The organism is Streptomyces termitum, assembly GCF_014650175.1.
GTDB lineage: Bacteria > Actinomycetota > Actinomycetes > Streptomycetales > Streptomycetaceae > Streptomyces > Streptomyces termitum.
The window spans coordinates 111,424-223,998 of record NZ_BMUL01000001.1 but is presented as its reverse complement, the minus strand read 5'-3'; the positions used below and the strand labels follow the sequence as shown (position 1 = coordinate 223,998).

At 73.7% G+C, this 112,575-nt stretch carries 105 protein-coding genes, 2 pseudogenes and 1 riboswitch (1 of these 108 only partly in view); of the genes and pseudogenes, 52 read left to right on the top strand and 55 right to left on the bottom strand.

Going from position 1 to position 112,575, the window contains the following annotated elements:
- Positions 1-98: 98 nt before the first annotated feature.
- The 4 genes from IE219_RS01110 (at position 99) to IE219_RS01095 (ending at position 3,668) form a co-directional block, all read left to right on the top strand.
- Positions 99-1,481: an MFS transporter gene (locus tag IE219_RS01110; RefSeq protein WP_189974467.1), complete on the top strand. Its 1,383-nt coding sequence runs from the start codon at positions 99-101 to the stop codon at positions 1,479-1,481.
- Positions 1,482-1,594: 113 nt separating this feature from the next.
- Entirely contained in the window at positions 1,595-2,074 is a 480-nt protein-coding gene (locus IE219_RS01105) for a DUF2771 domain-containing protein (protein WP_189974466.1), read from the top strand.
- Complete coding sequence (locus IE219_RS01100; protein WP_189974954.1) at positions 2,044-2,826, top strand: futalosine hydrolase; 783 nt, start codon at positions 2,044-2,046, stop codon at positions 2,824-2,826. The genes IE219_RS01105 and IE219_RS01100 overlap by 31 nt, the downstream gene beginning before the upstream one ends.
- The gene (locus IE219_RS01095; protein WP_189974465.1) at positions 2,817-3,668 is read left to right on the top strand and encodes a 1,4-dihydroxy-6-naphtoate synthase; all 852 of its coding nucleotides are present in this window, start codon (positions 2,817-2,819) and stop codon (positions 3,666-3,668) included. Before IE219_RS01100 ends, IE219_RS01095 begins: the two co-directional genes overlap by 10 nt.
- An 11-nt stretch (positions 3,669-3,679) precedes the next feature.
- Here the strand turns inward: IE219_RS01095 and IE219_RS32395 are convergent, their stop codons facing one another.
- A complete protein-coding gene (locus IE219_RS32395) occupies positions 3,680-4,063 on the bottom strand; it encodes a cold-shock protein (RefSeq protein WP_093829197.1) in 384 nt (127 codons plus the stop codon).
- A 173-nt stretch (positions 4,064-4,236) separates the two neighbouring features.
- Between IE219_RS32395 and IE219_RS01085 the strand changes: the two genes are divergently transcribed.
- Complete coding sequence (locus tag IE219_RS01085) at positions 4,237-4,515, top strand: hypothetical protein (protein WP_189974463.1); 279 nt, start codon at positions 4,237-4,239, stop codon at positions 4,513-4,515.
- On the opposite strand, the gene IE219_RS01080 is transcribed toward IE219_RS01085, so the two are convergent.
- The gene (locus tag IE219_RS01080) at positions 4,512-5,159 is read right to left on the bottom strand and encodes an HAD family hydrolase (RefSeq protein ID WP_189974461.1); all 648 of its coding nucleotides are present in this window, start codon (positions 5,157-5,159) and stop codon (positions 4,512-4,514) included. The genes IE219_RS01085 and IE219_RS01080 overlap by 4 nt on opposite strands.
- 106 nt (positions 5,160-5,265) lie before the next feature.
- Here IE219_RS01080 and IE219_RS01075 point away from each other — a divergent pair, with 106 nt between their 5' ends.
- Genes IE219_RS01075 through IE219_RS01065 form a run of 3 tightly spaced genes read left to right on the top strand, consistent with a single transcriptional unit; the run spans position 5,266 to position 8,182 of the window.
- Positions 5,266-6,270 (top strand): FecCD family ABC transporter permease, encoded by a 1,005-nt coding sequence (locus IE219_RS01075; protein ID WP_189974459.1) that lies wholly within the window; start codon positions 5,266-5,268, stop codon positions 6,268-6,270.
- Positions 6,267-7,340, top strand: coding sequence for a FecCD family ABC transporter permease (locus tag IE219_RS01070; RefSeq protein WP_189974457.1), 1,074 nt, complete (start codon positions 6,267-6,269; stop codon positions 7,338-7,340). The genes IE219_RS01075 and IE219_RS01070 overlap by 4 nt, the downstream gene beginning before the upstream one ends.
- Complete coding sequence (locus tag IE219_RS01065) at positions 7,337-8,182, top strand: ABC transporter ATP-binding protein (protein WP_229849524.1); 846 nt, start codon at positions 7,337-7,339, stop codon at positions 8,180-8,182. The genes IE219_RS01070 and IE219_RS01065 overlap by 4 nt, the downstream gene beginning before the upstream one ends.
- A 46-nt stretch (positions 8,183-8,228) precedes the next feature.
- Here IE219_RS01065 and IE219_RS01060 read toward each other — a convergent pair whose 3' ends face one another.
- Entirely contained in the window at positions 8,229-9,173 is a 945-nt protein-coding gene (locus IE219_RS01060) for a hypothetical protein (protein WP_189974455.1), read from the bottom strand.
- A gap of 77 nt (positions 9,174-9,250) precedes the next feature.
- On the opposite strand from IE219_RS01060, the gene IE219_RS01055 reads away from it, so the two are divergent.
- Together IE219_RS01055 and IE219_RS01050 are read left to right on the top strand one after the other, a co-directional pair.
- Positions 9,251-11,860 carry a helicase C-terminal domain-containing protein gene (locus tag IE219_RS01055; RefSeq protein WP_189974453.1) on the top strand — a complete coding sequence of 870 codons (2,610 nt, stop codon included), beginning with the start codon at positions 9,251-9,253 and terminating at the stop codon, positions 11,858-11,860.
- A gap of 73 nt (positions 11,861-11,933) precedes the next feature.
- Positions 11,934-13,574: a DNA repair helicase XPB gene (locus tag IE219_RS01050; protein ID WP_189974451.1), complete on the top strand. Its 1,641-nt coding sequence runs from the start codon at positions 11,934-11,936 to the stop codon at positions 13,572-13,574.
- A gap of 15 nt (positions 13,575-13,589) precedes the next feature.
- On the opposite strand, the gene IE219_RS01045 is transcribed toward IE219_RS01050, so the two are convergent.
- Together IE219_RS01045 and IE219_RS01040 are read right to left on the bottom strand one after the other, a co-directional pair.
- Entirely contained in the window at positions 13,590-14,159 is a 570-nt protein-coding gene (locus IE219_RS01045; RefSeq protein ID WP_189974449.1) for a hypothetical protein, read from the bottom strand.
- 48 nt (positions 14,160-14,207) lie between these two features.
- Positions 14,208-14,387 carry a hypothetical protein gene (locus tag IE219_RS01040; protein WP_189974447.1) on the bottom strand — a complete coding sequence of 60 codons (180 nt, stop codon included), beginning with the start codon at positions 14,385-14,387 and terminating at the stop codon, positions 14,208-14,210.
- A 237-nt stretch (positions 14,388-14,624) separates the two neighbouring features.
- Between IE219_RS01040 and IE219_RS01035 the strand changes: the two genes are divergently transcribed.
- Together IE219_RS01035 and IE219_RS01030 are read left to right on the top strand one after the other, a co-directional pair.
- The gene (locus tag IE219_RS01035; protein ID WP_229849523.1) at positions 14,625-16,667 is read left to right on the top strand and encodes a HelD family protein; all 2,043 of its coding nucleotides are present in this window, start codon (positions 14,625-14,627) and stop codon (positions 16,665-16,667) included.
- Between the two features lie 17 nt (positions 16,668-16,684).
- On the top strand, positions 16,685-17,071 hold the full coding sequence (locus IE219_RS01030) for a VOC family protein (protein WP_189974951.1): 387 nt from the start codon (positions 16,685-16,687) through the stop codon (positions 17,069-17,071).
- Positions 17,072-17,074: 3 nt separating this feature from the next.
- On the opposite strand, the gene IE219_RS01025 is transcribed toward IE219_RS01030, so the two are convergent.
- From IE219_RS01025 to IE219_RS01015, 3 genes are all read right to left on the bottom strand, one after another.
- Positions 17,075-17,509, bottom strand: coding sequence for a DUF6892 domain-containing protein (locus IE219_RS01025; RefSeq protein ID WP_189974445.1), 435 nt, complete (start codon positions 17,507-17,509; stop codon positions 17,075-17,077).
- A 119-nt stretch (positions 17,510-17,628) separates the two neighbouring features.
- Entirely contained in the window at positions 17,629-19,047 is a 1,419-nt protein-coding gene (locus IE219_RS01020) for a hypothetical protein (RefSeq protein WP_189974443.1), read from the bottom strand.
- Positions 19,048-19,200: 153 nt separating this feature from the next.
- Positions 19,201-20,103 carry an aminoglycoside phosphotransferase family protein gene (locus tag IE219_RS01015; RefSeq protein ID WP_189974441.1) on the bottom strand — a complete coding sequence of 301 codons (903 nt, stop codon included), beginning with the start codon at positions 20,101-20,103 and terminating at the stop codon, positions 19,201-19,203.
- Here IE219_RS01015 and IE219_RS01010 point away from each other — a divergent pair.
- Both IE219_RS01010 and IE219_RS01005 read left to right on the top strand, forming a co-directional pair.
- The gene (locus IE219_RS01010) at positions 20,079-20,600 is read left to right on the top strand and encodes an HD domain-containing protein (RefSeq protein ID WP_189974439.1); all 522 of its coding nucleotides are present in this window, start codon (positions 20,079-20,081) and stop codon (positions 20,598-20,600) included. The genes IE219_RS01015 and IE219_RS01010 overlap by 25 nt on opposite strands.
- A 339-nt stretch (positions 20,601-20,939) precedes the next feature.
- Positions 20,940-21,737: a helix-turn-helix domain-containing protein gene (locus tag IE219_RS01005; protein WP_229849522.1), complete on the top strand. Its 798-nt coding sequence runs from the start codon at positions 20,940-20,942 to the stop codon at positions 21,735-21,737.
- 85 nt (positions 21,738-21,822) lie between these two features.
- Here the strand turns inward: IE219_RS01005 and IE219_RS01000 are convergent, their stop codons facing one another.
- Together IE219_RS01000 and IE219_RS00995 are read right to left on the bottom strand one after the other, a co-directional pair.
- Positions 21,823-22,512 (bottom strand): copper homeostasis protein CutC, encoded by a 690-nt coding sequence (locus tag IE219_RS01000; RefSeq protein ID WP_189974435.1) that lies wholly within the window; start codon positions 22,510-22,512, stop codon positions 21,823-21,825.
- Between the two features lie 51 nt (positions 22,513-22,563).
- On the bottom strand, positions 22,564-23,547 hold the full coding sequence (locus IE219_RS00995) for a DUF8832 domain-containing protein (protein ID WP_189974433.1): 984 nt from the start codon (positions 23,545-23,547) through the stop codon (positions 22,564-22,566).
- 187 nt (positions 23,548-23,734) lie between these two features.
- Between IE219_RS00995 and IE219_RS00990 the strand changes: the two genes are divergently transcribed.
- From IE219_RS00990 to IE219_RS00945, 10 genes and pseudogenes are all read left to right on the top strand, one after another.
- Complete coding sequence (locus IE219_RS00990) at positions 23,735-24,013, top strand: heavy-metal-associated domain-containing protein (RefSeq protein WP_189974432.1); 279 nt, start codon at positions 23,735-23,737, stop codon at positions 24,011-24,013.
- A gap of 76 nt (positions 24,014-24,089) precedes the next feature.
- Entirely contained in the window at positions 24,090-26,354 is a 2,265-nt protein-coding gene (locus tag IE219_RS00985; protein ID WP_189974430.1) for a heavy metal translocating P-type ATPase, read from the top strand.
- Between the two features lie 33 nt (positions 26,355-26,387).
- Complete coding sequence (locus tag IE219_RS00980; RefSeq protein WP_189974428.1) at positions 26,388-26,669, top strand: metal-sensitive transcriptional regulator; 282 nt, start codon at positions 26,388-26,390, stop codon at positions 26,667-26,669.
- A 158-nt stretch (positions 26,670-26,827) separates the two neighbouring features.
- Positions 26,828-27,172: pseudogene (locus tag IE219_RS00975) on the top strand (BlaI/MecI/CopY family transcriptional regulator); the annotation flags it as partial.
- 323 nt (positions 27,173-27,495) lie between these two features.
- Positions 27,496-28,407 (top strand): M56 family metallopeptidase, encoded by a 912-nt coding sequence (locus IE219_RS00970; RefSeq protein ID WP_189974426.1) that lies wholly within the window; start codon positions 27,496-27,498, stop codon positions 28,405-28,407.
- Between the two features lie 152 nt (positions 28,408-28,559).
- On the top strand, positions 28,560-29,039 hold the full coding sequence (locus tag IE219_RS00965; RefSeq protein WP_189974424.1) for a GNAT family N-acetyltransferase: 480 nt from the start codon (positions 28,560-28,562) through the stop codon (positions 29,037-29,039).
- Between the two features lie 265 nt (positions 29,040-29,304).
- Entirely contained in the window at positions 29,305-30,192 is an 888-nt protein-coding gene (locus IE219_RS00960; protein ID WP_189974421.1) for an SAM-dependent methyltransferase, read from the top strand.
- Positions 30,193-30,259: 67 nt separating this feature from the next.
- Positions 30,260-30,703, top strand: a complete 444-nt coding sequence (locus IE219_RS00955) for a Fur family transcriptional regulator (protein WP_229849521.1) — start codon at positions 30,260-30,262, stop codon at positions 30,701-30,703.
- Between the two features lie 146 nt (positions 30,704-30,849).
- Entirely contained in the window at positions 30,850-31,875 is a 1,026-nt protein-coding gene (locus IE219_RS00950; RefSeq protein WP_189974420.1) for a helix-turn-helix domain-containing protein, read from the top strand.
- Between the two features lie 98 nt (positions 31,876-31,973).
- Positions 31,974-33,056, top strand: coding sequence for a helix-turn-helix transcriptional regulator (locus tag IE219_RS00945; RefSeq protein WP_189974417.1), 1,083 nt, complete (start codon positions 31,974-31,976; stop codon positions 33,054-33,056).
- 299 nt (positions 33,057-33,355) lie between these two features.
- Here IE219_RS00945 and IE219_RS00940 read toward each other — a convergent pair whose 3' ends face one another.
- From IE219_RS00940 to asnB, 6 genes are all read right to left on the bottom strand, one after another.
- Positions 33,356-33,604 (bottom strand): hypothetical protein, encoded by a 249-nt coding sequence (locus tag IE219_RS00940; protein ID WP_189974415.1) that lies wholly within the window; start codon positions 33,602-33,604, stop codon positions 33,356-33,358.
- 220 nt (positions 33,605-33,824) lie between these two features.
- On the bottom strand, positions 33,825-35,150 hold the full coding sequence (gene mshA, locus IE219_RS00935) for a D-inositol-3-phosphate glycosyltransferase (RefSeq protein WP_189974949.1): 1,326 nt from the start codon (positions 35,148-35,150) through the stop codon (positions 33,825-33,827).
- 218 nt (positions 35,151-35,368) lie between these two features.
- On the bottom strand, positions 35,369-36,934 hold the full coding sequence (locus tag IE219_RS00930; RefSeq protein WP_189974413.1) for a class I tRNA ligase family protein: 1,566 nt from the start codon (positions 36,932-36,934) through the stop codon (positions 35,369-35,371).
- A gap of 35 nt (positions 36,935-36,969) precedes the next feature.
- A complete protein-coding gene (locus tag IE219_RS00925) occupies positions 36,970-37,716 on the bottom strand; it encodes an SDR family oxidoreductase (protein WP_189974411.1) in 747 nt (248 codons plus the stop codon).
- Between the two features lie 108 nt (positions 37,717-37,824).
- Positions 37,825-38,727 (bottom strand): 2-methylaconitate cis-trans isomerase PrpF family protein, encoded by a 903-nt coding sequence (locus tag IE219_RS00920; RefSeq protein WP_189974409.1) that lies wholly within the window; start codon positions 38,725-38,727, stop codon positions 37,825-37,827.
- Positions 38,714-40,522: an asparagine synthase (glutamine-hydrolyzing) gene (gene asnB, locus IE219_RS00915; RefSeq protein ID WP_189974407.1), complete on the bottom strand. Its 1,809-nt coding sequence runs from the start codon at positions 40,520-40,522 to the stop codon at positions 38,714-38,716. Before asnB ends, IE219_RS00920 begins: the two co-directional genes overlap by 14 nt.
- A 191-nt stretch (positions 40,523-40,713) precedes the next feature.
- Here asnB and IE219_RS00910 point away from each other — a divergent pair, with 191 nt between their 5' ends.
- Positions 40,714-41,457, top strand: a complete 744-nt coding sequence (locus tag IE219_RS00910; protein WP_189974405.1) for a PIG-L deacetylase family protein — start codon at positions 40,714-40,716, stop codon at positions 41,455-41,457.
- 94 nt (positions 41,458-41,551) lie between these two features.
- A complete protein-coding gene (locus tag IE219_RS00905; RefSeq protein WP_189974403.1) occupies positions 41,552-42,592 on the top strand; it encodes a hypothetical protein in 1,041 nt (346 codons plus the stop codon).
- A 30-nt stretch (positions 42,593-42,622) separates the two neighbouring features.
- On the opposite strand, the gene IE219_RS00900 is transcribed toward IE219_RS00905, so the two are convergent.
- Entirely contained in the window at positions 42,623-43,282 is a 660-nt protein-coding gene (locus IE219_RS00900) for a hypothetical protein (RefSeq protein WP_189974401.1), read from the bottom strand.
- A 363-nt stretch (positions 43,283-43,645) separates the two neighbouring features.
- Between IE219_RS00900 and IE219_RS00895 the strand changes: the two genes are divergently transcribed.
- From IE219_RS00895 to IE219_RS00875, 5 genes are all read left to right on the top strand, one after another.
- Complete coding sequence (locus IE219_RS00895) at positions 43,646-46,615, top strand: sensor histidine kinase (RefSeq protein ID WP_229849520.1); 2,970 nt, start codon at positions 43,646-43,648, stop codon at positions 46,613-46,615.
- Positions 46,612-47,049, top strand: coding sequence for a roadblock/LC7 domain-containing protein (locus IE219_RS00890; RefSeq protein WP_189974399.1), 438 nt, complete (start codon positions 46,612-46,614; stop codon positions 47,047-47,049). The genes IE219_RS00895 and IE219_RS00890 overlap by 4 nt, the downstream gene beginning before the upstream one ends.
- Positions 47,046-47,465: a DUF742 domain-containing protein gene (locus tag IE219_RS00885; RefSeq protein WP_189974397.1), complete on the top strand. Its 420-nt coding sequence runs from the start codon at positions 47,046-47,048 to the stop codon at positions 47,463-47,465. The genes IE219_RS00890 and IE219_RS00885 overlap by 4 nt, the downstream gene beginning before the upstream one ends.
- A 5-nt stretch (positions 47,466-47,470) precedes the next feature.
- Complete coding sequence (locus IE219_RS00880) at positions 47,471-48,037, top strand: GTP-binding protein (RefSeq protein WP_189974395.1); 567 nt, start codon at positions 47,471-47,473, stop codon at positions 48,035-48,037.
- 70 nt (positions 48,038-48,107) lie between these two features.
- Entirely contained in the window at positions 48,108-49,241 is a 1,134-nt protein-coding gene (locus IE219_RS00875; RefSeq protein WP_189974393.1) for an FAD-dependent monooxygenase, read from the top strand.
- Between the two features lie 84 nt (positions 49,242-49,325).
- Here IE219_RS00875 and IE219_RS00870 read toward each other — a convergent pair whose 3' ends face one another.
- The 18 genes from IE219_RS00870 to IE219_RS00785 form a co-directional block, all read right to left on the bottom strand.
- On the bottom strand, positions 49,326-49,919 hold the full coding sequence (locus IE219_RS00870) for a LysE family transporter (RefSeq protein ID WP_189974391.1): 594 nt from the start codon (positions 49,917-49,919) through the stop codon (positions 49,326-49,328).
- Entirely contained in the window at positions 49,916-50,236 is a 321-nt protein-coding gene (locus IE219_RS00865) for a DUF2087 domain-containing protein (protein WP_189974389.1), read from the bottom strand. Before IE219_RS00865 ends, IE219_RS00870 begins: the two co-directional genes overlap by 4 nt.
- 79 nt (positions 50,237-50,315) lie before the next feature.
- Positions 50,316-54,086, bottom strand: a complete 3,771-nt coding sequence (locus IE219_RS00860) for a non-ribosomal peptide synthetase family protein (RefSeq protein WP_189974387.1) — start codon at positions 54,084-54,086, stop codon at positions 50,316-50,318.
- Between the two features lie 66 nt (positions 54,087-54,152).
- Positions 54,153-54,827: a maleylpyruvate isomerase family mycothiol-dependent enzyme gene (locus IE219_RS00855; RefSeq protein ID WP_189974384.1), complete on the bottom strand. Its 675-nt coding sequence runs from the start codon at positions 54,825-54,827 to the stop codon at positions 54,153-54,155.
- Positions 54,827-56,221: an adenosylhomocysteinase gene (gene ahcY / locus IE219_RS00850; protein WP_189974382.1), complete on the bottom strand. Its 1,395-nt coding sequence runs from the start codon at positions 56,219-56,221 to the stop codon at positions 54,827-54,829. Before ahcY ends, IE219_RS00855 begins: the two co-directional genes overlap by 1 nt.
- A complete protein-coding gene (metF, locus tag IE219_RS00845; protein WP_189974380.1) occupies positions 56,214-57,077 on the bottom strand; it encodes a methylenetetrahydrofolate reductase [NAD(P)H] in 864 nt (287 codons plus the stop codon). The genes ahcY and metF overlap by 8 nt, the downstream gene beginning before the upstream one ends.
- Positions 57,074-60,469, bottom strand: coding sequence for a methionine synthase (gene metH, locus IE219_RS00840; RefSeq protein WP_189974378.1), 3,396 nt, complete (start codon positions 60,467-60,469; stop codon positions 57,074-57,076). Before metH ends, metF begins: the two co-directional genes overlap by 4 nt.
- A 26-nt stretch (positions 60,470-60,495) precedes the next feature.
- Positions 60,496-61,479 carry a carbohydrate kinase family protein gene (locus IE219_RS00835; RefSeq protein WP_189974375.1) on the bottom strand — a complete coding sequence of 328 codons (984 nt, stop codon included), beginning with the start codon at positions 61,477-61,479 and terminating at the stop codon, positions 60,496-60,498.
- 2 nt (positions 61,480-61,481) lie between these two features.
- Positions 61,482-62,702 (bottom strand): methionine adenosyltransferase, encoded by a 1,221-nt coding sequence (metK, locus tag IE219_RS00830; protein WP_189974373.1) that lies wholly within the window; start codon positions 62,700-62,702, stop codon positions 61,482-61,484.
- Positions 62,699-62,956, bottom strand: coding sequence for an acyl carrier protein (locus tag IE219_RS00825; protein WP_189974371.1), 258 nt, complete (start codon positions 62,954-62,956; stop codon positions 62,699-62,701). The genes metK and IE219_RS00825 overlap by 4 nt, the downstream gene beginning before the upstream one ends.
- 11 nt (positions 62,957-62,967) lie before the next feature.
- Positions 62,968-63,411 carry a holo-ACP synthase gene (gene acpS / locus IE219_RS00820; protein WP_189974369.1) on the bottom strand — a complete coding sequence of 148 codons (444 nt, stop codon included), beginning with the start codon at positions 63,409-63,411 and terminating at the stop codon, positions 62,968-62,970.
- 1 nt (position 63,412) lies between these two features.
- Positions 63,413-64,264 (bottom strand): class-II aminoacyl-tRNA synthetase family protein, encoded by an 852-nt coding sequence (locus tag IE219_RS00815; RefSeq protein ID WP_189974367.1) that lies wholly within the window; start codon positions 64,262-64,264, stop codon positions 63,413-63,415.
- Between the two features lie 51 nt (positions 64,265-64,315).
- The gene (locus IE219_RS00810; RefSeq protein WP_189974365.1) at positions 64,316-65,209 is read right to left on the bottom strand and encodes a diiron oxygenase; all 894 of its coding nucleotides are present in this window, start codon (positions 65,207-65,209) and stop codon (positions 64,316-64,318) included.
- A 22-nt stretch (positions 65,210-65,231) separates the two neighbouring features.
- Positions 65,232-66,275 (bottom strand): class I SAM-dependent methyltransferase, encoded by a 1,044-nt coding sequence (locus IE219_RS00805; protein WP_189974363.1) that lies wholly within the window; start codon positions 66,273-66,275, stop codon positions 65,232-65,234.
- The gene (locus IE219_RS00800; protein ID WP_189974362.1) at positions 66,272-67,114 is read right to left on the bottom strand and encodes a class I SAM-dependent methyltransferase; all 843 of its coding nucleotides are present in this window, start codon (positions 67,112-67,114) and stop codon (positions 66,272-66,274) included. The genes IE219_RS00805 and IE219_RS00800 overlap by 4 nt, the downstream gene beginning before the upstream one ends.
- Positions 67,115-67,207: 93 nt before the next feature.
- On the bottom strand, positions 67,208-67,753 hold the full coding sequence (locus tag IE219_RS00795) for a MaoC family dehydratase (protein ID WP_189974360.1): 546 nt from the start codon (positions 67,751-67,753) through the stop codon (positions 67,208-67,210).
- 100 nt (positions 67,754-67,853) lie between these two features.
- A complete protein-coding gene (locus IE219_RS00790; protein ID WP_189974358.1) occupies positions 67,854-69,038 on the bottom strand; it encodes a trans-sulfuration enzyme family protein in 1,185 nt (394 codons plus the stop codon).
- A gap of 206 nt (positions 69,039-69,244) precedes the next feature.
- Positions 69,245-70,681, bottom strand: coding sequence for an MFS transporter (locus IE219_RS00785; RefSeq protein WP_189974356.1), 1,437 nt, complete (start codon positions 70,679-70,681; stop codon positions 69,245-69,247).
- A 165-nt stretch (positions 70,682-70,846) separates the two neighbouring features.
- Here IE219_RS00785 and IE219_RS00780 point away from each other — a divergent pair, with 165 nt between their 5' ends.
- From IE219_RS00780 to IE219_RS00770, 3 genes are all read left to right on the top strand, one after another.
- Positions 70,847-71,530, top strand: coding sequence for an HD domain-containing protein (locus IE219_RS00780; protein WP_189974354.1), 684 nt, complete (start codon positions 70,847-70,849; stop codon positions 71,528-71,530).
- Positions 71,531-71,727: 197 nt separating this feature from the next.
- Entirely contained in the window at positions 71,728-72,600 is an 873-nt protein-coding gene (locus tag IE219_RS00775) for a glycosyltransferase family 2 protein (RefSeq protein ID WP_189974352.1), read from the top strand.
- A gap of 379 nt (positions 72,601-72,979) precedes the next feature.
- Positions 72,980-74,185 carry a Cmx/CmrA family chloramphenicol efflux MFS transporter gene (locus IE219_RS00770; RefSeq protein WP_189974947.1) on the top strand — a complete coding sequence of 402 codons (1,206 nt, stop codon included), beginning with the start codon at positions 72,980-72,982 and terminating at the stop codon, positions 74,183-74,185.
- A gap of 16 nt (positions 74,186-74,201) precedes the next feature.
- Here the strand turns inward: IE219_RS00770 and IE219_RS00765 are convergent, their stop codons facing one another.
- The 3 genes from IE219_RS00765 to IE219_RS00755 form a co-directional block, all read right to left on the bottom strand.
- Complete coding sequence (locus IE219_RS00765; RefSeq protein ID WP_189974350.1) at positions 74,202-77,816, bottom strand: NACHT domain-containing protein; 3,615 nt, start codon at positions 77,814-77,816, stop codon at positions 74,202-74,204.
- A gap of 82 nt (positions 77,817-77,898) precedes the next feature.
- Entirely contained in the window at positions 77,899-78,171 is a 273-nt protein-coding gene (locus IE219_RS00760) for a DUF4031 domain-containing protein (RefSeq protein WP_189974348.1), read from the bottom strand.
- A gap of 13 nt (positions 78,172-78,184) precedes the next feature.
- Positions 78,185-78,541: a DUF8819 family protein gene (locus tag IE219_RS00755; RefSeq protein WP_189974346.1), complete on the bottom strand. Its 357-nt coding sequence runs from the start codon at positions 78,539-78,541 to the stop codon at positions 78,185-78,187.
- 134 nt (positions 78,542-78,675) lie between these two features.
- Between IE219_RS00755 and IE219_RS00750 the strand changes: the two genes are divergently transcribed.
- From IE219_RS00750 to IE219_RS00735, 4 genes are all read left to right on the top strand, one after another.
- Positions 78,676-79,596, top strand: coding sequence for a MurR/RpiR family transcriptional regulator (locus IE219_RS00750; protein ID WP_189974344.1), 921 nt, complete (start codon positions 78,676-78,678; stop codon positions 79,594-79,596).
- Between the two features lie 146 nt (positions 79,597-79,742).
- Positions 79,743-80,672: an N-acetylmuramic acid 6-phosphate etherase gene (gene murQ / locus IE219_RS00745; RefSeq protein WP_189974342.1), complete on the top strand. Its 930-nt coding sequence runs from the start codon at positions 79,743-79,745 to the stop codon at positions 80,670-80,672.
- Positions 80,673-80,779: 107 nt separating this feature from the next.
- Positions 80,780-82,291 carry a PTS transporter subunit EIIC gene (locus tag IE219_RS00740; RefSeq protein WP_189974340.1) on the top strand — a complete coding sequence of 504 codons (1,512 nt, stop codon included), beginning with the start codon at positions 80,780-80,782 and terminating at the stop codon, positions 82,289-82,291.
- 119 nt (positions 82,292-82,410) lie between these two features.
- Positions 82,411-82,824 carry a hypothetical protein gene (locus IE219_RS00735; RefSeq protein ID WP_229849570.1) on the top strand — a complete coding sequence of 138 codons (414 nt, stop codon included), beginning with the start codon at positions 82,411-82,413 and terminating at the stop codon, positions 82,822-82,824.
- A 51-nt stretch (positions 82,825-82,875) separates the two neighbouring features.
- On the opposite strand, the gene IE219_RS00730 is transcribed toward IE219_RS00735, so the two are convergent.
- The 3 genes from IE219_RS00730 to IE219_RS00720 form a co-directional block, all read right to left on the bottom strand.
- Entirely contained in the window at positions 82,876-83,865 is a 990-nt protein-coding gene (locus tag IE219_RS00730) for a Rossmann-fold NAD(P)-binding domain-containing protein (protein ID WP_189974338.1), read from the bottom strand.
- A 62-nt stretch (positions 83,866-83,927) separates the two neighbouring features.
- Positions 83,928-84,812 (bottom strand): hypothetical protein, encoded by an 885-nt coding sequence (locus IE219_RS00725; RefSeq protein ID WP_189974337.1) that lies wholly within the window; start codon positions 84,810-84,812, stop codon positions 83,928-83,930.
- A gap of 110 nt (positions 84,813-84,922) precedes the next feature.
- Positions 84,923-86,101 (bottom strand): hypothetical protein, encoded by a 1,179-nt coding sequence (locus IE219_RS00720; protein ID WP_189974335.1) that lies wholly within the window; start codon positions 86,099-86,101, stop codon positions 84,923-84,925.
- Positions 86,102-86,803: 702 nt separating this feature from the next.
- Between IE219_RS00720 and IE219_RS00715 the strand changes: the two genes are divergently transcribed.
- From IE219_RS00715 to IE219_RS00700, 4 genes are all read left to right on the top strand, one after another.
- Entirely contained in the window at positions 86,804-87,679 is an 876-nt protein-coding gene (locus IE219_RS00715) for a helix-turn-helix domain-containing protein (RefSeq protein ID WP_189974333.1), read from the top strand.
- Positions 87,676-87,882 carry a DUF397 domain-containing protein gene (locus IE219_RS00710; RefSeq protein ID WP_189974331.1) on the top strand — a complete coding sequence of 69 codons (207 nt, stop codon included), beginning with the start codon at positions 87,676-87,678 and terminating at the stop codon, positions 87,880-87,882. The genes IE219_RS00715 and IE219_RS00710 overlap by 4 nt, the downstream gene beginning before the upstream one ends.
- 69 nt (positions 87,883-87,951) lie before the next feature.
- Positions 87,952-88,221, top strand: a complete 270-nt coding sequence (locus tag IE219_RS00705; RefSeq protein WP_189974329.1) for a DUF397 domain-containing protein — start codon at positions 87,952-87,954, stop codon at positions 88,219-88,221.
- 37 nt (positions 88,222-88,258) lie between these two features.
- Positions 88,259-88,534 carry a DUF397 domain-containing protein gene (locus IE219_RS00700; protein WP_189974328.1) on the top strand — a complete coding sequence of 92 codons (276 nt, stop codon included), beginning with the start codon at positions 88,259-88,261 and terminating at the stop codon, positions 88,532-88,534.
- 74 nt (positions 88,535-88,608) lie between these two features.
- Here the strand turns inward: IE219_RS00700 and IE219_RS00695 are convergent, their stop codons facing one another.
- A complete protein-coding gene (locus IE219_RS00695; protein WP_189974326.1) occupies positions 88,609-89,775 on the bottom strand; it encodes an RNA-guided endonuclease InsQ/TnpB family protein in 1,167 nt (388 codons plus the stop codon).
- Positions 89,776-89,822: 47 nt separating this feature from the next.
- Here IE219_RS00695 and IE219_RS31510 point away from each other — a divergent pair.
- Positions 89,823-89,927, top strand: a pseudogene (locus tag IE219_RS31510) (IS200/IS605 family transposase); the annotation flags it as partial.
- A 139-nt stretch (positions 89,928-90,066) separates the two neighbouring features.
- Here IE219_RS31510 and IE219_RS00690 read toward each other — a convergent pair.
- From IE219_RS00690 to IE219_RS00675, 4 genes are all read right to left on the bottom strand, one after another.
- Positions 90,067-90,615 carry an NUDIX domain-containing protein gene (locus tag IE219_RS00690; RefSeq protein WP_189974324.1) on the bottom strand — a complete coding sequence of 183 codons (549 nt, stop codon included), beginning with the start codon at positions 90,613-90,615 and terminating at the stop codon, positions 90,067-90,069.
- A 78-nt stretch (positions 90,616-90,693) separates the two neighbouring features.
- Positions 90,694-92,379, bottom strand: coding sequence for a hypothetical protein (locus tag IE219_RS00685; RefSeq protein ID WP_189974322.1), 1,686 nt, complete (start codon positions 92,377-92,379; stop codon positions 90,694-90,696).
- Positions 92,376-93,872, bottom strand: a complete 1,497-nt coding sequence (locus IE219_RS00680; protein ID WP_189974320.1) for an ATP-grasp domain-containing protein — start codon at positions 93,870-93,872, stop codon at positions 92,376-92,378. Before IE219_RS00680 ends, IE219_RS00685 begins: the two co-directional genes overlap by 4 nt.
- Positions 93,869-94,537 carry a hypothetical protein gene (locus IE219_RS00675; protein ID WP_189974318.1) on the bottom strand — a complete coding sequence of 223 codons (669 nt, stop codon included), beginning with the start codon at positions 94,535-94,537 and terminating at the stop codon, positions 93,869-93,871. Before IE219_RS00675 ends, IE219_RS00680 begins: the two co-directional genes overlap by 4 nt.
- Before the next feature lie 213 nt (positions 94,538-94,750).
- Here IE219_RS00675 and IE219_RS00670 point away from each other — a divergent pair, with 213 nt between their 5' ends.
- The gene (locus IE219_RS00670; protein ID WP_229849519.1) at positions 94,751-96,112 is read left to right on the top strand and encodes an NsdA family TPR-like regulatory protein; all 1,362 of its coding nucleotides are present in this window, start codon (positions 94,751-94,753) and stop codon (positions 96,110-96,112) included.
- On the opposite strand, the gene IE219_RS00665 is transcribed toward IE219_RS00670, so the two are convergent.
- Positions 96,100-96,705: a DUF4158 domain-containing protein gene (locus IE219_RS00665; protein WP_189974316.1), complete on the bottom strand. Its 606-nt coding sequence runs from the start codon at positions 96,703-96,705 to the stop codon at positions 96,100-96,102. The genes IE219_RS00670 and IE219_RS00665 overlap by 13 nt on opposite strands.
- A gap of 232 nt (positions 96,706-96,937) precedes the next feature.
- Entirely contained in the window at positions 96,938-98,494 is a 1,557-nt protein-coding gene (locus IE219_RS00660) for a phosphatidylinositol-specific phospholipase C domain-containing protein (RefSeq protein WP_189974314.1), read from the bottom strand.
- 762 nt (positions 98,495-99,256) lie between these two features.
- Here IE219_RS00660 and IE219_RS00655 point away from each other — a divergent pair.
- Genes IE219_RS00655 through IE219_RS00645 form a run of 3 tightly spaced genes read left to right on the top strand, consistent with a single transcriptional unit; the run spans position 99,257 to position 100,789 of the window.
- The gene (locus IE219_RS00655; protein ID WP_189974944.1) at positions 99,257-99,958 is read left to right on the top strand and encodes a class I SAM-dependent methyltransferase; all 702 of its coding nucleotides are present in this window, start codon (positions 99,257-99,259) and stop codon (positions 99,956-99,958) included.
- Positions 99,959-100,013: 55 nt separating this feature from the next.
- Positions 100,014-100,403, top strand: a complete 390-nt coding sequence (locus IE219_RS00650) for a hypothetical protein (protein WP_189974312.1) — start codon at positions 100,014-100,016, stop codon at positions 100,401-100,403.
- Between the two features lie 53 nt (positions 100,404-100,456).
- Positions 100,457-100,789, top strand: coding sequence for a deoxyxylulose-5-phosphate synthase (locus IE219_RS00645; protein ID WP_189974310.1), 333 nt, complete (start codon positions 100,457-100,459; stop codon positions 100,787-100,789).
- A 108-nt stretch (positions 100,790-100,897) separates the two neighbouring features.
- Here IE219_RS00645 and groL read toward each other — a convergent pair whose 3' ends face one another.
- The 4 genes from groL to thrC form a co-directional block, all read right to left on the bottom strand.
- On the bottom strand, positions 100,898-102,520 hold the full coding sequence (gene groL, locus IE219_RS00640; protein WP_189974308.1) for a chaperonin GroEL: 1,623 nt from the start codon (positions 102,518-102,520) through the stop codon (positions 100,898-100,900).
- A 332-nt stretch (positions 102,521-102,852) separates the two neighbouring features.
- Positions 102,853-103,056 carry a cold-shock protein gene (locus IE219_RS00635; RefSeq protein WP_189974306.1) on the bottom strand — a complete coding sequence of 68 codons (204 nt, stop codon included), beginning with the start codon at positions 103,054-103,056 and terminating at the stop codon, positions 102,853-102,855.
- 424 nt (positions 103,057-103,480) lie between these two features.
- Entirely contained in the window at positions 103,481-103,759 is a 279-nt protein-coding gene (locus IE219_RS00630; protein ID WP_189974304.1) for a MoaD/ThiS family protein, read from the bottom strand.
- Positions 103,760-103,782: 23 nt separating this feature from the next.
- The gene (thrC, locus tag IE219_RS00625; RefSeq protein WP_373298736.1) at positions 103,783-105,093 is read right to left on the bottom strand and encodes a threonine synthase; all 1,311 of its coding nucleotides are present in this window, start codon (positions 105,091-105,093) and stop codon (positions 103,783-103,785) included.
- Positions 105,094-105,110: 17 nt separating this feature from the next.
- Positions 105,111-105,274: riboswitch (SAM riboswitch) on the bottom strand.
- A 120-nt stretch (positions 105,275-105,394) separates the two neighbouring features.
- Between thrC and IE219_RS00620 the strand changes: the two genes are divergently transcribed.
- From IE219_RS00620 to IE219_RS00605, 4 genes are all read left to right on the top strand, one after another.
- Entirely contained in the window at positions 105,395-106,336 is a 942-nt protein-coding gene (locus IE219_RS00620; protein WP_189974300.1) for a glucosyl-3-phosphoglycerate synthase, read from the top strand.
- A gap of 281 nt (positions 106,337-106,617) precedes the next feature.
- The gene (locus IE219_RS00615) at positions 106,618-108,009 is read left to right on the top strand and encodes an alpha,alpha-trehalose-phosphate synthase (UDP-forming) (RefSeq protein ID WP_189974298.1); all 1,392 of its coding nucleotides are present in this window, start codon (positions 106,618-106,620) and stop codon (positions 108,007-108,009) included.
- Between the two features lie 70 nt (positions 108,010-108,079).
- Positions 108,080-108,643: a VOC family protein gene (locus IE219_RS00610; RefSeq protein WP_189974296.1), complete on the top strand. Its 564-nt coding sequence runs from the start codon at positions 108,080-108,082 to the stop codon at positions 108,641-108,643.
- Entirely contained in the window at positions 108,636-109,445 is an 810-nt protein-coding gene (locus tag IE219_RS00605; RefSeq protein ID WP_189974294.1) for a MerR family transcriptional regulator, read from the top strand. The genes IE219_RS00610 and IE219_RS00605 overlap by 8 nt, the downstream gene beginning before the upstream one ends.
- An 88-nt stretch (positions 109,446-109,533) precedes the next feature.
- Here the strand turns inward: IE219_RS00605 and otsB are convergent, their stop codons facing one another.
- The 3 genes from otsB to IE219_RS00590 form a co-directional block, all read right to left on the bottom strand.
- Positions 109,534-110,373 carry a trehalose-phosphatase gene (gene otsB, locus IE219_RS00600; protein WP_189974292.1) on the bottom strand — a complete coding sequence of 280 codons (840 nt, stop codon included), beginning with the start codon at positions 110,371-110,373 and terminating at the stop codon, positions 109,534-109,536.
- A gap of 75 nt (positions 110,374-110,448) precedes the next feature.
- Positions 110,449-110,718: a DUF3263 domain-containing protein gene (locus IE219_RS00595; RefSeq protein WP_189974290.1), complete on the bottom strand. Its 270-nt coding sequence runs from the start codon at positions 110,716-110,718 to the stop codon at positions 110,449-110,451.
- 21 nt (positions 110,719-110,739) lie between these two features.
- The gene (locus tag IE219_RS00590; protein ID WP_189974288.1) at positions 110,740-112,023 is read right to left on the bottom strand and encodes an extracellular solute-binding protein; all 1,284 of its coding nucleotides are present in this window, start codon (positions 112,021-112,023) and stop codon (positions 110,740-110,742) included.
- A gap of 230 nt (positions 112,024-112,253) precedes the next feature.
- Between IE219_RS00590 and IE219_RS00585 the strand changes: the two genes are divergently transcribed.
- A protein-coding gene (locus IE219_RS00585; RefSeq protein WP_189974286.1) for an ROK family protein crosses the window boundary here: on the top strand, positions 112,254-112,575 show its start. It continues 629 nt past the right edge of the window; only the first 322 of its 951 coding nucleotides appear in the window; its start codon is at positions 112,254-112,256; the stop codon falls past the right edge of the window.

Below are 112,575 nucleotides of genomic sequence, written 5' to 3'. Positions count from 1 at the left end.
CGCGGAGCCGGTGCCCCCGTCCGCGCCGGGGCGTTCCGGGGGCCGTACGGATGCTTCCTCCCGGTTCGCCCGGGGCGTGAGTGGGGCACTATGACGGAGTGGCAGCCGCACGGTCCCCCGTCCGATCCCACGGGCACGCCGGGCCGGTCCGCCGCGCGGGCCGGGCGGTGGGGCGTGCCCTGCACCTGCCGTTCACCGGCACCGCGCGGGGCATCCGGCGGGCGACGCACGCGCACGGCGCGGGCGAGTCGGGGCTCGGCAAGCTGATCGAGCTGCACGCGGTGAACGGCGCGGGCGACGTGATGATCACGGTGGCCCTGGCGTCGACGGTGTTCTTCTCGGTGCCGACGGACGAGGCGCGCGGCCGGGTGGCGCTCTACCTGGCGATCACGATGGCGCCGTTCGCACTGCTCGCGCCGGTGATCGGCCCGCTCCTGGACCGGCTGCCGCACGGCCGCCGGGCGGCGATGGCGGGCGCGATGCTGGTCCGGGCGGTGCTGGCGGTGCTGATGTCGGGCGCGGTGGCGACCGGTGGTCTGGAGCTGTATCCGGCGGCGCTCGGGGTGCTGGTGGCGTCGAAGGCGTACGGGGTGGTGCGCAGCGCGGTGGTGCCCCGGCTGCTGCCGCCGGGCTTCTCGCTGGTGAAGGCGAACTCGCGGGTGACGCTGGCGGGGCTGCTGGCGACCGGGATCGCCGCGCCGGTGGGGGCCGGGCTCCAGCTGCTGGGGCCGCGCTGGCCGCTGTTCGGGGCGTGCGCGCTGTTCCTGCTGGGCGCGTTCTGGGCGGTGCGGATGCCGCCGAAGGTGGACTCGGCGAAGGGCGAGCGGCGGGCGCACCTGCTGACGCACGGCGAGAAGCGGCCGAGCCTGCGGACGGTGGGCCCGGCGGTGCTGCACGGCCTGGAGGCGAACGCGGCGCAGCGGATGCTGTCCGGGTTCCTGATCTTCTTCCTGGCGTTCCTGATGCGGGAGCACCCGGTGTCGGGGCAGAGCGCGGCGGTGTCGCTGGGGATCGTGGGCGTGTCGGCGGGGGTGGGCAACGCGTGCGGCACGGCGGCGGGGTCGCTGCTGCGGGACCGGGGCCACCGGCCGGAGGTGATCATCGCGACGATGATCTCGACGGTGCTGGCGACGGCGGTCTGCGCGGCGGTCTTCTTCGGCGGGGTGATGGTGGCGGTGCTCGGCGCGGTCGCGGGGCTGACGCAGGCCCTGTCGAAGCTGTCGCTGGACGCGCTGATCCAGCGGGACGTGCCGGAGGTGGTGCGGACCTCGGCGTTCGCCCGCTCGGAGACGGCGTTGCAGATGGCGTGGGTGGTGGGCGGCGCGCTGGGGATCGCGATGCCGCTGAACGGGACGGTGGGGATGGCGGTGGCGGCGGGCTTCCTGTCGGTCGGCGCGCTGCTCGCCGTGCGGGGGCTGCTGTCCTCGTCCGGTCCCGGCGGCGGCGCCCCGGAGCGGCCCCGGCGCGCCCGGGTGGCCTGAGCGGGCGGGGAGCCGGGGCCGAACCGGGCGGAAGGGGGCGGTACGGCTCCGGCGGGCGCGCCGCGCCGTACCCCGGCGTGTCGGTGGCGCGGCGGCCCGATAGCCTTCGGCTCATGACCGTTGCGTTCTTCTCCGGCTCGCGCCGCCGGGCCGCCCTCGCCCTCGGGGCCGTCTCCGCCGGGCTCCTCGTTCTGACCGCCTGCGACAAGCCGACTCCGATCGCGACCATCACGGTCGGGAGCGAATCGGTCAACTCCGAGGCCGCTTGCTACAACGACGGCAAGCCGATCAAGGAGTCCGAGATCCAGAAGTGCCTCAACAAGAAGGCCGAGAAGTCGATCACCGTGTCCATGGAGGACAAGGTCCGCTTCGGCGTCGACCCGGAGATCGCCGACAACGGCTGGACGATCTTCCTGGGCGGCCAGCAGGCCGAGCAGGAGCCGAACAAGAAGACGTACCGGTCGATCCCGGCCAGCGCCTTCTTCGCCAGCCAGACCGGTGAGGCGACGGACAGCACCCAGGTGACGATCGTCGAGAACACCGGCAAGACGCTGACCGGCATCTGGCACTTCGAGCTGAAGAAGGAATCCTGATCCCCGGGACTTCCGACGACCCGGCCGTCCGCCGGGTCCTGGTCGTGACGGCCGTGGCGGTGGAGGCCGACTCCTTCGCCGCCGGCCTCACGGCACCCGGACGCCCGCCGTCCGGTCCCCCCGCGCCCGCCCCCGGCCGCGGCCGTGTCGACGTACTCGTCGGCGGTGTGGGCCCCGCCGCCGTCGCCGCCGCCACCGGTGCCGCGCTGACCCGGGCCGCGCTCGGCGGGGTGCCGTACGGGCTCGTCGTCTCCGCCGGGATCGCCGGCGGTTTCGCGCCGCGCGCCCCGCTCGGCTCGCTCGTCGTCGCGGACGCGATCGTCGCCGCCGACCTGGGCGCCGAGACCCCCGACGGCTTCCTGCCCGTGGAGGAGCTGGGCTTCGGCCGCTCGGTCCACCGGGCGGACCCGGCCGTCACCGGCCCCGTCGCCGCCGCCCTGGCCGCCGCCGGGCTGCCGCACACCACCGGCACCGTGCTCACCGTCTCCACCGTGACCGGCACCGCCGCCCGCGCCGCCGCGCTCGCCGCCCGCCACCCGGGGGCCGCCGCCGAGGCGATGGAGGGCTTCGGGGTCGCCGAGGCCGCCGCCGCGCACGGCGTCCCCGCCCTGGAGCTGCGGGCCGTGTCGAACGCCGTCGGCCCCCGGGACCGCGCCGCCTGGCGGATCGGGGACGCCCTGACCGCCCTCCGGCGCGCCGCGGCGGCCCTTGAACCCACCCTCTGCGCCCTGGAGGCCCGGCCGTGCGGCTGAAGATCGCCTACTCGCCCTGCCCGAACGACACCTTCGTCTTCGACGCCTGGGCCCACGGCCGCGTCCCCGGCGCCCCGCGCCTGGACGTGACCTTCGCCGACATCGACGTCACCAACGGCTGGGCCGAGTCCGGCACCGACGCGCACGACGTCCTGAAGGTGTCGTACGCGGTGCTGCCGTGGATCCTCGACGAGTACGCCCTGCTGCCCTGCGGCGGGGCCCTGGGGCGCGGCTGCGGCCCGCTGGTCCTCACCCGCGGCGCCGGGAGCCCGGCGGACCTGGCGGGCCGGACGGTGGCCGTGCCGAGCGAGCGCTCGACCGCCTACCTGCTGTTCCGGCTGTGGGCCGCGGACCGGGTGCCGGGCGGGGTCGGCGAGGTCGTCGTGATGCCCTTCCACGAGATCATGCCGGCGGTCCGGGACGGGAAGGTGGACGCCGGGCTCGTCATCCACGAGGCCCGCTTCACCTACGGCTCGTACGGGCTGCACAAGCTCGCCGACATGGGCGAGCACTGGGAGGAGACGACCGGGCTGCCGATCCCGCTGGGCGCGATCGTGGCCCGCCGCTCGCTGGGCGCGGAGGCGCTGCGGCTGCTGGCGGACTCCGCGCGCGCCTCGGTGCGGGCCGCCTGGGACGACCCGGAGGCGTCGCGGCCGTACGTGATGGAGCACGCGCAGGAGATGGATCCGAAGGTCGCCGACCAGCACATCGGGCTGTACGTGAACGAGTTCACCGCCGACCTCGGCGAGGACGGCTACGCGGCGGTCCGCGGGCTGCTCACGCGGGCCGCGGCCGAGGGACTCGTACCGCCCCTCGGCCCGGACGCGCTGGCCTTCCCCTGAGGGAGGGCGGGTCAGACGTCGAGCTGGTCCGCGACCGCGCGCAGCAGGCCCGCGATCTTCTTGCCGGCCGCCTTGTCGGGGTACCGGCCGCGCTCCAGCATCGGCGTGATGTTCTCCAGGAGCGTGGTCAGGTCCTGGACGATCGACGCCAGCTCGTCGGGCTTGCGGCGCTGGGCCGCGGCCACCGACGGGGTCGGGTCGAGGATCACCACCGACAGCGCCTGGTCCCCGCGCTGCCCCGCGACGACGCCGAACTCCACCCGCTGGCCCGGCTTCAGCGCGTCGACCCCGTCCGGGAGCACCGACGAGTGCACGAAGACGTCGCCGCCGTCGTCGCGGGAGAGGAAGCCGAAGCCCTTCTCGCTGTTGAACCATTTGACCTTGCCGGTAGGCACGTCTGTCCTCGTCCTCATCGACTCGTAGGGCAGTGGAACTCGGTGGGCCCGGTGGAACGGGCAGCAGGAAGGGCGGGTCGTGAGCGGCCCGCCGCGACCAAGGCTAATGGGCGGGGCGGCCGTGGCAAGACGCCGCCGAGGTGTTCCTCCGGCCAGGGAACTACCCTGTCGGGATGAGCGGTGAAACCCCCACAGGACCGGTGAGCGATTCCGTCGACGACTCCGCGCCGGGCGACGGGCTCGTCAGGGCGGGCGTGGTCCTCTTCGCGGTCGGCGCGCTGGCGACGCTGGTCACGGTCGCCCCGCTGCTCCTGGGCACGGACCCCTTCCCGACCGTCGCCTATCTGGTGTCGATGCTGATGGGGGTCGGTTTCGCGGTCGCCGCCGCCGGGGTGCTCCGCTCCGCCGCGGCCCAGCGCCGGCAGGCGCGCGGCGGGCGGCGCACGGCCTAGGAGGCCGCCGGGGAGCGGTAGGTCTCCCACCAGGCGCGGAAGTCCGTCAGGTCGTCCAGGACGACGTCGGCGCCTGCCTCGCGCAGTTCTCCGGGGGCGCACGGGCCGGTCGCGACGGCGACCGACAGGGCGTCCGCGGCCTTCGCGCCGCGCACGTCGCCGACGTGGTCGCCGACGTAGACCGTGGCGCCGTGGGCGCGCAGCGCCTCCGCCTTGGCCTCGGCGAAGAGGCGGCCGACGACCGCGTCCGGGGCGATGCCCAGGTGGGCGAAGTGGCGCTCGGCGTCGGCGCCGTTCTTGGCGGTGACGACGACGGTGCGGCCGCCGGCCTCGCGGACGGCGTCGAGGGCGTCGCGCGCGCCCGGCATGGGGACGGTCGGGGCGATGGCGTGCAGGGGGTAGAGGGCCCGGTAGCGGGCGGTCATCTCGGCGACGTGCTCGGCCGGGACCCAGTGGGCCATCTCCTGCTCCAGCGGGGGCCCGAGGCGGGTGACGACGAGGTCGGCGTCGACCTCGACCCCGTACCGCTCGGAGAAGGCCACGAAGGCGGCCCGGATGCCGGGGCGGGTGTCGAGGAGGGTGAGGTCGAGGTCGAATCCGACCGTGAGGGGGCCTGTCGGCGCGTTCGTCGTCATGGGTGACATTGTGCCCGGGTGTTCGATTCGGGCGGCTGCTTAGACTGGCCCCCGGGCCCGGCCACCAAGCCAAGCCTCACCTAACCGAACCACCGATGCCCGATGGGTGCCGCACATGCCAGCCGCTTTCCGTTCCAGACGGGTCCTCGCGACCTCGGCGGCCGTCGTCGCCCTGCTCCTCGCCGTCCTCCTCAGCCTCGCCGTCGGCGCCCGCGCCGTCTCCCCCGGCACCGTCCTGGACGCCCTCCTGCACGGGGCCACCGGCGACGACGCCGAGGTCGTACGGGGCCTGCGCGTCCCGCGCACCCTCGTCGGGCTGATGGTCGGCGCCGCCCTCGCGCTCGCCGGCACCGCACTCCAGGGCATCACCCGCAACCCCATCGCCGACCCCGGCATCCTCGGCATCAGCCAGGGCTCCGCCGTCGCCGTCGTCCTCGCCATCGCCTTCCTCGGCGTGCACACCCTCTCCGGCTACGTGTGGTTCGCCTTCCTCGGCGCCGCCCTCGCCTCGGTCGCGGTGTACGCCATCGCCGCCCGCGGCCGGGGCGGCGCCACCCCCGTCAAGCTCGCCCTCGGCGGCGCGGCCGTCAACGCCCTGCTGCTCTCGGTGACCACCGGCGTCCTCACCACCAAGGCCGCCGCCCTGGACGAGTTCCGGTTCTGGCAGATCGGCTCCCTGGACGGCCGCGACACCGCCGTCCTCGGCCAGATCTGGCCCTTCCTGCTGATCGGCGCCGTCCTCGTGCTCTCCGTCGCCCGCGGCCTCGACGCGCTCGCCCTCGGCGAGGACGTCGCCAAGGGCCTGGGCCAGAAGGTCGCCACCGTACGGATCGTCGGCGGGCTCGGCGCCACCGTCCTCACCGGCGCGGCCGTCGCCGCCGCCGGCCCGCTCGCCTTCGTCGGCCTCGCCGTCCCGCACATCGCCCGCGCGATCGTCGGCTCCGACCACCGCTGGGTGCTGCCCATGGCCGCGCTCATCGGCCCCGTCATGGTCCTCGTCGCGGACGTCGCCGGCCGGATCGTCTTCCCGCCCGGCGAGGTCCCGGCGGGCGTCATGACGGCCCTCATCGGCGTGCCGTTCCTGGTCACCCTGGTGCGGCGGAAGGCGGTCCCGGCGTGAGCACCACCGTCCTCGACAAGCCCCGTCCCCGGGTCCGGCCCGCCGGGCACGGCCTGGTCCGGCTCGGCCCGGCCTCCTTCCTCGTCCACCGCCGCTCGGTCGTCTCCGCCGCCGCCCTCCTGCTGCTGCTGGCCGCGACCGCCGTGGCGTACCTCTGCGTCGGCGAGAAGACCTTCGCCCCCGGCGAGGTCCTCACCGTCCTCACCGGCGGCGACTCCCCCGCCGCCTTCGTCGTCGAGGAGCTGCGGGTCCCCCGGCTCGTCACCGGCCTCGCCGTCGGCGCCGCCTTCGGCATCGCGGGCGCGCTCATCCAGACCGTCGCCCGCAACCCCCTGGCCTCGCCCGACATCATCGGCATCAGCCAGGGCGCGGGCGCCCTCACCGTCGGCGCGATGACCTTCGGCCTCGCCCCGTACACGGTCCTGCCCTACCTGTCGATCGCGGGCGGCGTCCTGGCCGCCGCGCTCGTCTACGCCTTCGCCTGGCGCGGCGGCCTGCACGCCACCCGCTTCGTCCTCATCGGCATCGGCATCGCCATCGCCCTGCGCTCCCTCATCACCCTCTTCATGACCAAGGGCGACTACCTCGTCGCCCAGCAGGCGCAGATCTGGATGACCGGCTCCCTCAACGGGCGCGGCTGGGACGAGTCGGCGCCGGTCCGCTGGACGCTCCTGGCCCTGCTGCCCGCCGTGCTGTGGGCGGCCCGCGCCCAGCGGACCGTCTCCCTCGACGACTCCACCGCGACCGCGCTCGGCGTGCGGCTCGGCCGGGTCCGGCTCGGGCTGGTCGGCACCGGCGTCGTCCTCGCCTCGGTGGCGACCGGCGTCGCCGGACCGGTCGACTTCGTGGCCCTCCTGGCGCCGCAGATCGCCCGCCGGATGACCCGCACCGCCCAGATCCCGCTGTTCTGCTCGGCGCTCCTGGGCGCGCTGATCGTCGTCGCCGCCGACCTCGTCGGCAGGCGGCTGTTCTCACCGGTGGAACTGCCGGTGGGCGTCCTGACGGCGGCGATCGGCGCCCCGTACCTGATCTGGCTCATCGTCCGGAGCCGCACGGGAGAGAAGGCATGAGCACGGATACGGATACGGGCACGGGTTCCGGCGCGGTCCCGCAGGCGCGTACGGAGGGCCGGCTGGCCGCCCGCGACCTGACCCTCGCCTACGAGAACCGGACCGTCGTCGACGGCCTCGACCTGGTGGTCCCCGACGGCCGGGTCACCGTCATCGTCGGCCCCAACGCCTGCGGCAAGTCCACCACCCTGCGCGCCCTCGGCCGGCTGCTGCGGCCCGCCCGGGGCGCGGTCCTCCTCGACGGGGAGGACCTGGCGAAGCTGCCCACCAAGCGGATCGCCCGCTCCCTCGGCCTGCTGCCGCAGACGCCCGTCGCCCCCGAGGCCATCACCGTCGCCGACCTCGTCTCCCGGGGCCGCCAGCCGCACCAGGCGTGGTGGAAGCAGTGGTCCGAGGAGGACGAGCGGGCCGTCACCGAGGCCATGGAGCGCACCGACGTCACCGCCCTCGCCGACCGCTCCGTCGACGAGCTGTCCGGCGGCCAGCGGCAGCGCGTCTGGATCGCGATGGCCCTCGCGCAGGAGACCGACCTGCTGCTCCTCGACGAGCCCACCACCTACCTGGACATCGCGCACCAGGTGGAGGTCCTCGACCTGGTGCGCCGCCTCAACCGGACCCGGGGGCGGACCGTCGTCCTCGTCCTGCACGACCTCAACCAGGCCGCCCGGTACGCCGACCACCTCATCGCGATGAAGGCGGGCCGGGTGGTCGCGGAGGGGCCGCCGGAGGAGGTCGTCACCGAGACCCTCGTCCGCGAGGTCTTCGGCCTGCCCGCCGTCGTCGTCCCCGACCCCGTCACCGGCTCCCCGCTGGTGGTGCCGGGGGCGCCCTGGACGCCGTAGGGACTCCTGGACGGCGGAACCCTCCGCCCACGGCCGGGGCCCGCCGTCAGGCGCGGCGGGCGCGCCACAGGAGGTAGAGGGCGGAGGAGACGGCGGCGGCCCGCAGGGTCCACGGCCAGGTGCCGGCGAGGGCCGCGCCCGTCGCGTCGCCGCCCGCCGCGACCGCCTCGCCCCAGCGGCCCTGGAGCCGGCCCCACAGCCAGACCAGGCCGCCCGCGGCGGCGAGGCCGGGCAGCACGAAGACGGCCGTCCTCGTCTCGCCGGCGCTCAGGCGCCGCGAGCCGTACGCGAGGAGCCAGCCCGCGGCCAGCGCGAGGAGCCAGCCGAAGGTCGCGCCCGCGAGGAGCAGCACCGCCGCCAGGACCAGGAACGGGCTGCCGAACCGGCGGCCGGCGGGCGCCTCCGGTGCCGGTTCGGGCTCGGGCGCCGGGCCGGGGCGGCGCCTGCGGAGCAGGGCCCCGGCGAGGCGGCGGGCCCGGCCCGCGGGCTCCGGCGGGGCCTCGGCCGGCGCCTCCGGCTCCTCGGGCGGCGGCGGGGCGAACACCTCCGGCGCCTCGACGCCCCCGACGAAGCCGAGCGCGCGCAGCTCGGCGCCCACGTCCCCGTCCCCGTCCCCGAACCCGTCCTCCCCGCCGCGCTCGTCGTGCCACCACACGTCGGCGGCGGCAGCGGCGCGCCGGGGGCGCGGCAGCGGATCCGCCGGGCGTACGGGCTCCGCCTCCGCCGCCGGAGCGTCGTCCCCGGCGCCCCACCAGTCGCCCCGGGCGTCCTGCGCCGGGCCGACCACCTCGTCGGGGGTGCCGAGCGCGCCCAGGATGCCCCGGACCGCCGCGGGCGACTCCTCGCCCCGGGTGGCCCGGCGGCGGTCGATCTCGTCGCGCAGGCCCGCGACGAGGGCCCGCCGCTCGTCCGCCGGGAGCTGCCGCCGCTGCGCCAGGTCGCCGACCCGGCTGAGGTAGTCGAAGACCAACCGGTCGCTCTCGTTGCCCACGCCGCCCCTCCACCGTCCGGCCGATCCGCCGTCCCGGTCCTGACGGTAGCGCCTGCGCAGCGGATAACGTGGGGCGGATGGGGATCGGCGAGCTGGACCGGGAGGCGCACGTGCCCGAGGGACGACCGGATGGGACGGCGGGAAGCCCCCGCACGCTCGCGGAGGCGCTGCGGGCGCGCGGCGACGACGGCCTCGCCGCGCTGCTGCGGGCCCGCCCCGACCTCCTCGGCCCGGTGCCGAACGACGTGACCCAGCTCGCCACCCGCGCCGGCACCCGGGCCTCGGTGGTGCGGGCCCTGGAGCGGCTCGACCGCTTCGCGCTCCAGACCGCCCAGGCCCTCGCGGTGGCGCCGGACCCCGCCCCGTACCCCGTCCTCCTCGGGCTGCTCACCGGTGACGGCGAGTCCGATCCCCGGATCGCCGAGGCGCTGCCCCGGGCCGTCGCGCTGCTGCGCGAGCAGGCCCTCGTGTGGGGCGGCGACGACCGGCTGCGGCTGGTGCGCACCGCCCGCGAACTGCTGGCGCCGTCCCCGCAGCACCCCTCCCCCACCGGGCTCGGCCCGGCGGTCGCCGAGGCCACCGCCGGCATGTCCCCGGGCCGGCTCCAGGAGATCGTGGCGACGGCCGGGCTGCCGTCCACGCACGACCCGGTGTCCGCGGTCGCCGCGCTGACCTCGCTGTTCACCGACCGGACCCGGATGGGCGCGCTGCTCGACACGGCGCCGCCGGAGGCGCTGGCGATCCTCGACCGGCTGGTGTGGGGACCGCCGTACGGGGAGGTGACGGCGAAGCCCGCGCCGCCGGTGGCCTGGCTGCGGGACCGGGGGCTGCTGCTGCCGGTGTCGCCGCGCACCATGGTGCTGCCCCGCGAGGTGGCGCTGCACCTGCGCGGCGGGCGGGCGCACCGGGCACCGGAGCCGTGCCCGCCGGAGGTGGGGACGGCGCGCGAGCACCGCCCCGCCGTGGCGGACGGCGCCGCCGCCGGGCAGGCGTACGCGGCGCTCGCCACCGTCGAGGAGCTGCTGAAGTCCTGGGACCACGGCGGCCCGCAGGTGCTGCGGGCGGGCGGGCTCGCGGTGCGGGACCTGAAGCGGACGGCGGCGGCGCTGGACGTGCCGGAGCCGGTCGCCGCGTTCTGGCTGGAGCTGGCGTACGGGGCGGGGCTGATCGCCTCGGACGGCGAGGCCGACGAGCGGTACGCGCCGACGCCCGCCGCCGACGACTGGCTCGACCTGCCGCCCGCCGAGCGCTGGGCCCGGCTGGCGACCGCCTGGCTGGCCGCGACCCGCACCCCGGGGCCGGTCGGCGGGCAGGACGCGAAGGGGCGGACGCTGTCGGCGCTCGGCCCCGACCTGGACCGGGCGGCGGCCCCGGAGATCCGGCACCGGGTCCTGCTGCTCCTGGCGACGCTGCCGCCGGGCGCGGCGGCCGTCCCGGAGGACCTGTTCGCCCGGCTGCGCTGGGAGCGGCCCCCGCGCGGCACCCGCCCGGACCCGGCGCCCGCTCCCACCACCACCGGTGGAGGCGCCGAGGCGGGGCCCTCCGGCCCGTGGGCCTCCGCGTCCCGCGCCGCCGCCCCGCCCCCCGCCGACCCCCGGGAGCGGCTCGCCCGCTGGGCCCTCGACGAGGCCGAACTCCTCGGGATCACCGGCCGCGCCGCGCTCTCCACGGCGGGCCGCGCCCTGCTCAACCTGCCGCTCGACACGGCCGCCCGGCCGGACGCCGAGGGCGGCGGGGTGGAGCCGGAGACGGCGGCCGAGCGGGCGGCGGAACTCCTCGCCCCGCTGCTGCCGGAGGCCGTCGACCACGTCCTCCTCCAGGCCGACCTGACGGCCGTCGCCCCCGGCCCGCTGCTGCGGCCGCTGGCCGGCGCGCTGGCGGTCCTCGCGGACGTGGAGTCCAAGGGCGGCGCGACCGTCTACCGCTTCACGCCCGGCTCGGTGCGGCGCGCCCTCGACACCGGGCGGAGCGCCTCCGACCTGCACGCCTTCCTCGCCGCCCACTCCCGCACCCCGGTGCCGCAGCCGCTGGCGTACCTGATCGACGACGTGGCCAGGAAACACGGCCACCTGCGGGTCGGCGCGGCGTCCGCGTACGTCCGCTGCGACGACGACGCGCTGCTCGGCGAGATCCTCGCCGACCGCCGGGCCGCCGCCCTGCGCCTGCGCCGCCTCGCCCCGACGGTCCTCGCCGCCCAGACCGACCCGTCCTCCCTCCTCGACGGCCTGCGGGCGATGGGCTACGCCCCGGCCGCCGAGTCGGCCGAGGGCGACGTCCTCGTCTCCCGCGCCGACGCCCGCCGCACCCCGCCCCGCACCGCACCGGTCCCCGTCCCGGACGGCCCGCCGCGCCCCGACGCGACCCTCCTCGCGGCGGCCGTGAAGGCGATCCGGGCCGGCGACCGGGCGGCCACCGCCGTCCACCGGGAGCCCGCTCCCGAGGCGGGGTCCGGCGGCCTGCCCCGCACCTCGGCCGCCGAGACCCTGGCCACCGTCCAGGCCGCCGCCCTGACCGGCTCGGCGGTGTGGATCGGCTACGTCAACGCCGAGGGCACCGCCAGCCAGCGCGTCATCGCCCCGGTCCGCGTCGAGGGCGGCTTCGTGACCGGCTACGACCACACGGCCGACGAGGTCCGCACGTACCCCCTGCACCGGATCACGGGCGTCGCGGAACTCGCGGACGACTGAGCCCGATCCGGCGCCCATGCGGCAGACTGGAGGATTGGCCGTCGCGGGAACGGCCCGGGAAGGACCGAACCACGTGAATGGGCCACTCATCGTCCAGAGCGACAAGACGCTGCTCCTGGAGGTCGACCACGAGCGCGCGGACGCCTGCCGGCGGGCCATCGCGCCCTTCGCGGAGCTGGAGCGGGCGCCCGAGCACATCCACACCTACCGGGTGACGCCGCTCGGGCTGTGGAACGCGCGGGCCGCCGGGCACGACGCCGAGCAGGTCGTGGACGCGCTGGTGGAGTACTCCCGCTACCCGGTGCCGCACGCGCTGCTGGTGGACATCGCCGAGACGATGGGCCGGTACGGGCGGCTCACGCTCTCCAAGCACCCGGCGCACGGGCTGGTGCTGACCACCACCGACCGGCCGGTCCTGGAGGAGATCCTGCGGTCGAAGCGGGTCCAGCCGCTGGTCGGGGCGCGGATCGACCCCGACACGGTGGTGGTGCACCCCTCCGAGCGCGGGCAGATCAAGCAGACGCTGCTGAAGCTGGGCTGGCCCGCCGAGGACCTCGCCGGATACGTGGACGGCGAGGCGCACCCGATCGACCTGGCCGAGGACGGCTGGAGCCTGCGGCCGTACCAGCGGCAGGCCGTGGAGGGGTTCTGGCACGGCGGCAGCGGCGTCGTCGTGCTGCCCTGCGGCGCGGGCAAGACCCTCGTCGGCGCCGGGGCGATGGCCCAGGCGAAGGCGACGACGCTGATCCTCGTCACCAACACCGTCTCCGCCCGGCAGTGGAAGAACGAGCTGGTCAAGCGGACCTCCCTGACGGAGGACGAGATCGGCGAGTACAGCGGGACGAAGAAGGAGATCCGGCCCGTCACCATCGCCACCTACCAGGTGCTGACCACCCGCCGGAAGGGCGTCTACCCGCACCTGGAGCTGTTCGACTCCCGCGACTGGGGCCTGATCGTCTACGACGAGGTCCACCTGCTCCCCGCGCCCGTCTTCAAGTTCACCGCCGACCTCCAGGCCCGCCGCCGGCTCGGCCTGACCGCGACGCTGGTGCGCGAGGACGGCAAGGAGGCGGACGTCTTCTCCCTCATCGGGCCCAAGCGCTTCGACGCGCCCTGGAAGGAGATCGAGGCGCAGGGCTACATCGCGCCCGCCGACTGCGTCGAGGTCCGGGTCAACCTCACCGACTCGGAGCGGCTCGCCTACGCCACCGCCGAGGCCGAGGAGAAGTACCGCTTCTGCGCGACGACGGCGACGAAGCGGCGGGTGACCGAGGCGCTGGTGAAGAAGTTCGCCGGGCAGCAGATCCTCGTCATCGGCCAGTACATCGACCAGCTCGACGAACTCGGCGCGCACCTCGACGCGCCCGTCATCAAGGGCGAGACCTCCAACAAGGAGCGGGAGCGCCTCTTCGACGCCTTCCGCAACGGCGAGCTGAACGTGCTGGTCGTGTCGAAGGTCGCGAACTTCTCCATCGACCTGCCCGAGGCGACCGTCGCCATCCAGGTCTCCGGCACCTTCGGCTCCCGCCAGGAGGAGGCGCAGCGCCTCGGCCGCGTCCTGCGCCCGAAGGCGGACGGGCACCAGGCGCACTTCTACTCGGTCGTCGCCCGCGACACCATCGACCAGGACTTCGCCGCCCACCGGCAGCGGTTCCTGGCGGAGCAGGGGTACGCGTACCGGATCGTCGACGCGGACGAGCTGCTGGCGCCCTGAGCGGCGGGGCCCGGCTCAGACCATGTCGGCGATCTGGAGGAGAACCGCCAGGACCCCCGCGCCGTACTGGGCGACGACGAGGACCGTGCGGCGCACCGGCGGCAGCAGTCCGCGCGGCGCGGCCAGCGGCACCAGGCCGATCGCCGCGCCGGCCGGGACGGCCCAGAAGGCGGCGTCGGTGAAGGGCCCGCCCCGGCCGTCGCCGTCCAGCGCGTCCCCCAGGACGAGGACGACGACGAGGGCCAGGCAGCCGAGGAGGAAGAAGTATCCGCCGAGCGCCAGCCACCGCAGCCGCCGCGTGACCCGCGCGTCCGCCTCGGCGTCGGCCTCCCGCACGGAGGCGGCCGGGTCGGGGGCTTCACGGCCGGGGGCTTCGCCGACGGGGGCGGCCGGGGTGGCGGCGGCCGGGCCGGTGATGGTCCCGGCAGGGGCCGGGGCGGCGGGGACCGGCTCGGGGGCGGCCCCGGCGGCCGGACCGGTGACGGTCGCGGCAGGGGCCGGGCCGGTGACGGTCGCGGCAGGGGCGGCGGTGGAGGGGGCGGCAGGGGCCGTCTCGGTGGGGGCGTCGGCGGGGCGCGTCGTCATGTGACGATCACACCGCGTGTCCGCCGGGTCCGGCAGGCGTCCGCGTACTCAGTCGGGGGCGGCGGCGTACTCAGGCCGGGGGCTGCGGACAGCCGCCCCGGCCGGGCCGTGGTCGCCCAGCAGGACGACGCCGACGGCGGCCGAGCCGAAGGCCCGGAGCGCCGCCGCGATCCGCCGGGGGCGGGGGCGGGGGACGGTGGTCACGAGGGTGAAGGTCGTCGCGCTCATACCTCCATCATGGAATCCGGACATTCCGAACACATCGGCCTGCGGGTGGAACCGCCCTCACCCTTGCGGCGGATCCCGACCCCTACGGGAAACCGATTCGCCCGGCCCGCCGGGACGGCGTTAGAATCACCGGCTTCCCCGCCTCCCGTCCCCGTACGCGGAGCGCCGCCGCCCGGTCGGAAACCGGCGGCCACGTCGACGTGCCCGTGAGTCCCGTCCCCGACCGGAGGCCCCCTCGTGTCCGCAGCCGTGCCCACCGACGATCCGCTCGTACGCGAACGGGCGCACCTGACCTCCTCCCGCGCCGCCCTGCGCGCCATGCGCGAGGAGGTCGAGGCGCTCGACATCAAGGACGTCACCGCGAACTGGGTGAACTCGATCGTCCTGGAGCGGCAGATCGAGGACCGCGTCAAGGCCCTCGCCGACCTCGCCCACACCCCGCTGTTCTTCGGCCGGCTGGACTACCTGCCGCCCACCCAGCACGGACAGCGCTTCTACATCGGCCGCCGCCACGTGCACGACGCGCACGGCGACCCGATGGTCGTCGACTGGCGCGCGCCGGTCTCCCAGCCGTACTACCAGGCGTCGAAGAAGGACCCCCGGGACGTGGGGCTGCGCCGCCGCTTCGGCTACACCGGCGGCGAGCTCACCGCCTACGAGGACGAGCGCCTGTCCGACCCGACCGAGGAGGAGCGCACCAGCCGGCTGCTCCAGACCGAGATCGAGCGCCCGCGCGTCGGCCCCATGCGGGACATCGTCGCGACGATCCAGCCCGAGCAGGACGAGATCGTCCGCGCCGGCCTGTCCGGCACGGTCTGCGTGCAGGGCGGGCCCGGCACCGGAAAGACGGCCGTCGGCCTGCACCGCGTCGCCTTCCTGCTGTACGCCCACCGGGAGCGGCTGGCCCGCACCGGGACCCTCGTCATCGGGCCGAACCGGTCCTTCCTCCAGTACATCGAGCAGGTGCTGCCCGCCCTCGGCGAGCTGGAGGTCAAGCAGGCGACGGTGGACGACCTGGTGGCGCACGTGGAGGTGCGGGGCGCCGACGAGGCGGCGACGGCGGTCGTGAAGGGCGACGCCCGGATGGCGGAGGTGCTGCGCCGGGCCGTCTGGTCGCACGTCACCGCCCCGGCGGAGCCGCTGATGGTGGTGCGCGGCTCGCGGCGCTGGCGGGTGCCCGCGCACGAGCTGGAGGAGATCGTCCGGGAGCTGCGGGAGCGCGACATCCGGTACGGGGCGGCCCGCGAGGCGCTGCCGCAGCGGATCGCGCACGCGGTCCTGGTGCGGATGGAGCAGGCGGGCGAGGCGCCCGACGACCGGGTGCAGAACGCGGTCGCGCGCACCGCGGCGGTCAAGGCCGTCGTGAAGGAGTGCTGGCCGGCGGTGGACCCGGCCAAGCTGGTGCTGCGGCTGCTGGGCGACGCCGACTTCCTCGCGGAGCACGCGGAGGGCGTCCTCGACGCGGACGAGCAGAAGCTGCTGCTGTGGGCGAAGCCCGCGCGGAGCGTGAAGAGCGCGAAGTGGTCGGCGGCCGACGCCGTCCTCGTCGACGAGGCGGCGGACCTGATCGAGCGCACCCACTCGCTGGGGCACGTGGTCCTCGACGAGGCGCAGGACCTGTCGCCGATGCAGTACCGGGCGGTGGGGCGGCGCTGCACGACCGGTTCGGCGACCGTCCTCGGCGACCTCGCGCAGGGCACCACCCCCTGGGCCACCGGCAGTTGGGAGGCGGCCCTGACCCACCTGGGCAAGCCGGAGGCGCGGGTGGAGGAGCTGACGGCCGGTTTCCGCGTGCCGAGCGAGGTCATCGCGTACGCCTCCCGGCTGCTGCCGCACATGGCGCCGGGGCTGGCGCCGGTGGAGTCCGTACGGGAGAACCCGGGCGACTTCGAGGTCCGGACGGTCGCGCCGGAGACGGCGGACGCGGCGGTCGTCGCGGCGTGCGCGGACGCGCTCCGCCACGAGGGCTCCATCGGCCTGATCGCCGCCGACGCGCGGATCGCCCCGCTGGCGGCGGCGCTGGAGGCGGCGGGCCTGGCCTGCCTGTCGCCCGGCGAGGAGACGACGGCCGAGTCCCGGCTGACGCTGGTCCCGGCCTCGCTGGCGAAGGGCCTGGAGTACGACCACGTGGTCCTCGACGAACCGGCGGCCGTCGTGGACGGCGAGCCCGACGAGCGGACCGGGCTGCGGCGGCTGTACGTGGCGCTGACCCGTGCGGTGTCCGGCCTGACGGTGGTGCACGCGGCGCCGCTGCCGGAGCAGCTGGCGGTGTCCGCGTGACGGCCCCGGTGCCGGGGATGCCGCACCACGTCGAGCTGTGGGTGGGCGATCTGGCACACGCCGAGGAGAGCCTCGGGTGGCTCCTGGGCGCCCTCGGCTACGCGCCGTTCCAGCGCTGGGACGGCGGCCGGAGCTGGGCGCTGGGCTCCTTCTACCTGGTGGCGGAGGAGTCCCCGGCGCGCCGCGGCGACGTCCACGACCGGCACCGGCCGGGCCTGAACCACCTGGCCTTCCACGTCGCCGGGCGGGCGGAGGTGGACGCCCTGGTGGCGGCGGCCCCGGAGCACGGCTGGCGGCTGCTCTTCCCGGACCGGCACCCGCACGCGGGCGGCCCCGGCCACTACGCGGCCTACCTGGAGAACGCGGACGGCTTCGAGGTGGAGCTGGTGGCGGCCGGGGCCTGAGGCTCAGTCGGTCTCGATGCCGCGCGCGGCGAAGATCTCCGCCGCGTCCGGCACGGCCAGGACGCCGTCCTCGACGAAGGTGACCTCCCGCAGGTTGGGCAGCAGGTCGAGGTCGGCGAGCGAGCGGACGTCGAAGAGGTCGTCCTCGCCGTCCCAGGCGGGGGCGCAGTGGTGGAAGACGTCCGTGCCCGCGTCGAAGCACAGCTCCTCGACGCGGGCGAGCAGCTCGGCCGGGATCTCCAGCGCCTCGAAGTGGGCCCGGGACTCCGGCAGCACCTCCGAGACGAGGTCGTTCTGCAGCGCGTACGAGGCGGCGTCGGTGATCCCGCGCTCGGCCAGCCGGGCGTGCACGTCGTACACCGGGAGCAGCGGCTCGTCGCCGTACATGAGCTCCTCGATGACGAGCAGCTTGAGGTTGAAGTCGTGGAACTGGCTCATGGGGACAGAAGTACCACGGCGGTCCGACACTCCTCTCGGGTACGCCGGTCCTCGCGGGGGGGCCGTCCTCGCGAGGGGTGTCGGTCTCCGGCGGGGAGTGCCGGTTCCCGGCGGGGGTGTCAGTCGTCGGCGGGGCGGAGGAAGTCGCCGCCGACCGAGCGGGCCGTGGTCTCGACCGCTTCGCGGTCGTCGTCGGCGGCCGTGAACAGGACCAGGCCGAGGCTGCCCTTGTCGGCCCACACGCACATGCCCCTGGGCGTGCCGGAGGCCGTCTCGGTGTAGCGGGCGCACTGCATCCAGCCGCCGTACGGGCCCTCCCCGGCCTCCCAGGAGTCGTGGACGGTGCCGGCCGCCTCCGTCATCGTCTCGAAGACCGTCCCGCCGCGCAGGTCCGGCTCCCGCGCCTTGTGGAAGTCGCCGACGGCGACGGCCACCAGGTACGCGGCGCCGGCGTCCGGGGCGGCGCCCTTCTCGGCGTACACCCGGGCCACCGACTGCGCCGGCGCGAAGCCGGGCATGGTGCGGAAGGGGTTGTACGCGTCCTGGAGGTCGTAGCCGGCCATGCCCCGGTACTCGTCGTGGGCGACCACCTCGTAGTGCGGGTACGCGAGGGAGGAGGCGTACGCCGCTCCGCCGGCGACCAGCGCGAGGGCGATCCCGGCGCCCGCGAAGGCGTACTCGCGGCGGGTGAAGCGCGGGACGGGCGGCAGCTCGGGCGGGCCGGAGCCGTCGGAGGCCGAGGCGTCGTCCGTCCCCGACGGCACGGCGTCCGAGGCACGGGCGGCGCCCCGCTCCCGGGCCCCGCGCAGGAGGCGGCGCAGGGCGAGGTCCGGGAGGCTCAGGAGGACGAGCACGGCCACCGTGACGCCGTACGGCACCGGGAGGACCGTGACGCGCAGGACGACGAACAGCACGACGAGCGCGGTCCCGGCGAGCCGGTACTCGGAGGCCCGGCACAGCAGGAGGCGGAGCCAGGCGCGGCCGGGGGCGGCGAGGGCGGCGGTCGTCTCGGCGAGGACGGCGAGCCGGCGGTCGTACGGGGCGCGGGCGGCCCACTGCGCGGCCTGGTCGGCCGCGTGGGAGGGCGCGGGGGCGGCCGCGAAGGCGCGGGCCGCGTCGAACGCCTGCACCCGGCGCTCCGAGACGGCGTTCCCCGAGACGGCGGGGACCGACTTCCCGGCCTCCTCCGCCCGCCGCAACTCCGCCGAGTACGGGGCGAGTTCCCGCAGCCGGGCGCTGATCTCCTCGCCGCGGGCGCGCCGTCCCGGCCGCTCGAACACGTCGGTGCGGGCGCAGAGTTCGGCGTACCCGCCGAGCAGCCCGATGTCGTCCGGAAAGGCGTCGAGGCCGTCGCGGAAGACGCGTTCGGCCGCGTCGTCGTGGTCGTCGTCGTCCTCGGCCATGTGCGCGCGGGCGAGCACGAGGAAGAGCCCGGCGTCGGGCCCGTCCGTGTCGAGCGCGTCCCGCGCGACGGTCCGCGCCTCCCCCGGGCGTCCGGCGGCGATGAATGCCTCGGCGCGCGTACGGCTGTCGTTCAAGAGTCCCCACCCCTGGTGAAACCGGCCGGACGGACCCGGCCGCGAGCGCCACCCTCACCCGTACCGGAATAGCTGTCAACCGTTAAAAGTCGCTGTCGACCTGCTCTTTCGACACGCTCCAGGGCGCAACCGGATGCTCTCGCCCTGCGCCTGTCAGGTGAACTCGGCCAGGGCCTCGGTCCAGGAGCGGCGGGCGACGGCGGCCAGGACGGGGTTCGGGGTCGGGGCGGTGCCGGGGGCGGCGGTGTCGCCGTAGTAGAAGTCGGTGACGACGCCCCAGCACAGGGCCCAGCCGCGGCCCCGGGCCCAGGTGGCGTCGTCGACGCGGGAGGCGGCGCGGAAGAGGGGGCGGGTGGCGGCGGTGAGGAGGGTCCAGGCGGGCAGCAGGTCGGCGGCGGGGTCGCCGGTGCCGAGGCCGCCGAAGTCGATGACGGCGGCGAGCCGGCCGTCGCGGGTGAGGAGGTTGCCGGGCAGGAGGTCGCCGTGCAGCCAGACCGGGTCCGCGTCCCGGGCGGGCAGGGCGAGGGCCTCCTCCCAGGCGGCGAGCACGGCGTCCGCGTCGAGCAGGCCGGCGGCGGCGAGCGCGGCGACGGAGGGCCGCATGGCGCCCCGCTCCCAGTCGGTGACCGGTCCGCCCCGGAAGGACGGCGGCCCGCCCGTGGCGTCCACGGACCGCAGCGCCACCCCGAACCGCCCCAACTCCCGTGCGGCGTGCGCGAGGTCGGTGACGGGCGCGGCCCAGGCGTCGGCGCCGTCCAGCCAGGCGTAGACCCCCCAGGGCCGCTCGAAGCCCTCGCCGGGGACGCCCGCACCGACGGGCACCGGCACGGGCAGCGGGAGCTCGGGGGCGAGCCGGGGCAGCCAGCGCCGCTCCTTCTCGATCTGGCCGGTCGCCCACGGGGCCTTCGGCAGCCGTACGGCCAGCTCGTCGCCGAGCCGGAACACGGCGTTGTCGGTCCCCGCCGAGACGACCTCCCGCACCTCCAGCCCCGCCCACCGGGGGAACTGGGCGGCGAGGAGCCGCCGTACGAGTGCCGCGTCGATCTCGTCCGCCATGGGAAGGGACGCTAACGAGAACGCGCGACGCTCGCGCTGTATTTTCCGCGTCCAGGGGCTCCCGTGACGACCGCCGTCGCCGTCCCGTACCCGGCCTCGGTCTCGGCCTCGGCCTCGGTGAGTGCTCTCCTCGCCCGCTCGGCGGCGTCCGGATCGGGGACATCCCGCACATCGGCCGTCGCTATCTCGACGCCGCCGCCAACGAGACCGTCACCGCCGACCAGGTGTCCGCCGCGCATCCGGTGGTACGTGACGGGGTGCGGCGCGTCGTGGCCGAGTACGAGGCCAAGGGGACGCCCGAGGCGGTCGTGGCGCGGGACGCGGACAAGTTGGAGTGCCTGGTGCAGGCGGTGGAGTACCGCGCGCAGGGGAACACGCTGGTCCAGGACTGGATCGACACGTCCTTGAACAGTCTGAAGACGGCGTCCGCGCGCGAACTCGCCGCGGCCGCGCTGACGATGTCCCCGCTGGAATGGCGGCGGACCTTCCTGGGCTGAGCCCCGGCCGGGGCGCGGCCGGCCACGCCCCGGTGATGCGCGACTCCCGGTAAAGAACGGCGGGAAAGGAACTACCCAACCCACCCCCTCCGTCCCCCAACTGGCCTGCTCACACGAACGGGTGACGGAGTGTCCGGAAGTCGGACAGGTGCGGTACGGTCGGTCGCGACAACCGCATACGCAACTCGGCCCCCGGCAGGACTGCAATCCTGACGAGGGCCTACCGATCAGGAAGAACCAACCTTCCCAATGGATGCTTCGCAGTCTAACGCGACCGTGCCCGCTTCCCCCGCTCCGTTCGAGATCCCCGCCGACGCGCCACGCTCAGGGGTGATCCACGTGCGGCACCGCCACCGCGACCGGTTCACGGTCGTGGGCAACCACCTGGCCCAGCATCCGGCCCTCTCGGGGCTCGCGATCGGGGTCGGAGTGCGCATCCAGTCGCTGCCGGACGGCGCCGACGTGTCCGTGAAGAGGCTCGCGCTGCTCCTCCCCGAGGGCGAGATCTCCATCCGGCGGGCGCTCAACGAGCTGGTCGCCGCCGGGTACCTGGAGCGGCGGCGGGTGGCGCTCGGTGGTGGGCGGTACGCCACGCGGCTGGTCTGGTACGACAAGCCCGGGGCCGTACCCGTATCCGAGGCCGCGCCCGTACCCGGGGTCGCAGCCGTGTCCGAGGGCGCAGCCGTGTCCAAGGGCGCGCCCGCGCCCGCCGCCGTACGACCCGGAACGCCGCCGTCCTCCCCGGCCGCGCCGCCCTCCGGGCCCGCCGCCGCGCTTCTCGCGCGGCTGCGCGCGGCCGACTCCCGGCTGGTGCTGTCCTGCCGCGACGTGGAGCGGCTGGCGCCCGCCGTGGACGGATGGCTGGCGCTCGGCATCGAGGGCGCGCAGGTCACGCGGACGCTCACGTCGGCGCTGCCACCCGCTCACGTGCCCATTCATCACCCGGCCCGCTTCCTCGCGTACCGGCTCGCCACCCAGCTGCCGCCGCCCCTGCCCGCCGAGGCGCCGTCGCCGCCCCCGCTCGCGCCCCTCGTGAGCTGTGACGGATGCGAGCGGGCCGTCAGGTCCCACGGGCCGGATCCTCTGTGCGCGGACTGCCGTGCGGCGCGCGGCCCGGAGGGCAGGGCCGCGGCCTGAGCGACGGCGCCCCCGTCCGCCACGGGGGCCGGGCCGTCATGGCCGGCCCCCCGGAAGCGACCGCCTCCGGGCCCCGCAGGGCCGCTTACGCGTCGATCGCCTCGCGCCAGGCGCGGACCGCGTCGGCGGAGACCGGGCCGGACCAGCCGTCGGGGCGGGCCGCGCCGCCGATGTGGAAGGCGGTGAGACCGGCGGCGCGCAGGCGCGGGAGGTGGTCGAGGCGGAGGCCGCCGCCGACGAGGATCTGCGGTTCGTAGCCGGGTTCGCCGGTGCGGGCGGCCTCGGCCTCCAGGACCGGCAGGCCGTCGTCGACGCCGCCCGCGGCACCGGCGGTGAGGTAGGTGTCGAGGCCGGGCAGGTCGGCGAGGCGCTTGCGCAGGCCGTCGCGGTCGGCGGCGCGGTCGATGGCCCGGTGGAAGGTCCACTGGGCGCCGTCGAGGACGGCGACGAGCCGCTCGACGGCGACCAGGTCGGGCTCGCCGTCGGCGGTGAGGAATCCGAGGACGAACTCGTCGGCACCGGCCTCGCGGAGCTCGGCGGCCCGCGCCACCAGGGCGTCGATGTCTCCGGCCGCGAAGCCGTCGGCCAGGCGGAGCATCACGCGCAGCGGGATGTCGACGGCACGGCGGATGGCCGTGAAGCCGGCCGTGGACGGGGTGAGGCCGTCCGCCGCCATGTCGGTGACGAGTTCGAGGCGGTCGGCGCCCCCGGTCTGGGCGGCGACCGCGTCCTGCGCGTCGAGGGCGATCACCTCCAGGACAGCACGGTTGCTCATTGCGCCCATTCCTCCATGAATGACGACTACAGGTCTAGTCCAATGACCAGCCTAGCCGTGAGTGTGCCCTCCCGCATCGTTCGCGGGGCTCGTCGCCGGGGCCGGAGGTGTGTTCGGGGCCGTGCCCGGGGTGCCCGCGCGGACCGTGAAGGCGGCGGTGCGGACCTTGCCCTCGTGCTGGAAGTCGAGGAAGAGGCGGTAGGTGCCGGAGCTCGGGGCGGTGGCGGTGAAGGAGACGTCGGGGCCGGGGCCGCCCTCGTTCGGGTGGACGTGGAGGTAGGCGAGGTCGCTCTGGCGGAGGGCGACGAGGTGACCGTACGCGCCGAGGTACGGCTCCAGGTCGGTGACCGGCTTCCCCGCCCTGGTGACGGTGAGCCGCAGCTCGCCGGCCTTGCCGGGGTCGAGGGTGCCGCCGAGGCGGACCTGGTAGCCGTCGACCGAGGCGGTGGGCGCGGCGGCGGGCAGCGGCTTGGGGGCGTAGGCGCCGGGGACGCCGAGGTCGGCGCCGAGGGTGACCGCCGGGGCGCCCTTCGCGGCGGGCTTGAAGTCGGCGAACGCCTTGTAGCCGCCGGCGTCGGGGAGGTCGGCGTCGACCGTCCAGGTGCCGTCGGCCGCCTTCACCGGGTGGAGGTGGCGGAAGACCGTCAGGTCGCGCGAGGCGACGATGAAGTGCAGTTCCTTGTCGTGCTCGGTGGTGAAGGCGGTGACGTTCTTCCCGGCGGCGTCCTTGACGGCGAACTTCAGGGTGCTGCGGCCGCGCGGCGGGGTGGGGGTCTGGAGGTCGAGGGTGTAGCCGGCCTCGGAGACCTGGAGGCCGCCGGGGAGCTCGGCGGCGCCCTGGGCGGGGGCCTCCTCGTGGCCGCCGTGCCCGCCGGAGGTCTCGGCGGGACCGGGGGTGGTCTCGGCGTGCTGTCCCGCGTGCTCCGCCTTCTTCGGCTCCTCGATCGGGCCGACGCCCTTGCCGACCCCGTACGCGGTCCCGAAGGTCGCGGCGAGCGCGGCGGCGAAGGCGGTGATCTTCACTCCGGTGTTCATGGCTGCTCTCCCAAGTACGGGTGGCGGTGTTCCTGACTGCTCTTCGCACTTCACCATACCCCTGGGGGGTATCAAGTCAAGTCGGGGACCCGCTTGCGTCGGATACCGCCGGGGGGTATACATGAACTCACACCGCCGATACCCCCCGAGGGTATCGCGGCCCACTGGACGCACGATGGAGGACGACATGGGTTCCTGCTGCACCCCCGACAACAGCTGCTCGACCGGCGACGCCACGGTCGCCATCGCCGAAGGCACCCGCACGGTCTACGCCGTCACCGGCATGACCTGCGGCCACTGCAAGACCGCCATCACCACGTCCGTCAGCGCCCTGGACGGCGTCCTGAACGTGGACGTCGACGTCGCCGGCGGCCTGGTGACCGTCACCACCGGCGGCGAGCCCGACGACGCCGCGATCGCCGCCGCGATCGACGACGCGGGCTACGAGCTGACCGGCCGCGCCTGACCGACCCGGCCGCCGGGGCCCGTACCGGCCACGCCGGGCCCCGGCCCCCGCACCCGCGACACCGAGGAGCAGTTTCATGACCACCACGACCCCCGGCACGGCCCAGGTCGAGCTCGCCATCGGCGGCATGACCTGCGCTTCGTGCGCGGCCCGGATCGAGAAGAAGCTCAACCGCATGGACGGGGTCGAGGCCACCGTCAACTACGCGACCGAGAAGGCGAAGGTCACCTTCGCCGCCGACATCCCCGTCGCCGACCTGATCGCCACCGTCGAGGCCACCGGCTACACCGCCGAGGAGCCCGCCCCGCCGCGGAGCGAGGCCCCCGGCACCGACGGCCCCACCGACGAGGAGAAGGCCGACGCCGAACTGCGGCCCCTCAAGCAGCGGCTGATCACCGCCGTCGCCCTCGCCGTGCCCGTCATCGCCATGGCGATGGTCCCGGCACTCCAGATCGAGTACTGGCAGTGGCTGAGCCTCACGCTCGCCGCGCCGGTCGTCGTCTACGCCGCCTGGCCCTTCCACCGGGCCGCCTGGACCAACGCCAGGCACGGCGCCGCGACCATGGACACGCTGATCTCGGTCGGCACCATCGCCGCGTTCCTGTGGTCGCTGTGGGCCCTCTTCTTCGGCACCGCCGGCACGCCCGGCATGACGCACCCCTTCGAGTTCACCATCGCCCGCACCGACGGCGCCGGGAACATCTACCTGGAGGCCGCCGCCGGCGTCACCGCCTTCATCCTGGCCGGCCGCTACTTCGAGGCCCGCTCGAAGCGCAAGGCGGGCGCCGCGCTCAAGGCGCTGATGCAGCTCGGCGCGAAGGAGGTGACCGTCCTCAAGAACGGCCGCGAGGTCACCGTACCCACCGCCGAACTCCAGGTCGGGGACCGCTTCCTGGTCCGCCCCGGCGAGAAGATCGCCACCGACGGCACCGTCGTCGAGGGCTCCTCCGCCGTCGACGCCTCCATGCTCACCGGCGAGTCCGTGCCGGTCGAGGTCTCCACCGGCGACTCCGTCACCGGCGCCACCCTGAACGCCGGCGGCCGCCTGGTCGTCGAGGCCACCCGCGTCGGCGCCGACACCCAGCTCGCCCGCATGGCCAAGCTCGTCGAGGACGCGCAGAACGGCAAGGCCGCCGCCCAGCGCCTCGCCGACAAGATCTCCGCCGTCTTCGTGCCGATCGTCATCGCGCTCGCCCTCGGCACCCTCGGCTTCTGGCTCGGCACCGGGCAGGGCCTGACCGCCGCCTTCACCGCCGCCGTCGCCGTCCTGATCATCGCCTGCCCCTGCGCCCTGGGCCTCGCCACCCCGACCGCCCTCATGGTCGGCACCGGCCGCGGCGCCCAGCTCGGCATCCTGATCAAGGGCCCCGAGGTCCTGGAGACCACCCGCAAGGTCGACACCATCGTCCTGGACAAGACCGGCACCGTCACCACCGGCCGGATGACCCTCATCAAGGTGCACACCGCCGCCGGTACGGACGAGACCGACGTGCTGCGCCTGGCCGGCGCCCTGGAGCACTCCTCCGAGCACCCGATCGCCCAGGCCGTCGCCACCGGCGCCGCCGCCCGGGTCGGCACCCTGCCCACCCCCGAGGACTTCGCCAACATCCCCGGACTCGGCGTCCAGGGCGTCGTCGACGGACACGCCGTCCTCGTCGGCCGCGAGAAGCTGCTCGAAGAGTGGGCGATGGAGCTGCCCGCGAGCCTCAAGTCCGCGAAGGACGCGGCCGAGAAGGCCGGCAGGACGGCCATCGCGGTCGCCTGGGACGGGGAGGCCCGCGCGGTCCTGGAGGTCGCCGACGCCGTCAAGGAGACCAGCGCGGAGGCCATCCGCCGGCTCAAGGGCCTCGGCCTCACCCCGATCCTGCTGACCGGTGACAACCAGGCGGTCGCCGAGTCCGTCGCCGCCGAGGTCGGCATCGGCGAGGTCATCGCCGAGGTCATGCCGCAGGACAAGGTCGACGTGGTCAAGCGCCTCCAGGCCGAGGGCCGTTCGGTCGCCATGGTCGGCGACGGCGTCAACGACGCCGCCGCGCTCGCCCAGGCCGACCTGGGCCTGGCGATGGGCACCGGCACCGACGCCGCCATCGAGGCCGGCGACCTGACCCTGGTCCGGGGCGACCTGCGGGCCGCGGCGGACGCCATCCGGCTCTCCCGCAAGACCCTCGGCACCATCCGGTCCAACCTCTTCTGGGCCTTCGCCTACAACGTGGCCGCCCTGCCGCTCGCCGCGGCCGGACTGCTCAACCCGATGATCGCCGGTGCCGCGATGGCCTTCTCCTCGGTCTTCGTGGTCGGCAACAGCCTCCGCCTCCGCGGCTTCCAGGCCGCGGACAAGTGATCACCCACGAGTGATGTTGACGGGAGCCCCGCCGTGGCCGGTTACGGACAGCACAAGGAAGACATCATCAGAAGGCTCCGCCGGATCGAGGGCCAGGTCCGGGGAGTGCAGCGGATGGTCGACGAGGACGTCTACTGCATCGACGTCCTGACCCAGGTATCGGCCATCAACGCGGCCCTCCAGTCCTGCGCCGTGGCCCTCCTGGACGAGCACCTGAGCTGCTGCGTCACCGAGGCCATCGAGGCCGGCGGCGACGAGGCGAAAGCCAAGGTCGGCGAGGCGTCGAAGGCCATCGCCCGACTGATCCGGACCTGACCGGACCACCCGCCGCCCCCGCGCGCGGGGCCCGTGGAAACGGGCCTCCGCACGGGGGCGGCGGCCGTGCGCGTTCGCGCCACCCTACCCCTGGGGGGTATACCTCGGGCGGGTGTGCGAGCCGTACGATGAGCCGCCCGCAAGGGGAGGGGATGCACGTGCGCCGGCTGGGAGAGCTGGAGGCCGAGATCATGGACCGGCTGTGGGCCTGGCAGCGGCCCGCCACGGTCCGCGAGGTCGTCGACGACATCAACCGCGACCGCCGCGTCGCCTACACCACCGTCATGACCGTGGCCGACATCCTGCACCGCAAGGGCTGGCTCCGCCGCGAGAAGGCGGGCCGCGCCTGGCTGTACGAACCCGTCCGCAGCCGCGAGGAGTACACCGCCGGCCTCATGCGCGACGCGCTGGGCGACAGCCCCGACCGCCCCGCCGCCCTGCTCCGCTTCGTCGAGGCCATCTCCGACGAGGACGCCGAAGCCCTCGACGCCGCCCTCCGCGCCGCCCGCGGCGAACCCGCGCCGCCCCCCTCCGGGCCCCCCGCCGGACCCCTCGCCGGTCCCGGCCGCCCGGCCCCCTCCGACCGCGGTGCCGGGACCGACCGCGGTGCCGGGACCGGCCGGGGTGCCGGGGCCGGCCGGGGTGCCGGGGCCGGCCGGGGCGCCGGGGCAGGACCCGGCACCGCGCCAGGTCCCGGGTCCGCCGCCGGAGCACCGGCCGGGCGCGGGTCCTTCCCCGGCGACGCCCCGCGCGGCTTCGGCCTCGGAGGCGTACCGCCGCGGCCCCGGGCGCGCCGGGACGCGCCGCCCGCACCGGGGGGCCGGTCGTGAACCACCACGTGCTCGTGCCCCTCGGCTTCGTGCTGTTCAGCGGATTCGTCGCGCCCTGGCTGCTCGTCCCCGCGCGCTGGGCGCCGCAGGTGCCCCGGCTCGCGCTCGCCGCCTGGACCGCCTGCGGCGCCGTCTTCGCCGTCTCCGCCGCGCTGCTCCCCGCCCAGATGGTGCTGCCCGCCGAGTCCAGCCACCGCCTCGCCGACCTGCTCTTCACGCTCGACCTGCCCACCCCCGCCCACCTGCTCGCCCTGCGCGGCCGGGACCTGCTCGCCGCCCTGCTCGCCGCCGCCGTGCTCGCCCTGCCGGCCGGCGCCTTCGGCCGGGGGCTGCTGCGGGCCCGCAGGAGCCGCCGCGCCCACGCCGACGTGCTCCGGATGATCGGCCGCTACGACCCCGGGCTGCGGGCCACCGTCCTCGACCACGCCCGGCCCGCCGTCTACTGCCTGCCCGGCCGCAGCCGCCGCGTCGTCGTCTCCTCCGGCGCCGTCGAGACCCTCACCCCCGCCCAGCTCGCCGCCGCCCTCGCCCACGAGCGGGCCCACATCGCGGGCCGCCACCACCTCCTGGTGGCCGCCGCCGAGGCTTTCCGCACCGCCTTCCGGGGCCTGCCGCTCGCCCGGCACGGGGCCGCCTCGGTGCCGCTCCTCCTGGAGATGGCCGCCGACGACCGCGCCCTGCGCCGATGTACCAGGGACGCGCTCGCCACCGCGCTCTACGCCCTCGCGGCGGGCCGGGCGCCGCGCTCCGCCTTCGCCGCGGGCGGCCCCTCGGCCGCGCTCCGGATGCGCCGCATCCTCACTCCGCACAGCGCCGGACACCCCGTGCTCCGGGGGCTGTTCGCGATCTCGGCGGCGGCTCTCGCGATGGCTCCGCTCGTCATCGCCTGCTGTTCCTTCCCGGCCTAAAGACCGGACCAACTCTTCTATTTACTAAGTGAATTCGTAGATTTCGCATCGGTCACACACGGGGAAATCGACCGCTATTGTGGGTACCTTGGGGCTCCGGCTCGGCAACAGGACCCGATACGGCGCTCGACACGGCGAAGGGTACAGATCCAATGCAGCTCGCTGGCGTCCGTACGGCAGCTGCCGGCGACGCGACGACGATATCCCGGCTGCTCGCCGACGCGATCCGCGGCAGCTATGCGGGAATGCTGGGTGAAATCCCGCTGCGCCGGCTGATCTCCACGCAATGCGCGCTGCCCCGCATACGCGCGGAAATTGAAATTCCGGGCGGCGCCCCCGGCTGGCTCGGCTGGCTGGTCGCGGAGAACGACGAGGGCCGTGTCCTCGGCGCCGCCGCCTGCGGCGTACCGGTGCCCGGCGAGGGCGAGGTGTACGCGCTCGCGGTCGCGGCGGACGCGCGCCGGCGCGGCACCGGCACCGCCCTGCTCGCGGCGGCCACCGACCGGTCCCGGGAGTACGGGGCCCGCGGGCAGCGGGTGCAGCTCCCGGTGGAGGCGGACCCGGCCCTCCCCTTCTACCGCCGCCTCGGCTTCGCCCCCCTCGGCCCGCGCCGCTGGGGCCGCGCCGTCTGACCCCGCGTCCCCCTTCCCCGTACGACTCCTCTCCCCCCCCGCGACTCCCCCGGTACGGCTCCGCTCCGGGCGGCCCCGGCTCCCCCGGCACGGCCCCGCGCCCCTCCCCGTACCCGTGGCAGATCCACGCCATCGCGTGTTCACGCAGCCCGATCCGGTGGATCGGGGCTCCTCCCCCAGGTCAGGATGGTCGCAGCGGTGCGGTCCCGGCGGCACGGGCGCCCCCGCCGGACGGCATGGACCGAGCGAGCACCTGGAGGAGCGGATGCACACCCCGAGCGGCACTTCCCTGCCCGCCGTGCCCGCAGCGCTCGCGCCGGTCCTGCCGTCCCGATACGAACCGGTGCCGGGTCCCGGCGCCGGGGTGCGGCTCCACCCCGACGCCCTGCCCGGCCTGGAGTCCGTCTCCGCGACGGACGAGGGCTCCGTGTGGCTGCACGACGCCCTGCTCGGCCCGCACAGCGCGGACATCGTCCGGTACCTCGGCCTCGCCCGCTCCGTCGGCGGACCCGTCCTGGACCTCGGCTCCGGCGCGGGACGGCTCGCCGTCCCCTTCGCCCGGCACGGCTTCGCCGTGGAAGCCGTGGACCGGGACGCCTCCGCACTGGAGCGCCTCGAAGGCTGGGCCCGCCGGATCGGTCCGCAGGTGGCCGGACTGGTCGTCACCCGCCGGGCGGACCTGGGCGAGCTGCGGCTCGCCGGGAGCTACCGGCTGGCCCTGCTGGCGGGCGCGATGGTCTCGGCCGTCCCGCCCGCCCGGCGGCCGGGGCTGCTGCGGGAGGTCGCCTCGCACCTGGCGGACGGCGGGGCGCTGGCCCTGGACTACACGGCGCACGAACTGCCCGGCCTGATCGCGGAGCCGCGCCGGACCTGGGCCTTCCAGGTGCCGAGGTTCGACGGGATCGACGAGTGGGTGGTGGCCCGGCAGGTCTTCGACCTGGCGGCGATGAGCGAGCGGATCACCTACTGCTCGGCGCGGACCGGGAAGACGTCCTCGGAGCGGACGGTGCTCACCACCGACAAGTGGATCGTGGACCCGGACCGGCTGGCGGCCGAACTGCACGCGGCGGGGCTGCGGGTGGAGGGCCGGCGGCGGCACCGGATCGACGAGCGCACCGAGTCGGTGCTGCTGGTCTGCCGCACGGACGACTGACGGCGTTGACGGGCAAGAGGTACGATGGCCACAAACGTTTGAGCCGACCAGGTGGCGGGCGGAGAGAATGGCAGTCGTGGAAGAACTGGCCGGGCGCGAGGCGGTGATCCAGCGCCTGCGGGACGTCGGCCTGCGGGTGACCGGGCCGCGCCTGGAGGTCCTCACGGTGCTCGCCGCCGGCGGCCATCTCGACGTCGAGGCGATCACCGCGACCGCCCGCGAGCGGCTCGGCACCCTCACCAGCCAGGCCGTCTACGAGATGCTGCGGCACTTCCAGGAGACGGGCCTGGTCAGCAAGTTCGACCGGCCCGGCCTGCCCGCCGTCTTCGAGATCTCGGGCCCCCGCCACCAGCACGCCCTGTGCGTGCGCTGCGGCCGGGTGGAGAACGTGGACGCGCCCGCCCCCGTGCCCCCGCGCGGCAGCCTGCCGGGCTGGCGGACCGGCGACGCCGAGCTGGTCTTCAAGGGGCTGTGCCCCGACTGCCGCCAGGAAGAGCCCGCGGCTTCCTGACCGCTTGAAGCGGCCCGTACGGCGCGGGTGAACGTCCCGGACGATGGCGGGAACTCTCAAGGCCGTGCGGCGCGTTCGAATCTGTGGCAGGGTCTAGCGGGGCGTTTCAACGGGATCCGCGCGATCCGAGGGGAGTCAGCTGCGTCGTGTCCAAGAACGCCGCCGGAGCGCGCACGGGAAGCGAACAGGCCCTGACGCTCTACCAGGAGCTGCGCGACGCACCCGGCGAGGGCTTCGACGACGCGGCCCGCAGACTGAACCTCACCGCGGCCGAGCGCGAGCAGTGCCGCGCGGAGCTGGCCGCGCTCGGGCTGATCGAACCGCCCGCCGCCGGCACCGCCCCGGTCGTGGTCCCGCCCGACACCGCCCTGCTGCGGCTGCTCCAGCACGAGCGGGAGCGGCTGGAGCACCGGCTGGCCGAGACCAGCCGCGCGCACACCACCCTGGAGACGCTGGCCGGCCCCTTCCTGCGGAGCGGGACCGAGCCCGGCTCCGAGGTCGAGGTGGAGATCGTCGAGGACCCGGCCCGGATCCGCCGCGAGCTCGCCGAGCTGACGGAGACCGTCCGCGCCTCGGTCCACTCGATGCTGACCGGTTCGGTGCGGCGCGACGAGATGTGCCTCGAACTGGACCGGGACCGCGAGCGGACCGCCCGCGGGGTCCGCGTCCAGGCCATGTACAGCCACCGGGTGGGCCAGGTCCCGGAGATGGCCCAGCACCTGGCCGAGCGGACCGCGCTCGGCGTCGAGGTGCGGCTCTCCGCCGTCGTCCCCATGAACATGGTCCTCGCCGACGAGAACTTCGCGCTGCTGCCGACCGATCCGCACGACCCGGAGTCGGCCGCCATCCTGGCCCGCGGCCCCGGTCTGGTCCGCTCCTACCGGGCCCTCTACGACTACTGCTGGCACGCCGCCACCCCGTACGGCCGCGAGGAGCCGGGCGAGCACGGCGGCGACGGCCTGTCCGAGCAGCAGCGGGCCGCGCTGCGGATGCTCGCCTCCGGCATCAAGGACGAGCAGGTGGCCCGCAACCTGGGCGTCTCGCTGCGCACGGTCAGCCGGCTCATCTCCGAACTCATGCAGGAACTCGACGCCGCCAGCCGCTTCGAGGCGGGTGTCCGGGCCGCCCGCCTCGGCCTCCTCGACGGGGAGCCGTACGAGCCGCCCGCCTGACCACGGCGGCGGGGACGGGAGGACGGGCCGGGGCGGACGCGGCACGTAGTCTGGCGATTCCGCAGGGTGGGTCCACGACGACGAGGGGGAGACGCGCCATGGCCGCGACCGACGACGCCACGGACGGTACGACCGGCGACGGGCCGGAGGCGTTCGCGGGGCTGCCGGGCGGCCGGCTCGTCCCCGTCTACCGCGAATTACGCCGCCGGGGGGTGTCGAGCCTCGCCGAGGTCGCGGCCGAACTGGGCCTGACCGGCGAGGAGTACGAGCGATGTCGTGACGAACTGCTCTCCCTGGGGCTGGTCGCCCCGACCACCGCGACCCACGCCGAGCGCGAGGAACTGCGCACCGGCGCCTGGCGGCCGGACCTGGACACGGTCGCCGCCATCGACCCGGAGATCGCCCTGCTGCGGCTCCTGGAGCGCGAGCGGGAGCGCCTGCGCGAGCACCTGGCCGAGGCCGACCAGGCGTACAGCACGCTGGAGACGCTGGCCGGGACGGTGCTCCGGTCGGCCTCGCTGCGGCCCGAGATCGACGTGGAGCAGCTGACCGACTACCGGCGGATCCAGCAGGTCCTGGAGGACATCACCGACGTCATCCAGTCCGACCTGGTCTCCATGCACCCGACCTCGCTGGTGCAGGAGGTCGCCGAGCGAGTGCTGAGCCGGGACCGGCGGCAGATCGAGAACGGGGTGCGGGTCCGCGCCATCTACAGCCAGCACGCGGCGAGCCACCCGGAGGTGGCGGAGATGCTGACGCGCCGTCTGGAGGTGGGCGTGGAGGTGCGGTTGTCGCCGCTGGTGCCCATGACGATGATCATCGCGGACCGGCAGTTCGCCATGGTGCCGATCCGCCCGGAGAACGCCGCCGAGGGCGCGATCCTGGTGCGCGGCCCGGCCCTGGTGGGGTCCTACCTGGGGCTGTACGAGCACTGCTGGCACATGGCCGCCCCGTTCGGGCACGACGTGGGCGCCGACCGGGGCGGGGACGGCCTGTCGGAGCAGCAGCGCGCCGCGCTGCGGATGCTGGCCGGCGGGATGAAGGACGAGAAGATCGCGCGGACGCTGGGCGTCTCGCTGCGCACGGTGAGCCGGATGCTCTCGGAGCTGATGCAGGAGCTGGGCGCGCAGAGCCGCTTCGAGGCGGGCGTGCGGGCGGTCCGGCTGGGCTGGCTGGACTGAGGGACGGGACGCCCCGGTGCGGTGCCGGGGGCGGGGGAGCGGTCCGCCCCGGCTCCGGGCATATACCAAAGGAAAAGGACGGGGGATGGGGCGCCCCGAATGCGCACGCAAGAAACCCCGGGATTCCGGTGGGGAATCACGGGGCCTCTCGCGGCAGGATTTCGCCGGTGTTCCGGCGTCTTTCTCCCGGGCGTTCCGGCCGGTGTTCGCGCCGTCGTTTCCCGGGTGTTTCCACAGGCCCGCGGGGGCTTCACGGGGGTGTTCCCCCGCGGGCCTGCGACGGTGGTGCGGGCGGTGGGCTACTGGCCGGCGGCCAGGGCGGGCGCGGGGGCCGGGGAGGGGCCGTTCCAGCCGTTGCCGTTGGTCGAGGTCGGCGTGGGCGTGGGGGCCGGGTCCTCGGCGGGACCGGCCACGACGGGGCGGGGGGCCGAGGACGCCTCGGGGGCGACGGCCAGGGCCGCGCCGCCGGCGACGGCGAGACAGGCGGCCAGCGCGAGGCCGAACTGGCGGGCGGCGGTACGAAGTCCGTTGTTCTGGCGGGCGTTCATGACTATTTCCTCCAGGAGTTGACCTTCGAATTTCCGTCTTCGGGGCCCGTGCCGCCGGGTTCCCCCTGAAGACATCTCTATTCTGTCGGCCGCTCCCGGGTGAATCCAGGGATTCTCGATGCGTGGATCCGCCATGGCGTGTGTGCGTCAATGCGCCGCCACCTGAACGGAATTCACACATCCGGAGCCCGCCTAACCTTTGGTCGAACCAAAAGAGATGCTAGACTCGTGCTACGGCCTTCTCGTTCCTCCAGGAGAGAGGGGCCGCCGGGGCAGGGGCGTGCCGCCGCCCTTGCCCCACCCGTCCCGGTCCGCGCCGCAGCCCGGCCCGCTCGCGCACCGCCAGCGCGTCCTCGTAGACGTCGATCGTCCGCGCGGCGGAGGTCCGCCAGCTCATCCCCCGGGCGTGCCCGACCGCCGCCGCCCCCATCGTCTCCCGCGCCTCCGGCCGCACCGCCAGCCACAGCAGCCGGCGGGCGTACTCCACCGGGTCGTGCCCCCGCACCAGCAGCCCCGTCACCCCGTCCCACACGGCCGTCGGCAGCCCGCCCACCGCCGAGGCCAGCACCGGCGTGCCGCACGCCTGCGCCTCCGCCGCCACCAGGCCGAAGGACTCGCTGCGCGAGGGCACCACCACCACGTCCGCCGCCCGGAACCACTCCGCGAGCCGCTCCTGCCGCACCGGCGGACAGGGCAGCAGCACGTCCGTGACGCCCAGCTCCGCCGCCAGCCGCCCCACCGTGCCCCGCTCCCCCGCGCCCGAGTGCCCGCCGATCACCGGCACCAGGAGCCGGCCGCGCAGCCACGGCGCCATCCGCAGCAGTTCGGCCACCGCCCGGACCAGCACGTCCGGGCCCTTCAGCGGCTGGATGCGGCCCGCGTAGAGCGGCACGAAGGCGTCGGCGGGCAGGCCGAGCCGGGCCCGGGCCGCCGCCCGCCCCGCGTCCCGGCCGGGACCGGGCGCGAAGGTCCGCAGATCCACCCCGGGCCGCACCACCTGGGTGCGGGCCGCGTCCGCCCCGTACAGCCCGCGCAGCGCCTCGGCCTCGTCCGCCGTGTTGGCGATCAGCCGGTCCGCCTCGGCCGCGAGCCGCCGCTCGCCGTCGATCCGGGCGGCCGGTTCGGGGGTGTCGCCCTCGGCCAGGTGGGCGTTCTTCACCAGGGCCAGGGTGTGCGCGGTGTGCACCAGCGGGGTGTTCCAGCCGAAGGCGGCGATCCGCCCGGCCTGCCCGGAGAGCCAGTAGTGCGAGTGGACGAGGTCGTACGCCCGCTCCTGGCGGAAGAGGCCGAGCGCGAAGGGCAGGACGAGGTCCGCCACCTCCTCCTTGGCCACCGGGCGGCGCGGACCCGCCGCCACCTGGCGGACCCGCACGCCGGGCGCGAGGTCGGTGAGGCGGGGCTCGCCGACGTCCTGGTGGCGGGTGAACAGGTCGACCTCGACGCCCTGTTCGGCCAGCGCCCGGGAGAGTTCGACCATGTAGACGTTCATGCCGCCGGCGTCCCCGGTGCCGGGCTGGTGGAGCGGGGAGGTGTGGACGCTGAGCATGGCGACGCGCAGGGACACGGGGGGCTCCTGTGGGTGGGGGGCCGCGTGTCCCCGCGCGGGTCGCGCCGGGTTCGCGCGGCAGGGGGATGGGGGCGCGCTGTTCTCTCCGGTCCGGCCCGGAGGCCGGACCCCTCCGTCCGGTCGTCCGTCCGGTCGTCCGTCCGTCCGTCTAGTCGTCTTCTTAGTGGCTTAGAAGCTGATGGCCGGGAATCGGCGGCTCAGAAGCCGAAGACCGGCCCCGAGGGCGGTGCCAGCCGGGTCCCCGGCAGCGGCGGGATCAGCGCGTGCCAGTCCACCGGCCGTCCGGTCTCCACCCTCAGCGCCGCCGCCAGCCGGTCCGCACCCTCCGGCATCACCGGCCGCGCCCACGCGGTCAGCGCCGACGCCACCGCCAACTGCGCAGCCAGCGCGGGCAGATGACGGCAGGCCGTGGTGGGGCGGCACCGCTCATGGGCGTTGACGTAGCCGAAGTCGGCCGCCGAGCGCACCATCTCGTCGAGGACGGCCACCGCCCGGCGCGGGTCGAAGGCGTCCGCGCCGTACGCCTCGCGCAGGTCGTCCACGGCCCGGTGCAGCCGCCGCTCCAGCACCTCCCAGCCGGTGCCGCCGGGCAGCGCCTGCGGGGCGAGCCCGTCGCACTCCTCGCGGACCGCCGCGAAGAGCCGGGACAGCCAGCTGTTCCAGTTCTCGTCCAGCTCGCGGCGGGCGGCGGCCAGCCGGTCGCGCCGGAAGACCGTGCGGCGGCCCAGCGGACGGGCCTGGAGGACGTGCCGGCGCAGGGTGTCGGAGCCGTACTCGGTGAGCAGGTCCAGCGCCCACACGTTCCCGCCGCGCACCCCCTCCTCGATCACGAACGACTCGTTGACGTTGAAGTCCTGCGGCAGCTTCACGTCCTGCGCGAGCAGCAGCACCGGCAGCAGCACCGCGTGGCAGAAGGAGTGGCCGAAGCCGCAGAAGTGGATGGCGCGGGCCGGCAGCGGGCCCTTCGGGTCGTAGCCGAACAGGTGCATCGCGGCGGCCTCGAAGCAGCCGTCGATCCGGTGCTCGGGGAAGCCCTCCACCGGCACCTGGAGCCCCCACTCGGCCGGGTGGCCGACCGCGATGTCCGGCAGCCCGTCCTCCACCAGCGACTCGCACAGCGCGGCGAGCCGCGGCGGCAGCCCGGCCGCCGCCCAGTAGTCGGCGAGCGTGTCCCGGAAGGGCTCCAGGGGGATGTAGAGCCGGCGGCAGCGGCGGGCCACCGCCGGGGTGCCGCAGAGCGCGCAGCGCGCTCCGATCAGGTCGCCGCCGTCGTTGGGCCGGGCGCACTCGTGGCACATGCCGCCGTCGCTCGCGGCGCCGCAGTGCGGGCAGGAGCCGGTGGCGTGCGCCCCGTGCAGCCAGCGCTCGCACGGCTCGCAGTACGGCAGGAGGCGGGTGCGCGGGGCGATGACGCCCTCCGCGTACAGCTTCGCGAAGAGGTCCTGCACCCAGCGGCCGTACCCCTTGTCGCGGCGGGGCCGGACGATGTGGTCGAACTCGACGCCGGAGCGCAGCCAGTCGGCGGTGATCGCGGCCCGGTACCCCTCCGCGACCTCCTCCGGCTTGCGGCCCAGGCGCAGCGCCCGGACCTCGACGGAGCTGGCGTGGTCGGCGGTGCCGGTGGTGAACCGGACGGGTTCGCCCTCGGCCCGCAGGAACCGGGTCAGGACGTCGGCGGCCACGTACGGCCCCGCGAGGTGGCCGATGTGCAGTTCGCCGTGGGTGGCGGGCGGGGTCGCGGTGATCCAGACGGGGGTGCTCACGGAAGCCTCCTGAGCGTCGGCACGAAGGTGGAGATTCAGCGGGGCTCGAAGTGGAAGGAGCGGATGAAGCAGTCGCGGGGCTGCTCGACGGCGTAGACGATGCACTCGAAGAGGGCCTGGGTGGTCAGCTTCTCGTCGGGCGCGAGGCCGTCCGGGTTGGAGCCGTCCCACTCCGCGAAGCGCGGGTCGGAGGTGGAGAAGTCCGGCGGGAAGAGGGAGAAGACCCGGACGCCGGAGGGGCGCAGCCGGCGGGACAGGATGTCCGCGAAGCCCGCCTGGGCGCTCTTGGCCGCCCAGAACGCCTCGTGGGCGGCGCCGGCCGCGCCCGAGGCGGTGCCGCCCGCGTCCCGCACCGCCACCATGTTGACGATGTCGGGGCGCAGCGAGCCGCGCAGCAGCGGCAGGAAGTGCTTCACCATCAGCACCGTGCCGCCCGCGGTGGACTCGATGGTCTCGACGATCTCGGCGTCGCTGGCGGACTCCAGGTCCATGCCGTCGAGCCAGCGGGCGCCGTTGTTCACCAACAGGTCGACCCGGTCGGTGTGTTCGCCCACCCGGGCCGCGAACTCGCGGATCTCGGCGGGCCGGCTGAGGTCGCAGCCGAAGGCGTGGATGCGGTCGCGGGCGGAGCCCATCACCTCGGCGCGGGTCCGCTCGGCGGCCTCCACCGTCCGGGCCGACACGTAGACCTCGGCCCCCAGGTGGGCGAATCCGACGGCGAGCGCGCGGCCGAAGTAGCGGGACGCCCCGGTCACGACGACACGCAGGTTCTCGAATTTCATGTGCGTCTGCTCTCCCCACGGATACCGAACGGATACCGAAATCAGCGGCCGGTCCCCGTCAGCGTGGCAGAGGCCGGGCCCCCTGGACCTGCGAAAAGGGCTGCGCGTTCACGCCGTTGCGTGGACACGCCAGGGCAGCGGGCGGCTTCCGAGGACGGCCGCCCGCTTGTGCCGGACGCTGACCCGGTCGGCTCCGGCGAGGACCGTGACGGTGCCGCCGGGGGTCCGCACCGGCTGCCGCACCGGCGGCACGACGGTGCCGTCCAGGGCCCCGGCGGCGGCGAGCGCGGCGGCCCCGGTGAGCGCGAGGCGCGGATGCCAGCCGCCGACGGTCAGCGCGCGGACCGCCAGCCCGCCGGGGGTCGCCTCGACGGCGGCGATCTTCGGCAGGGCGGAGTGCGGCGGGTGCCCGAGCAGCCGGGCGGCCTCGGCGCGCAGCGCCAGGAGTTGGGGGCGTACGGGGCCGGGCGCGAGCCGCCGCACGTCGACGAAGACGTACGGGTTGCCGTACCGGACGAGGGTGACGGGCACGCCGAGCAGCCGGTCCCGGGGCCGCCCGGTGGGCAGCGTGCCCGGCGCGTCCGGGGCGCGCAGGAAGTGCAGGGTGTACGTCCCCGGCTCCCGCTCCGGCTCGCACAGCACGGTGTCGCCGGTGGTGAGGGCGCGCACGGTGACGGGCCCGGGGCGGCCCTCGGCGACGACGCAGGCGAGCAGCGAGTGGCCGCAGCCGGCCCGGAAGTCGAAGCGGCCGTCCGGCAGCGCCTGCACGAAGCGGTAGCGCAGTCCGCCGTCCTCGCCAGGGCCGTACAGCGCGATCTTGCGGGGCGCCGCCCCCCGGCCCGGGCCGAGCCCGAGCCGGGCGAGCTGCGAGGAGAGGCCGAGCACCCCCGCCGGCAGCTCCCCGGCCCGCACCACGAGCGTGGGCCCGGGGGCGTCGAGCGCACGGACGAGGAGGGCGCGGGGGGCGGGGGTGGACGGGGCCCGGGGGGCGGGCCGGTCAGGCCGCGGCACAGCCGGCGGGGATGCTCATGCCGCGGACCACGTCCGTCCACAGCTCGTGGACGGCGAGCGCCCACAGCGCCTGCGCGTCCGCGCGGTCGGGGCGCTCCAGCTGGCGGGCGAGGAGCTTGCCGACCCGGTCGGCGCGGACCTTGCCGCCGAGGACCAGACGGGCCGGGGAGAGGAGTTCGCGGACGGTGTCGAGGAGCGGGCCGCCGGGGGCGATCATCGCCTCGACGGGCAGCGTGAAGGGCTGCTTGGGGCGGCGCAGCACCGGCGCGGGCAGCAGTTCGGCGCCCGCCTCGTACAGCGCGCGCTTGCCGGTGCGGGCGGCGGCGGGCAGCGCGCGGGCGTGCGCGACGACGGACGGCTGGCAGAACGGCAGCCGGGTCTCGACGGCCCACGCCATCGACAGGTGGTCCACCCGCCGCAGGTGGTAGGCGGGCAGCCGCCAGCGGGTCTCCAGGGCGGTCATGGCGGTGACCCGGTCCGCGCCGACGGCCTCGGCGGAGCGCAGCTCCTGCTCGATGCGGTCGGCGGCGGAGCCCGTATCGGCGATGTGGGCGCGGTAGTCGGCGGTGTAGAGGTGCTCGCGCAGCAGGCGCGGGGCGGCGGAGAGGGCGTCGGTGTAGGCGGCGGCCCAGTCGGCGCCGGGCGGGGCGGCGAGCGCGGCCCGCATCCGGTCGTAGCCGCCGAAGAGCTCGTCGGCGCCGTCTCCGGCGAGGGCGACGGTGAAGCCCTGGCGGCGGACGGCCCGGAAGAGGGCGTAGGTGGAGAGGGTGATGGGGTCGGCGTTGGGCTGGCCGAGGTGGCGGACCGTGCGGGTCAGCAGGGACGGCAGCTCGTCGGGGTCGAGGGCGATCTCGTGGTGGACGGTGCGGGTGCGGCGGGCGACCGAGCGGGCGTGGGCCGCCTCGGAGCCGGGCCAGCCGCCCCGGTAGGTGAGGTGGAAGGTGTGCAGCGGCGGCGCGTCGGTCTCCCGGGCGTGCTCGGCGGCGAGCGCGGTGACCAGGCCGGAGTCGAGGCCGCCGCTGGTGACGGCGCAGACCGGCACGTCGGCGGTGGCGAGCCGGCGGACCTCGTGGCGCAGCACGTCCTGGGTGTCGCCGACCGGCGCGGCCCGGTGCGGGCCCCGGCGGCGGACGACCGGCGCGGCGCCCGGCCGGACGAGGGCGGTGGCGCCGGGCGGCAGCACGGAGATGCCGTCGAGGGCGGTGCCGGTGGAGAAGGAGGTGCGGGTGGCGAGGACGGTGTCGAGGGAGTCCTCGCGGGGGCTGATGCGCACGCCGCCGAAGGCGAGGAGGGCGGGGATCTCGGAGGCGAAGCGGGTGGAGCCGTCCTCCGGGTCGTGGTGCAGGTGGATCGGCTTCATGCCCATGTCGTCGACGGCGAGGACCAGTCGGGTGCGGCCGGGGCGAAGGTCGAGGACGGCGACGGCGAACATGCCGTCGAGGTGCTCGGCGAAGGCGGGGCCGTACTCGGCGTAGAGGGCGGGCAGTACGGTGCCGTCGCAGCGGTCGGGGAAGCGGTGGCCGCGGGCGGCGAGCGCGCGGCGCAGCTCGGCGTGGTTGTAGATCTCGCCGTTGAGGACGGCGAGGATCCCGGGCAGGTGCGGCAGCCGGTAGGGCTGCCGCCCGCCGCAGGGGTCGGTGACGGCGAGCCGGTCGCAGCCGAGCGCCCAGCCGGGCCCGCGGAGCACCTGGTGCTCGTCGGGTCCGCCGTGGCGCTGGCGGGCCGAGGCCGCCGAGAGTTCGGCCGGGTCGGGGCGGTCCGCCCCGGCGGCGAAGGAGCCGAGAATCCTGCACATGCCGGTCGCCTCCGTGTCCTGGTGCACTGCGGGCGGCCGGGCCCCGGCGGGTCCGGCCGATGGAGACCCCATTCCATGGGCCATCCAATGATTTGAATCTACCAAGCTTTTGGGTGGCGCGTAAGTGCCATGTCCTGTTCACGCCACGGGTTGGCCTTGCGACGCCCCTCCCGCCCCAACAGGCTGGACGCATGGAGGACTTGGCGACGAACGACCCGACCGTCCGCAGCGCGCCCGCATCCCTGCTGGTGGTGGCCGCGCACCCGGACGACATCGAGTTCTGCGTCAGCGGGACCGTCATGCAGTGGATCGAACGCGGCACCCGCGTCACCTACTGCATCGTCACCGACGGCGGCGCCGGCGGTTACGACCCGCTGCTCCCCCGGCAGGCCATGGCGGACCTGCGCCGGGCCGAACAGGTCCACTCCGCGAAGCTCAGCGGCGTCGCCGACGTCCGCTTCCTCGGCTACCCCGACAGCTTCGTCGAAGCCTCCGTGGAACTGCGCCGCGACCTGTGCCGGATCATCCGCGAAGTCCGCCCGCAGCGGGCCATCATCCCCTCGCCCGAGATCAACTGGGCCCGCGTCGCCGACCTCCACCCCGACCACCGGGCCGTCGGCGACGCCTGCCTGCGCGCCGTCTACCCCGAGGCCCGCAACCCCTTCGCCCACCCCGCCCTCCTCAGGGACGAGGGCCTCGAACCCTGGACCGTCCACGAGCTGTGGCTCATGACCGGCCCCACCCCCAACCAGTACGTGGACGTCACCCCCGTCTTCGACCGCAAGGTCGAGGCCCTGCGCATCCACACCTCCCAGACCGCCCACTTCGACGACCTCGCCGGCCTCCTGCGCACCTGGCTCTCCGAGCACGCCGTCGCCGGCGGGCTCCCGGCGGGCCGGATGGCGGAGGCGTTCCAGATCGTCCACATCGACTGACGGCCCGCCGCCGGGCGTCTTGTGACGCCGTGACCCCCATGGGACCGTGAGGCGTTTCACCTCAACACGCCAATTCCTGGGGGGAGTTCACGCGATGGCGATAGAACCGGACGGTGCGGCGAAGACGTTCATGCACACCCAGAACCTGCCCTGGCTGGAGGCCGACGAGGACCGGCTGCGCGCGGTGTCCGCGCCCCTCCGCTCCTTCCGCGACGCGACCGCCGCGGCCCGGGCCGAAGCCCGGCGGCCCGTCGGCCAGCTCGTCGAATCCGGCCGCGGCGAGGTCCCCAAGGCCCTCGCCGCGCACTGGGACACGGTGTCCTCCCTGTTCGACCGGGTCCTCGCGGCGACGGACGCGATCACCCCGGGGTGTGAGAGGACCGTCGCCGAGATCGAGGCGGGCAAGCTGACCCTGCTGGCCCAGGTCGCCGCCCTGATGAAGGAGGAGGCGGAGGCGACCCTGATGGCACCCGGCACCGGCGGCGCGTCGCTCGCCACCTTCGCCGGCACCGTCGCCGCCACCCGGACGGTGATGGCGGACCAGCTGGCCCGGGCCCTCACCGGGATCCGGCAGGACCTCGGCCGCGTCCTCCAGGACCCGAACGTCTCCGGCCTCTCCACCGTCCGCACCGACCTCCCCGGCGGCGCCGCGGGCGGCATGGCCGGCGGCGCGACGGGCGCCGTGGGCGGCATGGCCGGTGCCGCCGGCGGCGCGGCCGGCGCCCTGGAGGCGGGCGCGGCGGTCGCCGGGGCGGGTGGCGGCATGTACGGCGGGGCGACGGGCGGCATGTCCGGCCGGGCCTTCGGCGAGCCCGACACCGGGACCCTCGTCGACCACGACGAGAGCAAGCGGGCCGCCTCCCGCCTCGACGAGGTCGCGATCGCCCTCCGCGCCGACGCCCTCCCGCCCCTCACCACCCTCCACGCCGAACTGACCGCCCTCGGCGGCGGCGAGCACGGCGCCCTCGCCGCGGGCGCCCTCAAGACCGTCGCCGACCACCTCACCGACGCCGTCACCGCCCTCGCCGACCACCTCTCCGGCACCCTCCGCTCCGCCGTCCTCGCCTCCTCCGCCACCCAGGGCGAGACAGACGACGACACCCGCCGCGCCATCAGCGGCGACCCCAGACCGTGACGCCGGGCGGCCGGGGCGGGAAACGGGCGGCTATCCCTCCGCGAGGCTTCCGCCGCGCTTCTCCGCCTCCGCGAGAAGGCCGCTCAGGCGGGTGGCCCCCCAGCCGGAGCCGTATCCCTGCAAGGCGGTGACCCGCCCGCCCCGGAAGCTCACCGCGAGCGCCGGGGAGCCCTCCAGGAGGAACCGGGAGGACTCCCCGGCGTCCAGCACCTCGGCCGCGCAGCTCTCCACCTGCTTCCGGCAGGCGGCCACGACCCTCTCCGACTCCCCGTCCGAGGGGATCAGGACGTGCTCCTTGAGGCGCCCTCCGTCCGGTCCCTCCAGGCTGGCGTACGCCCACCGCCGCACTCCCGAGCTGTACAACTCCTGGTGCGACGCGGCCGGCGAACCGGCCCAGGGGAAGCCGGAGGTGTCGCACGACCCCGCCCTCATCGCGGCGGGGGTCCTCCCCGTGGCGCACGTGACGCGGTCCAGGTCGACGACGTGCGCCGACCGCCCCGTCCTCCCCGCATCGGGCCACACCTCCCGGGCGGAGAGCAGGCCGTCGTCGCGGGCGGGCGCCTCCAGTCCGCACTCGACGCCGCCGGGCCAGGGCTCCTCGGTGACGGAGTCCGCCTCCTTGTGCGCGGCCGGGCCCGTGCACCCCGCGGCCAGGGCCGCGAGGCAGACCGCGGCCGCCGTCCTCCACATCTGTGTACGCGGTGACGCGAGCACCGTTTCGTTCCCCCCTCGGACCGGAAGCGATCACCCGGGCTCACGGTAGTGGCTGCCCGGGCGGCCCGACCCGATGGCTTGAACCAGGGGGTCGCGGTGGCTCGTTCTTCCTGGTGGTCGCCGCGAGGGCCGGGGGTGGGGCGTGAAGGGGGCGGAGACGTACCGCCCTTCACGGAATGAACGATTCCGCACACCTAGCGATCGGGTGTGATCGCAATGTGAATACTATGCACGCGTCGATGCACGTGCGCTGCCGAACGGTGCCGTCCGTTCCCTGTCGAGGAGCATGCCCTGCGCAAGCCCACAGTCCAGCGGACCCGCAGGTCGTCCACCCTCTCCTTGCGCCGGACCCTGCTGGTCATCGCCTTCGTACCCGCGATCGCGCTGATCGCCCTCTGGGGCGTCACCAGCGGTCAGGTCTTCCTCGACTTCCAGCGGCAGGCCGGTCAGGGCCTGCTCGCCGAGAAGGCGGGCCAGCCCTCCAACCTCGTCTACTACAGCCTCCAGGAGGAACGGCGCCTGAGCGCCGACGTCCTGGCTGGCCGGTCCGGTGCCGCCAACGCGCTCAAGGAGCAGCGGGTCAGGACCGACGAGGCCGTCCGCCAGTTCCAGACCCTCTCGGACGTCTCCGAGGACGGCGCCCCGCAGGAAGTCCTCGACGCCGTCTCCGCCGCCCGCGCGGCCATCGCCCGACTCGACGCGCAGCGCTCCCTCGTGGACAGCGGCGACGACGACCAGCAGCAGGCGGTGTACGACTACTACACCGACCTCATCGCGGTCGACCTCGACCTCTTCGCCGCCCTCAGCCACGTCGACAACGGCCGCATCACCACCCTCTCGCAGCCGCTCGTGGACCTCTTCCGCGTCAAGGAGATGATCTCCCGCTCCGACGCGATCCTCGCCCGCGGCTGGGCCGACCGGACCCTGAGCGACCGCGAGTTCGCCGAATTCCGGCAGCTCGTCTCCGCCCAGTCCCTCACCTACACCTCCTCCGTCGTGCCCTACCTGCCGGCCGAGGAGAAGGACATGTGGGACGCGGTCATCGGCAGCCAGGAGTGGAAGGCCAAGACCGGGATCGAGAACACGATCCTCGCCCCGGGCCGCGCCTCCTCCACCGGCTCCGTCCCGCTGACGTCCGACCAGAAGACCTGGCGCGCCTCGATCGACGCCCTCGACGACCGCATCGAGGCCCTCCTGGAGCACCGCACCGCCCTCGTCGTCGAGGAGGGCAAGGGCAGCATCATGTCGCTGCTGCTCCGCATGGGCCTCACCACCGTCATCGGCCTGCTCGCCATCGCCGCCGTCATCACCGTCACCTGGCGCCTCACCCGCGCCCTGCGCCGCCGCATCGAGCACCTGCGGGAGCGCGCCGAGGAGCTGGAGCGCAGCCTGCCCGACCTCGTCGAGCGGCTCTCCCAGGGCGAGCGGATCGACGTCGAGGCCGAGTCCCAGGTCATCCGGGAGGACGAGAAGGACCGCGCGGACGACGAGATCACCCGCCTCGGCGAGGCCCTGACCCTCGCCCGCACCAGCGCCCTCGAAGCCGCCGTCCGCCAGTCCGACCAGCACCGGGGCTTCGAGCGCCTGCTCCAGCGGATCGCCCGCCGCACCCAGCAGCTCATCGGCCAGCAGCTCAAGAAGCTCAACGACCTGGAGCACCGCCACGAGGACCCCGAGCTCCTCGAAGACCTCTTCGACCTCGACCACCTGACCGCCCGTCTGCGCCGGTACGAGGAGAACCTCGTCATCCTCGCGGGCGGCTCCCCGCACCGCCGCTGGCGCCGGCCGGTCGCGCTCCTCGACATCATGCGCTCCGCCCAGGGCGAGGTGCAGGACTACCGCCGGGTCATGCTCGACCTCGACGGCGCCCCGTGGATCGCGCCCCGCGCGGTCGGACCCGTCACCCACGTCCTCGCCGAACTCATCGAGAACGCCCTCGCCTTCTCCCGCCCGCCCAGCCCCGTCGAGGTCCGCGCCGCGGTCGTCAGCCGCGGCCTGGCGATCGAGGTCGAGGACCGCGGCCTCGGCATGGACGACGAGCAGCTCGCCGAACTCAACGAACTGATGGCCCGTCCGCCCCGGATGGACCTCCTGGCCCGCACCGAGGACATCCGCCTCGGCCTGCACGTGGTCTCCCGCCTCGCCGCCCAGTACGGCCTGCGGGTCGAGTTCCGCTCCTCCGCGTACGGCGGCACCCGCGCCGTCGTCCTCGTCCCGCACGAGCTGGTCTCCGGACCGGCCGGGGCCGAGGCCGCGCCCACCCGCCCGACCGCCGTCCCGAACCCCGCGCCGAACGCCGCCGCGCCCGCCGGGCCGGTCGGCCCGCCCGTCGCCGTCGACCCCGGCACCGGCGCCCTGCCCAGCCGGGGCCGGGGCCGCGCCCTCGCCGAGGTCACCGGACAGCACCCCGCGCCCGGCTTCCCGTACGCCGTGCCCGACGCCGCGCCGCCCGCGCCGCTGCCGTTCCCCGCGCCGACCGCCCCGGCGGCGCCGGAGACCAGCGAGCCGTTCCCGTACGCCGGGGGCGACGGGGCCGCGCCGACCGCGCCGGAGACCGCCGACCCGTTCGCGTACGAACCCGCCGGGACGGCCGCGCCGCAGGACGCCGACCCGTTCGCGTACACCGGGGGCGACGGGGCCGCGCCCACCGCGCCGGAGACCGCCGACCCGTTCCCGTACGCGCCCGCCGAGGCCGCCGCGCCGCAGGACGCCGACCCGTTCCCGAGCTCCCTGCCCCGGGGGCCCGTCCAGGGCGGGCCCGCGATCATCGAGCCCTTCCCGCGCCCCGCGCCCGCCGGTGCCGGGGAGCCCTTCCCGTACGCCGCGCCCGCCGGGCCGGTCCGGGAGCGGCCCGCGCTCCCCGCGCCCGCCGCCCCGTTCGCCCCGCCGGTGCCCGCCGGCACCACGCACGACGGGCCCGCCGACCACGGCCAGGGCGGCGGCCTGCCGCACCCGACGGCCGCCGAACCGGAGCCGTACGCCCCCATGCCCGTACCCGCGCAGCCGCAGCACCCCTACGGAACGCCCGTCACCTCCCCCGGCGCCCTCGGCGGAACCCAGCAGCCGCTGCCCCGCCGCGTCCGGCAGGCCAGCCTCGCCGACGAACTGCGCATCGCCCCCGAGGCGCCCCGCACCCAGCCGGCTCCCCCGCCGGACTGGCGCAGCGACCCGATGCTGCGCCCCGCGCCCCGCCGCGCCGGAGCCACCATCGGCGCCTTCCAGCGCCGGTCCCGCGAGGCCCGCGTCCAGACCCCCGGGGACGCCCCCGCCCCCACCCCCAACCCCTCCACGAGAGAAGACTGGTCATGACCCGCACAATCGCCACCCATCAGGAGCTGGACTGGCTGCTCGACGGCCTGGTCGAGTCCGTGGCCGAGACCCGCAGCGCGGTCCTGCTCTCCGACGACGGCCTCGTCGTCAGCCACTCCCGGACCCTGGACCGCTCCTCCGCCGAGCGGCTCGCGGCGATCTGCACCGGCCAGCAGAGCCTGGCCCGCGGCGTCGGCCAGCTCTTCGACGGCGGCGCGGTCCACCAGGTGATCGTCGAGCTCTCCGAGCTGTGGCTGTTCATCATCTCCGCCGGCCAGGGCACCCACCTCGCCGTCGTCGCCTCCCAGGAGGTCGACGCCGAGGTCATGTCGCTCTCCATGCACAACCTCGTGCAGCAGGTCGGCCAGAAGCTGGGCACCCCCTCCCGCTCGCAGTTCGACGCCTTCGGCACCTCCGCCGGACCGCTCGGATGACACCCGGCTGGGACCCGGAGGACCTGCCCGAGGACGCGTACGAGGACGCCTCGGGCACCATGGTCCGCCCGTACACGGTCACCCGGGGACGGACCGCCCCCGAGCGGGACGACCTCACCCTCATCACCGTGCTCACGACCGTCGAGGAACCCCTCGACGAGTTCGGCAGGCCGCTCCGACCCCAGCGCCTCCAGCCCGAACACCGGCTGATCCTCGACAGCTGCCGACGCCCGCTGGCCCTCGCGGAGGTCGCCGCCGCCCTGGGCCTCCCGGTGTCGGTGACCAAGATCCTGCTGGGCGACCTGGTCGGACTCGGCCTGCTCACCGCCCGGGCCCCGCTGTCCGTGGCCCGCGCCGCCGGCGGCGCCCGCCACGACCTGCTGGCCGCCGTCCGCGACGGAATCCGGAGACTCTGACACCCATGATCAGCAACCCGACGGCCCCCTCCGCCGTCAAGATCCTCGTCGCCGGAGGCTTCGGCGTCGGCAAGACCACCCTGGTCGGCGCGGTCAGCGAGGTCACCCCGCTGCGGACCGAGGAGTACCTCACCACCGCCAGCGTCGGCGTGGACGACCTGGCCGGGGTCTCCGCCAAGGAGACCACCACCGTCGCCCTCGACTTCGGCCGCATCACCGTCAGCGACGAACTCGTCGTGTACCTCTTCGGCACCCCCGGCCAGGAACGCTTCTGGTTCATGTGGAACGACCTGGTGCACGGCGCGCTCGGCGGCGTCGTCATCGCCGACACCCGCCGCCTGGAGACGAGCTTCGCCTCCATCGACTTCTTCGAGAGCCGCGAGATCCCCTTCGTCGTCGCCATCAACTGCTTCCACGGGCAGAACACCCGCACCGCCGACGAGATCCGGGCCGCGCTCGACCTCGACCCGCACGTGCCGCTGCTCATCGGCGACGTCCGCCAGCGCTCCTTCGGCAAGGAGTCCCTGCTGGCCCTCGTCGACCACCTGATGAGCCTCCCGGCCCCCGCCTGACCCCCCTCTCCCCCTCCCCCCCTTCTTCTCCTCGCACTTCCGCACGACTCTGCCCCTGGAGGCATCCGAGATGGCAACCCCCCTGCGCGTCCTCGTCCACGGCGGCGGCATAGGCGGCCTCACCCTCGCCACCCTGCTCGGCCGCCGCGGCCACACCGTGGAGGTCGTCGAACTCCGCGACGAACTGGACGCGCTCGGCGTCGGCATCATCCAGCCCTCCAACGCCCTGCACGTCATGGCCGAGGCCGGTCTCCTCGACGCCTGCCTCGACGCGGGCTTCGAGTGGGAGATCCTCACCATCGCCGACCCGGCCGGCACCCCGCGCGCCGAGATCCCCCAGCCCCGGATGGGCGACGCCCCGCCCGCCAACGGCATCCCCCGGCCCGCGCTCGCCGCCCTCCTCGCCGACGGCGCCCGCGCCGCCGGTGCCACGATCCGCTTCGGCGCCACCATCCAGGACCTGACCGACGACGGCGACGGCGTCGACGTCACCCTCACCGACGGCTCCACCGGCCGCTGGGACCTCGTCGTCGGCTTCGACGGCATCGGCTCCCCGCTCCGCACCCGCCTCTACGGCGACCGCTACACCCCCGAGTACACCGGCTTCGCCAACTGGCGGGTCACCGTGCCGCGCCTGCCGCAGGTCAAGGGCGTCGTGATGTGCATGGCCGGCCAGGAGGCCAAGGCCCTCCTCACCCCCATCACCGACGAACTCATGTACCTGGGCGCCGTCTTCGCCGAGGAGGCGGACCACCGCCCCGGCGCCGACACCGCCCACGAGGAGCTGGCCAAGCGGCTCGCCGCCTTCTCCGGCCCCGTCGCCGAGGCCCTCGCCGCCGTCACCGGCCCCGAGGCCGTCGTCTACAGCCGCATCTCGCAGGTCACCGTCGAGGACCCGTGGCACGTCGGCCGGATCGTCCTCGCCGGCGACGCCGCCCACGCCTCCACCCCGCACCTCGCGCAGGGCGCGGCCATGGCCGTCGAGGACGCCCTCGTCCTCGCCGACTCCCTCCGCGACGAGGACACCGTCCCCGACGCCCTCGCCGCCTGGGAGTCCCGCCGCCGCCCGCGCGCCATGTGGGTGCAGTCGCTGTCCCGCGCGATCCTCAAGCAGGAGATGGGCGCGGAGACCACGCCGGAGGAGGACGAACTGCTGAAGGTCGGCATCCCCGGGGCGGCGCACGTCCTGGTGAAGCCTTACTGATCGGAGCCGTACTGACCGGAGCCGTATGGATGTTGGATCCAGAAGCCTGGATGTTGGATCCAGGACATCGGATCCAACATCCAGTCACCACAGCATCCGCACCGCCAAGAACCCGATCAGGACGCTCGATGCCAGGCCCGTGAGGAGCCGGGCGCGGACGCCCGTCAGGGCGCGGCCGAGGAGGGTACCGGCGGTGGCGAGGGCGAGCTGCCAGCTCGCGGAGGCGGCGAGGACGAAGACGGCCGACGCGGCGGGCCCGGTGGTGGCGTGGCCGCCCAGGACCAGGGCGGTGAAGTACAGGACGGTCACCGGGTTGAGGATCGTGAGGCCGAGGAAGGTCCCGTAGGCGCGGCCGGGCGGCGGGGGCGGCCGGCCGGCCGGGGCGCGGCGGGCCCTGAGCGCGGTGCGGGCCGAGGACGCCGCGAGGAGCAGCAGTACGACGGCGGACGCCTGGCGCAGGGGTGTGGCGACGGGGGCGAGCAGCGGCACCAGGGCCGTACCGCCGAGGACGGCGGCGAGCGCGTACGCGCCGTCGGCGGTGGCTACGCCGAGGGCCGCGCCGGCGCCGGTGCGCCAGGGGGAGCGGGCGGAGACCGCCACGAGGTGGGCGCCGATGGCGCCCACCGGGATCGCGATGCCGTAGCCGGCCAGCAGGCCGGCCGTCACCGCGCCGGTCACGCGGCGGTCGGGGCCGTGCCTCCGGGGGCCGGGGTCGTGGGCTGTCGGTGGTAGGCGGAGCCGTCGCGGGTCCGGGTGAGGAGGCCGTCGGTGACGAGGTACCGGCGCAGGGCCGGGTGGTCGTCGTGGACGGTGCGCAGGGCCTCGTTCACCTCGGTCTCGCGGTAGACGCGGCCGGGTTCGAAGAGGGTCTCGGCGAGGTGGGCGAGGAGCGCGGCGCGGCGCTCGCGGCGGCGCGGGATCGCGATCAGGCGCCCGTCGGCGGAGAACAGGTCCGCGACGGGGCGGGGCCGGGCGTCGCTGGGATGGCTCGTCATGGCCGCAGCCTGACGTTCCCGCGCCCGGCCCCGCAAAGGGTTTTCGGCGCCCCCGGGAGGCTTCCCCGGGCGCGCCGGGTCACTGGCCGAGGCGGTAGCGGATCTTCTTGACGAGTTCCCTCAGGTCGGGCTGGCGCAGCAGGCTGTAGTGGTCGGCGGCGAGGTCGACGACGGTGGGTGGGCGGACGGACCAGCCGCCGGTGGACTCCAGGAAGGAGTAGTCGTCGCCGCGCGCCTTGAAGACGGTGACCGGGCACGACACCTGACGGTCCCTCAATTCCTTGAAGGTGTAGGTGAAGTCGAAGGTCTCCTCGACGATGGCGGTGATCCGGGCGATCAGTTCGGGGTCGAGGGCGGGGAAGCGGCCGGCGACGTGGGCGAGGAAGGCGTCCCGGTCGCCGGTGGGCAGGCCGGTCTCCAGGGTGCCGGAGAAGACGGAGTGCAGGATCGTCACGAAGGCCGGATCGTCGTACGAGGCCACACTCGTCCCGCTCACCCCGGCCACCCCACCGGAACCGCCGGAGTCGGCAGACCCACCGGAACCGCCAGAGCCGCCCGCCCCGGCCGTCCCGTCCGCCCGGACCTTCGGGGAGCCGGGTGCGATGAGGAAGAGGTGCTCGACCTGTTCGCCGGCCGCTTCGAGCAGGTGCGCGGACTCGAAGGCGACGCGGGCGCCGAAGGAGTACCCCCACAGGGTGTACGGGCCGGTGGGCTGGCGGCGGCGGATCATGGCGACGTCGGCCGCCGCCATCTCCCGGATCGTCGGGTGGGGTTCCTCGCCCCGGTTGATGCCGTGCGCCTGGATGCCGTAGAAGGGCCGGTCGATGCCGATCTCCTCGGCGAGGTGCCGCAGGTTCATGGTGTAGCCGCCGAGGCCGGGCCAGCAGAAGACGGGGGCCTGGGAGCCGGCGGCGTGGAGCCGGACGAGCCGGGAGGCGGGGGCGGTGGCGGCCCGGTCGAGGCGGTGGGCGAGCCGGGCGACGGTGGGGGCGTCGAAGAGGATCTGGAGCGGCAGCGAGGCGCCGAACTCCCGGTTGACGCGGCCGATGAGGGTGACGGCGATGAGGGAGTTGCCGCCGGACTCGAAGAAGTCGTCCTCGACGGAGACGGCGGACTCCTCCTCGTAGCCGAGGGCCTTGGCCCAGATCGCGGCGAGCCGGGTCTCGGTGGGGGTGCGGGGCGGGACGTGCGGGCGGCCGTGGAGTCCGGAGTGGACGAGGGCCAGTTCGCCGAGGGCCTTGGTGTCGACCTTGCCGTTGGCGGTGAGGGGGAGGCGGTCGAGGACGACGACCCGGTTGGGCACCATGTAGTCGGGCAGCCGCCGGGCCAGGTCGTCGCGGATCAGCTCGGCGGGGCCCTTCATGTGGACGGTGTCCTCGTACATGCCCTCGCCGAGCCGCTGCTCCTCGCTGACGGGGCCGCCGACGAAGAAGTACGAGGGGCCGGTGGGGCGTCCGGCGGCGGTGAGGAGGTCGTCGATCCGGCGGGCGGCGGGCAGCGGTTCGCCGCTGCGGGAGCTGTAGCCGGAGGACATGTAGCCGAGGCCGTCGCCGGCGAGCTGGAGGCGCTGGAGGATCCGGCCGAGGTCGATGTAGGCGCGCCAGGTCTCGGGGGTGCGGCTGACGGCGGTGATCCCGAAGCGGGCGCGCTCGTACACCGCCTGGTTGATGGCGATGACGTGCTTCTTCTCGACCAGGCCGGGGGAGACGGGCACGAGGCGGCCGTCGGCCAGGAGGTGCTGGCCGGGGGCCAGGCCCTCGATCCCGGCGCCCTGCGGCTGGACGTAGAGGTCGGCCTCGGGGCCGTGCCGGCCGTCGGGGTCGTACGGGACGATCTCCCAGCCCCGGCCCTCGCCGCGGGAGCGGAGGTCGAGGCCGCGGGCGGGCAGGATCTCCTCCAGGAGGCCCACCAGGTGGCCGGCCTCGATCTCCAGGACCTCCCGGACGTTGCTGCGGTAGACGGTCTCGATGACCTCGGGGCGGCCTTCGAGGTCGATCCGCAGGAGGGGCCCGCCGGCCGGGTCGAGCCGTTCGCGCAGGTAGAGCCGGTGGCGGAGCGGGTGGTAGTAGTACGTGCCCGGGTCGACGCCCGCGATGCCGCGCGCCGTGACGTGCAGCCGGGTGGCGTACAGGGCGCCCGGGGAGGCGTAGGCGTACTTGGGCAGCAGCCGCTCCTCGCTCTCGAAGCGGCCGGTCCAGCGCAGGATCTCGCCCAGGTCGGCGGCGGTGAGGCTGGCCACCGAGCGGGAGCCGACGCCTTCGGGGCGGCGGGTGAGGACGGCGAGCAGGGCGTCGGGGGTGACGGGGCCGGGGCCGTCGTAGAAGCGGTAGGTCTTGCGGGCGAAGACGGCCCGGCGGGTGGCCTCGTCGGGGGTGCCGCCGGGCAGGGCGAGCGAGGGCCGTCCGGCGAGTTCGCGGTCGGGGACGGTGCCGGCGTGGGAGAGCTGGGCGCGGACCTGGAGCCGGGACTCCTTGGAGCGGTGGTGGGCGCCGTGCCGGCCCTGGTCCATCAGGGCGGCCTCCTTCGGGGAGAGCTCGACGCAGGCCACCAGGTTCTGGAAGCCGGTGCGGGGCTCGTCGCGGACGAGGACGGCGGCGGAGCGGACCCAGTCGTGGTCCTCGACGGCGAGGGCGATCTCGTCGAGCTCGACGCGGTAGCCGCGCAGTTTGACCTGGTTGTCGGCGCGGCCCAGGAACTGGACGGTGCCGTCGTCGTTCCAGGCGGCGAGGTCGCCGGTGCGGTAGAGGCGTTCGCCGTCCGCCGTGGTGATGAAACGTTCCCGCGTGAGGTCGGGGCGGCCCAGGTAGCCCCGCGCCACCTGCGTCCCGCCCAGGCACAGTTCGCCGTCCAGGATGCGGAAGACCGTGTCCCCGGCCGGGCGCCCGATCGGCACCGCCGCCGGACCGGCCGCCGCCGCGGCCCGGTCCACGGTGTGCGAGGAGGCGTTGATGGTGCACTCCGTGGGGCCGTACAGGTTCACCAGCTCCGCGCCCGGCAGCTCCGCGAGGAGCGCCGCCGCCAGGTTCCGCGACAGCACCTCGCCGCCCGAGTACACCCGCCGCAGGCTCGTGCAGGACGGCAGCCGCTCGGTGTCCACCAGCGCCTGGAGCAGCGTCGGCACCCCCTGGAGCAGGGTCGCCCCGTACCGCACCACCGTGTCGATCAGGGCCTCCGGGTCGCGGTGCACCCCCGGCGGGCCGGCCGCCACCCGGGCGCCGACCGCCGGGGCGAGGATCTCCCACTGGGCGGCGTCGAAGCTCATCGGCGTCTTCTGCACGACGGTCTCGCCCGGCCCCAGCCCGTGCGCGCGGGCCATCCACTCCATCTGCGCGACGATCGACCGGTGTTCGATCATCACGCCCTTGGGGCGGCCGGTCGAGCCCGAGGTGTAGATGACGTACGCGAGGTCCTCCGCCCCCGCGGCGGGCGCGTCGCGCTTCTCCGCCGGGCCCGCCGGGCCGGTCAGTTCGGCGGGGGTGACGGTCCGGGTGCCCGGCGGCACCAGGCCCGCCAGCCGGTCGCGCAGCCCCGGCTGGGTGAGGACGACGGCCGCGCCGCCGTCCTCGACCATGGCCCGTATCCGCTCCTCCGGGTACTCCGGCGAGAGCGGCAGGTAGGCGGCGCCGGAGAGCACCACCGCCCACACGCCCACCACCAGGTCGAGCCCCGGCTCGACGTGGACGCCGATCCGCGCGTCGGGCGCGGCCCCGAGGGCGCGCAGCCCGGCGGCGAGCGCGGCGGCCCGCCCGTACAGCTCCGCGAAGGTGAGCGCGCCCTCCGCCGCGACGACCGCCGTGGCGTGCGGGCGGACGGCCGCCTGGTGGCGGAGGAGCTGGTCCAGTGTGGACATGCGGGGTCCTTCCTGCGGCGGCCGGGGCGGGCGGGGCGGGCGCGTCCCGGTGCCGGGCCCCCGGTGTCAGCGGTAGATGAGGAGTTCCTGCTCCGTCGCGCCCGTGAGGGCGTAGCGGGTGCGGACCAGGGGGCGGCCCGCGTAGATGCGGATGAGGGTGGCGGCGTCGCCCGCGAAGACGGCGGGCGGGCGGCCCTCGATCTCGTTCCCGAGGGCCACCTCCCCCGTGTGGTCGTCGAGCCGGCAGACCAGCCGGGGCGTCTCCCGGCGGCGGCTGGTGACGGAGAGCAGCGGGAGGGCGAGGCAGAGGGCCTCGCCGCAGTACGCGCCCGGCTCGCCGAACGCCTCCCGTACGTCCCCGGCGTGCACCCACTCGCCGAGGGCGACCGCGTCGAGGCGGCCGTCCTCGTGCCCGGCGATCACCGGGCCCGCCTCGCTGAGGCCGCGCTCCAGCTCGTCGAGGATCCGGCCGAGCGGCCAGTCCTCGCGTTCGGCCACGTCGCGGGCGTTGGCCTCGGGGAGGAAGACGCCCTCTTCGAGCCGGTCCTCGACGATCCGGACCAGGGCCGCCCCGCAGTGCGCGAGGACCTGCCGGGCCGTCCAGCCCGGACAGGCGGTGCGCTGCTCGTACGCCGCCTCGGGCGTGCGGCGCAGCAGCGGCATCAGCAGGTCGCGCTCGGTGGTGAGGAGCCGGTGCGGCAGCCAGGGGTCACGGACGGCCGGCAGGCAGTCGGTACACATCAGTAGCGGTAGTGGTCGGGCTTGTACGGGCCGTCGACGGGGACGCCGATGTAGGCGGCCTGGTCGGTGCGGAGGGTCGTGAGCCTCACGCCGAGCGCGTCGAGGTGGAGCCGGGCGACCTTCTCGTCCAGGTGCTTGGGCAGCGTGTAGACGTCCGTCGGGTACTCCTCCGGCTTGGTGAAGAGCTCGATCTGGGCCAGCGTCTGGTCGGCGAAGGAGTTCGACATCACGAAGGACGGGTGACCGGTGGCGTTGCCCAGGTTCAGCAGCCGGCCCTCGGACAGGACGATCAGGACCTTGCCGTCCTCGAAGGTCCAGGTGTGGACCTGCGGCTTGACCTCGTCCTTCACGATGCCCGGGATCTTCGCCAGACCCGCCATGTCGATCTCGTTGTCGAAGTGGCCGATGTTGCCCACGATCGCCTGGTGCTTCATCCGGGCCATGTCCGAGGCCATGATGATGTCCTTGTTGCCCGTCGTGGTGATGAAGATGTCCGCCGTCTCCACGACCTCCTCCAGGGTCGTCACCTGGTAGCCGTCCATCGCCGCCTGGAGGGCGCAGATGGGGTCGATCTCGGTGACGATCACCCGGGCGCCCTGGCCACGGAGGGACTCGGCGCAGCCCTTGCCGACGTCGCCGTAGCCGAACACCACCGCCGTCTTGCCGCCGATGAGGACGTCGGTGGCGCGGTTGATGCCGTCGATCAGCGAGTGGCGGCAGCCGTACTTGTTGTCGAACTTCGACTTCGTCACGGCGTCGTTCACGTTGATCGCCGGGAAGAGGAGCGCGCCCTCGCGGTGCATCTCGTACAGGCGGTGGACGCCGGTGGTGGTCTCCTCGGTGACGCCCCGGATGCCGGCCGCCAGCGCCGACCAGTCGAGCGGGCTGTTCTCCAGCAGGGCGCGGACGACGGCCAGTTCCTCGTTCTCCGCCTCCGGCAGGGCCCCGGTCTTCTGGTACTCGACGCCCTTGTGGACGAGGAGGGTGGCGTCGCCGCCGTCGTCCAGGATCATGTTCGGGCCGTCGCCCCCCGGCCAGGCGAGCGCCCGCTCGGTGCACCACCAGTACTCCTCCAGGGTCTCGCCCTTCCAGGCGAAGACCGGGATGCCGGCGGCGGCGATCGCGGCGGCGGCGTGGTCCTGCGTCGAGTAGATGTTGCAGGACACCCAGCGGACCTCGGCGCCGAGGGCGACCAGCGTCTCGATGAGGACGGCGGTCTGCACGGTCATGTGCAGCGAGCCGGTGATCCGGGCACCGGCCAGCGGCCGGGTCGCGGCGTACTCGCGGCGGATCGACATCAGACCGGGCATCTCGTGCTCGGCGAGGGTGATCTCCTTGCGGCCGAAGTCCGCGAGCGAGAGGTCCGCGACCTTGAAATCGGTGAACTCAGACATGTGCGACAACTCTCCTTGCGCTGAGGATGGTTCGGTGGATTTCGAGGGCGGCCGTCGACTTGTTGAGCGTGATGTAGTGCAGGCCGGGCGCGCCCTCGTCGAGGAGCCGCAGGCCCATGCCGGTCGCGTGCTCGACGCCGATCCGGTGCGCGAGCGCCGGATCGTCCTTCGCGGCCTCCAGGCGGTGCGCCAGGTCCTCGGGGAAGGCCGCGTCCGACAGTTCGGCGAAGCGGCGGATCTGGCGGACGTCGGTGGCGGGCATGATCTCCGGGATGATCGGGGTGTCGCAGCCGGCGGCGGCGACCCGGTCCCGCAGCCGCAGGTAGTCCTCGGGGTCGAAGAACATCTGCGTGATGGCGTAGTCGGCGCCCGCCCGGCACTTGGCGACGAAGTGCGCGAGGTCGCTCTCCGGCCCGGCCGACCGGGGGTGGCCCTCGGGGAAGGCGGCGACGCCGATGCGGAAGTCGCCCAGCGAGCGGACGAGTTCGACGAGTTCGTAGGCGTACCGGAAGCCGTCCGGGTGCGCGGTCCACGGGCCGCGCGGGTCGCCGGGCGGGTCGCCGCGCAGCACCAGCACGTCCCGGACGCCCGCGTCGGCGTACGCCCCGATGATCGCCCGCAGCTCGGCGACCGAGTGGCCGACGGCGGTGAGGTGGGCGACGGGCCGCAGGGTGGTCTCGGTGACGATCCGCTGGGTGACCTCGATGGTCCGGTCCCGGGAGGAGCCGCCCGCCCCGTACGTGACGGAGACGAAGTCGGGCCCCAGGGCCTCCACCCGCCGGATCGCGTCCCACAGGGCGGCCTCACCCCGGTCCGTCTTCGGCGGGAAGAACTCGAAGGAGTACGTGGGGGTCATCTGCGGCCTCCGGCGTTGAAGTAGCTCGCCTCCGGGTGGTGGACGACGAAGGCGTCCGTGGACTGCTCCGGATGGAGCTGGAACTCCTCGGAGAGGCTGACCCCGATCCGCTCGGGCCGCAGCAGCTCCGCGATCTTGGCGCGGTCCTCCAGGTCGGGGCAGGCGGGGTAGCCCAGCGAGTAGCGGCAGCCCTGGTACTCGGTGCGGAGCATGCCCGCCAGACCGTCGGGGTCGGCGCCGCCGATGCCCCACTCGGCGCGCACCCGGGCGTGCCAGTGCTCGGCGAGCGCTTCGGCCAACTGGACGGACAGGCCATGGAGTTCGAGGTAGTCGCGGTAGGCGTCGGCGGCGAAGAGGCGGGCGGTCTCCTCCCCGACGCGGGGGCCGACGGTGACGAGCTGGAGGGCGATCGCGTCGACCTCGCCGGAGTCCTCGGCGCGGTGGTAGTCGGCGAGGCAGAGGCGGCGGCCCCGCTGTTGGCGGGGGAAGGAGAAGCGGGTCCGCTCGCCTCCGTCCTCGTCCAGGACGATCAGGTCGTCGCCCTTGGCCACGCAGGGGAACCAGCCGTAGACGACGGCCGCCTCCACCAGGGCCTCGCGCTCGACCCGTTCCAGGAGGGCGCGCAGCCGGGGCCGGCCCTCCGTCTCGATCGTCCCGGAGTCCTTGAGCCCCCACTGCCCCTTGAAGAGGGCGGTCTCGTCGAGCCAGGGGGCGTAGTCCTTGAGCGGGATGCCCGTGACGACCTTCGTGCCGAGGAAGGGCGGCTCGGGGACGGGGTTGTCGGTGGCGGTGTCGGAGCGGCCGCCGGGCTCGGGCTCGGCCGCCCGGAGGGGGACGGCGGCGGCCTTGGGCACCCGCCGCTGCTTCAGCGGGGGCAGTACGGCCCCGGGGACGCCGCGCTTCACTCCCNCGTGGAGGTCCTGTTCGACGTAGGCCCGGGTCAGGGCGGCGCCGCCGAGGATGACCGGGTACTTCGCGGCCAGCTCGCGCTGGTTGAGCTCCTCCAGGTTCTCCTTCATGATCACCGTGGACTTCACCAGCAGGCCCGACATGCCGATGACGTCGGCCCGGTGCTCCTCGGCCGCCTCCAGGATCGCGGAGACCGGCTGCTTGATGCCGATGTTCACCACGTTGTAGCCGTTGTTGGACAGGATGATGTCCACCAGGTTCTTGCCGATGTCGTGCACGTCGCCGCGGACGGTCGCGAGCACGATCGTGCCCTTGCCGTCCGCGTCCGACTTCTCCATGTGCGGCTCCAGGTGCGCCACCGCGGTCTTCATCACCTCGGCCGACTGGAGCACGAACGGCAGCTGCATCTGACCCGAACCGAACAGCTCACCGACCGTCTTCATCCCGTCGAGCAGGACCTCGTTGACGATCTCCAGGGCCGGCCGGTCCCGGAGGGCGGTGTCGAGGTCCGTCTCCAGGCCGTTCTTCTCGCCGTCGATGATCCGCCGCTTGAGCCGCTCCTCCAGGGGCAGCGCCGCCAGCTCCTCGGCCTTGCCGGCCTTGAGGGACTGGGCGGTGGCGCCCTCGAAGAGTTCCAGGAGCCGCTGGAGCGGGTCGTAGCCCTCGCGCCGCCGGTCGTGGATGAGGTCGAGGGCCACCTCGACCTGCTCGGGTTCGAGCCGGGCGATGGGCAGGATCTTGGAGGCGTGGACGATCGCGGAGTCCAGTCCGGCCTTCACGCACTCGTCGAGGAAGACCGAGTTGAGGACGAGCCGGGCGGCCGGGTTGAGGCCGAAGGAGATGTTGGACAGGCCGAGCGTCGTCTGCACCTCGGGGCGGCGGCGCTTCAGCTCGCGGATCGCCTCGATGGTGGCGACGCCGTCCTTGCGGGACTCCTCCTGACCGGTGCAGATCGTGAAGGTCAGCGTGTCGATGAGGATGTCCGACGCGCGGATCCCCCAGTTGCCGGTGAGGTCGTCGATGATCCGCTCGGCGATCTCGACCTTCTTCTCGGCGGTACGGGCCTGGCCCTCCTCGTCGATCGTGAGGGCCATCAGCGCGGCGCCGTGCTCCCGCGCGAGCCCCGCCACCTTGGCGAAGCGCGACTCGGGGCCGTCGCCGTCCTCATAGTTCACCGAGTTCAGGACGGCGCGCCCGCCGAGCTTCTCCAGGCCGGCCCGCAGGACGGGCACCTCGGTGGAGTCCAGCACGATCGGCAGCGTCGAGGCGGTCGCGAACCGCCCCGCCAGCTCCTCCATGTCCGCGACCCCGTCACGGCCCACGTAGTCCACGCACAGGTCCAGCATGTGCGCGCCCTCGCGGATCTGGTCCCGCGCCATCTCCACACAGTCGTCCCACCGGCCCTCCAGCATGGCCTCGCGGAACTTCTTCGAACCGTTCGCGTTCGTCCGCTCCCCGATCGCCAGGTACGACGTGTCCTGCCGGAAGGGGACGTGGGAGTAGAGCGAGGAGGCGCCGGGCTCGTGCTCGGGGCGGCGGTCCAGGACCGCCGCGCCCCGCACCCGCTCCACGATCGCCCGCAGGTGCTCCGGGGTCGTACCGCAGCAGCCGCCGACCAGCGCGGGGCCGTAGCCCCGGACGAACTCCTCCTGGGCGTCGGCCAGTTCCTCCGGGCCCAGCGGGTAGTGGGCGCCGTCGGAGGTGAGGACGGGCAGGCCCGCGTTGGGCATGACGGAGAGCGGGACGCGGGCGTGCCGGGACAGGTGGCGCAGGTGCTCGGCCATCTCGGCCGGGCCGGTGGCGCAGTTCAGGCCGATCATGTCGATGCCCAGCGGCTCCAGCGCCGTCAGGGCCGCGCCGATCTCCGAACCGAGCAGCATCGTGCCGGTGGTCTCCACGGTGACCTGGACGATCACCGGGAGGTCGAGGCCGGCCAGGTCCAGGGCGCGGCGGGCGCCGATGACGGCCGCCTTCGTCTGGAGCAGGTCCTGCGAGGTCTCGATGAGGAGGGCGTCGGCGCCGCCCCGGAGCAGGCCCTCGGCGTTCTGCTGGAAGGCGTCGCGCAGGGGTCCGTACGAGATGTGGCCGAGGGTCGGCAGCTTGGTGCCGGGGCCGATGGAGCCGAGGACCCAGCGGGGCCGGCCGTCGGCGGCGGTGTGGGCGTCGGCGGCGGCGCGGGCGATCCGGGCGCCCGCCTCGGAGAGCTCGTACACGCGGTGCTCGATGCCGTACTCGGCCAGGGCGGCGAGGTTGGCGCCGAAGGTGTTGGTCTCCACGCAGTCCACGCCGACGGAGAAGTAGGCGTCGTGGACGGAGGCGACGATGTCGGGTCGGGTCAGGTTGAGGATCTCGTTGCAGCCTTCGAGGCCGGTGAAGTCGTCCAGCGTCGGGTCGGCGGCCTGGAGCATGGTGCCCATGGCTCCGTCGGCCACCACGACCCGGCGCGCGAACTCCTCCCGCAGCGGCCGCCTGGCGTGGCGCATGTCGGCCCCGTTCGTGTCGGCCCCGTTCACGTCAGGGCCCTCAGGTGGGCGAGGAGGGTGGCCGTGCAGCCCGCCCCGTAGGTCTCCCGGACCCGGGCGACCAGCGACTCCCGGTCCAGGACGTACTCCTGGGTGCCGACGGAGCCGAGGACGGTCGCGGCGACGGCGCAGCCGAGCTGCGCGGCGCACTTCTCGGGCACGCCCCACAGGGTCCCGGCGAGGAAGCCGGCCCGGAAGGCGTCGCCGACGCCCGTCGGGTCGGCGACGTCGCGCACCGGGACGGCGGGCACCGCGAGCGGCCGCTCCCCCTCGGCGCGGATCCGGACGCCGGCGTCGCCGTGGGTGGTGACCCAGCGGCCGACCCGGGACAGCACCTGGGCGTGGGTCCAGCCGGTCTTCTCCAGCAGGAGGGCGGTCTCGTACTCGTTGGTGAAGAGGTGGCGGGCACCCTCCACCAGCGCGCGCACCTCGCCGCCGTCGAGCCGCGCGAGCTGCTGCGAGGGGTCGGCGGCGAAGGGGATGCCCAGCTCGCGGCAGGTGCGGGTGTGCCGGAGCATGGCCCCGGGGTCGTCCGGGGAGACCAGGACGAGGTCCAGGCGGCCGGCGCGCGCGACGGTCTCGCGGAGGTCGATCTCGCGCGCCTCGGCCATCGCCCCGGTGTAGAAGGTGGCGATCTGGTTCTGGTCCCGGTCGGTGGTACAGACGAACCGGGCGGTGTGGAGGGTGCCGCTGACCCGGACGGAGTCGGTGTCCACGCCGTGGTCCTTGAGCCGGATCCGGTACGGCTCGAAGTCGGCGCCGACCGCGCCCACGAGGAGGGGGCGCAGGCCGAGCACGCCGAGTCCGAAGGCGATGTTCGCTGCCACTCCGCCGCGCCGGACCTCCAGGTCGTCGGCGAGGAACGACAGGGACACCCGGTCCAGCCGGCCGGCCAGCAGCTGCTCGGCGAACCGGCCGGGGAAGGTCATCAGATGGTCGGTCGCGATGGAACCCGTGACAGCGATCCGCATGGTCAGGCCCCTTCGTCCCGGCGGGCGGCCTTCGCGAGGGCGTCGGCACGGTCGGTGCGCTCCCAGGTGAAGTCCGGCAGCTCGCGGCCGAAGTGTCCGTAGGCGGCGGTCGCCGCGTACACCGGCCGCTTGAGGTCGAGGTCGCGGATGATCGCGGCCGGGCGGAGGTCGAAGACCTCGCGGACGGCGTCCTGGATGCGGGCGACGGGCACGGTCTCGGTGCCGAAGGTCTCGACGAAGAGGCCGACCGGCTCGGCCTTGCCGATGGCGTACGCGACCTGCACCTCGCAGCGGCGGGCGAGACCGGCGGCGACGACGTTCTTGGCGACCCAGCGCATGGCGTAGGCGGCCGAGCGGTCGACCTTGGAGGGGTCCTTGCCGGAGAAGGCGCCGCCGCCGTGGCGGGCCATGCCGCCGTACGTGTCGATGATGATCTTGCGGCCGGTGAGGCCCGCGTCGCCCATCGGGCCGCCGACCTCGAAGCGCCCGGTCGGGTTGACAAGCAGCCGGTAGCCGTCGGACTCCAGGGTGACGCCCTCCTCGACGAGCTCCTTGAGGACGTGCTCGACGACGTGCTCGCGGACGTCGGGGGCGAGCAGGCCCTCGACGGAGATGTCGGCCGCGTGCTGCGAGGAGACGACGACCGTGTCGAGGCGGACCGGGCGGTCGCCGTCGTACTCGATGGTGACCTGCGTCTTGCCGTCCGGGCGCAGGTAGGGCACGGTGCCGTCCTTGCGGACCTCGGTGAGCCGGCGGGCGAGCCGGTGGGCGAGCGCGATGGGCAGCGGCATCAGCTCGGCGGTGTCGTCGCAGGCGTAGCCGAACATCAGGCCCTGGTCGCCGGCGCCCTGCGCGGCGAGCGCGTCCTCGGTGCCCTCGACCCGGGACTCGTAGGCGGTGTCGACGCCCTGGGCGATGTCCGGGGACTGGGCGCCGATGGAGACCGAGACGCCGCAGGAGGCGCCGTCGAAGCCCTTCGCGGAGGAGTCGTAGCCGATGTCCAGGATGGCGTCCCGGACGAGCTGGGCTATCGGCGCGTAGGCGCTGGTGGTGACCTCGCCGGCGATGTGGACCTGGCCGGTGGTGATCAGGGTCTCGACGGCGACCCGGGACTGCGGGTCCTGCGCGAGGAGCGCGTCGAGGATGGTGTCGCTGATCCGGTCGGCGATCTTGTCGGGGTGTCCCTCGGTGACGGACTCCGAGGTGAAGAGGCGCCCGCTCATGCCTGCGCCACCTCCGCCCCGGACGTGGCGAAGAAGTGCCGCTCGATGGCGCCGAGGGTGCGGATGGCGTCGACCTCCAGGGTCTCCATCTGGATGGAGACGCCGCTCTCCTGCTCCAGGAGGAAGACGAACTCGACGAAGGAGAGGGAGTCGATGAGCCGGTTCTCGATGAGGTCGAGGTCGGGGGCGATGTCCTGGCGCTCCGGGTGGCGCTCCAGGATCCAGTTCTTCACCTGCTGCAGGCCGTCGGCCATGGTGGTTCTCCTCAACTCGTGTGACTGGATGGGGTGGGGGCGATGATCGGGGCGGCGACCGCCACCGCGTAGTCCACGTCGTGGCTGATGGACACGGTGATCTCGGTGATGCCGGAGTCGGCCGCCATGTCGGCGGCGGCGCCGCGCAGTTCGACGAGCGGCCAGCCGCCGTCGGAGCGCCGCACCACGATGTCCGGCCAGGGCAGGAACCTGCCCCGGACCCGTAAGGTCTTGAAGGCCGCTTCCTTGGCCGCGATCCGGCCGCACAGGCTCAGCACGTCGAGCCCGTCGGAGGTGCGGCAGTCGGCGAGTTCGCCGGGGGTGAGCATCCGCTCGAAGAAGCGCTCCCCGTACTGCGCGAGGAGCCGGCGGACACGGTTGACGGACACGATGTCCATGCCGAGGTTCGCCCAGCCCAGGCCGCCCGCCGGCGGGGCGACGGGACGGGCCGGCACGTCAGGTCACCGGCCCGGCCGCGTCCAGGACGGCCCGGGTGGCCGCTTCCCAGCCGCCGTGGCGGCGGGTCAGGGCGGAGAGCCAGCGTTCGAGGCCGAAGGCCACGCAGCTGGTGAAGGCGGGGCCGCCGGAGCCGAGGGTGATGGCGCAGCGGTCGCCGAAGAAGTTCCGGTGGGTGTTGACCGAGGCGATGGCCAGGTCCTCGTACAGGAACTCGTGCTTGACCGGGGTGAGCCGCTGGAGCAGGGCCTTGGAGCCGCCCTTGTCGAAGAAGGGGTCGCAGGCGGCCTCCTTGCGGAGGGTGAGGCCGACGGCGGCGGCGAAGGACTCGATGCGGGCGGTGAAGGCGGCGAGGTGGTCCTCGGCGTGCTCGCGGGTGCCGAGGGCGACGACCTCCCGCATGCGGAAGCCGAGCTGGCGCCGCATGCCCTCGTAGTGGGTCTCCTTGCGGAAGCACCAGGAGCAGATGGTGACGAGGGTGTCGTCGGCGACCTGCCGGCCCTGGTGGTCGAGGTAGACGGCGTAGCAGGAGGCGGACGGCAGGCCGAGGCCGGCCGGTTCGAGGGAGGCGGCGGGCCACTGGCCGCGGGCCTCGTCGAAGGGGGTGGTCAGGCGCCGGTCCAGGTCGAGCGGGGCGGCGAGGACGGCCTGGTGGGGGAAGTTGTCGTAGTAGTCGAGCCGGGCGAGGTCGGCGGCGGGCAGCAGCGGGGGCATGGTCATCGGGCGGGCGCCCGCGCTCAGTCCCCAGCCCTCGAAGGTGTCGTCGAGGAGCCGCAGCAGGCGGGTCCCCTCCGGTCCCAGGGAGGGCAGGCCCCTGGTCGCCCCGACGGTCTCGGGGGTGGTGACGGTCATGGTCGGTGCACCTCTCGGTGAGGGCTCACGGGTGAGGGCGCCGGGACGGTCTCAGAGGACGGGCAGGACGTCGTCGGAGAAGATCCCGGTCTTCAGGAAGAAGGCGAGCGGCTTGCGGATCGCCTTGCGCTCGTGGGCGCGGCGGGCCGGGTCGGCGATGAGCGCGTTGCGCAGGCCGAGCGGGTCGGCGATGCCGGCGTCCTTGTACACGTGCGGGTTGTAGAGGGAGTTGACGCTGTAGACGACGTACCGCTTGAGGTACGCCTCCACCTCGCGGACGCGTTCGGCGCTCACGGCCTGGCACATGCGCTGGTACAGCAGGGAGACCAGTTCGCGGCCGAAGGCGATGTGCCGGGACTCGTCCTGGTGGTGGATGCGGTTGACCTCGCGGATGGTGTGGCAGAGGGAGGTGTCCTTCGCCATCCGGGAGTTGTAGTGGTCGACCAGCTCCTCGAAGAAGAGGATGCGGGTGAAGACGAGGAAGTTCTCGATCTCGGGTTCCCAGGCGGCGTCGGCGCGCATGGCGGTGGAGCCGTAGATCTTGTGGCCGTAGCGGCGGCAGAACTCGGAGAAGAACCACATGTGTTCGTTCTCCTCGCCGATGAAGTGGTGGAAGAAGTCGGACGGCACCTCGAAGCCGGGCATGTGGATGCGGCCGACGACCTCGATGAGGAGTTCGCGGATGCCGTGCACGTTGAGGCTGTAGAAGTTGACCGACTCCCACTTCGAGAGGCGCTGAAGCGTTTCCTCACCGAGGCGGTCGTAGTGCTCGGTGCCGAAGACGGTGAGCAGCTCCGGCGTCATCCAGAAACGGTTCTCCTCCAGGGTCTCGGGCCACTGGAAGGTCTGGTACGGGTTGTAGTAGTCCTCGACGGACCGCTCGCTGAGCCGCGCCAGGACCTCCATGAAGCGGTCGGTGACGGGCAGGGGGGCGGCGACGCCCATGGTCTGGCTCCTTCGCGGGGGGTTACGGGCGGACTTCGTAGACCGCGTTCACGGGCGTCTCGTTCGCGCGCCGCCAGCGGGTGAAGCCGGCCTCCTCGGCGATGGCGCGGAAGGCCCGCTCGCCCGAGTGGTTGCCGAGCGCGTGCGGACCGCGCTGGGCGACGGCGACCGGCAGGCACATCACGGCGGACAGGGCCATGAACATGCGGGCGGCCGGGGTCTGGACGTCGACGTCCCGCGGGGAGACGTTGGACTCGACGAGCATCCAGGTGCCGTCGGCGTCCAGCGAGCCCAGCACGTGCTGGGCGGCGGCGACCGGGTCGCCCATGTCGTGCAGGGCGTTGAAGAAGCAGACCAGGTCGTAGCCGGTGCCGGGGTAGTCGTCGGCGGAGGCGACCTCGAAGACGACCCGGCCGGAGAGACCGGCCTCCTCGGCCAGCTCGCGGGCGATCGCGATGGCCTCCTCGGAGTAGTCGAAGCCGTGCACGGTGGCGTTGGGGAACGCCTTCGCGATGAGGAGGGTGGTGTGGCCGACGCCGCAGCCGACGTCCGCGACCGTGCCGCCCGCCGCCAGCTTGTCGGTGACCTGGTGCAGCGAGGGCAGCCAGTCGGGCACCAGCTTGTGCTCGTACGTCGGCTGGAAGAAGGAGCCCATGCCGGTGTCGAGGGCGGCGTCGTGCTCGGCCCAGCCGACGCCGTCGCCGCTGCGGTACGCCTCGACCAGCAGGTCCTCGGTGGCGTACAGCGCCTTCAGGGCGGTGAAGAAACCGGCGGCGAAGGTGACGGCCTTCGGGTCGGCGAGCACCTCGGCGTGGTCGGCGGGCAGGGTGTACGTGAGCGAGCTCGGGTGCCGCTCGACGTATCCGGCGGAGAGCTGGGCGTGCAGCCACTCCTCCACGTACCGCTCGTTCGTGCCGGTCTTCGCCGCCAGGTCCCCGGCGGTGATCGGGCCGTGGTCGGCGAGGGCCCGGTAGAGGCCGAGGCGCTCGCCGAGCGCGACGGTCAGGCCGCGCACCGCCGCGCCGGCGTCGGTGATGACTCTCTGGTGGAAGTCGTGGGCGCTCACGCGGCCACCTCCTGGCTGGTCGTCGGCAGGTCGCAGGTGAAGAGGAAGGAGCGGGGGACGCCGGGGACGGTGCGGGCGGGCACCGGGTAGGGCCAGCGCTCGAAGTCGGCGCCGTCCTCGCCGGGCTGCCGGACCTCGCGGACGTCCCAGCCGCACTCGGCGAGCAGGGCCTCGGGCTCCTCGGTGCCGAAGAGCCAGGGGTTGCCGTCCTCCGCCAGCGCCTTCATGAAGCTCCGGGCCAGCGGGTTGACCAGGGCGGCCCGGGAGATGACGTCGCCGAGCAGCACGGAGCCGGGGGCGGCGTGCGCGGAGAGCGTCGAGATCAGGGTCCGTACGGCCTGCTCGGGGAGGAAGAACAGCAGGCCCTCGACGACCCAGAGGACGGGCTCGTCGCTCTTCCAGCCGGCCTCCTTCAGGGCGCCGGTCCAGTCCTGGGTGAGGTCGACGGGGACGGCGACCCGGGTGCGGCCGGCGGGGGCCGGCTCGTCCTTCAGCATCCCGGCCTTGGCGTCGAGGAGGGCGGGGCGGTCGAGCTCGTAGACGGTGACGCCGTCGGGCCAGGGCAGCCGGTAGAAGCGGGTGTCCATGCCGGCGGCGAGGAAGACGACCTGGCGGATGCCGCGCTCCCGGACGGTCCGGACGACGGCCCGGTCGAGGTAGGTGGTGCGGATGGCGAGGAAGGGCACGATGCCGCCCCCGTCGTAGCGCTTCAGCAGCTCGAAGCCGATCTCGTCGGCGACGGTGCGCGCGTAGGGATCGGCGAACAGCCGGTCCTCGCGCTCGGTCTCCAGGGCCCGCGCTGCGGCGGTCCACTGGGCGGTGCGGGATACGGCCTCCACGGGAGGTCCCCCTTCGGTCGGTGTGGGAAGTGCGAGCGGGTGGGGAGGTGGTGCGGGCGGCCGTGTTCAGGGCCGGGCGGGCATACGGACCCGTCAGGCGGTCATGGCCGGCACACAGCGCTTCGCCCGCGCGCCGCCGGCGCAGCCGACGGGATCCTGGGCCGCGGGCAACGACGACGGATGCGCGGCGTCGGTCTCGGCCGGTCGGCGGCGGAAGATGCTGTGCAGGATCATGCTGAACACGGCCGCCCCGTCGGCGGCCACCAGCGTGCACCGCGGTTTGACGGTGCCGGTGGCGGGATTGAACGGCGACGGGGTGGCGCCGAGGATCTCGACGCGGGCGGTCAGGACGTCGCCCGGGCGGACGGGCCGCAGGTAGCGGACCTCGTCGATGCCGGGCGAGCCGAGACAGTCGCTGTAGGCGAGCAGTCCGTCCACGTACCGGCGCATGAAGAGCGCCTGGGTGTGGAAACCGCTCGCGATCAGACCCTTGAAGGGCGAGTCCTTCGCCCGCTCGGGATCCGTGTGGAAGGGCTGCGGGTCGAAGCGCCTGCCGAACTCCAGCACCTCCTCCGCCGTGACGGTGACGGCGCCCAGCTCGTGGACGTCGCCGGGCCGGAAGTCCTCGAAGTAGCGCATCGCGCGCCCCCCTTGACCTAGGAGTTCTACGTTTCCTGGCATCACCCAATCTACGAATCAACCATTTATTTTGTCAACCCAAAAGAAGGCTCAAGGGCCCTCATTCCAGGGCCTGTTCCACATCCGCCCACAGGTCCTCGACCGCCTCGATGCCCACCGACATCCGGACCAGCCCCGGCGCCACCCCGGCCGCCGCCAGCTCGGCCCCGTCCAGCTCCCGGTGCGAGGTCGAGGCCGGGTGCGTCACCAGCGTCTCCACGCCGCCCAGCGAGAGCGCCAGCCGGCCGATCCGGACCCGCTCGATGAAGGCCCGGCCCGCCTCCCGGCCGCCCGCCAGCTCGAAGGAGAGCAGCCCGCCGCCGCCCGAGAGCACCTTCCTGGCCAGGGCGTACGAGGGGTGCGACGGCAGCCACGGGTAGTGCACGGCCGTCACCTCCGGCCGCCCCTCCAGCCGCTGTGCCAGCACCGCCGCGCCGGCGCAGTGCTCGCGCATCCGCAGCGGCAGCGTCGGTATCCCGCGCAGCACCAGCCAGGCCGCGAACGGGTCGGCGCAGGCGCCGAGTTCGACCGTGCGCGGCCAGATCCGGCGGCGCAGCCCGTCGTCGGCGAAGACGGCCGCGCCGCCCAGTACATCGGAATGGCCGGAGAGGTACTTGGTGGTGGAGTGGACGACGACGTCCGCGCCCAGCTCCAGCGGGCGGCACAGCACCGGCGAGGCCAGCGAGTTGTCCACCATGCTCAGCACCCCCAGGCGGCGGGCGGCGGCGAGCAGTCCGGGCAGGTCGGGGACCTGCCCGGTGGGGTTGGCGACGGTCTCCAGGACCAGCAGCCGGGTCGCCGGGTGCACGGCCGCCGCCTCGAACTCCGCCGGGTCGTCGCCGGAGATCCGGACGACCTCGATCCCGTACCGCGCGGCGAGGTCGGCCAGGACCGCGTGCGTCCCGCCGTACAGGCAGCGCTGGGCCACCACCCGGTCGCCCGGCTTGAGCAGCGCCAGCAGGACGCCGCTGATCGCGCCCATCCCGGAGGAGAAGGCGAGGGCACAGGCCCCCCGCTCCAGCCCGGCGAGGGTCCGCTCCAGGGCCCGGACGGTCGGATTGCCCCGGCGGCCGTAGACGTACCGGCCGTCGGGGTCCGCCATCGCGCCGGCCAGCGCGTCGGCGGAGTCGAAGGCGAAGGCGGAGGACTGCACGAGCGGCACGGAGAGCGGCCAGCTCCCCTCGGGGAAAGGCTCGTTGACGACGTGGACGGCACGGGTGGCCAGGTCCAGGGGCTTGGGTTCCATGGGTGCCTGCTTCCTCTCGGTACGGGTCTTCCGGTACGGATCCCGGATGCGGTACGGGTCTCCCGGCACGGGGCCCGGCACGGGCTTCTCGGTACGGGTCTCCCGGTGCGGGTCCCTCGGTACGGGTCCCCGGCGCGGGAAAAGGGGCCGCCCGACGTCCGGGACGGACATCGGGCGGCCCCTTCGGGGTACGGCTGCCGGACGGGTCAGGCGGAGACCTTCTCGCCCTGCGCGGCGGGGGCGGCGGCCTCGGCGGCGGCGGCCTTGTCGCCCTTCATCACCAGGAGGGTGACGACACCGCCGACGGCGGCGATGATCGCGGCGCCGACGAAGGCGGACGAGAAGCCCTCGGTGAGCTTGGGCAGGTTGCCGAGCTGGTCGGCGCCCTGCGACATGGCGACCGCGGTGAGGGCGGCGAGGCCGAGGGCCGAGCCGACGTTGTAGGTGGTGTTGACGATGCCGGAGGCGAGGCCCGCCTGCTCCTGCGGGGCGCCGGACATGGCGGTCATCATCGTCGGGATGTAGGCGAGGGACATGCCGAGCGCGGCGACCAGCGAGGCCGGCAGGACGTCCACCAGGAAGGTGCCGGTGGGCTCGACCGCGGCGAGCCAGACCAGGCCGGCGGCGAGGACCAGCAGGCCGCCGCCGATGAGCGGCTTGGCGCCGACCTTCATCATCAGGCGGGCGGTGATGGCCGTCATGAAGATCATCAGGAGGACGGTCATCGGGAGCAGCGCGGCACCGGACTCGAAGGCGCCGAAGCCGAGGACCTGCTGGAGGTAGAGGTTCAGGAAGTACCACATCGGGATCCAGGCGGCGCCGAGCAGCGTCATCGCCAGGTTGGCCGAGCCGAGGCGCGGGACGCGCCAGACGCTGAGCGGCATGAGCGGCTCGCGGATCGACTTCTGGATCACGAAGAAGAGGATCAGCAGGGCGGCGGCGCCGGCCAGCTGGAGGATCGTGCCGGTGGAGCCCCAGCCGACCTCGGGGGCGCGGACCACGGCGAAGACGGCGAGCGCGAGGCCGGCGGTGACGGCGACGGCGCCGAGGACGTCGACGGAGCCGCGGCGGGACTCGACGTTCGGGAGGAGCTTGGTGGCGGCGAGGGTGGCCAGGCCGATCGGGATGTAGATGATGAAGACCCACTGCCAGGCGGCCCACTCGGTGAAGACGCCGCCGAGGAAGACGCCCGCGGTGCCGCCGGCCGGGGCCGCGGCGCCGTACAGCGCCATCGCCTTGCCGAGCTCCTTCGGGTCGTGCATGAAGAGCATCATCAGCAGGGTCATCGCGGAGGGCGCGATGAGCGCGCCGCCGACGCCCTGCACGGCGCGGCCCGCGATCTCGACCCAGGCGGTCTGCGCGGCGGCGGCGAGGACCGAGCCGGCGATCATCACGGCCCAGCCGGTGACGAAGATCTTGCGGGCCCCGACGAGGTCGGAGAGGCGGCCGCCGAGGAGGAGCAGGCCGCCGAAGACGATCACGTAGGCGTTGAAGACCCACTGGAGTTCGCCCTGGCTGAAGCCGAGGTCCTTCTGCATCTCGGGGAGCGCGACCCCGATGATCGAAGTGTCCATGATGACCATGAACTGCGCGGTGGCGAGCACGAGAAGTGCCCACCAGCGCCGGGGGTTGACGGTTGACATCGCACTGCCCTTCACTCGCGGCCGAGGACCGGCAAGAGGCCGGTCACATACCCCAGGGGGGTACCTTCGCGGAGCACCGTAGCATACCCATGGGGGGTATGTAAGGGAGAGGGCGGCGCGACCTGTCGCCGCGTCAGCGGGGCCCCCGCCGGGCACAATGCGGCCATGACCGCAACCGAGGACAGCGACCTCCTCCGGCGCTGGAACAGCACCCTGCTCGCCGCCCGCGCCGGCCGCGAGGGTCCCGACCCCGCCCCGTACGGCCTCGACCTGCTCGCCCGCTGGGCCGAACCCCAGCGCCGCTACCACACCACCGCCCACCTGCGGGCGGTCCTCGACCGCGTCGACGAACTCACCGACCAGGGCGGCGAGGGCGGAGAGCTCGAACTCGTCCGGCTCGCCGCCTGGTTCCACGACGCCGTCTACCGCCCCGACCGCTCCGAGAACGAGGAACGCTCCGCCAACCTCGCCGAACGAGCCCTGAACGAAGCCGGGTTGACCCCGCACGAGGTCGCGGAGGTGGCCCGCCTGGTCCGCCTCACCACCACCCACGACCCGGCCGAGGGCGACCTCAACGGCGAGACCCTCTGCGACGCCGACCTCGCCGTCCTGGCCGGCGACCCCGATACCTACAGGGGGTATGCGGCGGCGGTCCGGGAGGAGTACGGCTTCGTCCCCGACGACACCTTCCGCGAGGGCCGCGCCGCCGTCCTGCGCCACCTCCTCGACCTCCCCCGCCTCTTCCGCACCCCCTACGGCGCCGCCGCCTGGGAGGAAAGGGCACGGGCCAACATGGAGAAGGAACTCGCGGAACTCGCCACCCCGCTCCGGACCGACGCCGAAACGTGATCAAGGAACTCCGGGGCCGCCGGCCGGATCATCCGGCCCCGCCACGACACCACCGACACCACCCCGCCCCCGACCCGCCACCGCGCCCGCCGTCCTCACCGGCGCCGCACGAGGACGACCACCCGTCCGAGGTGGGCCGTCTCCCGGACGGCCAGACGGCGACGGGAAGAATCCCGGCGCGGACGAAGGACCGGACCTTGAGCACTGGCGCGCCCCGTGTCGGGGCGGTCGTCCTGACGATGAACGACCGTCCCGACGAGTTCCCCCGGGCCATGGACTCCCTCCTCGCGCAGAAGGGTGTCGAGCTGGACGTGGTGGTGGTCGGCAACGGCTGCGTTCCCGCCCAGGTCCCACCCGGGGTGAAGACGATCGCCCTGGAGGAGAACGTCGGCATCCCCGAGGGCCGCAACATCGGCGCGCAGGCGGTCGACGGCGAACTGCTGTTCTTCTTCGACAACGACGCTGTCCTGCCCGGCACCGACGCCCTCGCCCGCCTCGCCGCCGCCCTTCACGACGAGCCGGCCCTCGCCTACGCCCAGCCCCGGATCGCCGACCCCGACACCGGGACCACCGTGCGCCGCTGGGTCCCCCGCCTGCGCGCCAAAGACCCGACCCGGCCCGGCATCGTCACGGTCATGGCCGAAAGCGTCGTCATGATCCGCCGCAGCGCCTTCGACACCGCCGGAGGCTGGCCCGGCGACTTCTTCCTGTTCCACGAGGGCATCGACCTCGCCTGGCGGCTCTGGAACCACGGCGGCACCGGCCGCTACCTGCCCGACATCCTCGTCCACCACCCCGCGACCAGCCCCGCCCGCCACGACCGCTTCTACCGCCTCAACGCCCGCAACCGCGTCTGGCTCGCCCGCCGCAACCTCCCCGCGCCCCTGATCCCGCTCAACCTCGCCGCCTTCGCCCTGCTCAGCCTCTGCCGCTTCCGTGAGAAGGCCGCACTCCGCGCCACCCTCGCGGGCTTCCGCGAAGGGCTGCGCGGCGGCCACGGCCACCGGACGCCCATGAGCTGGCACACCGTCGCCCGCCTCACCCGCGCCGGACGCCCCCCGATCCTCTGAACCGCCCGGATCCTCCTCGCCCTGATCGGCAGGCCGGCAGGGCGCTCCGCTCCGGGCGAGGTGTCCGTGCGCGGGCGTGCGGGGATGCCGCTTCGGACTCTCCCGCGGCCTGGGCAGGGCCTTCTTCTCGGCTGCGAGCCGCTTGCGCTTCTTCCGGACCCAACGCACCAGGCAGGCGAAGAATCCGGCCACCCCCGCCCGCGCGTCTCGCATGCCGAGAAAAAACCGGCTCGCCGGAATGACAGGAACCAATCCCCCGTTCACCCATGTCATGCCGTCTCCCTCCGCCGAGCCCGCCCCCCGGCCCTCCCCGACGACCGCCGCCACCCCCGACCCGGCCCCCGCCACCGCCTCCGGCGCGGCCCCCGCCCGTCCCCGGATGCCCCTCGCCGTCTACATCCTCGGACTCTCCGTGTTCGCGCTCGGCACGAGCGAGTTCATGCTCTCCGGTCTCGTGCAGCACATCGCCGCGGACATGGACGTCTCCATCCCGCAGGCCGGCCTGCTCATATCCGCCTTCGCCATCGGCATGGTCGTCGGCGCGCCCCTGCTCGCCGTCGCCACCCTCCGGCTCCCCCGCAGGACCGCCCTCGTCGCCCTCATCACCGTCTTCGGCCTCGGCCAGGTCGCGGGCGCGCTCGCCCCCGACTACCCGGTCCTCTTCGCCTCCCGCGTGGTCAGCGCCCTCGCCTGCGCCGGCTTCTGGGCCGTCGGCGCCTCCGTCGCCATCGCGATGGTCCCCTTCGACGCCCGCGCCCGCGCCATGGCCGTCATGATCGGCGGCCTCTCCATCGCCAACGTCCTCGGCGTCCCCGCCGGCGCCTTCCTCGGCGAGCACCTCGGCTGGCGCGCCGCCTTCTGGGCCGTCGGCATCGCCTCCGCGATCGCCCTCGTCGGCGTCCTCACCCGCATCCCGCGCATCCCGCTGCCCGAGACCAGGCCCCGGCTGCGCCGCGAGCTGACCATCTACCGCGACCGGCAGGTCCTCCTCGCCGTCGTCATCACCGCCCTCGCGGCGGGCGGCGTCTTCTGCGCCTTCTCCTACCTGGCCCCGCTCCTCACCGACGTCTCCGGCCTCGGCCAGGGCTGGGTCTCCCCCGTCCTCGCCCTCTTCGGCATCGGCGCCCTGATCGGCACCATGATCGGCGGCCGGGTCGCCGACGCCCACCTCTTCGGCGTCATGCTCACCGGCATCACCGCCTCCACCGTCTTCCTCGCCACCCTGGCCCTCTTCGCCACCAGCCCGGCCGTGACGGTCGTCCTCTCCTTCCTCCTCGGCGTCTCCGCCTTCTTCACGGCCCCCGCCCTCAACGCCCGCATGTTCAACGTCGCCGGCGCCGCCCCCACCCTGGCCGCGGCCACCACCACGGCCGCCTTCAACCTCGGCAACACCGCCGGCCCCTGGCTCGGCGGCACCGTCATCGACGCGGACCTCGGCTACACCTCCCCGGCCTGGGCGGGCGCCGCCATGACCCTCCTGGGCCTGGGCGCGGTGGTCCTCGCCCTCCGGCTGGGCCGGTCCCGCTCGCGGGTGGTCACGGGCGCCCCGGCGACCGAACCGGAGCCCGCCCCCGCCGCGCCCTAGCGGGAACGGCCGGGGTTCAGCGGCGGTCCTTCGGGAAGGTGATGACGCCCCCGACCCGGGAGATCGCCACCAGGACCTCCGGGTCGAGGCCGCAGTCGTGGGAGAAGCGGGTCCCGCGCAGCCGTCCGCCCACGGTGGTACGGGAGAGGACCTCGCCGGTCCGGAAGTCGCACAGCCACAGCTCCCCGAGCCGGGTGAGGACCAGCAGCCGGTCACCCGTCTCGGGCGCCCGCAGCGCCTTCGTCCCGCCGGGGACCGGCATCCGCCAGGCGAGCTCCCGCTCCCCGTCCCCGAGCCGCCAGCCGTACAGGACGCCGTCCATGGCGAGCGCCGCCATGCCGGAGGAGGCGCGGAAGGCGAAGCCCTCGACCTCTTCGCCGTACTCCACCGGGAAGTCCAGTCCCGCGGCGTCCATCAGGGCCACGGGCCCCTGGGCGTCGACCGCCGCCACGAACCGGCTGTCCAGGGTCAGCAGGGCGTTGCCGTAGGACGAGTGCATCCCGACGTTCCGGCCGTGCTGCGGGCAGCCGACCGAGTGGACGACGTCCCAAGACCCCCCTCCTTCGTCGGAGGCATGGAGCAGGTCGAGCCCCTCCGTGCCCTCCACCAGCGCGAGAATCCCGTTTCTCCCCGTCATGTAGATCATGAACCTCCCCTCCATCCTGGGGAATGCGACGGTTCCCAGCACCTGGCCCGCGTCCTCGTCGTACAGCGTGAACATCTGCTCGTCGAAGGAGACCTCCGCCAGCGCCATGCGGTCCCCCCATCTGACGGGCATGGCGCTGACACCCGACGTGATGCCGGCACGGACGACGGCCCCCGTGCGGGCGTCGACGAGCGAACTGTCCGACTCGTCTCCGTACCACCAGACGGTCTCCGACCAGTCGTCGATCCGCACGAGCCTGGGGTCGCCCTCGAAGGGCAGCCGGACGGGTTCCCGGTCGAGCCGTCCGTCGGGCCAGCACAGGACGTGCGTGCCGTCGCCCACCGCGACCGCGCCGCTGGAGTGGCAGAGCGCCGGCTGCCAGCGCCACCCGTCGTCCAGGAGGTCCTTGTCCCACCGGGCCCCGGTGAGGTCGGCCCCCGAGAGGTCGATCCCCTGGAGCCGGGCTCCCTTCAGGTCGGCTCCCCGCAGGTCCGCGCCCGAGAGCGACACCCGCGGGCTCCCCTCCGGCGGGTCGAAGCCCTCCAGCTCGGTGTTCCGCAGGTCGGCCCCCTCCAGGCTGTCGCCGGACAGGGCGAGCAGGTTGAGGCAGTTGCCGGCCAGGGTTCCCGGCATGGGGTCGGTGCTGGACTCGCCGACCGTCTCCAGCAGCCGCTCGCGCCGGTCCGGGTGCCCGGCGGTCATCGCGCGCAGGAACGCGTACACCGCCTCGTTCAGCCCCTCCCGGCCGAACGAGAACATGACCTTGTGCACCGGCTCCGCCCCGAACCGGCGGATCGGCGGCAGCTTCCCGTCCGCCGGGCGGGCCTCGAAGTACTCCGACCAGGTCGGCGTCTTTGTCCCCTCCCCCGCGCCGGGAATCATGCCGAGGAAGTCCCCGCCGAGGATGCCCAGTTCGGCGGCGTACTTGAACGCGGCGAAGAACTCCAGGAGCGACTTGTGGGAGGGCCCGTAGTCCCCCTCCCCGTCGCGCACCAGCATGCCCTGGTTGCGCATGTCCTGTTCCCAGAAGTCGAGGTCCTTCGCGCTCTTCACGGCGGAGCCGAAGCAGGACCTCAGCTTGTCGGGGAAGTCGCGGTAGTTGAGGGCCAGGACGCCGGTCCTCAGCATCTCGTCCGACACCTCGCACAGGAAGAGGACCTTGTCCGCGCGCGAGGTGAAGGTCCGCTCCGCCTTCACGTCCCGGTCCATCTTCCGCTGCACGGCGTAGAGGTAGACGCGGGCCAGGTCGACCTCCGCGCCCTGCTCGATCTCCGGCAGGGCGTCGATGACCAGCTCGAACATGACGGCGCGGCCCAGCAGTTCCCGCACGTCGTCGTTGTCCATGACGAGCCTGATCTTGTCCTCGGGCAGGTCGTGCCGCAGGACGGTCTCGATCTGCTCGTCGTCGAAGCGGTCCAGTTCGACGATGTCGAAGGCCGGGGCGCCCTCCGGCGGCACGGAGGCCGTCGCGCCCACCTTGGCGTCGAACAGCTCGCGCGCCTCCTGCGCCGAGCGGAAGTGCTCCTTGCGGCTGCTGAGCAGGACCTTCGCGCCGGGTTCGACCACGCCGGCCAGTTCCCAGAAGTTCGCGACGACGGTGTGCTGGTCGGCGCGGGCGGCCATCTCGTCGAAGCCGTCGAAGATGAGGAGCAGCCGGCCCATCCGGTTGAGCACCCGGAAGACGTCGTAGCTGCGCAGGTCGATCTTGTGCTTGTTGAAGAAGAACTCCGAGACGAGCCCCTGCACGGTGGTCTGCTTGGCGTAGTCGCGGAGCGGGATCAGCAGCGGGACGCGGGGGCGCGGCACGCCCCGGCGCTTGGCGTCGCGCCAGCCCCGGGCCATCTCGCCGGCCAGGTGCAGGGCGAACCACGTCTTGCCCATGCCGAACTCGCCGAGCACCGACAGGTGCCGCTTGGTGGGCTCCTGGAGCCAGGCCGCCACGTATCCGCCGAGGCCGCCGTCCTTCCAGTGGTAGGCGCTGGTGGCGATCGGGTGCTGGGTGGCGGGGTCGATCTCCTCCTTGCGGCAGGAGACGGGGACGTACCGCAGGTCGACGCCCCGGCGCCGTACCTCCTCCTCGATCCATTCGATGTACGGCTCGAAGTCCGCTTCCAGGTCGATGAGTTCGTCGAAGGAGTAGCAGAACAGCACGTCGTCGGAGTCCTCGGCCAGGCGGCGGGCGGCCTGGCTGACCCGGAGCCGGGCCAGGCCCCAGCCCTCGGCGGCGGCCTCGGCGGCGACCAGGCCGTCGAGGAGCCGCAGGTGGTGCGGCAGCAGTTCGCCCTCGACGCAGAGCATCACCGTCCGGTCGAAGCGGCCGGGGCGGCGCTGCGGGATGTCGACGAGCAGGGCGACGGTCTCCCCGTCCGGCTCCCAGACCCGCCGGACCTCGTAGCCGACGGCGGTGAACCACTCGCGCACGTCCTGGGCGAGCCGCTGCGCCGGGGAGAGGTCGGACCGGCCGGGTTCGGTGCGGGCGCGGTGGCTCTCCTCGTCGACCCGGGTCCTGGCCATCTGTTCGAGGAAGAGGCCGCCGAGCGCGTCCACCTTCTGTTCGAGGCGGACCTCGTGCGGGGCGCGGCTGCGGTCGACGAGCGACTGGAAGGCGGTGGTGAAGGCGGCGACGTGCTCCTCGAAGCCGTGCTCCAGGTGCCCGAACTCCCGCGTCTCGCGGTTGCGGACGACGGCCTCGTCCGCCTCGCGGCGCAGCCGGTCCCAGTCCCCGTCCCCGAAGGAGCGCCGGAACGCCTCCGTGACGTACTCGTCGCGGAAGAAGGCGAGGACGGAGGCCGCGCGGCCGTGGCAGTACTCGATGAGGGTGTACGCGTACAGGCTGTGGAAGTCCTGGGGCGGGACCTTGGGGTCGAGGTGGAGCTTCTTGAGCGCCCGGATGACCTTCTCCTGGCGCAGTGCCGCGTCGGAGGCCGGTTTGGCCGCCGCCTTCCCGACGATCCCCGCCGCCGCCACGACGATCTCGAACCCCATCGGTCCCCCCGCTCCCCGGCCCCGCCACTGCCGGGAACCCTAGCGGCGCGGGCCGCGCGGGGGCGGCCGAACGCCCGGTTCCTCACCCCCCGTGCGCCCGCCCCTTCGGTCGCCGCAGGCCCGCTTCCGTGAGGCGGCGGAGGAGTTCCTTGGAGCCGACGGGGACGGCGCCGGCCGTGAGGGCCTTGTCGTACCAGTCGGAGGGGAGGTCGTAGTGGTCGCGGTCGAAGCCGCGGGCGGGGGCGCCGAGGGCGGCGGCGAAGGCGTGGAGTTCTTCGAAGGACGTGTCGCTGACCAGGTGGGACCACATGCGGCCGTGGCCGGGCCAGGTCGGCGGGTCGATGTAGAGGGTCACGCCGGGGTGCCTCTCAGCTCAGGCCGCCGACGGGGGCGACGACGACGCCCTGTTTGCCGCAGACCCAGTGCGGGTCGGGGCCGAGTTCGGGTTCGACGTCGAGGGCGTGGGGGTCGCCCGCGGCGCAGACGGGGCAGAGGGGCCAGCGGCCGTACTGCTCCAGGAGGGCGTCCTGGACGTCCTGGGCGACGAGTCCGGCGACGTACGCGACGCCCTCGGGCCACTGCTCGACCCACCAGCGGCGGTGGGTGACGGCGTCCTCCACCATCGACACGACCTGGGCGGCGGCCACGTCACGGGCGGCGAGGTCGGCCAACACCAGGGCGCGGGCGGCGTGGAGCGCCTGCTCCAGGGGGTCGATGTCGTCCATGGCCCCATTGTCCCCCGTCACCGGCCGAGGACCGGAGGGAGGCGGCCGGGGGAAGCCGGAGGGTCCGAGGTCCCGTCCCGTTCCGGGCCGTCCTGACCCTTGTCCGGCCCACTTTCTGAAAGTATCTTTCAGATGTGACCAATGACGTGAAGGAAACTTTCAGCGGTGAGGCGCCCCCGGCTCCGGCCGCCCTCGCCGCCAAGGTACGGACCCTCTCCCCGTCCATGACCCGTTCCATGCAGCGGGTCGCCGAGGCCGTGGCCGGGGACCCCGCGGGCTGTGCCGCCCTCACGGTCACCGGCCTCGCCGAGCTGACCGGCACCAGCGAGGCCACCGTCGTCCGCACCGCCCGCCTGCTCGGCTACCCCGGCTACCGCGACCTGCGGCTCGCGCTCGCCGGGCTGGCCGCCCAGCAGCAGTCGGGCCGGGCGCCCGCCGTCACCGCCGACATCGCCGTGGACGACCCGGTCGCCGACGTCGTCGCCAAGCTCGCCCACGACGAGCGGCAGACCCTCGCCGACACGGCCGCCGCCCTGGACACGGTGCAGCTCGGCGCCGTCGCCGCCGCCTGCGCGACCGCCCGCCGCATCGACGTGTACGGGGTCGGCGCCTCCGGTCTCGTCGCCCAGGACCTCGTGCAGAAGCTGCTCCGCATCGGGATCGTCGCCCACGCGCACAGCGACCCGCACCTCGCCGTCACCAACGCCGTGCAGCTCCGCTCCGGTGACGTCGCCCTCGCGATCACCCACTCCGGTTCGACCGGCGACGTCATAGAACCGCTCCGGGTCGCCTTCGAGCACGGTGCCACCACCGTCGCGATCACCGGCCGCCCGGACGGCCCCGTCAGCCAGTACGCCGACCACGTGCTGACCACCTCCACGGCCCGCGAGAGCGAGCTGCGGCCGGCCGCCATGTCGTCCCGTACCAGCCAACTCCTCGTCGTGGACTGCCTGTTCACGTGTGTCACACAGCGCACGTACGAGACGGCGGCCCCGGCACTCGCCGCCTCCTACGAGGCCCTCGCCCACCGCCACTCCCCCCGCACCACCCGCTGACCCGGGCCCCTTCCGCCCCCGACCCCGGCCCGACCCCCGGCCCTGGACCCGACTCCGCCCCGCCCCCGACCCCGCACCGCCCGGACCGCCCGCACCGCACCGCCCGCACCGCACCGCCCGGACCCAGGAAAGAAAGCAGCCGCCCCGTGTCCACCAGCACGTACTCCGCACTCCGCGCCCAGCTCGCCACCCTCACCACCGAGGCGTTCCGCCCCGAACTGGCCGAGATCGACCGGCTCTCCACCCTGGAGCTCGCCGGCCTGATGAACGACGAGGACCGGACCGTCCCCGCCGCCGTGGCCCGGGCGCTCCCCGCCATCGCCGCCGCCATCGACGCCACCGCCGAGCGGATGGCCCGGGGCGGCCGGCTGCTCTACCTCGGCGCGGGCACCGCCGGGCGGCTCGGGGTCCTCGACGCGAGCGAGTGCCCGCCCACCTTCAACACCGACCCCGCGCAGGTCGTCGGCCTGATCGCGGGCGGCCCCGGGGCCATGGTGAAGGCCGTGGAGGGCGCCGAGGACTCCAAGGAGCTGGCCGCCGCCGACCTCGACGCGCTGGGCCTGACCGCCGACGACACCGTGGTCGGCATCTCCGCCTCCGGCCGCACCCCGTACGCCATCGGCGCCGTCGAGCACGCGCGGGCCGCCGGGGCGCTCACCATCGGCCTCTCCTGCAACGCCGACAGCGCGCTGGCCGCCGCCGCCGAGCACGGCATCGAGGTCGTGCCCGGCCCCGAGCTGCTCACCGGCTCCACCCGCCTCAAGGCCGGTACGGCGCAGAAGCTCGTCCTCAACATGATCTCGACGATCACCATGATCCGGCTCGGCAAGACCTACGGGAACCTGATGGTCGACGTCCGCGCCTCCAACGAGAAGCTCCAGGCCCGGTCCCGGCGGATCGTCGCCCTGGCGACCGGCGCGCACGACGAGCAGATCGAGGCCGCCCTCGCCGCCACCGGCGGGGAGGTGAAGAACGCCATCCTGATCATCCTGGCCGACGTCGACGCCGCCACCGCCGCCGAGCGCCTGACCGCCACCCACGGCCACCTGCGCGCGGCCCTGCACGCGACCGCCTGAACCCTCCCGGCGGGAAGAGCCCCCCGCCGCCGGACACCCACGTACCGAGCGCCCCCCACGGAACACCCCGTACCGAACACCCCCCGCACCGAAGGCACCACCGCACCATGAGCACAGACGACAAGAACCGCGCCACCGCCGCCGCGATCCTCCCCCTCGTCGGCGGCGCCGGGAACATCACCTCCGTCGCCCACTGCATGACCCGGCTCCGGCTGGGTCTGCGCGACCGCTCGCTCGTCCGGGAGGAGGCGCTGAAGGCCCTGCCGGCCGTGCTGGGCACGGTGGAGGACGACACGTACCAGATCGTCCTGGGGCCGGGCACGGTCGCCCGCGTCACCCCCGCGTTCGAGGCCCTGGTGGCCGAGGGCGCCCCCGCCGGAGAGACCGGCGCCGCCGCGCCCGGGGCCGGGCACACCGCCGAGGAGCTGGCCGACCGGGGCGCCGCCCTCAAGGCCGCCCGGAAGGCGAAGAACTCCACCCCCTTCAAGCTCTTCCTGCGGAAGATCGCGAACATCTTCGTGCCGCTGATCCCCGCCCTCATCGGCTGCGGCATCATCGCCGGTCTCAACGGCCTGCTGGTCAACCTCGGTCGGCTGCCCGGCGTCACCCCGGCGCTCGCCGCCGTCGCGAGCGGCTTCATGGCCCTCATCGCGGTCTTCGTCGGCTACAACACGGCCAAGGAGTTCGGCGGCACGCCCGTCCTCGGCGGCGCGGTCGCGGCGATCATCGTCTACCCGGGCGTCGCCAAGATCGAGGTCTTCGGGCAGCAGCTCTCGCCCGGCCAGGGCGGCGTCCTCGGCGCGCTCGGCGCGGCGGTCCTCGCCGTGTACGTGGAGAAGTGGTGCCGCAGGTGGGTGCCGGAGTCGCTGGACGTCCTGGTCACCCCCACCCTCACGGTGCTCGTCTCCGGCCTGGTCACGGTCTTCGGCCTGATGTACGTGGCGGGCGAGGTCTCGCAGGCCATCGGCGACTTCGCGAACTGGCTCCTGGCGCACGCGGGCGCGGGCGCGGGCTTCCTCCTCGGCGGCCTGTTCCTGCCGCTGGTGATGCTGGGCCTGCACCAGGCGCTCATCCCCATCCACACCACCCTCATCGAGCAGCAGGGCTACACCGTCCTCCTGCCCATCCTGGCGATGGCGGGCGCGGGCCAGGTCGGCGCGGCGATGGCGGTCTACCTGAAGCTGCCCCGCAACGGTTCGATCCGCCGCACGATCAGGTCCGCGCTCCCGGCCGGTTTCCTCGGCGTCGGCGAGCCGCTGATCTACGGCGTCTCGCTGCCGCTGGGCCGCCCCTTCGTCACGGCCTGCGTGGGCGGCGCGTTCGGCGGCGGCTTCGTCGGCCTGTTCAGCATGCTGGGCGACAAGGTCGGCTCCACCGCGATCGGCCCGTCCGGCTGGGCGCTCTTCCCGCTCCTCGACGGCGACAAGGGCCTCGGCACGACGATCGCGATCTACGCGGGCGGGCTGCTCGTCGGCTACGCCGCCGGTTTCACCGCGACCTACTTCTGGGGCTTCAGCCGCGAGATGATCGAGGAGTTCGACATCGACCCCGAAGCGGCACCGCACACCACCCCGGCCACCACCCCCACCGAGCCCACCCCCGAACCGGCCAAGGTCTGACCCCACCCGAAAGGCGGCGGCACCCCTGAAAGGCCCCGCCGCCTTCCCACACCCGCGCACCCCCGCACCCGTCCCCCGCCCCCGTCCCCCGCGCCCGCCCGCACCGGATCGGAGTCCCGATGTCCCGCACCGCGCACCACCTCACCCGCGCCGCCTGGGACACAGAGGCCACCGACGGGACCCCGCCCGGCTCCCCCTGGCACGCCTTGACCCTGTACGACCTCCGGTACGCCTCCCGCACCGAGGGCCCGGTGGGCGCTCCCGCCGCCACCGACCGTGTCCGCCCCACCCACCGCGTCCACCGCGTCCGCCGCCACGTCGCCGTCCACTGGCTCCCGCGCCACCAGCACGACCCCGCCGTGGGCCGCTGGGCGGCCCGGCTGGAGCGCCGCGCCCGCCAGGACCTCCGGGCCCGGCTCGGCGCGGTCCGCCGCCTGGCCCGCACCCCGGGCGGCCCGCTCGACCTCGACGCGGCGGACACCGTGGACGTCCCGCCGGCCCGGCACCGCCACGGCGCCCGCTGGCTGGCCTGACCGGACCGCCGCGCGGGCACGGGCCCGGCCCGGCCTCCCGGCGGGGTGCCGCTACTTCCCCAGCGCGGCCAGCAGTTCGGCTTCCTTGGCGGGGGTGAGGCCGGCGCGGCGGTCGCGGTCGAGGCCCCGTTCGCGTTCCCAGGCCAGGGTGTCGGCGATCATCGTCTCGCGGGGGCGGTGGCGGAGTCCGGCGGCGAGGGCGGCGGCGCCGGAGCGGGCCTGGAAGCCGCTCCAGTCGGCGGCGACGATCCACAGGGGCAGCGATTCGGGGCCCATGAACTCCGTGACGCCCTGGGCGAGCAGCCAGCTCTGGTCGGCCGGGACGACCTCGCCGGTGTGTCCGGCGGCGGCGCGGGACAGGGTGATCCAGTCGCCGAGGGTGACGTTCGGCCCGACGGCGTCGTACGCGCCGGTCAGCCCCTTCTCGGCGGAGTCGAGGATCCAGTCGACGAGGTCGCGGACGTCCACGACGCGGGAGGGCAGGTCGGGCTCGTCGGGGACGAGGAGCGGGCCCTCGGGGTCGCGGGCGGCGCGGGCCGTCCAGTAGCCGGTGCGGTCGCTGATGTCGCCGGGCCCGCCGATGAGCCCGGCCCGGGCGATCAGGAGCCGGTCGCCGACGGCCGCGCCGGAGGCCAGCTCGCAGGCGACCTTCGCCTCCCCGTACAGCTCCCGGTCGACCTCGTCGAGTGCGGTCGGCTCCAGCAGGGCGGCGGACTCGTCGGCGCCGATCTCGGCGTGCGAGGCGTAGACGTTCCCGGACGAGACGTACGTCCAGTGCCGGGCCCGGGGGCCGACGGCGGCGAGCGCCTCCCGGACGAAGCCGGGCTGCCAGGACACCTCGACCACGGCGTCCCAGTCCCGCTCCCGCACCGCGTCGTACGCCCCCGGCTCCCGCCGGTCCGCGACCACCAGCTCGGCCCCCTCGGCCACCCCTCCGCTCTCCCCGCGCGCGAGACACGTCACCGCGTGCCCCCGCGCCAGCCCCCGCCGCGACACTTCGCGGCCCACCCATGCCGTCCCGCCCAGCACCAGAATGTCCATGCGGCCCAGTGGACCACCCGAACTCCCGTACCAGGCAGTCCGTTCGCCCCCGGCGGAGGATGTCAGCCGTCCGCGAAAATCTCCTCGGCGGTGGCGGCGGTGACGGCGCGGGCGAGCCAGCCGCGCAGCACGTCCGGGTCGTCGCAGGCGGTGACCCGGTCGCGCACCTCGTCGGAGACGTCGAGTCCGCGCTGCTCCAGGACGAGCAGTATGGCGTCGATACCGCCCTGCGCCAGCCCCTCGGTACGGCCTTCCGCCCGAAGCTCCTCGGAAAGGTACGACTTGTAGAAGGAGAGGTCCGTGGCCACCAGGTTCCTCCAGATCTTCTGGGCCGGGCGCTTGCTGAGCCCCTGCGCGGTGAACTCGATGAGGGGGTCCGCGACCTCCTCGGGCAGGTCCCGGAGTGCCGTGGACAGTGCTTTCAGTATGTCACCGATGTCCGGATCACCCGCGTGGGTGATGGCCGACAGGGTGGCGAGGGCCAGGTCTCCCCGGGCCCGGACCGGGTCGGCGATGACCGGCATGTTGTGGGGGCCCACGACGGTGGGGCGGACGATGAGGGTCGGCATGCCGGGCGGCCCGCAGGCCACCTCCCGTGCGGCCCACGCGGCGGTGGCCCGGTTCTGGCAGACGACGAGCAGTGCGGTCGGCAGTTGGTACTTCGTCCACAGGTACGCGGCGTAGTACGCCCAGCTGGCGTGCTTGGCCGGGTCCTTCTTGCCCTGCGACTCGATGGCCAGGAGCAGGGATCCCTCCGTCGCGCTGTCGAACTTCAGGAGGGTGTCCACCCGGCGTTCGACGGGTTTCGTCTCGGTGAGGTCGGTGGGCAGGAGAACGGCCTCGACGGGGGTGGGGAGGCGGATCCCCAGCAGCCTCGACAGTCGGCTGAACAGCATCGGATCGTGCTGGAAGATCCGGTGCAGCGCCTCGTGGGGCGGGTTGACCATGGGTTCCTCGGGCGTTGGTGGAGGGGGGAACGGGCAGCCGGGGAGGGAGAGTTGTCCACAGGGCTTTCCACAGGGTTATCCACAGGCGGTGGATTTCGGGGATCTGCCGTTCAGGGTGTGCAGGCCGGGCACGGGCCCGCTTGTGGGGCGCGGTGGGCGCGGTCGCATTTGTCGCAGTTCTGGAGGGGGTGGAGGGGTGGGGTCGGGGGCTGGAAGGAGGGGAGGGGTGGGAGGTCGTGGGTGAGGCGGTGGGCGATCAGGGCGGCCGGGCGGTAAAGGGGGTCGGGCGGCAGGTCGTGGGCGAGGGCCCGGGTGACGTCTTCGGGGGTGAGGTCACGTTCGAGCCAGGCGGCAACCCCTGAGGTCAGGTGTTCGGCATCGGTCTCGGAGACCAGCAGCCTCGGGTCCTCCCGGCGCAGCCCCGCCACCACCGTCCAGGCCGTCTCCAGGAGCGCCCGCGCGGGGAACAGCGGCTGCGGTACGGGAGGCAGCGCCCGGGGCCGGGCGGGTGCGGGGCGCGGGCGGCGGGGCGGCGGGACGGTCGCCGCCGGGGGCTGCGCGGGCGCCGGGGGCCGCGTGGACGGCTGCACCGGGGGGCGTACGGGCGGCTGGACCGGGGGCCGTACGGGCGGCTGGGCCGGGGGGCGCATAGGCGGCTGGGCCGGCCGCGCGGACGGCCGGGACGAGGGTCGTACGGGCGGACGGGCCGGGGGCTCGTCGCCGGTGGGCGGACAGGCCGGGAGGTCGCCGCCGGTGGGCGGACGGGACGGAGGTTCGGCGCCGGTGGGTGGGGGGTCGTCGCCGGTGGGTGGACAGGGCGGGGGCTCGGCGCCGGTGGGCGGACGGGACGGAGGTTCGGCGCCGGTGGGTGGGAGGTCGGCGCTGGTGGGTGGGGTGGGCTGGAGGAGGGCGAGGATTTCGGTTGTCACCGGGGAGGCGGGGGTTCGGCGGAGGGGTGGGAGTTCCCGGTCGGCGGGGTTTCGGTAGCGGGCCGGGTAGTTGTGGGAGATCGTCACCGTCGCGAACTGGCCCTCGTCGTCCTGGACCACGATCCGGCTCAGGTAGCCGTGTTCCTCCAGTTCCCGCAGCCCCTTGGCGATCGTCGCCTTGCTGGTGCCCGACTCGCGGAAGCGCTCGTAGAGGCTCTGGACGCTGATCTCGCCGCCCTCGGGCACGTTCTGGATGTGCACGGAGAGCCCGATCGCGTTGGGCGACAGCTTCACGTTGCGGCCGAGGTGGTTGCCGACCATCAGGAAGTCCCTGGCGTGCCGGACGTTGTCGTGGATCACGCCGCCGAAACGCATCCCCCGGCAGTGCACCCGGATGCTGCGCCGACGCGGTCGGGTACGGCGCTTCTTCTCCGAGTCCGGGGACGCGGAGGGAGGGCAGGCAGTAATGTTCTGGGTATCCATCAGGAAGGTTTCTGGCTTCCTCGATTGGTCAGGCCCTCGCCGGGAGTGCAAGTCCCGCCGGGGGCCGACTCATGTGTGTCTGGAGTTCGGTCAGGCCGAGCGTAGATCAGACAACCCACCCAAAAGACCGCTCAGTTGGCATATTCACCCTCGCGGGTGACCAGCGCCTTCGCGGGGAGGCGGGTGGGGTCGGGTTGGTTCTTCCTTCTGCTGTCGTCGCCCCTTGGTAGGGAGCGGCCAGGCCACCGAAGGCCGGGATCCCGGCCTTCGGTGAACCGGATTCCCCAGAAGTTATCCACAGCCCAGCCGTACTCCGGTGGACAACTCACCCCACCCCTCCACAGCACAGGCGGCGGCGTCCGGCAACCCGTTTCCCATATTCGCTGTGGACACGTTCCGTTGCGCTCACAGTCGTCCCGTGGCGCACGACTCGGGCACGCCGCCGGCCGCACCCGGACACGACTCCGCATCCGATGCGGACGGTCACTGTCCGGAGTCTGTCCAGCGCTGTCCGGCCTGTCCGAGTCGTTCGCCCGGGTAGATCTGAGGCGTCGTGAGGACGCGAGGGAAAGGTGCGAGATGGTGGTGGACGACGGTGCGCAGAACCTTACGGACGAGGCGGACGAGCCCGGTTGGGACGTGGACCCCAATGACGAGTGGGGTGTCGCCGTCATCGCCACCGTGGGACGGCAGTTGAAGCTCCGGCGCGAGGCGGTCGGCATGCGCGCCGCCGTCTTCGGCGAAGCCGTCGGCTACGGCGAGGCGCTCATCTACAAGATCGAGGGCGGGAAGCGGATCCCCCGCCCCGAGTTCCTGGACAAGGCCGACCAGGTCCTGGACGCGCGCGGCCTGATCGCCGCGATGAAGGAGGACGTCAAGAAGGTCCGGTACCCGAAGAAGGTGCGGGACATGGCGAAGCTGGAGGGCAAGGCGGTCGAGATCGGGGTCTACGAGTCCAACAGCATCCACGGCCTGCTCCAGACGCCGGAGCACGCCCGCATCCTGATCGGGGCCGCGCAGCCGCCGTACTCGCCGGACAACGTGGAGCGCATGGTGGCCGCTCGTCTGGCCCGCCAGTCGGTCTTCGAAAGGGACCCGGCCCCGTCGATTCACTTCGTCATGGAAGAGGCCCCGCTGCATCGTCGGGTTGGGGGCACAATGGCGTGGCGACAGCAGCTCGAACGTCTGCTGGAGGTGGGCCGCATGCGGCACGTCACGCTTCAGATCATGCCGACGAACACGGACGCCCACCCGGGGCTGGACGGCAGGATCGAGCTGTTGAAGTTCCCGGACGGTACGGCGGTGGGGCGCTCGGACGGCGAGTTCAACGGAAGCACGGTCTTCGAACCGAGGAAGATCCGCATCCTTGAGCTGCAATATGGCACCATCCGAGCGCAGGCGCTTCCGCCTCGGGAGTCGCTTGCTCTCATCGAACAACTGCTGGGAGAAACATGATCCGCAACACCCCGGCCGGGGACGCCTCCGAACTGTCCTGGTTCAAAAGCAGCTACAGCAGCGGGACCAACGGCGAATCCTGCATCGAGATCGCCACCACCCCCGCCACCATCCACGTCCGCGACTCCAAGTGCCTCGGCGGCCCCCAGCTCGCCCTGGCACCCACCGCGTGGGCCAACTTCGTCTCGTACGCGGCCGTCTGAGGCCGTCCTGAACGATGGGGCGGACGGATCGCCGTCCGCCCCACCGGAACATCGACCGTTGGGAGAGCCATGATCCGCGACACCTCGCACGGACCCACCTCCGAACTCGTCTGGTTCAAGAGCAGCCACAGCAGTGGCAACGACGGCGAATCCTGCATCGAGGTCGCCCTCGACTGGCGCAAGAGCAGCTACAGCGGCGGCAACAACGGTGAATCCTGCGTCGAGTTCGCCGCCTGCCCCACCACCGTCCACGTCCGCGACTCCAAGTGCCTCGACGGACCCCAGCTCGCCCTGGCCCCCACCGCGTGGGCCGCGTTCGTCTCGTACGCCGCCGTCTGATTCCGCTTCACCGGAGCACCGACTGCCAAGGAGAGACATGATCCGCGACACCCCGCCCGGACCCACCTCCGAACTCGTCTGGTTCAAGAGCAGTTACAGCAGCGGCACCGACGGCGAATCCTGCATCGAAGTCGCCCTCGACTGGCGCAAGAGCAGCTACAGCAGCGGCAACAACGGTGAATCCTGCGTCGAGTTCGCCGCCTGCCCCACCACCGTCCACGTCCGCGACTCCAAGTGCCTCGACGGACCCCAGCTCGCCCTCGCCCCCACCGCGTGGGCCGCGTTCGTCTCGGCCCTGTCCTCGTCAACTTGACCCGGTCCTGAAGGGCCGGGTTTGGAGGTAGCGCCCGACTGGCTGCTGGGTTGGCTCCTCCGTCCAGACACCCCTTATGGGGTGGCAGGGACGCGTGACTCACGCCCCGCGGTCCACACGGTTACGCCCTTGCGGGCGAGGTTGCGGGACGCGTTGTCGTCCGCGTTGGACAGGAACCCGCAGGCCCGGCACGCGAACGTCGCTTGCGACTGGCGGTTGCGCCGGTCGATATGGCCGCACTCGGAGCACTGCCGGCTGGTGTACGCCGGATCGACGTACACCAGCGGCACCCCGGCCCGGCGTGCCTTGTACTCAAGGAACGCGCCGAGCTGCTGGAAGCTCCACGAGTGCAGGGAGGTCCGCTGGTCCTTGCGGAGCCGTACCCGGCCGCGGATGCCCGTGAGGTCTTCCAGGGCGATACCGGAGCCGGTGCGTTCAGCGGCGGTGACGATCGTCTTCGAGACGACGTGGTTGACGTTGGCGGTGTGCCGGGCTTCCTTGCGGGAGCGCTTCTTGAGCAGGCGCTTCGCGGACTTGGTGCCCTTGGCCTGCAACTTGCGCCGCAGGTCGAGCTGCCGCTTGCGGTGCCGGTTCAGGCCGCGCCCGGCGGCGCGGTAGCCGGTGGACGTGGTGGCGATGTTGATGATGCCGAGGTCAACGCCGACGAACCCGGCAGGGTCCTCGTTCAGCGGGGCCTCGGGCACCTCGCACACGGCGACCAGGTAGAACACGCCATCGCGCTCGATCAGGTCGGCTTCGCCCTTGCGGTACTCCCGCAATGTCCTGAGCGCGCCGGGAGAGCAGGCGAAGCGGACGTTCTTGATCCGACCTGCGGTGGTCCAGATACTCACGGTCTGCTGGTCGTATTGCCAGGACAGGCACCGGTCGTCATACGGCTGCGCCGCCTCGGGCCGGAACGTGACCGGCTTGGACTCCGCCTTGATCCGACGCTTCGAACCCGGCTTGCCCAGGTTCCCCGCCCGGATGTTCGCCTTCAACGCGGTGTAGGCGTCGCGGGTCTTCCTGATGACATGCTGCGCGGCCTGCGCCCCCAGCCCCCGCGCCTTCAACTCGGTGTAGGTGTGCTTGCGCAGCTCGTACTCACGCGGCACACCCTGTTCGAACGCCACCGCCGACACCCAGCAGGCGGCCTCGTTGACCGTGCGCAGAGTGGAGCGCAGCGCGGCGGCCTGATCGGCCTCCGGCATCAGCTTCACCTGAGTCACGAGCTTCACGGCCATGATCGTAGCGTTGACCTATGTCACCTCGATGAGAGCCGAACCCCGACATTCGCAGGGGTAGAACCGTCGTCCACACCCTCCACGCCCACTTGGTCTTCACGCCCAAGTACCGGCGTGGCCCCCTCACCGATGAGATCCTCACGCGCTGCGAGTTGGGCTTTTGTCCCGGGTTTCGCACCCCACCGTTACCAGCGACGCACGCCGAGATGGGGACAGGCTCTGAGTATTAGCCCGAATTTCTTCCCATTTTTCCTCCGGTGTAAGAAATTACTCATTCCGTGCGACTTCATGTCACACGACCCAGGTGTAGTTCTCGTCGGTAACGGCTTCGAGGGCGGCGTCGGTGACGGCGGCGCGGGGGTCGGCCAGGGCGGCGAGAGCGGGCCCGATGGGCGGGAAGATCGGCAGTTCGGCGGTCTTGCGGTAGTCGATCCACTCGATGACGCCGGTCTCGTGGCTGCCGTCGGGCAGTTCGTCCAGCTCGACCTCGGCGAGGGTGGCGCGGAGTTCGGGGGTGATGTGGAGGCGGTAGATCAGGTGGAGCTTGCGCGGCGGCGGTGTGGGGCCGGGGCGGGTGACGCGCTGGTCGACGACCCACATCAGGTCGCCGCCCTCGGCCTGGTCGACATCGAGGTCGAGCTCCTCGGCGAGCTCGCGGGCGAGCGCTTGGTCGAGGTCTTCACCGTGTTCGACGTTGCCGCCGGGCGGGGTGTAGTGGGTGGAGCCGGCGCGGTCGCGGCGGATCAGGGCGACGTCGTCGCCGCAGAACACCAGGGCCCCGGTCCGGATCTTGATCCGGGAGAACGGGGCCGCGGCGGGGGTTTCGGGTGTGCTGGTCATGGCGGCCAGTATCGCGGCCGCCCCAGCGGCCCGGGCGGGCTCTGCCCCTCTTTCACCCGCCCGCCCGGCGCCGGTCGTTCAGGAAGCGGGCAGGCCCGGCAGCGCGAACGCGGCGCGGCCCTGCGCCATGCTGGTGTGCTCGATGAAGCCGTCCGGCAGGGTCAGCACGTGCCGGCGCAGGCGGCAGCCGGTGGTCCGCATGACCGGGGAGAGGTGGCAGGGATCGAGCTCCTCGACGAGCAGGCTCGGGGCGCTCGTGGTCTGGTTCTTCTTCCCGGCGAGGGCGATGGGCAGACGCCCGGTCGGGGTGAGGGGTAGCGGGGTGATCCGCCAGATCGGGCCCCGGACGGTGGACAGGCTCGCCTGGCCGAAGCCGCGTTCCTCGCGCGGGGTCATCGGCTCGCCGTTGGTGCCGGTCAGCCCGCGGAACAGGTGCTCGGCGCGGCCCTGGTTGACGATCTGGCCGGTGTCGATGGTGAAGGCGCGGGAGAAGAACAGGCGCGGCGGGTAGCCGGCCCGCTCCAGCGCCGCCGCGTACGCGGCGATCTGCGGGTGGACCTGCTCACGCAGGTGGGCGGCCGCCCGGGTGTCGACCGACTCCAGCTCTTCGGCCTGGGCGGCGAGCGCGTCGAGTACGGCGTCGACGTCCGTGCCGGTGGCGTTCTCGAACTCGTCGCGGCGCCCGAGCCCGCGGCCCCGCTTGTGGGCGAGGAGCGTGTTGAGGAAGGGGCGGGTGGCGTCGGTGTAGCCGGAGTTCGGGCGGACGGACGTGGCCGGGTAGAGGTGCAGGGCGGTGAAGGTGCCGTCCGGGTGGAAGTCGGGGTCGGCCGCCCAGTACGGGCCGTCGGCGTTGGAGAAGCGGTGCAGCCGCACCTGGCGGGCCTGGTGCGGGACGTCGAGGGTGTTGTCGAGCGCGGCCCGTACGGTCGCCGCCGTCGGCTCGGCGGTCTCGGAGCGGATGTGCAGGTACGGGGCCCCGGGGTGGGAGTAGACCGGCTGGGTGTGCTCGTCCAGGCGCTCGATCACCGTCTCCCGCAGCTCGCCGGCGCTGCGGTGGCGGGAGATGAGCAGGTGGGGGCCGGTCGCGAGGACGCGGTGGCCGTCGATGTGGGTGTCGGTCAGCTCGCCGATGCCGACGAGCGGGGCGAAGCGGAGCTCGCACGCGGCCGTGGCGGCGCCGTGCCCGAGCGCGTCGAGCAGCGGCCGGTACGTGCGCAGACCCGCGGCGAGATCGTCGACGTACGCCTGGCGGTCGGTGCCGGAGCGGCCGGTGAACCCGAGGGTGTAGGGGGTGATGGAGAACCGCACCCCGTCGAAGGAGCCGGTGTGCTCGGCCACCAGGCGCTCGTGCATCGCCGTCAGGTGGTCGGAGCGGGAGGAGTAGCCGACGGTGGAGACGCGCAGCTTCACGCCCAGGACGTCGCGGGCGAGCTCGGCGTAGCGGTCGAGGTGCGGGTAGGAGCCGATGTCGTTGTCCAGGTAGGGGAAGACCACGCGCGGGCGGTGGATCCGGCCGGAGGCGACGGCCAGGTCCCGCTCGGCGGCGACCTGGCCGAGGCTGGTGAACAGGCCGGTGAGGCCCTCGCGGGTGAGGCCCCAGGTGTCGCGGCCGGCGAACTGGGAGCACATGGCGCACCCGTTGAAGCAGCCGACCTGCGGCGCGATGTACTGGACGCGGGTGAACGCCTCGTCGGGCAGCGTCCGCAGCTGGTCGAGCAGTCCGGGCACCACGGTCGTGGTCGTGGCGGGTGTGGTGGTGGTCATGACGGTGTCACCTCGCGGGAGTCGGATCGGACGGGGGTGAGGTGGGCGGCGAGCGCGTCGAGGACGGCGTCGCCGAAGACGGACAGCTGGTGCGGAGCGGCGAAGGGGGTGCCGGGGCCGGCGGTGAGCGCTTCGGCGGTGCCGAGTTCGGCGCCGGGCAGGCACACCACGTGCTCGGCGGGCAGGTTCGCCAACAGCGCCTCGCCGAGGTCGGCGTTCGCACACGCCGGGTGGGCGCCGGGCCGCACCCAGACGAGGCGGCCGCCCTCCGCTCGGTAGACGCCGGGCCCGCCCAGCCCGCTCACCCGGACCGGCTCGGCCCCGCGGTGGCGGAGCTTGAGGTAGTACGGCCCGGGCCCGCCCCGCGCAGCCGCGTGGAGGGTGGCCTCGTTGAAGCCATCGGGGTCCGGAAGCCAGTCGGGCCGGCCGCCGAGGACCACGGTGAGGTGGGCGGCGAGGAACGGCGGCAGACCGCGCAGCTGCTGGTTGACCGCGGAGACCTCGGTAGTGCCCTGGTTGCGGCAGTTGATCTCGTTGAACATCACCCGGCCCTCGGCCGTCAGCAGCGCGTCGAGCCCGAACAACCCCGCCATCCGGTGCTCGGCCCACAGATGCCGGCCGATCCGGACGGCCGCGTCCACCAGCTCGGCCGACGCCTCCTCGGGCCAGGGGCGCGACCAGTCGTTCCCGGCGCTCTTGCCCGGCCCGATCCCGGCCTCGGCGATCCCGACCGCCTTGTGCGACGGGCGGTCGACGTACAAGGCGACCCCGCCCGAAGCGGTGGGGACGGACAGGACCGTGGTGTTCGACGACCAGCCGGTGATGAACGCGGCGACCTTGTACGGGCCGGACAAGGCCGCCGCGCGCGCCAGGTCGGCGTCGTGGTCGACGAAGACGGTGCCCCGGCCGCCGGAGTCCGCCCCGGCCTGCACGACCAGCCGCGCCGATCCCACCCGCCGTCGCAGCTCGGCGAGCGAGGGCAGCATCCCGTCGATCCGTACGCACGGGATCCTCATCCGCTGCGGCACCCCGGCCGCTTCCAGGAGCGCGTCGAAGGCGGCCTTGTCCTCGATGACGGACCGCAGCCGGCCGTCGATCGCGGCGACCGTGCCACCGGGACCGGCCCAGCGGCGCAGGCGGCCGGTGGCGTACCAGGCGGCGATCACCGGCGGCTTGGGGAGCTCGGCGAGCCACCGGACCGCGTCCGCGTCCACGGCCTCCATCCAGGAGTGCCGCTCGGCGGGCCCGCGGCGCCCCGTACGGTCCTCGGCGGCCAGGACCGTACCGGGTGCGGCCGGCTCCCAGCCGGGGTAGCAGCCGACCGCGAGCGCCGGCCGGGCCTGCCTGATCGGCCCGGGCCCTGCGTACAAGGTGCGCATCGAGGAGCCGAACCGTTCGGCGGACACCAGCGGCCTGCCATCGAGCACGCGGGCCAGAGCGGTCCCGGCCGCCTCGGCGAGGCCGGTGTCGACCGGGCTCATCCAGGCGGTCACGCCGCACGCTCCAGCTCTCTGAGTGCGGACAGCGGGAGTACGGCGGTCGCCCGGGTGCCGAGGAGGGCGTCGGCGATGGCTGTGGCCATCTCCTCGGGGCTGTGGGCGGAGGTGTCGAAGACGAGGAGCTTCCTGTGGCGGCGGCCCATGCCCCGGGTGAGCATCGCGGTGAAGGTGGCGGCGAACTCGCCGTCCTCGACCCCGCGGATGTCCACCGCGTCCGGCGTCTCCCGTACGCCGAGCCGGGCGCGGCGGGCATCGGCGGGGGCGTGGAGGTAGACGGCGACGTCGAACGGGGCGAACACCCGCGGCCAGCGCAGCGCGAGGACGGCCGCCAGGTACGGGCCGCCGGCCATGCCGAAGGCGACGGTGCGGTCCACGTACCCGTCCTGGATCAGGACGGTGCCCGCCGGCTCGGCCCGGCGGGTCCGCACGAGCAGGGAGTCCAGCACGTATCCGGCGGTCAGGTAGGCGGTGGTGACGAGCGTGCTGTCGGGCTGCCGTACGAGCGGCAGCTTCTTCAGCAGCCGGCGCGCGGGGTGGCGGACGGCGAGGAAGCCGCGGTGCTCGACCACGGTGCGGCCGCGGGCTTCGAGTTCGGCCGCGAGGGCGGCGGTGAGGGTGGTCTTGCCGGACAGGTCCAGGCCGTCGATGAGGACACGCATCACGTACCTCCGAGAATCCGGTGGGGTCGCCCGCCCCTCTCTCGCGGCGGGGTCCTGCCACGTTCGGGCCGCACCACCCCGGCCGGGAAGGCGCCGGGTGTTGCCGCGGGTTGCCCCCGGTTGCTCCCCGTTGCCTCACCCCCGACGCGCCCTTCCTCACCGGCGAGGAGAGGCGGAGACTCGGGGGATCTGTTCGGGGGAGGTCAAGCGCCCGTGATCACCGCTACCGCCGTACGGCACACCCATCCGCTGACCACGCTGATGGCCCGGCACGGGCTGACCGCGGCCGCCTACCTCAAGCGGGTGGCCGACCGTCACCAGGCCCTCGGCTTCGGCGCGATGGCCCACCGCAAGGAGAAGGCCACCCGGTGGACGCGCGAGGGCGTCACCCCCGAGCGGACCGCGCTGCTGGCCATCGCCAGCCTCCACGGCATCGACTTCGCCGACGTCGACCGCTACGGCTGGCCCGGCTTCCTCCTGCTCGCCCTCGATGACGACAAGGCCGTTCTGGAGTCGCCGTGGACGGTGGCGGGTACGGTCACATCACTGACGGACGTGGGAGGTCCCGTGGACCGGCGCGGCTTTCTGATCGCTTCCACCAGCACGCTGGCCGCTGCCGTCGCGCAGTGGATCACCGCCGAACCAGCCCTCGCCGTCACCGGCCCGGGCCGCCAGGTCGGCGCCGAGGCCGTCGGCCTGTTCGACACCCGCCTCGACGCCTTGCGCCACCTCGACGACACCGTCGGCGCCGACGAGGTCTACGACGCCGCCGTCCTGGAGATCCGCCTCATCACCGGCCTCCTCAAGAACGCCTCCTACACCGAGACCACCGGCCGGCGCCTGTTCGCCGCCGGGGCGGAAGCCTCCCGGCTCGCCGGATGGTGCGCCTACGACGCCGGCCGGCACGCTGCCGCCGAACGCCACTTCATCGCCTCCCTGCGCGCCTCCGCCTCCGCGAAGGACCCCACCCTCGGCGCGGTCACCCTCGCCTTCTGGGCCAACCTCCGCTACAACGCCAACGACCCGCACGGAGCCCTCCACCTCATCGACGGCGCGCTCGCCGACCGGCACAAGATCGCCTCCCCCAGAGTGATGGCCATGCTCCACGCCCGAGCCGCCCGCGCCCACTCCAAGGCCGGACAGCCCACCCCGGCCTGGCGGCAGGTCGACGCCGCCTTCGACGCCTACAGCCGCGCCGACGTACCCGAGGCGGACCTCGCGTCGATGTACTGGATCAACCACGGCGAACTCCACCAGGTCGCCGCCAGCTCCGCCCTCACCCTGGGCGAGCACCACCGCGCCCTGGAGAACTTCGACGCAGCCCGCACCCACGAAGACCCGTACGACACCGAACGCGAGACGCGCGGCACCCTCATCTACCAGGCCCGCCAGGCCGAAGCCCACCTCGCCCTCGGCGACATCGACGCCGCCCTCGACATCGGCCACCAGGTCATCGACGCCATGGGCGGAGTCGGCTCCGCCCGCACCACCAGCACCCTCGCTGACCTCCGCGGCCAGTTCACCGACCACCGGCACATCCGCGGTGTGGCCGACTTCCTCGACTACACAGCCTGAGGGCCCAACGGCGCCCGGGCAAAGCCATCACGCCCCGGCGTCCTCGGCAACCAGGTCGTCCAGCCGGGAACGGGTCGCCGCCGACAGCCGGTCCACGGTAGCCGTGCAGAACCGCTCCTCGAAGGCGGTGACCGCCGACCCGACCAGGCGGGCGATGCGCCCCGGCGTCGGCGGCTCCATCCGATCCCCCGGCAGCGCACGACCACGGCCTCCGCCAGCCGGTCCCGGTTCAGCTCCACTCCGCACAGCTCCGCCGCCAGCCACTCGGCGAGCTGGACCTGGTCCTCCACGGTGCACTCCCGGAACCCGAACGCGCCCCGGATCTCCACCCGGTGCCGCTTGATCGCCCGGCCCTGCCAGTCGTACCCGGCCCACTCCTCGGCCGGCACCTTCACCTGCTGGGCCACGTACGACACCGCAGGCGCCGGGATCTCCCCGGGATCCTCTGGGAACCGGGCCTCCACCTCGAAGAACTTCAGCAACAACGCGAACCCCAGCCGGTTCGCCCCCGACTTGTTCCGCAGCCGCTCCTGGTCCTCCTCCAGCAGCGTCCAGACCTCGATCAGGTCCTCCGGCTCCCACTCCTGCCGCACCCCGCGCTCCCTCCGGTCGTCGTGACCGGACCAACCTCGCGGAACCGCTCCCTCAACAACCCCAGAAGATTGAAAACACGGACAAACACACCCCTGCTTTGCTACAGAGAGCTACTTGTCACTTCGCGGCAGCTTCGGGAGGACAGGGCCGTCTCGTACGCCGCCGTCTGAGCGGAACGACAGCACGCAGGGCCCGTCCCCCGAGTGGGGGCGGGCCCTGCGCGGGGTGGGTCTACTTGGGGCAGACGTCCTGGGTCACCTTGCCACCGGCGACGGTGGCGGTGGCCGGGTCGATGGCCAGGCACTGGCCCGTCCACTGGTTGATGAAGGCGTAGGCCGTCCGGGAGGTCCCCACGAACCCGACCTCCATGGGAATCACGTTCCACATCTGGTTGCCCGAGAACCAGCGGGTCTCACAGCCCCACCAGTACAGCTGCGTACCGGCCGGCGGCGGAGTGCCGTTGTTGTAGGGGACGGTCAGGCAACTGCCGTTGCTGGACTTGATCCAGTAGTAGCCCTTGGCGTCGAAGCTCGTGGGCTGCGCGACCCCCCACTGGTGGCTGACCGGCGGCGTCGGCTGGCACGCGCGCTGGGTGACCAGACCACCGGTCTTGGAGCTGTCGAACTCGGGACCGCGCACCATGCACCGGTTGTACTTGCTGTTCACATAGGTCTTGTTGTCGTTGACCAGCCAGATGGCCGGGTGACTGCCCTTGATCATGTTGCCGACGTTGCGGGCGATGATGTTCTCCAGCAGGGCCCAGCCGGGGAAGTCCATCATGACGATGCCGATGCGGCCGTTGCCGCCGCCGTCGTTGAGGTAGCGCATCAGCCGGGAGTTGACGCCCTCGGTCCAGACGTACTCCCGGCCCATCCACCTCCCGAACCCGGCCGCGAACTCCTCGGGGTAGTAGGTGGGGACGGTGGAGGCGGAGGAGTAGGTCACGTACATCGCGGACGCGCTGCCCTTGACCGCCCTCTCCAGGTTCGCCCTGACGTAGTCGAACTTCTCCTCGGGGCCGGGTGCCTTCCAGTGGTCCTCGGTGTTGCTGTTGAAGCCGGAGGTCCCGTACGAGTAGCCGACGCTGTCGAAGGCGCCCAGCACGATCTTGCCCCGGGCCTGGGAGAGGGTGGGCACGGCGCCCGTGCTGTTCCGCTCGATCGACGGCTTGTAGAAGAGGCCGTCGTACTTCTTCGCGTACAGGTCGAAGATCGTCGCGATCCGTTCCGACGACACGTTGGACGGATCGTTCTTGCAGTCGGCGATCCCGCCGCCCGACTGGGGGCACTCGGCCTTCAGGCGCATGACGATGGTCTCGTCCTTGTGCGCGGTGAGGAACGCCTTCGCCTTGCTCAGGACGTCGTCGAAGTTGGCCTGCTGGTAGTACGCGGCGTGGTGGACGGTGAAGTACTGGTTCTCGGTGACGCGCACCCGGATGTCGATGGCACGGATGCCCCGGTCGAGCTGGACCGACAGGGTCTGGGCGCTGTCGCCGTGGTCGGCCTGCGTCTCCACGAACTGGCCGCCGTGGATGGCCAGCGTGTCATGGGTGCCGGGCATGGAGACCGACGCCAGGGAGGTGGTGCCGGCGAGGCTCCTCATCCAGTCCGCGCGGGACGTCGACCCCATGTTGTAGAAGGCGTCGGAGCTGGTCGAACCCGCCGCCTGCGCGGGAGCCGCGGCGAAGAGCAGGGACCCCGCGGCGGCACAGGCCGTCAGCAGGCGGGCCAGCGGGCGGAGCGGGCCCCGGGGTCTGACCCGGGGACCGTACAGAGAGGTGGGGGACATGGGACTCCTGTGTCCTGGACCGGAAGGAAGAGGGGTGGGCGGTCGCCACCCGGAACCGGCCCGCGCCGCCGAACCGACGGCGGTCGCGGTGCGGGCCGGCCCCGGACCGGAGGAACGCCCCCGGACGCCGACGGCTCGCCGACGACGAGCCGGGGGCGGTACGAGGAGCGCGTGCGCGCGGGAAACCCGCGACGCGGTGGTCCGTGGGCCGGGATTCGCCACCAGTCCACCACCGGCACGGGGCCGCCACCAGGAAGTCGTACCGGCAGAAGTAAGTTCCGCACGGCCGCGTCGCGGTTCCGCGCCTCTGTTCCGCGCCTCTGTTCCGCGTTCCGGCCTCGCGCCTCGGTCTCGCGTCCCGGTTCCGCGCCCTGGTTCCGCGCCTCGGACGGCCGGGTGCGGGGCCGCCGTGGGACCGGCCGCCGGGCGCCCGTGACGCCTCCGGACGGGCCCGGGAAACCCACCCGGGCCCGGAGCCCCGAGGGCCCTTCCCGGGCCGGGAAGGGGCCCTGGGAGCCGTCTCCCGGCCCGCCGGGGCCGGGCCCACCAGACCCCCTCCAGGGGCCCCGCCGCTCCCCGTACAACCCCTCCCCCTCACCCCTCAACACCCGCTCTGACCTGGGTATTTGATGGTCACAGAGATAAAATGGGGACACACTTCGAGGGGAGAACCGCGTGACGGAAACGGTGGCGGAAACCGTGGTGGAAGCCGTGGGGACGGCGGGCGCCGAGGGGCGGACCGTGCGGACGGTCGAGGACGTCATGGCGATGCTGGACGGACTGTTCGCGCCCGGCGCCGACCGGTGGTCCGGCGGCGGGGCCGACTGGTGGGACACGTTCTACGCCGACCGGGAACGGGCCGTACCGTTCTTCGTGGCGAAGCCCGACGAAAGCCTCGTCTCGTACGTCGAACGGGGCCTCGTGCCGCGCACCGGGCGGGCCCTCGACCTCGGCTGCGGGCCCGGCCGCAACACCCTGCACCTCGCCTCCCTCGGCTACCAGGCGGACGGCGTCGACCTCTCCGCCACCGCCGTCCGCTGGGCCCAGGAACGGGCCCGGGAGACCGGCGCCGAGGGCGTGCGCTTCCTGCGCGGCGACGCCTTCGCGGAAGGCACCCTGGAGGGGCCGTACGACCTCGTCCACGACTCCGGCTGCTTCCACCACCTGCCGCCCCACCGGCGCGTCGGCTACCTCGCCCTCCTCGACCGCGTCCTCGCCCCCGGCGGCCACTTCACCCTGACCGCCTTCGCCGCCGGAGAGGGCGGCATGGGCTCCGAACGGCCCGACGCCGACTTCTACCGGCTGGGCGGCCTGGAAGGCGGCCTCGCCTACACGGACACCGCCCTGCGCACCGTCTTCGGCGACCTGACCCCCCTGGAGATCCGCCGCATGCACGACGAACCCGAAACCTCCGCCCACTTCGGCAAGCCCTTCCTCTGGACCGCCCTCTTCCGCAAGCCGTGAACCGGCGTACACTCCCTCTTGAACGCGTTCAAACGCGAAGATCCGGGGGGTCGGCATGGCCGGTGCGGAGGAATCCCAGGGCGCGCCCGCGCGACAGCGGGCCTGGCTCATGGGCGCGGTGGCGGCGGCCGGAGGGGCAACGCTCCTCGGGATGCTGACAGGTCCGCTCTTCGGCGGGTTCTTCCTGCTCACCGGGGTCCCCGCCGCCACTCCCCTGCTACTGCTCTGGCACGCGCGGGGGTGCGCCCGGCTCTGCCTCGTCATCGGCACCGCCCTGCTGATCTGGGGAGTGGTCGCCTTCCAGATCCTCATGTTCCTGTTCCTCCCCGCGGCCCTGCTGTTCCTGACCGCCGCCTTCGTCCAGCCCGGCAGCCGCCCGGGGGCGGTGTGGACGGTCGTCACGCCCCTCGCGGTCACGGCGGTGTTCGCGTGGGCGCTCCTCTGAGGGCGGCCGTAAACCGGTGGGACGGGGGCGGGGACCGTCCCTAGGGTGGGGGGATGTTCGGACACTCCAGGACCTCCTACGTCTGCCTGCCGTGCCGGGGGGCGTACAAGCAGGGATACGGCGACGGTGTGCGGAACTGTCCGCGGTGCGGGGAGGCGATGATCCACGTCGGGTCCGCCTTCCAGCCGCCGAAGCGGCGCGACGCCGAGGGCTGGCGGGTGCTGTCCGTGGTGCTCCACGCCGGGCTGCGCTTCCACAAGCGGGGGTGCTGCGGCGACGGCTCCGGCTACCGGCCCCGCACCCTCTCCGAGGTGAAGGCCCGCACGGCCCTGGCCCGGCGCACCGGCGAACCCTTCGCCGAGGCCCTCGCCCGGCCCGTGGTCTGAGCGCCCGGCCGGACGGGGAACGGGAAAGCGCCGAGGGCGGCACCCCCGGTTGGGGAGTGCCGCCCTCGGCGTGTTCGCGTTCAGCGATGAACCACCGATCCCGGAGGATCAGAAGTCCATGTCACCGCCCGGCATGCCGCCGCCGGCCGGGGCAGCGGCCTTCTCCGGCTTGTCGGCGATGACGGCCTCGGTGGTGAGGAACAGCGCGGCGATCGACGCGGCGTTCTGCAGCGCGGAGCGCGTCACCTTGGCCGGGTCGATGATGCCCTCGGCGACCAGGTCGACGTACTCGCCGGTCGCGGCGTTCAGACCGTGACCCGGGGTCAGGTTGCGCACCTTCTCGACCACGACGCCGCCCTCGAGACCGGCGTTGACCGCGATCTGCTTGATCGGGGCCTCCAGCGCCAGCCTGACGATCGCGGCACCGGTGGCCTCGTCGCCGTCCAGCTCCAGCTTCTCGAAGACGCTGGACGCCTGGAGCAGGGCCACGCCACCGCCGGCGACGATGCCCTCCTCGACGGCCGCCTTCGCGTTGCGCACGGCGTCCTCGATGCGGTGCTTGCGCTCCTTGAGCTCGACCTCGGTCGCGGCACCGGCCTTGATGACCGCCACGCCGCCCGCGAGCTTCGCCAGGCGCTCCTGGAGCTTCTCGCGGTCGTAGTCGGAGTCGCTGTTCTCGATCTCGGCGCGGATCTGGTTCACGCGGCCCGCGACCTGCTCGCTGTCACCGGCACCGTCGACGATGGTGGTCTCGTCCTTGGTGATGACGACCTTGCGGGCGCGGCCCAGCAGGTCGAGACCGGCCGACTCCAGCTTGAGGCCGACCTCCTCGGAGATGACCGTGCCGCCGGTGAGGATGGCGATGTCCTGGAGCATGGCCTTGCGGCGGTCGCCGAAGCCCGGGGCCTTGACCGCGACGGAGCGGAAGGTGCCGCGGATCTTGTTGACGACCAGCGTCGACAGGGCCTCGCCCTCGACGTCCTCGGCGATGATCAGCAGCGGCTTGCCCGACTGCATGACCTTCTCCAGGAGCGGAAGGAGGTCCTTCACCGAGGAGATCTTGGAGTTGACGATGAGGATGTAGGGGTCCTCGAGGGCGGCCTCCATGCGCTCCATGTCGGTCGCGAAGTACGCCGAGATGTAGCCCTTGTCGAAGCGCATGCCCTCGGTGAGCTCCAGCTCCAGACCGAAGGTCTGGGACTCCTCGACCGTGATGACGCCTTCCTTGCCGACCTTGTCCATGGCCTCGGCGATGAGCTCGCCGATCTGGGTGTCGGCGGCGGAGATGGAGGCGGTGGAGGCGATCTGCTCCTTGGTCTCGACCTCCTTGGCCTGGTCGAGCAGGGCGCCGGAGACGGCCTCGACGGCCTTCTCGATGCCGCGCTTGAGGGCCATCGGGTTGGCACCGGCGGCCACGTTGCGCAGGCCCTCGCGGACCAGGGCCTGGGCCAGCACGGTGGCGGTGGTCGTACCGTCGCCCGCGACGTCGTCCGTCTTCTTGGCGACTTCCTTGACCAGCTCGGCGCCGATCTTCTCGTACGGGTCCTCGAGCTCGATCTCCTTGGCGATGGACACACCATCGTTGGTGATCGTGGGGGCGCCCCACTTCTTCTCGAGGACGACGTTGCGACCCTTGGGGCCGAGGGTGACCTTGACGGCGTCAGCGAGCTGGTTCATGCCGCGCTCGAGACCGCGCCGGGCCTCCTCGTCGAACGCGATGATCTTGGCCATGTGAAGTGGTCCTCCCGGACATGGGGTGGATAACGCTCCAGGACCGCGCCGACGCCCGCGACGGACGGCCTCCGCGTCTTCCGTGTGGTTCCTTGCCCCACTCGGCCGGCGGCCTCGTCTGCCCGATCCTCGTAGCACTCTCACCTTCCGAGTGCTAACGCCAATGATTAGCACTCGACCCATGCGAGTGCAAGCGACTCTCGTGGATCGGGCACCCCCGGCCACCGGCGGGAGGGGAACCGCAGAACGTCACGGGAACGCGTGAGGGGCCCGCATCCCTGAGGATGCGGGCCCCTCGACGGCGTTGGCGTCGGTGGCCGATCGCGTCGCGCTCAGACGGTCACCTTGACCATGTCCGCCTGCGGACCCTTCTGACCCTGCGAGATCTCGAACTCGACTCGCTGGCCCTCTTCGAGGGCGCGGTACCCATCCATCTGAATGGCGCTGTAGTGGACGAAAACATCCGCGCCACCGTCGACCGCGATGAAGCCGTAGCCCTTCTCCGCGTTGAACCACTTGACGGTGCCCTGAGCCATGCCTAACTCCCCTATTACTTACTGGCCCTTGAGCGGATCCGCACTTCACGGACCCGGGTCAGAACCTGCGCCGGAACGCGTCGACCGCGGCTGAATGTATCTGTCCAACTGCCCTCTGCAACAGGGCAATCCGCGGAGAAATCCGTGCGGTACGGAAAGGGGAATCGGGGATAAAACCTTGAAATGCGGGGCAAGTCGGGCCGGGCGAAACGAACATGTGGTGCAGATCGCGCGCGCTTTTCGGCCGCTGGTTGTCTCGTTCTCGACAGGAACGGACGCTTTCCCTTATGCCTCCGGCAAGAGCGGCGGAGGGGGCTTCCCCAACTCTACCGCGCTCAACCATACAGAATTGCCCCCTCCGCTTCTTCTCGCGGAAGGGGCAATTCAGTACCAGCGGGTAATGCCGGGCGGGGCCCGGCGCGGCTCAGCAGCCGCCGGCGACCGCCGGGATGATCGAGACGCCCGCGCCGTCCGGCGTGGCCGTCTCCAGGCCCTGCTCGAAGCGGACGTCGTCGTCGTTCACGTACACGTTCACGAAGCGGCGCAGCTTGCCCTGGTCGTCCAGGACGCGGGCGGCGATGCCCGTGTGGTTCTTCTCCAGGTCGGCGATGACCTCGGCGAGGGTGGCGCCCTCGGCGGGGACCTCGGCCCGCCCGCCGGTGTAGGTGCGGAGGATGGTGGGGATGCGGACGTTCACGGCCATGGCTGTCTTCGTACCTCTCGGATTCAGTGGGCCAGGCCCGCGTCGCGGAACGCGTCCAGGCTCGGGCGGATGGTGGCGGTCGCACCCGAGGTGTCGGCCACCGCGTCCAGGGTCTTGAGGCCGTCGCCCGTGTTGAGGACCACGGTCGTCAGCGACGGGTCGATGAGGCCGTTCTCCACCAGCTTGCGCGTCACGCCGACGGTCACGCCGCCCGCCGTCTCCGCGAAGATGCCCTCGGTCGTGGCGAGCAGCTTGATGGCGTCCACCACCTGCTCGTCGTTCACGTCCTCCACCGCGCCGCCGGTGCGGCGGGCGATGTCGAGCACGTACGGGCCGTCCGCCGGGTTGCCGATCGCCAGCGACTTGGCGATCGTGTTCGGCTTCTGCGGGCGGACCACGTCGTGACCCGCCTTGAAGGCGGCCGACACCGGGGAGCAGCCCTCGGCCTGCGCGCCGAAGATCTTGTACGGCTTGTCCTCGACCAGACCGAGCTTGATCAGCTCCTGGAGGCCCTTGTCGATCTTGGTGAGCTGGGAGCCGGAGGCGATCGGGATGACGAGCTGGTCCGGGATGACCCAGCCGAGCTGCTCGCAGATCTCGTACGCCAGCGTCTTCGAGCCCTCGCCGTAGTACGGCCGCAGGTTCACGTTGACGAAGCCCCAGCCCTCGCCGAGCGGGTCGCCGATCAGCTCCGAGCAGAAACGGTTCACGTCGTCGTAGTTGCCCTCGATGGCGACCAGGTCGCCGCCGTAGACACCGGCCATGACGACCTTGCCCTGCTCCAGGTCGTGCGGGATGAAGACGCAGGACCGGAAGCCGGCGCGGGCGGCGGCGGCGCCGACCGCGCCCGCCAGGTTGCCCGTCGAGGAGCAGGACAGGGTGGTGAAGCCGAAGGCGCGGGCGGCCTCGATGGCCTGGGCGACGACGCGGTCCTTGAAGGAGTGCGTCGGGTTGCCCGAGTCGTCCTTCACGAACAGCTTGCCGGGCTCGACGCCGATCTCGCGGGCCAGGTTGTCGGCCTGGACCAGCTTGGTCCAGCCGGGGTTCAGGTTCGGCTTGTCGGCCACGTCGGCCGGGACCGGCAGCAGCGGGGCGTACCGCCAGATGTTGGCCGGACCGGCCTCGATCCTCTTCCGCAGCGCCTCGGGGTCGCCGAGCGGCAGGTCGTAGGCGACTTCGAGGGGGCCGAAGCAGAGCTCGCAGGCGAAGATCGGGCCGAGGGCGAAGACCTCTCCGCACTCACGACAGGAGAGGCCGGAGGCGGGACCGAGGTCGACGGGGGAAGCGGAGTCGGAAGCGTCGGAAGCGACGGGTGCGACAGTCTGAACAGCCATGGAGGCGAGGCCCTTTCTCCTCATCTTCCTCACGGCGCATTTCGCCATGAGACGGATTTGGCACCTTCCCTAGCCGGGGACCTCGCGGCACCGCACGTGACGACGTGCGCGCGGACGAGAACCGACTGGCGGGTTGCCGGGGCTTCAACGGGCCGTATCCCTCTGCCCCTCTGGATGAGCGGTATTCGATTGTGAGACGCGGGTGGCACCCCGAGATGTATCGGGCGTCCGCGTTGTTCAAGACTGTAACCGAAGGCTTCGATGGTGGAGACGGTCGTCCGATCCGCGAGATGGAGATCACGTGCTGGAAGAAGTGGAGCGCTGGCTGGCCCGGCGGTCCTGGTCGCTGTCCGACCGGCCGCTGGAACAGGTCCTCGCCGCCAAGCGCGGAACGACCGTCAGCGTGGTCCTGCCCGCGCTGAACGAGGAGGCCACCGTCGGCGCCATCGTGACCGCGATCCGGCGCGACCTGATGACCGGACCCGTCCCCCTGGTGGACGAACTCGTGGTCGTCGACTCCGGCTCCACCGACCGGACCGCCGAGGTCGCGGCGGCGGCCGGCGCCCGGGTGGTCGCCCGGGACGACGTACTGCCCCGGATACCGGCCCTCCCCGGCAAGGGCGAGGTCCTGTGGCGGTCGCTCATGGTGACGAGCGGGGAGATCGTCTGCTTCGTCGACGCCGACCTCAGGGACTTCTCCACCGACTTCGTGACCGGCATCGTCGGCCCCCTCCTCACCGACCCCGACGTCGCCCTCGTGAAGGCGATGTACGACCGGCCCCTCAACGACGCCCCGGACCAGGGCGGCCGCGTCACCGAACTCGTGGCCCGCCCGCTGCTCAACCTGCACTGGCCCGCGCTCGCCGGATTCGTCCAGCCGCTCGGCGGGGAGTACGCCGCCCGCCGCTCCCTCCTCGAACGCCTCCCCTTCCCCGTCGGTTACGGAGTGGAGCTGGGGCTCCTGGTCGACGCGCTGCACACCGTGGGCCTGGACGCGCTCGCCCAGGTCGACGTCGGCGTCCGCAAACACCGCCACCAGGACGGCCGGGCCCTCGGCCGGATGGCGGCGGCCATCTACCGGACCGCCCAGCTGCGGCTCTCCCGGGGGCACCTCGTCCGGCCCCGGCTCACCCAGTTCGAGCGGGGCGAGAAGGGCTTCGAGCCGAGGACGTACGCGGTGGACACGGAGGAGCGGCCGCCGATGGCCGAGATCGCCGAGTACGCCCGGCGCCGGGTGGCGTGAGACGGACGGGGCGGGTCGGGCGTTCCGGGAAGGGGCGGGCGGGGAGGGAAGGCGGGCGGGGAGGGGCGCGGGCGGGGCGGTCGCGCCGTGTGACCTTCGGGGCGGGGCGGTGTCCGGACGCCCCGTGATTCCTGTCACACCGCGTCGCGTCCCGTCACCGGACGTGACCCCCGGCGACCTGCCGTGACCGGGCCGGGACCCGCCGGAGCCGTACGGCCCCCGGTTCCAGCCCGACCGTATCCGTACGTTTGAGCGTTTACCGGACGGGCTAGGTTCGCCCCATGGTTTCTGTGCTCGTTGCATCGAACCGGGGCCCGGTCTCGTACACGCTCGGTGACGACGGCGCGCTCTCCGCCCGGCGCGGCGGCGGCGGCCTCGTCTCCGGGCTGAGCGCCGTGGACTCCGAGGACAGCCTGTGGGTCTGCGCCGCGCTCGGCGACGGCGACCGGGAGGCCGTCCGGCGCGGCATAGCCGAACCCGGGGTGCGGATGCTCGACATCGACCCCGAGGTGTACGCGGACGCGTACAACGGCATCGCGAACTCGGTGCTGTGGTTCCTCCACCACCACCTCTACGCGATCCCCCGCGAACCCGTCTTCGACGCCGCCTTCCGCCGCCGCTGGGAGTCCTACCGCGCCTACAACCGCGCCTTCGCCGAGGCGCTCGCCGCCGAAGCCGCCGACGGGGCCGCCGTCCTCGTGCAGGACTACCACCTCGCCCTGGTCCCCGGCATGCTCCGCGAGCTGCGGCCCGACCTCAGGATCGGCCACTTCACCCACACCCCGTGGGTCTCCGCCGACTACCTGCGGATGGCGCCCGACGACGTCGTCGACGAACTCCTGCGCGGCATGCTCGGCGCCGACCAGCTCGGCTTCCACACCGAGGAGTGGGCCGAGCACTTCCTCGACTGCTGCGAGGACCGGGACCTGCCGCAGCGGCGCACCCGGGTCCGGGTCTGGGCCCTCGGCGTCGACGCCGACGAACTGCGGGCGCTCGCCCACCGGCCCCCGGTCGACGACCGGCTCGCCCGGCTCCGCGACGAGATCGGCGAGACCGCCGCCACCGGCGAGCGGCGCAGGAGCATCGTCCGCGTCGACCGCACCGAGCTCTCCAAGAACATCCTGCGCGGCCTGCTCGCCTACCGGGAACTGCTCGACACCCGCCCCGAATGGCGCGACCGGGTCGTCCACCTCGCCTCCGCCTACCCCTCCCGCCAGGACCTGGAGTCCTACCGGGCGTACACCGCCTCCGTGATCGAGCTCGCCGGGGAGATCAACGAGGCGTACGGCACCCCGGACTGGCAGCCCGTGCTGGTCTCCGTCGAGGACGACTTCGTCCGCTCCCTGGCCGCCTACCGACTCGCCGACGTGGCCCTGGTCAACCCCGTCCGGGACGGCATGAACCTGGTCGCCAAGGAGATCCCCGTCGTCTCCGAGGAGGGCTGCGCGCTGGTCCTCTCCACCGGCGCGGGCGCCCACCACGAACTCGGCGCCGACGCGCTCACCGTCGACCCCTTCGACGTCAGCCGCACCGCCGAGGCCCTGCACGAGGCCCTGTCCATGCCCGCGCCGGAGCGGGCCGAGCGGACCAAGCGGCTCGCCGCCGCCGCCACCGCGCTGCCCCCGCAGCAGTGGTTCCTCGACCAGCTGGAGGCCCTCAGAGGCCCCGCCTGACCCCGGCGGCGGGAGCGGCGGCGGGGCCGGGCTTGACCCTCACGCGGCGTGAGGGACCACGGTGGCACCCATGAGCGACCACTACGACGCCTTCGAGATGAGCCCCGTCCCCGCCCCCGGCCCGGACGCCGTCCCGCCGGAGCCCTGCCACGGCATCTACGGCATGCCCGCCTTCGTCAGCATCCCCACCGCCGACCTCGCCGCGTCGGTGGACTTCTGGACCCGGGGCCTCGGCTTCTTCACCCTCTTCGAGATCCCCGGCACCCTCGTCCACCTGCGACGCTGGGCCTTCCAGGACGTCCTGCTCGTCGCGGCGCCGAGCGTCCCCGCCGAGCCGCCCGCGATGAGCTTCAGCTTCTCCGGCGTCCTCGCCCAGGCCGAGGAGATCGCCGCCGCCTGCCGCGCCCTGCGGCCCGGCGCGGTCGACGGCCCCCGCGACACCCCGTGGAACACCCGCGACGTGGAGGTGATCACCCCCGAGAACGCCCGGATCGTCTTCACCGCGGCGAAGCCCCACGTCCCCGGCAGCCAGGAGGCGAAGAACCTCGCGGACATCGGCATCACCCCGCCCGAGTCCGCCCCCGGCCCCGCGGCCGGGCCCCGCCGCGACCGCCACAATGGGGCCCATGCCTGATGCCACCGGTGCCGGAGCCGACGGCCTGACCGTCGGCCAGGTCGCGGCCCGCCTCGGCGTGACCGTCCGCGCGCTGCACCACTGGGACGAGATCGGCCTGGCCCGGCCGTCGCTGCGCACGGCGGCCGGATACCGGCTCTACACCCCCGCCGACCTGGAACGCCTCCACCGCATCGTCGTCTACCGCGAACTCGGCCTCGGCCTCGGCCGGATCCGCGCCGTCCTGGACGACTCCGCCGCCGACGTGCCCGCCGCGCTGCGCGCCCAGCGCGCCCGGATCGCCGAGCGGATCGCGCGGCTGCGGGAACTCGACGCCGGGCTCGAACGGATGATCGGCGCCCATGAGCGCGGCCCGCTGCTCACCCCCGCGCAGCAGGCCGAGGTCTTCGGCCCCGGCTGGGACCCCGAGGGGCCCGCGCTCGCCCGGGAGAAGTACGGGGACACCGACCAGTGGCGGCAGTACGCCGAGCGGGCCGCCGGGCGCGGACCGGAGGAGTGGCGGGCCGTCACCGGGGCCGTGGCCGACTTCGAGCGCGAGCTCGCGGCGGCGATGGACGCGGGCGCCGTCCCCGGCGGCCCTGGGGCGAACCGGCTGGCCGCCCGGCACCGCGAGGTCTTCGCCGCGTACTTCCCCCTCACCCGCGAGATGCAGGTCTGCCTGGGCCGCACCTACGAGGCCGACCCCGGCTTCGCCGCGCACTACGACGCGATCCGGCCCGGCCTCGCCGGATGGTTCCGCCGCGTGATCGACGCGGAGGCGCGCGCCCACGGCGTGGACCCGGACACCGCCACCTGGCGCTGACCGGCCCGGCCCACGGCCCCGGGGCCGCCCGACTCACCCCTCGGGGCCGCCCGGCTCACGCCCTGGGGCCGCCCCCGGACCGCCCGGTTCACTCCCCGGCCAGTGCCGCCGCCAGGGACGTGAGGAGGGCGACCACGCCGGCCGGGCCGGGGACCGCGAGGTCGGCGCGGTCGGCCAGCTCGGGCACCTCGGCGGAGCCGGAGCAGACCAGGACGCCCGGGAGACCCTCGCCGCGCAGCTTCTCGACGGCGGCGAAGGCGGGCAGGTCGCCCAGGTCGTCACCGGCGTACAGGACGCAGCCCGCGCCCTTCTCCCGTACGAACTCCGCCAGCGCCACCCCCTTGTCCATGCCGGGGGGCCGTAGCTCCAGGACCAGCCGGCCGGGCTCCAGGACCAGGCCGTGCGCGGCGGCCAGGTCGCCCAGCGGGCCCCTGAGCGCCTCGAAGGCGCCCTGCGGGTCGCGGGCCCGGCGGGTGTGGACGGCGACCGCGCGGCCCTTCTCCTCGATCCAGACGCCGGGCCAGGCGCCGTGCCGGTCGAGGAAGCCGGGCAGCTCGGCGCGGACCGAGGCCACGCCGGGGTGCGGGGCGGCGGCCGTGACCGTGCCGGTGGCGGCGTCCCAGCGCTCGGCGCCGTAGTGGCCGAGGACGGTGAGGCGGTCGAGGCCCGGGACCCCGGCGAGACCGCCGAGGCGGACGGCGACCCCGGCGGGGCGGCCGGTCACCACGACCAGGGCGGCCAGGCGGGGGGCGAGGGCGGCGAGGGCGGGCACGGCGCCGGGATGGGCGCGGGCCCGCTCGGGATCGGGGACGATCTCGGCGAGCGTCCCGTCGAAGTCGAGGGCGACGACGGCCTCGGAGGGACGCGCCAGCAGGGCGTCCAGGCCGTCGCGGCCGGCGGATGGAGCCAGGTGCGGAAGGCTGACCATGCCGCCGACCCTACCGACGTACGGCCGTCCCGTCAGCGTGACCGGCGCCTCCCGCCGGGCCCGGCCGCCGGGGGCTCAGCGGCGGCGTTCGCGCTCGGTGCGGACGCGGCGCAGGCGGTTGACGGTGACCGGGTCGTGCGCGAGGGCGCGCGGGTCGTCGAGCAGGGCGTTGAGGAGCTGGTAGTAGCGGGTCGGCGAGAGGCCCAGCCGCTCGCGCACGGCCCGCTCCTTGGCGCCGGGGCCGGGCCAGGAGCGGCGCTCGACCGCGAGCACGTCCCGCTCCAGCTCCCCGAGGCCGGAGTCGTCGGCCTCGGGGGCGGGGTCGGGTCCGTGCTCATCGCTCATACGGTCAACCTATTACCCGGCTCACTCGGCCGCCTCCGCGGCGGTCGCGGTGCGGGCGATGGAGCCGAGCACCTCGTCGGGGCGGCCGGCCGGGGTGACGGCGGTGCCGATGTTCTGCTTGATGGTCTCGCTGACCTTGGCCCACGAGGTCTTGCCGACCGGCGGGAGCTGGGCGGTGGGCAGGGCCTTGAGGAACTCGCGCAGCTTGGCGTGCTCGGCCTCGGTCGCCATCCGGTTGGAGGCGGTGACGGTGACCGGCAGCAGGTCGTTGTCACCGGCGAACTTGAGGACGTTCTCGTCGGTGAAGACGAAGTCGAGGAAGCTGCCGACCTCCTTGCGGTGGCCGTTCTGCTTGAAGCCCATGATCCAGTCGGCGACGCCCATCGCGGACTTCGGCGGGCCGTCGGTGCCGGGCAGCGGGGCCTGGCCGACCTTGACGCCCTGCTTGGCGGCCTCCTTGAGCAGGGAGGGGTGGCCGTTGAGCATGCCGACCTCGCCGCGCGCGAAGGCGGCGAAGGCGGCCTTGCGGTTGAGCTTGCCGGGGGCGACGGGGCCGGTGAGGCCCTTGCCGACCAGCTCGTCCTTGAGCCAGGTGAAGGTCTTGACGTTCGCGTCGGAGTCGACGGCGTACCGGTCGGAGTCGTCGGTCCAGCCGCCGTCGCCGCTGAGCAGCCACATCAGGGACTCGGCCTGGGCCTCCTCGGGCCCGAGGGGCAGCGCGAAGGGGGTGCGGACGCCCTCCTCCTTGAGCTTGGCGGCCGCCTCGGCGAGCTCGTCCCAGGTGGTGGGCGGCTTGACCCCGGCCTTCTCGAAGAGGTCCAGGTTGTAGAAGAGGGGGCGGGTGGAGGCGACGAACGGCAGGCCGTACTGGGTCCGGGAGTACTCGCCCGCGTCGGCGAGGACGGGCAGGAAGTTGGCCTGGACGGGGATGGTGAGGAGCTCGTCGGCGGAGTAGAGCTGCCCGGCGGCGGCGTAGTCGGCGTAGGCGCCGATCTGGGCGACGTCGGGGGCCTTGCCCGCCTTGACCATCTCGGCGACCTTGCGGTCGACGTCGTCCCAGGAGACGACGTCGACCTGGACCTTGATGCCCGGGTGGCCGGCCTGAAAGGCGGTGACGAGGTCGTCCCAGTACTTCTTGGTGGTGTTCCCGCCGGTCAGGTCGTAGTCGGCGGCGACCAGGCGCAGGGTCACGTCGCCGCCGTCGCCGCCGATGCTGCCGCAGCCGGCGACCGTGGCGGTCAGGCCGAGTGCGGCGGCGGCCGCGGTCAGTCCGAGAAATCGTCGCCGCTCCACGGCTTCATCCACCTTTTGCTCGTCGTTGAGCAGCAGTGAGCTGCAAATTCAGGGGGTTCAGGGTCAGAAAGTCTCCCCCACCCTCCGCGAGAGGTCTACACCAGTCCGATATCACTTCGGCAACTCCCGTAGGACCTTCACCACAAACTCCCCACGTCCGGGGGCTCGAATTTGTATCCGAGCGCAACAATCCTCCGCAGTGGACTAGACCTTTAGGGGCGAGTCGCGCGAGACTGTCCTCCGTGAGACACGTCATCGCCCTCGATGTGGGCGGCACCGGCATGAAGGCCGCCCTCGTCGGGGCGGACGGCACCCTGCTCCACGAAGCCCGCCGCGCCACCGGGCGCGACCGCGGGCCCGAGGCCGTCGTCGAGACGATCCTCGCCTTCGCCCAGGAGCTGCACGACCTCGGCAGAGAGCGGTACGGCGAGCCCGCCGCGGCCGCCGGAGTCGCCGTCCCCGGCATCGTCGACGCCGACCGCGGCATCGCCGTCTACGCCGCCAACCTCGGCTGGCGCGACGTCCCGCTCCGCGCCTTCCTCAGCGAGCGCCTCGGCGGCCTCC

Bases quoted from the DNA above. Each gene is read 5' to 3' on its own strand.
- IE219_RS01045 (WP_189974449.1), bottom strand. From the start codon at position 14,159: ATGACGACGCGCCCCGCCGACGCCCCCACCGAGACGGCCCCTGCCGCC.
- IE219_RS00885 (WP_189974397.1), top strand. From the start codon at position 47,046: ATGACACCCGGCTGGGACCCGGAGGACCTGCCCGAGGACGCGTACGAG.
- IE219_RS00825 (WP_189974371.1), bottom strand. From the start codon at position 62,956: ATGGCCGACGGCCTGCAGCAGGTGAAGAACTGGATCCTGGAGCGCCAC.
- IE219_RS01080 (WP_189974461.1), bottom strand. From the start codon at position 5,159: ATGTCACCCATGACGACGAACGCGCCGACAGGCCCCCTCACGGTCGGA.
- IE219_RS01055 (WP_189974453.1), top strand. From the start codon at position 9,251: ATGGGGATCGGCGAGCTGGACCGGGAGGCGCACGTGCCCGAGGGACGA.
- IE219_RS00795 (WP_189974360.1), bottom strand. From the start codon at position 67,753: ATGCGCTACTTCGAGGACTTCCGGCCCGGCGACGTCCACGAGCTGGGC.
- mshA (WP_189974949.1), bottom strand. From the start codon at position 35,150: ATGCTCAGCGTCCACACCTCCCCGCTCCACCAGCCCGGCACCGGGGAC.
- IE219_RS00655 (WP_189974944.1), top strand. From the start codon at position 99,257: ATGGCGATGCTGGACGGACTGTTCGCGCCCGGCGCCGACCGGTGGTCC.
- IE219_RS00815 (WP_189974367.1), bottom strand. From the start codon at position 64,264: ATGACCGTCACCACCCCCGAGACCGTCGGGGCGACCAGGGGCCTGCCC.
- metF (WP_189974380.1), bottom strand. From the start codon at position 57,077: ATGACCCCCACGTACTCCTTCGAGTTCTTCCCGCCGAAGACGGACCGG.
- IE219_RS00650 (WP_189974312.1), top strand. From the start codon at position 100,014: ATGGCCGGTGCGGAGGAATCCCAGGGCGCGCCCGCGCGACAGCGGGCC.
- IE219_RS00910 (WP_189974405.1), top strand. From the start codon at position 40,714: ATGGAGGACTTGGCGACGAACGACCCGACCGTCCGCAGCGCGCCCGCA.
- IE219_RS00755 (WP_189974346.1), bottom strand. From the start codon at position 78,541: ATGGACGACATCGACCCCCTGGAGCAGGCGCTCCACGCCGCCCGCGCC.
- IE219_RS00900 (WP_189974401.1), bottom strand. From the start codon at position 43,282: ATGTGGAGGACGGCGGCCGCGGTCTGCCTCGCGGCCCTGGCCGCGGGG.
- IE219_RS00860 (WP_189974387.1), bottom strand. From the start codon at position 54,086: ATGTCCACACTGGACCAGCTCCTCCGCCACCAGGCGGCCGTCCGCCCG.
- IE219_RS00995 (WP_189974433.1), bottom strand. From the start codon at position 23,547: ATGAACACCGGAGTGAAGATCACCGCCTTCGCCGCCGCGCTCGCCGCG.
- IE219_RS00610 (WP_189974296.1), top strand. From the start codon at position 108,080: ATGAGCGACCACTACGACGCCTTCGAGATGAGCCCCGTCCCCGCCCCC.
- IE219_RS00865 (WP_189974389.1), bottom strand. From the start codon at position 50,236: ATGACGAGCCATCCCAGCGACGCCCGGCCCCGCCCCGTCGCGGACCTG.
- IE219_RS00725 (WP_189974337.1), bottom strand. From the start codon at position 84,812: ATGGTCAACCCGCCCCACGAGGCGCTGCACCGGATCTTCCAGCACGAT.
- IE219_RS00645 (WP_189974310.1), top strand. From the start codon at position 100,457: ATGTTCGGACACTCCAGGACCTCCTACGTCTGCCTGCCGTGCCGGGGG.
- ahcY (WP_189974382.1), bottom strand. From the start codon at position 56,221: ATGTCTGAGTTCACCGATTTCAAGGTCGCGGACCTCTCGCTCGCGGAC.
- IE219_RS00905 (WP_189974403.1), top strand. From the start codon at position 41,552: ATGGCGATAGAACCGGACGGTGCGGCGAAGACGTTCATGCACACCCAG.
- IE219_RS00945 (WP_189974417.1), top strand. From the start codon at position 31,974: ATGGCCGCGACCGACGACGCCACGGACGGTACGACCGGCGACGGGCCG.
- IE219_RS00790 (WP_189974358.1), bottom strand. From the start codon at position 69,038: ATGGAACCCAAGCCCCTGGACCTGGCCACCCGTGCCGTCCACGTCGTC.
- asnB (WP_189974407.1), bottom strand. From the start codon at position 40,522: ATGTGCAGGATTCTCGGCTCCTTCGCCGCCGGGGCGGACCGCCCCGAC.
- IE219_RS00810 (WP_189974365.1), bottom strand. From the start codon at position 65,209: ATGGGCGTCGCCGCCCCCCTGCCCGTCACCGACCGCTTCATGGAGGTC.
- IE219_RS01105 (WP_189974466.1), top strand. From the start codon at position 1,595: ATGACCGTTGCGTTCTTCTCCGGCTCGCGCCGCCGGGCCGCCCTCGCC.
- IE219_RS00940 (WP_189974415.1), bottom strand. From the start codon at position 33,604: ATGAACGCCCGCCAGAACAACGGACTTCGTACCGCCGCCCGCCAGTTC.
- IE219_RS01065 (WP_229849524.1), top strand. From the start codon at position 7,337: ATGAGCACGGATACGGATACGGGCACGGGTTCCGGCGCGGTCCCGCAG.
- metK (WP_189974373.1), bottom strand. From the start codon at position 62,702: ATGAGCGGGCGCCTCTTCACCTCGGAGTCCGTCACCGAGGGACACCCC.
- IE219_RS00985 (WP_189974430.1), top strand. From the start codon at position 24,090: ATGACCACCACGACCCCCGGCACGGCCCAGGTCGAGCTCGCCATCGGC.
- IE219_RS00660 (WP_189974314.1), bottom strand. From the start codon at position 98,494: ATGTCCCCCACCTCTCTGTACGGTCCCCGGGTCAGACCCCGGGGCCCG.
- IE219_RS00685 (WP_189974322.1), bottom strand. From the start codon at position 92,379: ATGACCACCACCACACCCGCCACGACCACGACCGTGGTGCCCGGACTG.
- IE219_RS00735 (WP_229849570.1), top strand. From the start codon at position 82,411: ATGTCCCGCACCGCGCACCACCTCACCCGCGCCGCCTGGGACACAGAG.
- IE219_RS00690 (WP_189974324.1), bottom strand. From the start codon at position 90,615: ATGACCAGCACACCCGAAACCCCCGCCGCGGCCCCGTTCTCCCGGATC.
- IE219_RS00770 (WP_189974947.1), top strand. From the start codon at position 72,980: ATGCCCCTCGCCGTCTACATCCTCGGACTCTCCGTGTTCGCGCTCGGC.
- IE219_RS01025 (WP_189974445.1), bottom strand. From the start codon at position 17,509: ATGAGCCAGTTCCACGACTTCAACCTCAAGCTGCTCGTCATCGAGGAG.
- IE219_RS00965 (WP_189974424.1), top strand. From the start codon at position 28,560: ATGCAGCTCGCTGGCGTCCGTACGGCAGCTGCCGGCGACGCGACGACG.
- IE219_RS00595 (WP_189974290.1), bottom strand. From the start codon at position 110,718: ATGAGCGATGAGCACGGACCCGACCCCGCCCCCGAGGCCGACGACTCC.
- IE219_RS00785 (WP_189974356.1), bottom strand. From the start codon at position 70,681: ATGTCAACCGTCAACCCCCGGCGCTGGTGGGCACTTCTCGTGCTCGCC.
- IE219_RS00695 (WP_189974326.1), bottom strand. From the start codon at position 89,775: ATGGCCGTGAAGCTCGTGACTCAGGTGAAGCTGATGCCGGAGGCCGAT.
- IE219_RS01000 (WP_189974435.1), bottom strand. From the start codon at position 22,512: ATGAGCAACCGTGCTGTCCTGGAGGTGATCGCCCTCGACGCGCAGGAC.
- IE219_RS00630 (WP_189974304.1), bottom strand. From the start codon at position 103,759: ATGGCCGTGAACGTCCGCATCCCCACCATCCTCCGCACCTACACCGGC.
- IE219_RS00890 (WP_189974399.1), top strand. From the start codon at position 46,612: ATGACCCGCACAATCGCCACCCATCAGGAGCTGGACTGGCTGCTCGAC.
- IE219_RS00780 (WP_189974354.1), top strand. From the start codon at position 70,847: ATGACCGCAACCGAGGACAGCGACCTCCTCCGGCGCTGGAACAGCACC.
- IE219_RS00700 (WP_189974328.1), top strand. From the start codon at position 88,259: ATGATCCGCGACACCCCGCCCGGACCCACCTCCGAACTCGTCTGGTTC.
- otsB (WP_189974292.1), bottom strand. From the start codon at position 110,373: ATGGTCAGCCTTCCGCACCTGGCTCCATCCGCCGGCCGCGACGGCCTG.
- IE219_RS00705 (WP_189974329.1), top strand. From the start codon at position 87,952: ATGATCCGCGACACCTCGCACGGACCCACCTCCGAACTCGTCTGGTTC.
- IE219_RS00635 (WP_189974306.1), bottom strand. From the start codon at position 103,056: ATGGCTCAGGGCACCGTCAAGTGGTTCAACGCGGAGAAGGGCTACGGC.
- IE219_RS00990 (WP_189974432.1), top strand. From the start codon at position 23,735: ATGGGTTCCTGCTGCACCCCCGACAACAGCTGCTCGACCGGCGACGCC.
- IE219_RS01085 (WP_189974463.1), top strand. From the start codon at position 4,237: ATGAGCGGTGAAACCCCCACAGGACCGGTGAGCGATTCCGTCGACGAC.
- IE219_RS01075 (WP_189974459.1), top strand. From the start codon at position 5,266: ATGCCAGCCGCTTTCCGTTCCAGACGGGTCCTCGCGACCTCGGCGGCC.
- IE219_RS01040 (WP_189974447.1), bottom strand. From the start codon at position 14,387: ATGAGCGCGACGACCTTCACCCTCGTGACCACCGTCCCCCGCCCCCGC.
- IE219_RS00960 (WP_189974421.1), top strand. From the start codon at position 29,305: ATGCACACCCCGAGCGGCACTTCCCTGCCCGCCGTGCCCGCAGCGCTC.
- groL (WP_189974308.1), bottom strand. From the start codon at position 102,520: ATGGCCAAGATCATCGCGTTCGACGAGGAGGCCCGGCGCGGTCTCGAG.
- IE219_RS00710 (WP_189974331.1), top strand. From the start codon at position 87,676: ATGATCCGCAACACCCCGGCCGGGGACGCCTCCGAACTGTCCTGGTTC.
- IE219_RS00880 (WP_189974395.1), top strand. From the start codon at position 47,471: ATGATCAGCAACCCGACGGCCCCCTCCGCCGTCAAGATCCTCGTCGCC.
- IE219_RS00835 (WP_189974375.1), bottom strand. From the start codon at position 61,479: ATGCGGATCGCTGTCACGGGTTCCATCGCGACCGACCATCTGATGACC.
- IE219_RS00875 (WP_189974393.1), top strand. From the start codon at position 48,108: ATGGCAACCCCCCTGCGCGTCCTCGTCCACGGCGGCGGCATAGGCGGC.
- IE219_RS00740 (WP_189974340.1), top strand. From the start codon at position 80,780: ATGAGCACAGACGACAAGAACCGCGCCACCGCCGCCGCGATCCTCCCC.
- IE219_RS00765 (WP_189974350.1), bottom strand. From the start codon at position 77,816: ATGGGGTTCGAGATCGTCGTGGCGGCGGCGGGGATCGTCGGGAAGGCG.
- IE219_RS00925 (WP_189974411.1), bottom strand. From the start codon at position 37,716: ATGAAATTCGAGAACCTGCGTGTCGTCGTGACCGGGGCGTCCCGCTAC.
- IE219_RS00675 (WP_189974318.1), bottom strand. From the start codon at position 94,537: ATGCGTGTCCTCATCGACGGCCTGGACCTGTCCGGCAAGACCACCCTC.
- IE219_RS00955 (WP_229849521.1), top strand. From the start codon at position 30,260: ATGGCAGTCGTGGAAGAACTGGCCGGGCGCGAGGCGGTGATCCAGCGC.
- IE219_RS00715 (WP_189974333.1), top strand. From the start codon at position 86,804: ATGGTGGTGGACGACGGTGCGCAGAACCTTACGGACGAGGCGGACGAG.
- IE219_RS00615 (WP_189974298.1), top strand. From the start codon at position 106,618: ATGGTTTCTGTGCTCGTTGCATCGAACCGGGGCCCGGTCTCGTACACG.
- IE219_RS00730 (WP_189974338.1), bottom strand. From the start codon at position 83,865: ATGGACATTCTGGTGCTGGGCGGGACGGCATGGGTGGGCCGCGAAGTG.
- IE219_RS01015 (WP_189974441.1), bottom strand. From the start codon at position 20,103: ATGGCGGACGAGATCGACGCGGCACTCGTACGGCGGCTCCTCGCCGCC.
- IE219_RS00605 (WP_189974294.1), top strand. From the start codon at position 108,636: ATGCCTGATGCCACCGGTGCCGGAGCCGACGGCCTGACCGTCGGCCAG.
- IE219_RS01030 (WP_189974951.1), top strand. From the start codon at position 16,685: ATGCCGCACCACGTCGAGCTGTGGGTGGGCGATCTGGCACACGCCGAG.
- thrC (WP_373298736.1), bottom strand. From the start codon at position 105,093: ATGGCTGTTCAGACTGTCGCACCCGTCGCTTCCGACGCTTCCGACTCC.
- IE219_RS00855 (WP_189974384.1), bottom strand. From the start codon at position 54,827: ATGTGTACCGACTGCCTGCCGGCCGTCCGTGACCCCTGGCTGCCGCAC.